At 70.8% G+C, this 112,213-nt stretch carries 113 protein-coding genes, 2 tRNA genes, 3 pseudogenes and 1 riboswitch (2 of these 119 cut by a window edge); of the genes and pseudogenes, 70 read left to right on the top strand and 48 right to left on the bottom strand.

From position 1 onward, the window contains the following. Nucleotides 1–257, bottom strand: the 5' portion of a protein-coding gene (locus tag AMETH_RS29990) for a PadR family transcriptional regulator (protein WP_017984915.1). Its footprint begins 349 nt before the window's first position; 257 of the gene's 606 nt are visible here — the first part of the coding sequence; it begins with the start codon at nt 255–257; its stop codon lies off the left edge, out of view. A gap of 62 nt (nt 258–319) precedes the next feature. Between AMETH_RS29990 and metG the strand changes: the two genes are divergently transcribed. From metG to AMETH_RS29965, 5 genes are all read left to right on the top strand, one after another. Then, a complete protein-coding gene (gene metG, locus AMETH_RS29985; RefSeq protein ID WP_017984914.1) occupies nt 320–2,113 on the top strand; it encodes a methionine--tRNA ligase in 1,794 nt (597 codons plus the stop codon). After that, nucleotides 2,110–2,940, top strand: coding sequence for a TatD family hydrolase (locus AMETH_RS29980; protein ID WP_017984913.1), 831 nt, complete (start codon nt 2,110–2,112; stop codon nt 2,938–2,940). Before metG ends, AMETH_RS29980 begins: the two co-directional genes overlap by 4 nt. 274 nt (nt 2,941–3,214) lie before the next feature. Then, entirely contained in the window at nt 3,215–4,615 is a 1,401-nt protein-coding gene (locus AMETH_RS29975) for a resuscitation-promoting factor (RefSeq protein ID WP_017984912.1), read from the top strand. A 103-nt stretch (nt 4,616–4,718) separates the two neighbouring features. Beyond that, nucleotides 4,719–5,579: a 16S rRNA (adenine(1518)-N(6)/adenine(1519)-N(6))-dimethyltransferase RsmA gene (gene rsmA, locus AMETH_RS29970; RefSeq protein WP_017984911.1), complete on the top strand. Its 861-nt coding sequence runs from the start codon at nt 4,719–4,721 to the stop codon at nt 5,577–5,579. A 65-nt stretch (nt 5,580–5,644) separates the two neighbouring features. Continuing rightward, a riboswitch (SAM riboswitch) is annotated at nt 5,645–5,736 on the top strand. A 187-nt stretch (nt 5,737–5,923) separates the two neighbouring features. Further along, entirely contained in the window at nt 5,924–6,937 is a 1,014-nt protein-coding gene (locus AMETH_RS29965; RefSeq protein WP_017984910.1) for a methionine ABC transporter ATP-binding protein, read from the top strand. Nucleotides 6,938–6,982: 45 nt separating this feature from the next. Here the strand turns inward: AMETH_RS29965 and AMETH_RS29960 are convergent, their stop codons facing one another. Next, nucleotides 6,983–8,398: a DHA2 family efflux MFS transporter permease subunit gene (locus tag AMETH_RS29960; RefSeq protein WP_051079460.1), complete on the bottom strand. Its 1,416-nt coding sequence runs from the start codon at nt 8,396–8,398 to the stop codon at nt 6,983–6,985. Nucleotides 8,399–8,541: 143 nt separating this feature from the next. Between AMETH_RS29960 and AMETH_RS29955 the strand changes: the two genes are divergently transcribed. From AMETH_RS29955 to AMETH_RS29945, 3 genes are read left to right on the top strand one after another with little or no spacing between them, the layout of a single operon-like run. Beyond that, entirely contained in the window at nt 8,542–9,111 is a 570-nt protein-coding gene (locus AMETH_RS29955) for a TetR/AcrR family transcriptional regulator (protein ID WP_017984908.1), read from the top strand. 9 nt (nt 9,112–9,120) lie between these two features. Beyond that, nucleotides 9,121–10,083, top strand: coding sequence for a 4-(cytidine 5'-diphospho)-2-C-methyl-D-erythritol kinase (locus AMETH_RS29950; protein ID WP_026153494.1), 963 nt, complete (start codon nt 9,121–9,123; stop codon nt 10,081–10,083). Continuing rightward, the gene (locus AMETH_RS29945) at nt 10,083–11,837 is read left to right on the top strand and encodes an ABC-F family ATP-binding cassette domain-containing protein (protein ID WP_017984906.1); all 1,755 of its coding nucleotides are present in this window, start codon (nt 10,083–10,085) and stop codon (nt 11,835–11,837) included. The genes AMETH_RS29950 and AMETH_RS29945 overlap by 1 nt, the downstream gene beginning before the upstream one ends. 338 nt (nt 11,838–12,175) lie before the next feature. On the opposite strand, the gene AMETH_RS29940 is transcribed toward AMETH_RS29945, so the two are convergent. Continuing rightward, a complete protein-coding gene (locus AMETH_RS29940; protein ID WP_017984905.1) occupies nt 12,176–12,805 on the bottom strand; it encodes a TetR/AcrR family transcriptional regulator in 630 nt (209 codons plus the stop codon). A gap of 144 nt (nt 12,806–12,949) precedes the next feature. Between AMETH_RS29940 and AMETH_RS29935 the strand changes: the two genes are divergently transcribed. Next, nucleotides 12,950–13,579 carry a DUF5701 family protein gene (locus tag AMETH_RS29935; RefSeq protein WP_017984904.1) on the top strand — a complete coding sequence of 210 codons (630 nt, stop codon included), beginning with the start codon at nt 12,950–12,952 and terminating at the stop codon, nt 13,577–13,579. A gap of 40 nt (nt 13,580–13,619) precedes the next feature. Here the strand turns inward: AMETH_RS29935 and AMETH_RS29930 are convergent, their stop codons facing one another. Beyond that, entirely contained in the window at nt 13,620–13,988 is a 369-nt protein-coding gene (locus tag AMETH_RS29930) for a YciI family protein (protein ID WP_017984903.1), read from the bottom strand. A gap of 110 nt (nt 13,989–14,098) precedes the next feature. Here AMETH_RS29930 and AMETH_RS29925 point away from each other — a divergent pair, with 110 nt between their 5' ends. Continuing rightward, nucleotides 14,099–15,787 (top strand): fatty acyl-AMP ligase, encoded by a 1,689-nt coding sequence (locus AMETH_RS29925; RefSeq protein ID WP_017984902.1) that lies wholly within the window; start codon nt 14,099–14,101, stop codon nt 15,785–15,787. Between the two features lie 261 nt (nt 15,788–16,048). On the opposite strand, the gene AMETH_RS29920 is transcribed toward AMETH_RS29925, so the two are convergent. The 3 genes from AMETH_RS29920 to AMETH_RS29910 all read right to left on the bottom strand — a co-directional run bounded on the left by AMETH_RS29920 (nt 16,049) and on the right by AMETH_RS29910 (nt 17,742). Beyond that, on the bottom strand, nt 16,049–16,408 hold the full coding sequence (locus AMETH_RS29920; protein WP_017984901.1) for a DivIVA domain-containing protein: 360 nt from the start codon (nt 16,406–16,408) through the stop codon (nt 16,049–16,051). 137 nt (nt 16,409–16,545) lie between these two features. After that, nucleotides 16,546–17,139, bottom strand: coding sequence for an aminoacyl-tRNA hydrolase (pth, locus tag AMETH_RS29915; protein WP_017984900.1), 594 nt, complete (start codon nt 17,137–17,139; stop codon nt 16,546–16,548). Next, nucleotides 17,140–17,742: a 50S ribosomal protein L25/general stress protein Ctc gene (locus AMETH_RS29910; protein ID WP_017984899.1), complete on the bottom strand. Its 603-nt coding sequence runs from the start codon at nt 17,740–17,742 to the stop codon at nt 17,140–17,142. A 521-nt stretch (nt 17,743–18,263) separates the two neighbouring features. Here AMETH_RS29910 and AMETH_RS29905 point away from each other — a divergent pair. After that, nucleotides 18,264–19,253 carry a hypothetical protein gene (locus tag AMETH_RS29905; RefSeq protein WP_017984898.1) on the top strand — a complete coding sequence of 330 codons (990 nt, stop codon included), beginning with the start codon at nt 18,264–18,266 and terminating at the stop codon, nt 19,251–19,253. Here the strand turns inward: AMETH_RS29905 and AMETH_RS29900 are convergent. The 5 genes from AMETH_RS29900 to AMETH_RS29880 all read right to left on the bottom strand — a co-directional run bounded on the left by AMETH_RS29900 (nt 19,242) and on the right by AMETH_RS29880 (nt 24,516). After that, a complete protein-coding gene (locus tag AMETH_RS29900) occupies nt 19,242–20,093 on the bottom strand; it encodes a TIGR03621 family F420-dependent LLM class oxidoreductase (protein WP_017984897.1) in 852 nt (283 codons plus the stop codon). The two genes, AMETH_RS29905 and AMETH_RS29900, sit on opposite strands and share 12 nt — an antisense overlap. Before the next feature lie 75 nt (nt 20,094–20,168). Next, nucleotides 20,169–21,149: a ribose-phosphate diphosphokinase gene (locus AMETH_RS29895; RefSeq protein WP_017984896.1), complete on the bottom strand. Its 981-nt coding sequence runs from the start codon at nt 21,147–21,149 to the stop codon at nt 20,169–20,171. Continuing rightward, a complete protein-coding gene (glmU, locus tag AMETH_RS29890) occupies nt 21,139–22,620 on the bottom strand; it encodes a bifunctional UDP-N-acetylglucosamine diphosphorylase/glucosamine-1-phosphate N-acetyltransferase GlmU (RefSeq protein WP_017984895.1) in 1,482 nt (493 codons plus the stop codon). Before glmU ends, AMETH_RS29895 begins: the two co-directional genes overlap by 11 nt. A gap of 44 nt (nt 22,621–22,664) precedes the next feature. Next, on the bottom strand, nt 22,665–24,305 hold the full coding sequence (locus AMETH_RS29885; RefSeq protein WP_017984894.1) for a GGDEF domain-containing protein: 1,641 nt from the start codon (nt 24,303–24,305) through the stop codon (nt 22,665–22,667). 139 nt (nt 24,306–24,444) lie between these two features. After that, nucleotides 24,445–24,516 (bottom strand) — tRNA-Gln (locus AMETH_RS29880). 183 nt (nt 24,517–24,699) lie between these two features. Between AMETH_RS29880 and AMETH_RS29875 the strand changes: the two genes are divergently transcribed. The 4 genes from AMETH_RS29875 to AMETH_RS40970 all read left to right on the top strand — a co-directional run bounded on the left by AMETH_RS29875 (nt 24,700) and on the right by AMETH_RS40970 (nt 28,710). Next, nucleotides 24,700–25,626, top strand: a complete 927-nt coding sequence (locus tag AMETH_RS29875) for an acyl-CoA desaturase (RefSeq protein ID WP_017984893.1) — start codon at nt 24,700–24,702, stop codon at nt 25,624–25,626. An 81-nt stretch (nt 25,627–25,707) separates the two neighbouring features. Next, complete coding sequence (locus AMETH_RS29870) at nt 25,708–26,301, top strand: TetR/AcrR family transcriptional regulator (RefSeq protein ID WP_017984892.1); 594 nt, start codon at nt 25,708–25,710, stop codon at nt 26,299–26,301. An 83-nt stretch (nt 26,302–26,384) separates the two neighbouring features. Then, entirely contained in the window at nt 26,385–26,789 is a 405-nt protein-coding gene (locus tag AMETH_RS40975; protein ID WP_223842972.1) for an AfsR/SARP family transcriptional regulator, read from the top strand. Then, a complete protein-coding gene (locus AMETH_RS40970) occupies nt 26,731–28,710 on the top strand; it encodes a BTAD domain-containing putative transcriptional regulator (RefSeq protein ID WP_017984891.1) in 1,980 nt (659 codons plus the stop codon). Before AMETH_RS40975 ends, AMETH_RS40970 begins: the two co-directional genes overlap by 59 nt. On the opposite strand, the gene AMETH_RS29860 is transcribed toward AMETH_RS40970, so the two are convergent. Continuing rightward, nucleotides 28,711–29,070, bottom strand: a complete 360-nt coding sequence (locus tag AMETH_RS29860; protein WP_017984890.1) for a MerR family transcriptional regulator — start codon at nt 29,068–29,070, stop codon at nt 28,711–28,713. 107 nt (nt 29,071–29,177) lie between these two features. Here AMETH_RS29860 and AMETH_RS29855 point away from each other — a divergent pair, with 107 nt between their 5' ends. From AMETH_RS29855 to AMETH_RS29845, 3 genes and pseudogenes are all read left to right on the top strand, one after another. Then, nucleotides 29,178–29,498 (top strand): DMT family transporter, encoded by a 321-nt coding sequence (locus AMETH_RS29855; protein WP_017984889.1) that lies wholly within the window; start codon nt 29,178–29,180, stop codon nt 29,496–29,498. Continuing rightward, the gene (locus tag AMETH_RS29850) at nt 29,498–29,803 is read left to right on the top strand and encodes a DMT family transporter (protein WP_223842971.1); all 306 of its coding nucleotides are present in this window, start codon (nt 29,498–29,500) and stop codon (nt 29,801–29,803) included. The genes AMETH_RS29855 and AMETH_RS29850 overlap by 1 nt, the downstream gene beginning before the upstream one ends. Nucleotides 29,804–29,806: 3 nt before the next feature. After that, nucleotides 29,807–31,007 (top strand): annotated as a pseudogene (locus tag AMETH_RS29845) (cytochrome P450). Here AMETH_RS29845 and AMETH_RS29840 read toward each other — a convergent pair. Both AMETH_RS29840 and AMETH_RS38860 read right to left on the bottom strand, forming a co-directional pair. Then, entirely contained in the window at nt 30,997–31,545 is a 549-nt protein-coding gene (locus AMETH_RS29840) for a hypothetical protein (RefSeq protein WP_017984888.1), read from the bottom strand. The pseudogene AMETH_RS29845 and the gene AMETH_RS29840 sit on opposite strands and share 11 nt — an antisense overlap. A gap of 6 nt (nt 31,546–31,551) precedes the next feature. Beyond that, entirely contained in the window at nt 31,552–31,707 is a 156-nt protein-coding gene (locus AMETH_RS38860; RefSeq protein WP_209436824.1) for a hypothetical protein, read from the bottom strand. A 78-nt stretch (nt 31,708–31,785) separates the two neighbouring features. Here AMETH_RS38860 and AMETH_RS29835 point away from each other — a divergent pair, with 78 nt between their 5' ends. Next, on the top strand, nt 31,786–33,165 hold the full coding sequence (locus AMETH_RS29835; protein WP_017984886.1) for an amino acid permease: 1,380 nt from the start codon (nt 31,786–31,788) through the stop codon (nt 33,163–33,165). On the opposite strand, the gene AMETH_RS29830 is transcribed toward AMETH_RS29835, so the two are convergent. Together AMETH_RS29830 and AMETH_RS29825 are read right to left on the bottom strand one after the other, a co-directional pair. Next, the gene (locus tag AMETH_RS29830; protein WP_017984885.1) at nt 33,149–34,342 is read right to left on the bottom strand and encodes a PQQ-dependent sugar dehydrogenase; all 1,194 of its coding nucleotides are present in this window, start codon (nt 34,340–34,342) and stop codon (nt 33,149–33,151) included. The genes AMETH_RS29835 and AMETH_RS29830 overlap by 17 nt on opposite strands. Before the next feature lie 4 nt (nt 34,343–34,346). Beyond that, entirely contained in the window at nt 34,347–34,898 is a 552-nt protein-coding gene (locus AMETH_RS29825; RefSeq protein ID WP_017984884.1) for a GNAT family N-acetyltransferase, read from the bottom strand. A gap of 96 nt (nt 34,899–34,994) precedes the next feature. Between AMETH_RS29825 and AMETH_RS29820 the strand changes: the two genes are divergently transcribed. After that, nucleotides 34,995–35,543: a class I SAM-dependent methyltransferase gene (locus tag AMETH_RS29820; protein ID WP_017984883.1), complete on the top strand. Its 549-nt coding sequence runs from the start codon at nt 34,995–34,997 to the stop codon at nt 35,541–35,543. Nucleotides 35,544–35,547: 4 nt separating this feature from the next. Beyond that, nucleotides 35,548–35,862, top strand: a pseudogene (locus AMETH_RS42270) (DedA family protein); the annotation flags it as partial. On the opposite strand, the gene AMETH_RS29815 reads toward AMETH_RS42270, so the two are convergent. Further along, complete coding sequence (locus AMETH_RS29815; RefSeq protein ID WP_038532513.1) at nt 35,792–36,640, bottom strand: helix-turn-helix transcriptional regulator; 849 nt, start codon at nt 36,638–36,640, stop codon at nt 35,792–35,794. The pseudogene AMETH_RS42270 and the gene AMETH_RS29815 overlap by 71 nt on opposite strands. 49 nt (nt 36,641–36,689) lie before the next feature. Between AMETH_RS29815 and AMETH_RS38285 the strand changes: the two genes are divergently transcribed. The 6 genes from AMETH_RS38285 to AMETH_RS29790 all read left to right on the top strand — a co-directional run bounded on the left by AMETH_RS38285 (nt 36,690) and on the right by AMETH_RS29790 (nt 43,816). Further along, on the top strand, nt 36,690–36,878 hold the full coding sequence (locus tag AMETH_RS38285; RefSeq protein ID WP_156131737.1) for a hypothetical protein: 189 nt from the start codon (nt 36,690–36,692) through the stop codon (nt 36,876–36,878). A 105-nt stretch (nt 36,879–36,983) separates the two neighbouring features. After that, complete coding sequence (locus AMETH_RS29810) at nt 36,984–37,913, top strand: LLM class flavin-dependent oxidoreductase (protein WP_017984880.1); 930 nt, start codon at nt 36,984–36,986, stop codon at nt 37,911–37,913. A 55-nt stretch (nt 37,914–37,968) separates the two neighbouring features. Next, nucleotides 37,969–41,538, top strand: coding sequence for a transcription-repair coupling factor (mfd, locus tag AMETH_RS29805; protein WP_020486742.1), 3,570 nt, complete (start codon nt 37,969–37,971; stop codon nt 41,536–41,538). 8 nt (nt 41,539–41,546) lie between these two features. Beyond that, on the top strand, nt 41,547–41,831 hold the full coding sequence (locus AMETH_RS29800) for a GNAT family N-acetyltransferase (protein ID WP_017984878.1): 285 nt from the start codon (nt 41,547–41,549) through the stop codon (nt 41,829–41,831). A gap of 51 nt (nt 41,832–41,882) precedes the next feature. Next, on the top strand, nt 41,883–42,863 hold the full coding sequence (locus tag AMETH_RS29795; RefSeq protein WP_223842970.1) for a hypothetical protein: 981 nt from the start codon (nt 41,883–41,885) through the stop codon (nt 42,861–42,863). Beyond that, nucleotides 42,860–43,816: a nucleoside triphosphate pyrophosphohydrolase gene (locus AMETH_RS29790; protein ID WP_017984876.1), complete on the top strand. Its 957-nt coding sequence runs from the start codon at nt 42,860–42,862 to the stop codon at nt 43,814–43,816. The genes AMETH_RS29795 and AMETH_RS29790 overlap by 4 nt, the downstream gene beginning before the upstream one ends. Here the strand turns inward: AMETH_RS29790 and efeB are convergent. From efeB to efeU, 3 genes are read right to left on the bottom strand one after another with little or no spacing between them, the layout of a single operon-like run. Continuing rightward, a complete protein-coding gene (gene efeB / locus AMETH_RS29785; protein ID WP_017984875.1) occupies nt 43,789–45,036 on the bottom strand; it encodes an iron uptake transporter deferrochelatase/peroxidase subunit in 1,248 nt (415 codons plus the stop codon). The two genes, AMETH_RS29790 and efeB, sit on opposite strands and share 28 nt — an antisense overlap. Then, on the bottom strand, nt 45,033–46,163 hold the full coding sequence (gene efeO / locus AMETH_RS29780; protein WP_017984874.1) for an iron uptake system protein EfeO: 1,131 nt from the start codon (nt 46,161–46,163) through the stop codon (nt 45,033–45,035). The genes efeB and efeO overlap by 4 nt, the downstream gene beginning before the upstream one ends. Beyond that, nucleotides 46,160–46,999, bottom strand: a complete 840-nt coding sequence (efeU, locus tag AMETH_RS29775; RefSeq protein ID WP_017984873.1) for an iron uptake transporter permease EfeU — start codon at nt 46,997–46,999, stop codon at nt 46,160–46,162. Before efeU ends, efeO begins: the two co-directional genes overlap by 4 nt. A gap of 200 nt (nt 47,000–47,199) precedes the next feature. On the opposite strand from efeU, the gene AMETH_RS29770 reads away from it, so the two are divergent. Continuing rightward, nucleotides 47,200–47,868 carry a lysozyme family protein gene (locus AMETH_RS29770; RefSeq protein ID WP_081617611.1) on the top strand — a complete coding sequence of 223 codons (669 nt, stop codon included), beginning with the start codon at nt 47,200–47,202 and terminating at the stop codon, nt 47,866–47,868. 124 nt (nt 47,869–47,992) lie between these two features. Here AMETH_RS29770 and AMETH_RS29765 read toward each other — a convergent pair whose 3' ends face one another. Next, entirely contained in the window at nt 47,993–48,397 is a 405-nt protein-coding gene (locus AMETH_RS29765; RefSeq protein WP_017984871.1) for a tetratricopeptide repeat protein, read from the bottom strand. Nucleotides 48,398–48,481: 84 nt separating this feature from the next. Between AMETH_RS29765 and AMETH_RS29760 the strand changes: the two genes are divergently transcribed. The 7 genes from AMETH_RS29760 (at nt 48,482) to AMETH_RS29730 (ending at nt 55,690) form a co-directional block, all read left to right on the top strand. After that, a complete protein-coding gene (locus tag AMETH_RS29760; protein WP_017984870.1) occupies nt 48,482–48,934 on the top strand; it encodes a VOC family protein in 453 nt (150 codons plus the stop codon). 78 nt (nt 48,935–49,012) lie between these two features. Beyond that, on the top strand, nt 49,013–50,299 hold the full coding sequence (gene eno, locus AMETH_RS29755; protein WP_017984869.1) for a phosphopyruvate hydratase: 1,287 nt from the start codon (nt 49,013–49,015) through the stop codon (nt 50,297–50,299). Nucleotides 50,300–50,332: 33 nt separating this feature from the next. Further along, a complete protein-coding gene (locus AMETH_RS29750) occupies nt 50,333–50,851 on the top strand; it encodes an FtsB family cell division protein (protein ID WP_017984868.1) in 519 nt (172 codons plus the stop codon). 27 nt (nt 50,852–50,878) lie between these two features. Beyond that, the gene (locus tag AMETH_RS29745) at nt 50,879–51,385 is read left to right on the top strand and encodes a DUF501 domain-containing protein (RefSeq protein ID WP_017984867.1); all 507 of its coding nucleotides are present in this window, start codon (nt 50,879–50,881) and stop codon (nt 51,383–51,385) included. 431 nt (nt 51,386–51,816) lie between these two features. Then, nucleotides 51,817–52,908: a lytic transglycosylase domain-containing protein gene (locus AMETH_RS29740; RefSeq protein WP_017984866.1), complete on the top strand. Its 1,092-nt coding sequence runs from the start codon at nt 51,817–51,819 to the stop codon at nt 52,906–52,908. 9 nt (nt 52,909–52,917) lie between these two features. Further along, on the top strand, nt 52,918–53,871 hold the full coding sequence (locus AMETH_RS29735; protein ID WP_026153489.1) for a Ppx/GppA phosphatase family protein: 954 nt from the start codon (nt 52,918–52,920) through the stop codon (nt 53,869–53,871). 97 nt (nt 53,872–53,968) lie between these two features. Beyond that, nucleotides 53,969–55,690: a S8 family serine peptidase gene (locus AMETH_RS29730; RefSeq protein WP_435869783.1), complete on the top strand. Its 1,722-nt coding sequence runs from the start codon at nt 53,969–53,971 to the stop codon at nt 55,688–55,690. A gap of 252 nt (nt 55,691–55,942) precedes the next feature. Here AMETH_RS29730 and AMETH_RS29725 read toward each other — a convergent pair whose 3' ends face one another. Together AMETH_RS29725 and AMETH_RS29720 are read right to left on the bottom strand one after the other, a co-directional pair. Continuing rightward, the gene (locus tag AMETH_RS29725) at nt 55,943–56,296 is read right to left on the bottom strand and encodes a PASTA domain-containing protein (protein ID WP_017984863.1); all 354 of its coding nucleotides are present in this window, start codon (nt 56,294–56,296) and stop codon (nt 55,943–55,945) included. A gap of 187 nt (nt 56,297–56,483) precedes the next feature. Next, nucleotides 56,484–57,956 (bottom strand): S10 family peptidase, encoded by a 1,473-nt coding sequence (locus AMETH_RS29720; protein WP_017984862.1) that lies wholly within the window; start codon nt 57,954–57,956, stop codon nt 56,484–56,486. On the opposite strand from AMETH_RS29720, the gene AMETH_RS29715 reads away from it, so the two are divergent. The 3 genes from AMETH_RS29715 to AMETH_RS29705 all read left to right on the top strand — a co-directional run bounded on the left by AMETH_RS29715 (nt 57,955) and on the right by AMETH_RS29705 (nt 60,221). Next, on the top strand, nt 57,955–58,695 hold the full coding sequence (locus AMETH_RS29715) for a uracil-DNA glycosylase (RefSeq protein WP_017984861.1): 741 nt from the start codon (nt 57,955–57,957) through the stop codon (nt 58,693–58,695). The two genes, AMETH_RS29720 and AMETH_RS29715, sit on opposite strands and share 2 nt — an antisense overlap. An 84-nt stretch (nt 58,696–58,779) precedes the next feature. Continuing rightward, nucleotides 58,780–60,105, top strand: coding sequence for an NAD(P)/FAD-dependent oxidoreductase (locus AMETH_RS29710; protein WP_017984860.1), 1,326 nt, complete (start codon nt 58,780–58,782; stop codon nt 60,103–60,105). A 42-nt stretch (nt 60,106–60,147) separates the two neighbouring features. Next, a tRNA-Leu gene (locus AMETH_RS29705) sits at nt 60,148–60,221 on the top strand. Nucleotides 60,222–60,301: 80 nt separating this feature from the next. On the opposite strand, the gene AMETH_RS29700 is transcribed toward AMETH_RS29705, so the two are convergent. Together AMETH_RS29700 and AMETH_RS29695 are read right to left on the bottom strand one after the other, a co-directional pair. Beyond that, on the bottom strand, nt 60,302–60,943 hold the full coding sequence (locus AMETH_RS29700) for a site-specific integrase (protein ID WP_017984859.1): 642 nt from the start codon (nt 60,941–60,943) through the stop codon (nt 60,302–60,304). Nucleotides 60,944–61,424: 481 nt separating this feature from the next. Continuing rightward, nucleotides 61,425–62,126 carry a hypothetical protein gene (locus AMETH_RS29695; RefSeq protein WP_038532508.1) on the bottom strand — a complete coding sequence of 234 codons (702 nt, stop codon included), beginning with the start codon at nt 62,124–62,126 and terminating at the stop codon, nt 61,425–61,427. A 368-nt stretch (nt 62,127–62,494) separates the two neighbouring features. Between AMETH_RS29695 and AMETH_RS29690 the strand changes: the two genes are divergently transcribed. Next, nucleotides 62,495–62,842 (top strand): hypothetical protein, encoded by a 348-nt coding sequence (locus AMETH_RS29690; protein WP_017984857.1) that lies wholly within the window; start codon nt 62,495–62,497, stop codon nt 62,840–62,842. Between the two features lie 234 nt (nt 62,843–63,076). Here AMETH_RS29690 and AMETH_RS37470 read toward each other — a convergent pair whose 3' ends face one another. Both AMETH_RS37470 and AMETH_RS37465 read right to left on the bottom strand, forming a co-directional pair. Beyond that, nucleotides 63,077–63,262 carry a helix-turn-helix transcriptional regulator gene (locus AMETH_RS37470; RefSeq protein WP_081617610.1) on the bottom strand — a complete coding sequence of 62 codons (186 nt, stop codon included), beginning with the start codon at nt 63,260–63,262 and terminating at the stop codon, nt 63,077–63,079. Further along, a complete protein-coding gene (locus AMETH_RS37465) occupies nt 63,246–63,587 on the bottom strand; it encodes a helix-turn-helix domain-containing protein (protein WP_081617609.1) in 342 nt (113 codons plus the stop codon). Before AMETH_RS37465 ends, AMETH_RS37470 begins: the two co-directional genes overlap by 17 nt. Before the next feature lie 187 nt (nt 63,588–63,774). Between AMETH_RS37465 and AMETH_RS29680 the strand changes: the two genes are divergently transcribed. From AMETH_RS29680 to AMETH_RS29670, 3 genes are all read left to right on the top strand, one after another. Next, on the top strand, nt 63,775–64,101 hold the full coding sequence (locus tag AMETH_RS29680; RefSeq protein ID WP_017984855.1) for a DUF6247 family protein: 327 nt from the start codon (nt 63,775–63,777) through the stop codon (nt 64,099–64,101). Nucleotides 64,102–64,123: 22 nt separating this feature from the next. Continuing rightward, on the top strand, nt 64,124–64,363 hold the full coding sequence (locus AMETH_RS29675; protein ID WP_223842969.1) for a hypothetical protein: 240 nt from the start codon (nt 64,124–64,126) through the stop codon (nt 64,361–64,363). Nucleotides 64,364–64,621: 258 nt separating this feature from the next. After that, a complete protein-coding gene (locus AMETH_RS29670; protein WP_017984853.1) occupies nt 64,622–65,362 on the top strand; it encodes a lysyl oxidase family protein in 741 nt (246 codons plus the stop codon). Between the two features lie 12 nt (nt 65,363–65,374). On the opposite strand, the gene AMETH_RS29665 is transcribed toward AMETH_RS29670, so the two are convergent. Beyond that, on the bottom strand, nt 65,375–65,770 hold the full coding sequence (locus tag AMETH_RS29665; protein ID WP_017984852.1) for a hypothetical protein: 396 nt from the start codon (nt 65,768–65,770) through the stop codon (nt 65,375–65,377). 176 nt (nt 65,771–65,946) lie between these two features. On the opposite strand from AMETH_RS29665, the gene AMETH_RS29660 reads away from it, so the two are divergent. Then, nucleotides 65,947–66,231, top strand: coding sequence for a hypothetical protein (locus AMETH_RS29660; RefSeq protein ID WP_017984851.1), 285 nt, complete (start codon nt 65,947–65,949; stop codon nt 66,229–66,231). A gap of 87 nt (nt 66,232–66,318) precedes the next feature. Here AMETH_RS29660 and AMETH_RS29655 read toward each other — a convergent pair whose 3' ends face one another. The 3 genes from AMETH_RS29655 to exaC are packed head-to-tail and all read right to left on the bottom strand — an operon-like array spanning nt 66,319 to nt 70,087. Then, on the bottom strand, nt 66,319–68,181 hold the full coding sequence (locus tag AMETH_RS29655; RefSeq protein ID WP_017984850.1) for a propionyl-CoA synthetase: 1,863 nt from the start codon (nt 68,179–68,181) through the stop codon (nt 66,319–66,321). Nucleotides 68,182–68,192: 11 nt separating this feature from the next. Then, complete coding sequence (locus AMETH_RS29650) at nt 68,193–68,561, bottom strand: DUF779 domain-containing protein (protein ID WP_017984849.1); 369 nt, start codon at nt 68,559–68,561, stop codon at nt 68,193–68,195. Nucleotides 68,562–68,563: 2 nt separating this feature from the next. Then, nucleotides 68,564–70,087, bottom strand: a complete 1,524-nt coding sequence (exaC, locus tag AMETH_RS29645) for an acetaldehyde dehydrogenase ExaC (RefSeq protein WP_017984848.1) — start codon at nt 70,085–70,087, stop codon at nt 68,564–68,566. A 160-nt stretch (nt 70,088–70,247) separates the two neighbouring features. On the opposite strand from exaC, the gene AMETH_RS29640 reads away from it, so the two are divergent. Then, the gene (locus AMETH_RS29640) at nt 70,248–71,741 is read left to right on the top strand and encodes a GAF domain-containing protein (RefSeq protein WP_017984847.1); all 1,494 of its coding nucleotides are present in this window, start codon (nt 70,248–70,250) and stop codon (nt 71,739–71,741) included. On the opposite strand, the gene AMETH_RS29635 is transcribed toward AMETH_RS29640, so the two are convergent. Next, nucleotides 71,738–72,607, bottom strand: coding sequence for an MIP/aquaporin family protein (locus tag AMETH_RS29635; protein WP_017984846.1), 870 nt, complete (start codon nt 72,605–72,607; stop codon nt 71,738–71,740). The genes AMETH_RS29640 and AMETH_RS29635 overlap by 4 nt on opposite strands. Before the next feature lie 545 nt (nt 72,608–73,152). Here AMETH_RS29635 and AMETH_RS29630 point away from each other — a divergent pair. From AMETH_RS29630 to AMETH_RS40955, 11 genes are all read left to right on the top strand, one after another. Next, a complete protein-coding gene (locus AMETH_RS29630; RefSeq protein WP_223842968.1) occupies nt 73,153–73,596 on the top strand; it encodes a diol dehydratase small subunit in 444 nt (147 codons plus the stop codon). Then, entirely contained in the window at nt 73,593–75,281 is a 1,689-nt protein-coding gene (locus AMETH_RS29625; protein ID WP_017984844.1) for a propanediol/glycerol family dehydratase large subunit, read from the top strand. The genes AMETH_RS29630 and AMETH_RS29625 overlap by 4 nt, the downstream gene beginning before the upstream one ends. An 11-nt stretch (nt 75,282–75,292) precedes the next feature. After that, nucleotides 75,293–75,883 (top strand): propanediol/glycerol family dehydratase medium subunit, encoded by a 591-nt coding sequence (locus tag AMETH_RS29620; RefSeq protein ID WP_017984843.1) that lies wholly within the window; start codon nt 75,293–75,295, stop codon nt 75,881–75,883. Nucleotides 75,884–75,888: 5 nt separating this feature from the next. Then, a complete protein-coding gene (locus AMETH_RS29615) occupies nt 75,889–77,724 on the top strand; it encodes a diol dehydratase reactivase subunit alpha (RefSeq protein WP_017984842.1) in 1,836 nt (611 codons plus the stop codon). Then, the gene (locus AMETH_RS29610) at nt 77,724–78,035 is read left to right on the top strand and encodes a glycerol dehydratase reactivase beta/small subunit family protein (protein ID WP_017984841.1); all 312 of its coding nucleotides are present in this window, start codon (nt 77,724–77,726) and stop codon (nt 78,033–78,035) included. Before AMETH_RS29615 ends, AMETH_RS29610 begins: the two co-directional genes overlap by 1 nt. A 10-nt stretch (nt 78,036–78,045) precedes the next feature. Next, nucleotides 78,046–78,465: a GlcG/HbpS family heme-binding protein gene (locus AMETH_RS29605; protein WP_017984840.1), complete on the top strand. Its 420-nt coding sequence runs from the start codon at nt 78,046–78,048 to the stop codon at nt 78,463–78,465. Nucleotides 78,466–78,492: 27 nt separating this feature from the next. Beyond that, nucleotides 78,493–78,645, top strand: a complete 153-nt coding sequence (locus AMETH_RS38280) for a hypothetical protein (RefSeq protein WP_156131736.1) — start codon at nt 78,493–78,495, stop codon at nt 78,643–78,645. A 201-nt stretch (nt 78,646–78,846) separates the two neighbouring features. After that, complete coding sequence (locus AMETH_RS29600; RefSeq protein ID WP_017984839.1) at nt 78,847–79,332, top strand: hypothetical protein; 486 nt, start codon at nt 78,847–78,849, stop codon at nt 79,330–79,332. A gap of 245 nt (nt 79,333–79,577) precedes the next feature. Further along, nucleotides 79,578–79,754, top strand: a complete 177-nt coding sequence (locus tag AMETH_RS38275) for a hypothetical protein (protein WP_017984838.1) — start codon at nt 79,578–79,580, stop codon at nt 79,752–79,754. Between the two features lie 27 nt (nt 79,755–79,781). After that, nucleotides 79,782–81,269, top strand: a complete 1,488-nt coding sequence (locus AMETH_RS40960) for an AAA domain-containing protein (protein ID WP_223842967.1) — start codon at nt 79,782–79,784, stop codon at nt 81,267–81,269. 12 nt (nt 81,270–81,281) lie between these two features. After that, nucleotides 81,282–81,404 (top strand): hypothetical protein, encoded by a 123-nt coding sequence (locus AMETH_RS40955; protein ID WP_017984836.1) that lies wholly within the window; start codon nt 81,282–81,284, stop codon nt 81,402–81,404. Nucleotides 81,405–81,521: 117 nt separating this feature from the next. Here the strand turns inward: AMETH_RS40955 and AMETH_RS29585 are convergent, their stop codons facing one another. Next, entirely contained in the window at nt 81,522–81,848 is a 327-nt protein-coding gene (locus AMETH_RS29585) for a hypothetical protein (RefSeq protein ID WP_017984835.1), read from the bottom strand. A 144-nt stretch (nt 81,849–81,992) separates the two neighbouring features. After that, nucleotides 81,993–82,664 (bottom strand): ANTAR domain-containing protein, encoded by a 672-nt coding sequence (locus tag AMETH_RS29580; RefSeq protein WP_017984834.1) that lies wholly within the window; start codon nt 82,662–82,664, stop codon nt 81,993–81,995. Between the two features lie 175 nt (nt 82,665–82,839). On the opposite strand from AMETH_RS29580, the gene AMETH_RS29575 reads away from it, so the two are divergent. Further along, nucleotides 82,840–83,829 carry a hypothetical protein gene (locus AMETH_RS29575; protein WP_017984833.1) on the top strand — a complete coding sequence of 330 codons (990 nt, stop codon included), beginning with the start codon at nt 82,840–82,842 and terminating at the stop codon, nt 83,827–83,829. A 4-nt stretch (nt 83,830–83,833) separates the two neighbouring features. Here AMETH_RS29575 and AMETH_RS29570 read toward each other — a convergent pair whose 3' ends face one another. After that, entirely contained in the window at nt 83,834–85,408 is a 1,575-nt protein-coding gene (locus tag AMETH_RS29570) for a putative glycoside hydrolase (protein WP_017984832.1), read from the bottom strand. Between the two features lie 128 nt (nt 85,409–85,536). Here AMETH_RS29570 and AMETH_RS29565 point away from each other — a divergent pair, with 128 nt between their 5' ends. Both AMETH_RS29565 and lepB read left to right on the top strand, forming a co-directional pair. Further along, nucleotides 85,537–86,562, top strand: a complete 1,026-nt coding sequence (locus AMETH_RS29565; protein WP_017984831.1) for a polysaccharide deacetylase family protein — start codon at nt 85,537–85,539, stop codon at nt 86,560–86,562. 127 nt (nt 86,563–86,689) lie between these two features. Further along, nucleotides 86,690–86,981 (top strand): annotated as a pseudogene (gene lepB / locus AMETH_RS37455) (signal peptidase I); the annotation flags it as partial. A gap of 2 nt (nt 86,982–86,983) precedes the next feature. Here lepB and AMETH_RS29560 read toward each other — a convergent pair. Genes AMETH_RS29560 through AMETH_RS29545 form a run of 4 tightly spaced genes read right to left on the bottom strand, consistent with a single transcriptional unit; the run spans nt 86,984 to nt 90,741 of the window. After that, nucleotides 86,984–87,574 (bottom strand): GTP-binding protein, encoded by a 591-nt coding sequence (locus tag AMETH_RS29560; protein ID WP_026153485.1) that lies wholly within the window; start codon nt 87,572–87,574, stop codon nt 86,984–86,986. Beyond that, on the bottom strand, nt 87,555–87,929 hold the full coding sequence (locus AMETH_RS29555; RefSeq protein WP_017984828.1) for a DUF742 domain-containing protein: 375 nt from the start codon (nt 87,927–87,929) through the stop codon (nt 87,555–87,557). The genes AMETH_RS29560 and AMETH_RS29555 overlap by 20 nt, the downstream gene beginning before the upstream one ends. Next, the gene (locus tag AMETH_RS29550; protein WP_017984827.1) at nt 87,929–88,339 is read right to left on the bottom strand and encodes a roadblock/LC7 domain-containing protein; all 411 of its coding nucleotides are present in this window, start codon (nt 88,337–88,339) and stop codon (nt 87,929–87,931) included. Before AMETH_RS29550 ends, AMETH_RS29555 begins: the two co-directional genes overlap by 1 nt. Then, nucleotides 88,336–90,741 carry a sensor histidine kinase gene (locus AMETH_RS29545; protein WP_017984826.1) on the bottom strand — a complete coding sequence of 802 codons (2,406 nt, stop codon included), beginning with the start codon at nt 90,739–90,741 and terminating at the stop codon, nt 88,336–88,338. Before AMETH_RS29545 ends, AMETH_RS29550 begins: the two co-directional genes overlap by 4 nt. 675 nt (nt 90,742–91,416) lie before the next feature. Here AMETH_RS29545 and AMETH_RS29540 point away from each other — a divergent pair. Beyond that, nucleotides 91,417–92,718, top strand: a complete 1,302-nt coding sequence (locus tag AMETH_RS29540) for an amidase family protein (protein ID WP_017984825.1) — start codon at nt 91,417–91,419, stop codon at nt 92,716–92,718. A gap of 220 nt (nt 92,719–92,938) precedes the next feature. On the opposite strand, the gene AMETH_RS40950 is transcribed toward AMETH_RS29540, so the two are convergent. Together AMETH_RS40950 and AMETH_RS29530 are read right to left on the bottom strand one after the other, a co-directional pair. Continuing rightward, nucleotides 92,939–94,375 (bottom strand): coiled-coil domain-containing protein, encoded by a 1,437-nt coding sequence (locus tag AMETH_RS40950; RefSeq protein WP_017984824.1) that lies wholly within the window; start codon nt 94,373–94,375, stop codon nt 92,939–92,941. Nucleotides 94,376–94,436: 61 nt separating this feature from the next. Next, entirely contained in the window at nt 94,437–96,431 is a 1,995-nt protein-coding gene (locus AMETH_RS29530; RefSeq protein ID WP_017984823.1) for an SDR family oxidoreductase, read from the bottom strand. Between the two features lie 190 nt (nt 96,432–96,621). On the opposite strand from AMETH_RS29530, the gene AMETH_RS29525 reads away from it, so the two are divergent. Further along, the gene (locus AMETH_RS29525) at nt 96,622–97,458 is read left to right on the top strand and encodes a Bax inhibitor-1/YccA family protein (protein ID WP_026153484.1); all 837 of its coding nucleotides are present in this window, start codon (nt 96,622–96,624) and stop codon (nt 97,456–97,458) included. A 344-nt stretch (nt 97,459–97,802) separates the two neighbouring features. Beyond that, nucleotides 97,803–98,570 (top strand): LppU/SCO3897 family protein, encoded by a 768-nt coding sequence (locus AMETH_RS29520; RefSeq protein WP_017984821.1) that lies wholly within the window; start codon nt 97,803–97,805, stop codon nt 98,568–98,570. A 57-nt stretch (nt 98,571–98,627) separates the two neighbouring features. On the opposite strand, the gene AMETH_RS29515 is transcribed toward AMETH_RS29520, so the two are convergent. Further along, nucleotides 98,628–99,848, bottom strand: coding sequence for an acetyl-CoA C-acetyltransferase (locus AMETH_RS29515; protein ID WP_017984820.1), 1,221 nt, complete (start codon nt 99,846–99,848; stop codon nt 98,628–98,630). 109 nt (nt 99,849–99,957) lie between these two features. Here AMETH_RS29515 and AMETH_RS29510 point away from each other — a divergent pair, with 109 nt between their 5' ends. From AMETH_RS29510 to AMETH_RS29490, 5 genes are all read left to right on the top strand, one after another. Then, entirely contained in the window at nt 99,958–101,328 is a 1,371-nt protein-coding gene (locus tag AMETH_RS29510) for a cystathionine beta-synthase (RefSeq protein ID WP_017984819.1), read from the top strand. Nucleotides 101,329–101,575: 247 nt separating this feature from the next. After that, nucleotides 101,576–102,817: a hypothetical protein gene (locus AMETH_RS29505; RefSeq protein WP_017984818.1), complete on the top strand. Its 1,242-nt coding sequence runs from the start codon at nt 101,576–101,578 to the stop codon at nt 102,815–102,817. Between the two features lie 125 nt (nt 102,818–102,942). Continuing rightward, nucleotides 102,943–103,407 carry a hypothetical protein gene (locus AMETH_RS29500; protein ID WP_017984817.1) on the top strand — a complete coding sequence of 155 codons (465 nt, stop codon included), beginning with the start codon at nt 102,943–102,945 and terminating at the stop codon, nt 103,405–103,407. A 2-nt stretch (nt 103,408–103,409) separates the two neighbouring features. Beyond that, a complete protein-coding gene (locus tag AMETH_RS29495) occupies nt 103,410–103,862 on the top strand; it encodes a hypothetical protein (RefSeq protein ID WP_223842965.1) in 453 nt (150 codons plus the stop codon). Nucleotides 103,863–103,871: 9 nt separating this feature from the next. Continuing rightward, nucleotides 103,872–105,029, top strand: coding sequence for a cystathionine gamma-synthase (locus AMETH_RS29490; RefSeq protein ID WP_017984815.1), 1,158 nt, complete (start codon nt 103,872–103,874; stop codon nt 105,027–105,029). A gap of 41 nt (nt 105,030–105,070) precedes the next feature. On the opposite strand, the gene AMETH_RS29485 is transcribed toward AMETH_RS29490, so the two are convergent. After that, the gene (locus tag AMETH_RS29485; RefSeq protein WP_017984814.1) at nt 105,071–105,352 is read right to left on the bottom strand and encodes a hypothetical protein; all 282 of its coding nucleotides are present in this window, start codon (nt 105,350–105,352) and stop codon (nt 105,071–105,073) included. A gap of 77 nt (nt 105,353–105,429) precedes the next feature. On the opposite strand from AMETH_RS29485, the gene ilvA reads away from it, so the two are divergent. Continuing rightward, on the top strand, nt 105,430–106,635 hold the full coding sequence (gene ilvA / locus AMETH_RS29480) for a threonine ammonia-lyase (RefSeq protein WP_017984813.1): 1,206 nt from the start codon (nt 105,430–105,432) through the stop codon (nt 106,633–106,635). Nucleotides 106,636–106,697: 62 nt separating this feature from the next. Continuing rightward, nucleotides 106,698–107,591, top strand: a complete 894-nt coding sequence (locus AMETH_RS29475; protein ID WP_017983093.1) for an IS982 family transposase — start codon at nt 106,698–106,700, stop codon at nt 107,589–107,591. A 20-nt stretch (nt 107,592–107,611) separates the two neighbouring features. On the opposite strand, the gene hppD is transcribed toward AMETH_RS29475, so the two are convergent. Then, entirely contained in the window at nt 107,612–108,775 is a 1,164-nt protein-coding gene (gene hppD / locus AMETH_RS29470; RefSeq protein WP_017984812.1) for a 4-hydroxyphenylpyruvate dioxygenase, read from the bottom strand. Nucleotides 108,776–108,856: 81 nt separating this feature from the next. Between hppD and AMETH_RS29465 the strand changes: the two genes are divergently transcribed. Continuing rightward, the gene (locus AMETH_RS29465; protein ID WP_038532501.1) at nt 108,857–109,369 is read left to right on the top strand and encodes an Lrp/AsnC family transcriptional regulator; all 513 of its coding nucleotides are present in this window, start codon (nt 108,857–108,859) and stop codon (nt 109,367–109,369) included. Here the strand turns inward: AMETH_RS29465 and AMETH_RS29460 are convergent. The 3 genes from AMETH_RS29460 to AMETH_RS29450 all read right to left on the bottom strand — a co-directional run bounded on the left by AMETH_RS29460 (nt 109,348) and on the right by AMETH_RS29450 (nt 111,438). After that, nucleotides 109,348–110,139: an MBL fold metallo-hydrolase gene (locus AMETH_RS29460; RefSeq protein WP_017984810.1), complete on the bottom strand. Its 792-nt coding sequence runs from the start codon at nt 110,137–110,139 to the stop codon at nt 109,348–109,350. The two genes, AMETH_RS29465 and AMETH_RS29460, sit on opposite strands and share 22 nt — an antisense overlap. 185 nt (nt 110,140–110,324) lie before the next feature. After that, entirely contained in the window at nt 110,325–110,822 is a 498-nt protein-coding gene (greA, locus tag AMETH_RS29455) for a transcription elongation factor GreA (protein ID WP_026153483.1), read from the bottom strand. A 190-nt stretch (nt 110,823–111,012) separates the two neighbouring features. Then, on the bottom strand, nt 111,013–111,438 hold the full coding sequence (locus AMETH_RS29450; protein WP_017984808.1) for a DUF4307 domain-containing protein: 426 nt from the start codon (nt 111,436–111,438) through the stop codon (nt 111,013–111,015). A 103-nt stretch (nt 111,439–111,541) separates the two neighbouring features. On the opposite strand from AMETH_RS29450, the gene mca reads away from it, so the two are divergent. Continuing rightward, a protein-coding gene (mca, locus tag AMETH_RS29445) for a mycothiol conjugate amidase Mca (protein ID WP_017984807.1) crosses the window boundary here: on the top strand, nt 111,542–112,213 show its 5' portion. 240 nt of this gene lie beyond the right edge of the window; only the first 672 of its 912 coding nucleotides appear in the window; it begins with the start codon at nt 111,542–111,544; its stop codon lies beyond the right edge, outside the window.

Genomic DNA, 112,213 nt, shown 5'->3' with positions numbered 1-112,213 from the left:
CGGACCTGGAATTCGGTCTCGCCGTCGTCGGTCAGCCGGTAGGCGACCCGGTCCGGGCCGCGTCCCTCCGGTTCGTCCGGCACCGCCTCCAGCAGGCCTTCGGCCGCCATCTTCTTCAGCGCGTGGTAGATCGACCCGGCCTGGACGTTCGCCCAGCGGTCGGCCGACCAGGTCAGCAGCTCACGCCGCACCTGATAGCCGTGCGCCCGGCCGTACATGCGTACGACGCCCAGCACCAGTAGCCGCGTCGGCGACACCCGACCTCCTTAAGCCTTCCCAGGTAACAATGCACGAGACGGCATCCGTACGCTAAACAGGCATGAGCATCCCTGTGTTGACGGCGGTGGCCTGGCCTTATGCCAACGGGCCCCGTCACATCGGCCACGTCTCCGGCTTCGGCGTCCCGTCGGACGTGTTCTCGCGCTACCAGCGAATGGCCGGCAACCGGGTGCTCATGGTGTCCGGGACCGACGAGCACGGCACGCCGATCACGGTCCAGGCGGACAAGGAGGGCCTCACCTCCCAGCAGACCGCCGACAAGTACACCCGCCAGATCGGCCAGGACCTGCAGGGCCTCGGGCTGACCTACGACCTGTTCACCCGCACCAGCACCGGCAACCACGCCGAGGTCACGCAGCAGATCTTCCTCGCGCTGCACCGCAACGGCTACGTCGTGCCCAAGACCACGACCGGCGCGATCAGCCCGTCCACCGGCCGGACGCTGCCGGACCGCTACATCGAGGGCACCTGCCCGATCTGCGGTTACGACGGCGCGCGTGGCGACCAGTGCGACAACTGCGGCAACCAGCTGGACGCCGCGGAGCTGCTCAACCCGAAGTCGCGGATCAACGGTGAGACGCCGAAGTTCGTCGAGACCGAGCACCTGTTCCTCGACCTGCCGGCGTTCACCGAGAGCCTCGGCAAGTGGCTGTCGACCAAGGCCGACTGGCGGCCCAACGTCGTCAACTTCACCAAGAACCTGCTCGACGACATGCGGCCCCGCCCGATCACCCGCGACCTGGACTGGGGCGTGAAGATCCCGCTGGACGGCTGGCGTGACCAGCCGCTCAAGCGGTTCTACGTGTGGTTCGACGCGGTGATCGGTTACTTCTCGGCCAGCGTCGAGTGGGCCCGGCGCAGCGGGAACCCGGACGCCTGGCAGGAGTTCTGGACCAACCCGGACGCGCGCGGCTACTACTTCATGGGCAAGGACAACATCACCTTCCACGCCCAGATCTGGCCCGCGCTGCTGCTCGGCCACAACGGGGCCGGGGACAAGGGCGGCCAGGTCGGCCCGTACGGCAAGCTGAACCTGCCGGACGAGATCGTGTCGTCGGAGTTCCTGACCATGAGCGGGTCGAAGTTCTCCACCTCGCGCGGCACGGTCATCTACGTCAACGACTTCCTGCGCGAGTTCGGCCCGGACACCCTGCGCTACTTCATCGCGGTGGCCGGCCCGGAGACCCAGGACACCGACTTCACCTGGGACGAGTTCGTCCGCCGGACCAACTTCGAGCTGGCCAACGAGTGGGGCAACCTGGTCAACCGCTCGATCTCGATGGCGCACAAGAACAACGGCGCGATCCCGGCCCCGGTCAAGCCGGCGCCCGCGGACGAGGAGCTGAAGGCGCTGTCCCGCAAGGCGTTCGAGACCGTCGGCGGGCACCTGCAGCGGTCGCGGTTCAAGCTCGCGGCCACCGAGGCGATGCGGGTCGTGTCCGCGGCCAACCGGTACCTGTCCGACCAGGAGCCGTGGAAGCTCAAGGACGACCCGGAGCGCCGTGACGCGGTGCTGCACACCGCGCTGCAGGTCGTGTCGGACGCGAACACGCTGCTCACCCCGTTCCTGCCGCACTCGGCGCAGAAGGTGCACGAGGCGCTGGGGGGCACCGGCGTGTGGGCCGCGCAGCCGGAGCTGCAGGACGTCGAGGACCTGGACATCCCCGGCCGGATCAACCCGATCCTGACCGGCGACTACGCGGCCGAGCAGGCGCGCTGGGAGTCGATCCCGATCGAGGTCGGCCGTCCGCTGGCCAAGCCGACGCCGCTGTTCGCCAAGCTCGACCCGAAGCTCGGCGAGACCGGTCCGGAGTGGGCTCCGATCGCGCAGTGAGCAAGAAGGAACGGCCACCGGTGCCGGAGCGCCTGCCGGCGCCGGTGGTCGACTCGCACACGCACCTGGACGCCTGCGGTGCGGTCACGGCGGCCGACGTGGCCGAGCTGGCCGACCGCGCCGCGGCGGCCGGGGTGACCAGGATGGTGACCGTCGCCGACGACCTCGACGCCGCCCGCTGGGCCGCGGAAGCGTCCACTTGGGACGAGCGGGTGTGGGCCGCGGTGGCGATCCACCCCACGCGCACCAAGGATTTCGGCGAGGCGGAACAGTCCGAAATAGAGCGTCTGGCGCGCCAGGACCGGGTGGTCGCCGTCGGCGAGACGGGGCTGGACTACTACTGGGACTACTCGCCGCCGGACGCCCAGCAGGAGGCGTTCCGCTGGCACATCGACCTCGCCAAGCGGGTCGGCAAGCCGCTGATGATCCACGACCGGGACGCGCATGAAGACGTGCTGCGGATCCTGGACGAGGAGGGCGCGCCGGAGACCGTGGTGTTCCACTGCTTCTCCGGCGACGAGGACATCGCGCGCCGCTGCGTGGACGCCGGTTACGTGCTGTCGTTCGCCGGCACGGTCACGTTCCGCAACGCCCGGGCGCTGCAGGCCGCGGCGCGGCTCGTGCCGTCCGGACAGTTCCTCGTCGAGACCGACGCGCCGTTCCTGACGCCGCACCCCTTCCGCGGGCGGCCGAACGAGCCGTACTGCACCGCTTACACGGTCGCCTTCCTCGCCGACCTCCGTTCGGAGGGGCTGGAACAGGTCTGTTCGGCGGTGTCGGAGACGGCCGAACGCGTCTTCCGGCTGCCGTCCGTCACAGCGGGTTGAACGGACTGCGACATCCGTGGAAATCAACCAGCCACCTGGAGGAGTGACGAACGCCACGACATTCCGCCCGGTGTTTGCGCAACCTCGCGGGGTCCGTTACTGTCCCGTGACCGTGCCGCATGATCGCTCCAACCGGGCGAAGAGCGGGACACCCGGAGTCAAGCCAGTGCAGGTCGGGATCGGGGATGGCGAAGACTTCCGGGAGCCGTAGTGCGAAAGGGATCGACCTGCTGTGACTGGTAGTAGATGGGCCGACGCGCGCCCGACTGAGGCGATGGACTGGTTCGAGTCCAGCCGTGGTGGCGCCGTGGGCACCCTCGACTGGCCCGACGCCGACGCGTTCTCGGACGATCTGGCTGTCACCGAGCACGACATCCGCACGGTGCTCGGCAACGACGCGGACGATCTCATGGCCGAGGCCGAGATCGACGTCGACGAGCTGATCCGGCTGATCAACGCCGAGACCACGATGCTCCCGGCCCTCGCCATCCCGGACGCGGCCGCACAGGACCGCACGGCCGCCGTGGAGGCCGAGGAGGAGCCGGAGAAGGCCCTCGTCTCCGCGGTCAAGACCTGGAAGCGGCGGTTCCTCCGCGGCTCGGTCCTGGCCCTCCTGATCAGCCTCACCGGTGGCGGCGCGGCCGCGCTGGCCATGAACAAGAGCGTGACCGTCGACGTCGACGGCCACACGCAGACCGTGCACAGCTTCGGCAAGACGGTCGGCGAGGTCCTCGAGGACGCCGGTCTCACCGTCGGTGAGCACGACGCGCTGTCCCCCTCGCCGCAGGCGCCGGTCGGTGACGGTGGCGTCATCAAGCTGGAGCGCGGCCGCAAGCTGAACCTGGTCGTCGACGGGGTCGCCCGCGAGTCCTGGGTTCGCGCGACGAGCCTGCAGGAAGCCATCACGCAGCTGGGCCTGAGCGGCCAGTTCGGCCCGGGCACCGCGTACTCGATGCCGCTGGACGCGGAGCTGCCCCTCGACGGCGCGACCGTCGAGGTCAAGACCCTCAAGAACATCACCGTCTACGACGGCGACGCCGCCCCGCGCCAGATCAGCACCACCGCGATCACCGCGGAGGAGTTCCTGGCAGAGCAGGGCATGTCGCTCGGCCCGGACGACGAGATCGAAGGCGGCCTGGCCCTCAAGCTGACCAACGGCGCCGAGGTGCACATCTCGCGCACCGGCGTCACCGTGATCAACCAGGAAGAGGACATCGATCCTCCGGTCCAGGAGATCAAGGACGCGACGCTCGACGCGGGCGACGAGGTCGTCCAGGACCCGGGCACCGCGGGCAAGAAGCTGGTGACCTACCGGATCACCAAGCGCAACGGCAAGGAGACCGCCCGCGAGGAGCTCTCGACGAAGGTGATCGTCGAGGCGAAGCCGAAGATCGTCCGGGTCGGCACCAAGCAGCCGGTGGTCAGCGACGGCGCCATCTGGGACGCGATCGCGAAGTGCGAGTCCGGCGGCAACTGGTCGATCAACACCGGCAACGGCTACTACGGCGGCCTGCAGTTCAACAAGAGCACGTGGGACGCCTACGGCGGCGACCAGTACGCGCCCTACCCGCACCAGGCCACGCGTGAGCAGCAGATCGCGGTGGCGACCAAGGTGCGCGACGACCGCGGCGGCTACGGCGCCTGGCCCGTGTGCGGCGCCAAGGCCACCAGCTGACCCCAACAGCACACATGATGACCCCGGCCGGCTGCCGGGGTCATCTTCTTTTCCGGGTCACCTTCCACGAGTGCGGTACTCGCGGGCCAGTAGCATTCCCGGCGTGACCGCACTGCTCGGACCAGCCGAGATCCGTGGCTTGGCCGCCGAGCTGGACGTCCGCCCCACGAAGAAGCTCGGCCAGAACTTCGTGCACGACCCGAACACGGTCCGCCGCATCGTCGACCTGTCCGGAGTGGGCGAAGGCGACCACGTCCTGGAAGTCGGCCCCGGCCTCGGCTCGCTGACACTCGGCCTCCTGGACTCGGGCGCACAGGTCACCGCTGTCGAAATCGACCCGGTCCTCGGCGAGCGCCTGCCTGCCACGGTCACCGAGCGCGCCCCCGAGGCCGCCGCCCGGTTCACCGTCCACATCCAGGACGCCCTCAAGCTCCAGCGCGCGGACCTGGCGCGGGAGCCCACGCACCTCGTCGCCAACCTGCCGTACAACGTCGCCGTCCCGGTGGTCCTGCACCTGCTCGCCGAGCTGCCGTCGCTGGCGCACGGCCTGGTGATGGTGCAGACGGAGGTCGCCGACCGGATGGCCGCGAGCCCCGGCAGCCGCATCTACGGCGTCCCGAGCGTGAAGCTCGCCTGGTACGGCCCGGCCCGCAAGGTCGCGCCTGTGCCGCGCGCGGTGTTCTGGCCGGTGCCGAACGTCGACTCCGCGCTCGTCGGCTTCGAGCGGGCCGCGGAACCGGTGTCGGACGCGGACCGGGACGAGGTCTTCGCCGTCGTCGACGCCGCTTTCGCCCAGCGCCGCAAGACCCTGCGCGCCGCGTTGTCGTCGTGGGCGGGCTCGGGGGAGAAGGCCGAGGCGATCCTCCGCGCGGCCGGCGTCGACCCCCGCGCGCGGGGCGAGCAACTGGGGGTAAGAGACTTTGCCAAGATCGCCAAGAGCAAGTCCTTACCACCGTTTGTGTGATCTCGCACCCTGATCCGGACCAGGGACTTGCCAAAAAGATGTGAAGTCCGTTCTACTCTTTGAGGTATCCATCCCGAGCGGCTGAGAGACCTGGCTCGCCGAAGCCGCAGCAACCACCCCACCCGGGCGCAGGTGCTAACGCCAGGACCGATGGAGGATTCCTGTGTACCGCACGATGCTCACGAGGCGCCGCGTCGTCGACGAATGTCGTCGCACGGTCTGCGCGTGTCGTCGCTGACCGCTTTCCTTTCACCACCTTTTCCTGACTTCGCCTGACCGTCTTCTGTAGACGGTCTACTTGGTGTGCGGTCGGCGCGTTCGCGCCCGTTGTGCTGGAGCCATTCGTGATCACTGTCGAAAACCTGACCAAGTCCTTCCCCGGTGCCGCCAAGCCCGTCCACGCCCTGCGGGACGTGAGCGTCGAGGTGCCCGCCGGTGCCCTGTTCGGCGTCGTCGGCCCGGCCGGCTCCGGCAAGTCCACCCTCACCCGGTGCATCGCCCTGCAGGAGAAGCCCGACCGCGGCGTCGTCCGCCTGGACGGCCTGAACACCACCGGCCTCGACGGGCGGAAGCTGCGCGAGGTGCGCCGCCAGGTCGCGGTGCTGGACGCGCAGCCGGTGCTGCACGCCGAGCGCACCGTGGCGGGCAACGTCGCGGCCCCGCTGGAGCAGCTCGGCCTGGAAGGCCCGCAGCGCCGCAGCCGTGTCGGCCGCCTGCTCGATCTGGCCGGCCTGACCCAGCGCGCCGCGCTGCGCCCGAGCGAACTCACGCCGGGCCAGCGCCGCCGCGTCGCGCTCGCCCGGTCGCTGGCCGCAGGCCCGGCCGTGCTGCTCGCCGACGACCCGACCGCCGGTGTCGGCGCCGAGGAGACCGGCGCGGTGCTGACCGTTCTCGACCGCGCCCGCGCGGAGCTGGGCGTGACGGTGCTGCTGACCACCCAGGACGGCGCCGCGGTGCGGCGCGTCTGCGACGGGGTCGCGGTGCTGGAGGACGGGCGGCTCGTCGAGCAGGGCACCGTCCTGGAGCTGCTGGCGAACCCGGCCAGCAAGGTCGCGCAGAGCCTGCTGCCCCCGATCGACACGCCGCGCAGCCAGTCGTCGGGCTACGACCGGTCCGTCGACGTGGTGCTGATCGGCTTCGCGGCCGTCGGCGCGCTGCTGCCCGAGGCCTCCGCCCGGTTCGAGGTCGAGCTCGCCACCATCGGTGGCGGCCTGACCCGCGTCGGGGACACCCCGGTGGCCCGGTTCCGCGTCGGCGTCAACGGCAGCCAGGCCGACGCGGCGCTGGCGTGGATCGCCGACCGCGGCGCGCACGTCGTGCACCCGAAGGAAGGCCCGAAGAGCGTCGTCGCGGCCTGACCAGGCACGAGAGGAGGGGGGCCCGGCCGGGGCGCCCTCCTCGTCTCACTTCCCCCGGACCAGGGCCCCGACCGCGATCGCGCCTGCGGCCACGATCGCCGCGGCCCAGCCGTTCGCCACCGCGTAGCCGTGCACGGTCGCCGCCGGCAGGGCCAGCCCGGCGACCGAGGCGGTCGCGCTCGCGGCGATCGTGTTCAGCGACGCCGTGCCGATCGACGCGCCGACCTGCTGGGAGGTCGTGATGAACGCCGACGCCACCCCGGCGTCCTTCGGCTCCACCCTGGCGGTCGCGATGTTCATGACCGTCGGCATCGCCAGTCCGGCGCCTGCGCCCATCACCAGTTCCACCGGCAGGACCAGGCTCCAGTAGGACGTGTCGACCGACAGCTGGGTCAGCCCGGCGAGCCCGGCGGCCATCAGCAGGAGCCCGATGACCAGCAGCGGGCGCGGCCCGGTGCGCGGGATCAGCCGCCGGGTCAGCAGCGTCGAGACCGTGACGTTGCCCAGCAGGAACGGCAGGAACGCCAGGCCGGCGCCGAGCGCGCCGAAGCCCATGATCGCCTGCAGCTGGTAGGTGAGGAACAGGAACATTCCGAACATCCCGAACGCCGCGACGGCGATGGTCAGGAAGCCCGACGAGCGGGCGCGGTCGGCCAGGATGTGCAGCGGCAGCAGCGGGTTCCGGACCCGGGCCTGCCGGAACACGAACCCGGCCAGCAGCACGACCGCCGCGATCAGCGTGCCGAGCACCACGGGCGACCCCCAGCCGCGGGGCGCCGCCTCGGAGAATCCGTAGACGAGCCCGGCGATCCCCGCGCTGCCGAGCACTCCGCTGAGCCAATCGAGCCGCGTCTCGCGGTGACCACGCACGGTCGGCAGCACGAACCAGCCCGCGATCGCGGCGGCGATCGCGATCGGCAGGTTCACGTAGAGGCACCAGCGCCAGGACGCGTACTCGGCCAGCGCGCCACCGGCGACCAGGCCGACCGCGCCGCCGGACATCATGATGGCGCTGAAGATCCCGAACGCCTTCGCCCGTTCCTTCGCCTCGGTGAAGGTGATGGTCAGCAGCGAGAGCGTGGACGGCGCCAGCAGCGCGGCGAAGGCCCCCTGGGCCGCGCGGGCGCCGATGAGCAGGCCCGGACCGGCGGCCATCCCGCCGAGCGCGGACGCGGCGGCGAAACCGAGCGCGCCCACGATGAGCGTGTTCTTGCGGCCCAGCCGGTCGGCCAGCCGCCCGCCGAGCAGCAGCAGGCCGCCGAAGGCCAGCGTGTAGGCGGTGATCGCCCACTGCCGGGCCACGTCGGACATGCCGAGGTCGGCCTGTGCGGTGGGCAGCGCGATGTTGACGATGGTGGTGTCGATGATGACCAGAAGCTGGGCGAGCCCGACGACCGCGAGCGCCCACCACTTTCTCGTGTCGGCCGGTGCCGTCACCGGCGCCGGAGCGGTTGTCGTCATGGTGGAAACCCCCTGGTGAACAACTGGGTTAGACTGAGAGCAAGCATTACTAGTCGGCCGACAAGTAATGGCGCTGCGGACAGGCTAGGCGTATTACTAGCCGGGCGTCAAGCAAGTTTGAGAGTTCCTCAGGAAGGACGGTCATGGCGGGGCGGCGGACCGACACGCGCGAACGCATCCAGCAGATCGCGCTGGACCTGTTCGTCGAGCAGGGCTACGAGAAGACGTCGTTGCGGGAGATCGCGGAGGCGCTCGGCGTGACCAAGGCCGCGCTCTACTACCACTTCCGCACGAAGGAAGACATCGTCCACAGCCTGATCGAGGACTTCGGCGCCTCGCTCGACGAGATCATCGAGTGGGCGCACGCCCAGGACGACCCCGCGCAGACCCGCGAGGAGCTGCTGCGCAGGCTCTCCGACCTGATCCAGGGCCGGTTCGGCCCGATCATGCGGTTCATGCAGGACAACCAGCCCGCGCTGAAGGACCTGCACGCTGGGCACGTGCTGGCCGCGCGGCTGAAGGGCCTGTTCACCTTCCTCGTCCCCGCCGACGCCAGCGCGGAGGACAAGTTGCGCTCCCGGCTCGCGCTGGTCGCGCTGATGGCCGGCAACAACCCGCAGTTCCTGGACGAGAACCCGAGCAAGGAGTCGGCCGACGTGGCGCTGCGCGTCGCACTGGAGCTTGCCTCTCCGCGCTCTCCGGCGGGCACGTAGGCTTGACTGGTGCTCGCCGTCGTACCGCCACCTGTCACCGTCAGGGTGCCTTCGAAGATCAACCTGCACCTGTCGGTCGGCGACCTGCGCCCGGACGGTTTCCACGACCTGACGACCGTCTTCCACGCGCTTTCGCTGGCCGACGAGGTCACCGTCGCGCTGGCCGAGGAGCCGGGCGTCGAGGTCTACGGCGAAGGTGAGCAGGTCGTGCCCACCGGCGCCGGCAACCTCGCGTGGCGCGCGGTCGAGGCGCTGGCCGCGCACGTCGGCAAGACCGACGGGACCGCGAACGTCCGGGTGGTCCTCCGCAAGGGGATCCCCGTCGCGGGTGGAATGGCGGGCGGCAGTGCGGACGCCGCCGGCACCCTGGTCGCCCTCGCCGCGCTGTGGAAGCTGGACATCGGGCGCGACGAGCTCGCCGGGATCGCCGCGAAGCTCGGTTCGGACGTGCCGTTCGGGCTCTACGGCGGCACCGCGCTGGGCACCGGCCGCGGCGAGCAGCTGGTGCCGGTCCTGTCGCGGCACACCTTCCACTGGGTGCTCGCGTTCGACCAGCGCGGACTGTCCACCGAGCGCGTCTACAAGGAACTGGACCGGCTCCGCGAGACCGGCAACCCGCCGCGCGTCGGCTCGCACGCGCCGGTCGTCGAGGCGCTGGCCTCCGGCGACCCGCGCCAGCTGGCCCTGTTGCTGGGCAACGACCTGCAGGCCGCCGCGGTGTCGCTGCGGCCCGGCCTGCGCCGCACGCTGCGCGCCGGGGTGAACGCCGGCGCGCTGGCCGGCACCGTGTCCGGTTCCGGCCCGACGTGCGCGTTCCTGTGCGCCGACGCGGAGTCCGCGCTCGAGGTCGCGGCCGAGCTGGCCGGGGCCGGGGTGTGCCGGACGGTGCGGGTCGCGTACGGCCCGGTGCCGGGCGCGCGGCTCGTCGGCGGCGACGAACACCGGCCCACTCCTCCCCAGGTGCACGCGTAGTGGCAAATCTGATCAACCTCGAAGCGGTCTCCAAGTCGTTCGGGGTCCGCCCCCTGCTGGACAACGTCTCCCTCGGCGTCGGCGAAGGCGAGCGCATCGGCGTCGTCGGCCTCAACGGCGGTGGCAAGACCACACTGCTGGAGGTCCTCTCCGGACTCGCCGAGCCGGATTCCGGCCGGGTGAGCCAGGTCCGCGGGCTGCGGCTCGCGGTCGTCACCCAGCGCACGGAGCTGGCCGAGGGCAGCACGATCCGCGACGCCGTGCTCGCCGGTTTCGACGCCGAGCACGAGTGGGCGGCCGACGCCCGGGTCCGGTCCATTGTGGAAGGCCTCGGGATCACCGGGCTGGGGCTGGACAACCCGACCGCGACACTGTCCGGTGGGGAGCGTCGCCGGGTCGCGCTGGCCGCCGCACTGATCGGCGACCTGGACCTGCTGGTGCTCGACGAGCCGACCAACCACCTCGACGTCGAAGGCGTGCGCTGGCTCGCCGACCACCTGCTGGCGCGGCGGTCCGCGCTCGTGGTCGTCACCCACGACCGGTGGTTCCTGGACACGGTGTGCGGGCGGACCTGGGAGGTCGCCGACGGCCGGGTCGAGCAGTACGAGGGCGGGTACGCGGACTGGATCTTCGCGCGCGCCGAGCGGGCGCGGCTCGCGGCGTCGCTGGAGGAGAAGCGGCGCAACCTCGCGCGCAAGGAGCTGGCCTGGCTGCAGCGCGGCGCGAAGGCCCGCACGTCGAAGCCGCGGTACCGGATCGAGGCGGCCGAGGCGCTGATCGCCGACGTGCCGGAGCCGCGCGACACGGCGGAGCTGATGTCGTTCGCGAAGCGGCGGCTCGGCAAGACCGTGCTGGAGCTGGAGGACGTGACCCTCAAGGCCGGGGACAAGACGGTCGTCGAGGGCCTCACCTGGCGGATCGGTCCCGGTGACCGGTTCGGGCTGGTCGGCGTGAACGGGTCGGGCAAGACGACGCTGTTGAAGCTGCTGGCGGGGGAGCGCGAGCCGGTCGCGGGGCGGCGGATCCAGGGCAAGACGGTGCGGCTCGCGCACCTGTCGCAGGAGCTGGACGAGTTGCCGGGGCAGCTGCGGGTGCTGGAGGCCGTCGAGGAGGTCTCGGCGCGGGTCGTGCTGGGCAAGCAGGAGCTGTCGGCGTCGCAGCTGGCGGAGAAGCTCGGGTTTCCGCCGGCGCGGCAGTGGACGCCGGTGGAGGACCTGTCCGGTGGCGAGCGGCGGCGGCTGCAGCTGGCGCGGCTGTTGATGGCCGAGCCGAACGTGCTGCTGCTCGACGAGCCGACGAACGACCTGGACATCGACACCCTGCAGCAGCTGGAGGACCTGCTGGACTCCTGGCCGGGCACGATGGTCGTGGTGTCGCACGACCGCTACCTGGTGGAACGCGTGACGGACGCGGTGTACGCCCTGTTCGGCGACGGCCGGATCACGCACCTGCCCGGTGGCATCGACGAGTACCTGGCGCGTCGTGCGTCCGCCCGTGCTCCGGTGTCGGCGCCGAAGCCCGCGCAGAAGACGTCCAGCGCCGCGGAGTTCCGGGCGGCGCAGAAGGAACTGTCCCGGTTGGAGCGACGGCTGGACCAGCTGCACGCGCGGGAGACCAAGCTGCACGAGCAGCTCGCCGAGCACGCCACCGAGCCGGACAAGCTGGTCGAGCTGAACACGGAGCTGAAGACGGTGCGCGCGGAGATCGAGGACGTCGAGGCGCGCTGGCTGGAAACCTCCGAACTGGTGGAGTGATCCGCCGCGCCGACTGCTGGGGGTGCGTTGTGAGCTACTCCGCGCGCCCGTTGGCCGCCGCCGCTGGCGAGTTGCCCCGGCAGGCACCGTTCTTGCCACCTCAGCCACCGTGTTGGTCCCTGTGGGCACCGTGTTCGCCACCCCCGGCGCCGTGTTTGCCGTTGTGGGCACCGTGTTGGCCATTGCGGGTGGCGTGTTTGCCGGCCCGGGCACCCTGTTGCCGTTGCGAGTGGCGCGTTGGCCGTTGCGGGGGCGCGCGGGAGCGCGTGGCTGCCTTGCCGCCCCACCTTGCGCGCCGCGGTGCCGTGGTTGCGTTGCCCGCCGGGCGGCGGCCGGGGTCAGGCGCGGGCGTACTCGCCGAGTGAGGGTTCCAGCAGGGCGAACGCCTGCTCGGCCTCCGGTCCGATCACGGCGGCGATCTCCGGGGTGCCCCGGCCGGCCAGCGTCAGCTCCTGGATGCGCGCGAACAACACCCGGTGCACCCCACCGAGAACCACCGCCGCCGCGCGGGGGGTGATGTCGCCGGGCTCGGCGTCGGTCGCATCGGCGAGGGCGGCGGCCAGTGCCTCCTCGCGCTGGTCGTGCAGGCCGCGCAGGCACACCGACAGTGTCGGGCTGTCCGCGATCATCCGGCTGAACTCCGGGCCGGCGAACCCCGCCACCGGGTCCTGCCGCTCGACCGCGTCCAGGAAGTCCCGGCGCAGCGCGGACAGCGCCGACTCACCCGGCTCGCGGGCCGCGACCGTGCGGGCCAGGCTCCCGACGAACTGGTCCTGGTGGTCGAAGGCCAGGTCCTCCTTGCGCGGGAAGTAGTTGGTCACGGTCTTCTTGGCGACCCGCGCCGCCTCCGCGATCTCGGCGATCGTCGTCTGCTCGAAACCCTTCGCCATGAACAGCCGGGTCGCCTGGTCGGAGATCAACTGCCGCGTCTCTTGCTTCTTGGCTTCGCGGAGGCCGGTGACGGTCATGAGCGAATCTTACTCCCGTCCTACTTTTATGTTGACAGCCAGCCTGCGTCCAGGATAAATTTACGTTCGTTGTAAGTTTGTGGCTGTGCAGTGCTCGTGCCAGACCCCACCGTGCTCCCCCGCCACGATCAAGGAGGTGCGGACTTGACGTCCGACGTGTCAGCCGAATTCGACCGCCAGGTCGCCAACCTGGTGGATCGCGGCTACCCGGCGCTCGCCGGGCTCGACGAGGACGGCTTCCGCGCCCTGGTCGAGCCGCTGCGGGCCGCGGCCCGGGCCGGCGACCTCGACCCGGAGGCGGGAGCCGTCCCGTTCCTGCTGGTCGTGACCCGGAAGGTCGCGTCGATCGAGGAGACGATGCCGCGCACCACGCTGTATCGCGGGAAGCTGCCCGGGTTCGTCGACCACTCCTTCGAACCCGGATCGCTCGACCGGTTCGTGTCCACGGTGGACCTGCCCGCGCCGGCGGCCTACCTGCTGCTCGACGTCGAGCGCGGCGAGGAGTTCCGCGGCGCCGTCCCGAACGACGCGATGGAGGTGATCGCGGGCCGCGGCCGCACCCTGCTCACGATCGAGGAGGGCATCGCCCTGATCACGCACTTCCCGGAGGTGCTGGTCAAGAACAAGTGCTTCTCGCTGGGTGGTTCGCGCTGCGGCGACCGGCGCGTGCCGGCGATCTGGATCAGCAAGCGGGCGCCGAAGCTCGGCTGGTGCTGGCAGGGCAACCCGCACACGTGGCTGGGCATGGCCTCGGCCGGATCGCGCGCGGTGTGACCGCCGGTGCCGGGCGGGCGGCCCCGCCCGGCACCGGATCTCACATCTCGGTGCCGGCCGAGAACATGACCGGCCGGACCTCGATGCCGAGGCCGTCGACCTTCGCGTCCGGGATCATCGCGGCCAGTTCCAAAGCGCGTTCCCGGCTTTCGACGTCCACCAGGTAGTAGCCGCCGAGGTACTCCTTCGCCTCCAGGTACGGGCCGTCGGTCACCACGGGCGCGCCGTCCCGCACCCGCACGACCGCGCTGTTCGACGGGTCGGCCAGCGCGGTCGTGCCGATGAACTCGCCGGACTCGCGGATGGCGTCCATGAACGGTCCGTGCCCGCTCATGATCGCGTTGCGCTCCTCCTCCGTCAGCGACTCCCACACGGTGGGGTTCATGTGCATGATCAGCAAGTACTTCACGGGTGCCTCCTCAAAGGGCTGTCTTACCAGGAGGTCGGAGCCCGGGGGCGGGTTTCGACACCGCCGCCGGGACGATCCGGGGAACTTCGTCGCCGGATAAGGTGAGCGCCATGAGTCGGTTCGTGGAGACGCTCGTCCGCACCGCTGCGGAGGGTGGTCAGTTGCGTGGCATGGTCACCGGGGAGCCGAAGGAGCCGGTCCGCCGGACCTGGGCCGAGGTCCACGAGCAGGCGCGGCGGATGGCAGGCGCGCTCGTCGCCGGCGGGCTGGAGCCGGGCAGTGCCGTCGCCGTCCTGGCCGGGGCACCTGCCTTGATCGCGCCGACGGTGCAGGCGGTGTGGCTCGCCGGGGGCAGCGTGACGATGCTGCACCAGCCCACCCCGCGCACCGACCTCGCGCTGTGGGCCGAGGACACCGTCAAGGTGCTGGGCATGATCGACGCGAAGCTGGTTGTGCTCGGCGAGCCGTTCGACGCGCTCGCGCCGGTGCTCACCGAGCACAACATCGGGTTCCGGATGATCACCGACCTGTTCGACGGCGAGCCGATCGCCGAGCCGGTGGCGCGCGGCGAGGACGACCTGGCGCTGCTGCAGCTCACCAGCGGCTCGACCGCCGACCCGAAGGCCGTGCGGATCACCCACGGCAACCTCTACACCAACGTCAAGGCCATGGTGGAGCGGGCGGAGTTCGACTTCGCGAAGGACATCATGGTGTCCTGGCTGCCCACCTTCCACGACATGGGCATGGTCGGGTTCCTGACCGTGCCGATGACGTTCGGCGTGGAGCTGATCAAGATCACGCCGGCCGAGTTCCTCACCGGGCCGCTGATCTGGCCCGAGCTGATCAGCAAGTACCGCGCCACCACCACCGCGGCCCCCAACTTCGCCTACGCCATCGTCGGCAAGCGGTTGCAGCGGGTGGAGGACGAAAACGCTTACGACCTGTCCACGCTGCGGATCGCGCTGAACGGCGCCGAGCCGATCGACGAGTCGGCCGTGCAGGCGTTCGTCGACGGCGGCGCCCGGTTCAAGATGCCCGCGGAGTGCGTGTTCCCGGCGTACGGCATGGCAGAGGCGACGCTCGCGGTGTCGTTCGCGCCGCTGTTCACCGGCCTGACGCTGGACGTCATCGAGACCGACGCGCTCGAGGCGGACAACCGCGCGGTGCCGGTGCCCGACGGCGACCCCCGGCGCGGGACCGAGGAGGTCCGCTCGTTCGCGGTGCTGGGCCGCCCGCTGGACGGGCTGGAGGCGCGGATCGTCGACGACTCCGGCAAGGTGCTCGGCGACCGCGAGGTCGGGGAGATCCAGCTGACCGGCCCGGCCGTGACGCCCGGTTACCTCACGATGGAGGGCCCGAAGCCGACGCAGGACGACGAGGGCTGGCTCGCGACCGGCGACCTCGGCTACCTGGTCGACGGCCAGATCGTGATCTGCGGGCGCCGCAAGGACGTCATCATCATGGGCGGCCGCAACATCTACCCGACGGACATCGAGCGCGCCGCGACCTCCGTGGAGGGGGTGCGGGCCGGCAACGCGGTGGCCGTGCGGATCGACGCGGGGACCCGGCGAGAGCGGTTCGCGGTGGTGCTGGAGTCCAAGCTGGCCGGCGACGCCGAGGCCGAGCGGCGGCTGCAGAAGGAAGTCGCGGCCCGGGTGCGGGACGCGGTGGACGCCCGGCCGTACGCGGTGGTCGTCCTGCCGGCCGGCAGCCTGCCCAAAACGCCGTCCGGCAAGGTCAAACGTGCCGCGACGGCGGTCCAGTACGCCGACGCGATCGCGAAGAACGCGGCCTCCTGACCCCGAGAGCGTGGGACTCACCCCGGTGAGCGCAGAACTCGCGGTGCTGGGCGTGGGACTCGCGGTGCTGGGCGTGGGACTCGCGTTGGCGACGGTGGGACTCGCGCTTGTGCCGCGGAACTCGCCCGGCCGATGGGAGAACTCGCCGCGCCGCGGGCAGAACTCGCGGGCGCGGAGCGTGGGACTCGCGGGGGTGCGCGAGTCCCACGTTCCAGGGGGGTGAGTTCTGCGGTTGTGGGGCGAGTTCGGCGGGGCGGGTGCTTACTCCGTGAGGGTTACCTTCGGGATTTCGGCTGGGTCGCCTTCGGCGCGCGGCGCGGTCGCCTGCGTGACCGTCCGGGCCTCGGGCACCGGGTAGGGGCGGCCGCCGCGGCGGGCGAACTCGTCTTCGACCCGGTCGAGGAACTCGTCGACCTCGCGTTCGTCGTAGCCCCGCTTGCCGAGCAGGGGCTTGCTGAACAGGACGTGGTGCACCTCGGCGGCCGTCAGGTCGTCCTCGCCGACCAGGGTCCTGGCGATGCGCTCGACGAACTCGTCGACCTCGTGCTTGGCGTACCCGCGCCGGCCGATGGGGGCGTTACCGAACTCGACTCGATAAACGTCTTCGGCGGAAAGGGACATGTGGAGTGCTCCAGTTCAGCGTGGACGGGACAACTTCCCTAATCCCGTCCTAGCCGCCGGATCAAACCTCCGGAAGAGCATTGGTGCCCCTGGAACTCCATGGAGCGGCGAGAGGAACACCTGTGGGTGACCGATGCTCACCCAGCGTGGAAGTCGTTCTGGGCCGCTGTCAGCCCTTTGCCGATCAGCGCTTCGACAGCGTCCGCGCACCGGTCCAGCTCCAGCGGGAGCTCCTTGCGCTCGACCGTGGAGAAGTCCTTGAGCACGAAATCGGCGGGGTCCATCCGGCCAGGGGGACGCCCGATGCCGAACCGCACGCGGTAGTAGTCACGCGTGCCGAGGGACTTGCTGATGGACCGCAGCCCGTTGTGGCCGCCTTCGCCGCCGCCGAGCTTGAGCTTCAGCCCGCCGAACGGCACGTCCAGCTCGTCGTGCACGACGACGACGCCGCTCGGGTCGACCTTGTAGAACTTGGCCGCGCCCGCGACCGGTCCGCCGGAGACGTTCATGAACGACCGCGGCTTGACCAGCACGACGCGACGCCCGGCGAGACGCCCTTCCAGGACCTCGCCGCCGGACTTGTGGGTCTTGAACTTGCCGCCGACGCGGGCGGCGAGCTCGTCGAGCACCATGAAACCCACGTTGTGCCGGTTGCCGGCGTAACGCGGGCCGGGATTGCCGAGGCCGACGAGCAGAACCAGCTCGCCGGCCCCGGGAACGTCCGAACTCACTTACTCGGCGGCGCTCTCGGCCGGCTCCTCGTCGGTCTCCTCGGCGGGCTCCGCGGAGGTGGCCTGCGCCTCGTTCACGGCGACGACCAGGCTCTCCGGGTCCGTCAGCAGGACGGCGCCCGCCGGCAGGGTGACCTGCGAGGCGAGGATCTGGGTGCCGGCCTCGGCGCCCTCGATGGACACCTCGAACTGCTCCGGGATGTGCAGCGCCTCGACCTCGATTGACAGGGTGTCGATCTCCTGCACCTGCAGGGTGCCAGGGGCCGGCTCGCCGGTCAGCACGACCGGGACGTCCACGGTGACCTTCTCGCCGCGCTGGACGACCAGCAGGTCGACGTGCTCGATGTAGTTCTTGATCGGGTGCACGGTGACCGTCTTGGTCAGGGCCAGCTCGGTGTCGCCGTTGAGGCTGAGGGTGAGGACCGCGTTGCTGCCGTTCTCACGGATGACGCGGGCGAACTCCAGAGCGGGCAGGGCCAGGTGGCGGGGGTCGGTACCGTGGCCGTACAGCACGGCGGGAACCTTGCCGGCGCGACGGGTGCGGCGCGCGGCGCCCTTGCCGAACTCGGTGCGGGGCTCGGCGGACAGACGTACCTCGGACACGGTGTAGCACTCCTTCAAACAATTTTGCGTGGCGGCGCAGATGGCGGGTAGTCGCATCGGCGGCGAGTTCCACGGACATGCTCGAGCAGCGGACCTCAAGCCGCCGCGTCGATCACGTCGGGCACCGGGTGCAGCATGGAGCCCGCCTCGCCGAGACAACCTGTTCAGTGTAATCGGCCGGAACCACAAGGGTTACCTGGGGTCGCAACCGAGACTCAACGCAACCAAGCTGGATGACCACCCGGCGACCACCTCGCCAACGCGAGGGGACAACGATTCCCCTGGTCATCCCGGAGCCTGCCCGTCCGGCGAGGACATCGCTTGATCTTTAAACCCGCCGTCAGACACGGCGAAGAGCCCGCCCCGCGGGCGGTGTTTGGTCGATCCTGTTGCGTTGCCGGCTTGCGTTTGCGGGCGTGCGTAAACCGATCGGATGACACCTTGACCGGCTAGGAACTCCGGAACCTGAAAGTTCGTCTCATTCACGAACTGGCCGTTCCAGCGGTGAGCGAGGGGTCCGGATGCGCCTGCGCGGTCTCGCGGTGCTCGTCCTCGTCCTGCTCGTCGCCTGTGAGGCTCCGCAGCGGCCCGCCTCGCCGGATTCCCGCTTCGCCGTCGACGAGGCTCTCGCCGCCCTCGCCGGGGAGACCGCCGTCGCGTATCGGGTACCTGGTGCGATCTTGACCGTCACCAAGGGCGGGCTCGTCGAGGGGCAGGTTCCGACGCAACACGACACCGTCCGGGCCCTCCGCGTCGGGGGCTCGCTCTACGTTCGCGCGTCCCCGGCCTACTGGCAGCGGCAGGGCATGTCCGCGCCCCGCGCCGAGCGGTTCGGCTCCCAGTGGACCAGGGCGGACCGCGGGGTGCCGTTCGACCCGGGGCGGCTCATGGCGCCCCAGGTGGTGGCCGCCGCGCTGCGGGCAGCTTTGCCGGTGGGCGTGCTGCCCGTCGAGGCGGGTGGGGCCTTCGACCTGGGCGGTCTCCGGGTCACCGCCACCTCGCCGCACCGCGTGCTCAGCTTCCCGCCCGCTTTTCTCGGCCCCGTCGCAGGCCAGTTCGGGCCGCACGAGATCGCTCTCGGTGACGTGCACCTGCCTGGCCTGCGCGAACGGCTCGACGAAGCGGTGGCCGAACTCGGGCAGCCCCTCATCGCCGGACCGGTCGTCGCCGCCCGGGTCACCGACCACGAACTCAGCTGCACGGCCAACGGCGCCTGCACGGACAGGGTCCGCGTCGACAACCGCCTGCTCGGCGCGGCTCCCGGGGCCGCGGCGCGCGTCAACCTCACTTCGGCCGTCACCTCCGACGCCCTCGGCACCCGCACCTGCGAACGGGAGGTCGTCCTCCCGCTGGACACCGCCGCCGACGTCTCCTGCTCGGTCAAGTTCACGCTGCCCCGCACCGACGGCGCGACCAGGGTGCAGGCCGCGCCGTCGGTGACCGCCGAACCCGTCGCCGTCGTCGACCCCGGTGAGCTCAACCGCGACATCGCCGCCGAGCTAGGCCCGTAGCAGCGGGATCACCGGCGCGAAGTCCTCCATCGCCATCTCGAACACCGTGAAGTACGTGAACCCGTACCGCTCGCGCATCGCCCGGATCTTCGCTGCGATCTGCTCCGGCGTCCCGGCCAGCATCTGCGGCGCGTCCACCAGCCGGGCGGCCGACCAGCCCAGCGCCGACGGCACCGCGGCCAGCCACTCCTCCAGCGCGGGCACCGGATCGTCGGCCACCACGACGTTCTGGATCAGCATGTTGAACTCCAGCGGCCGCGTGGTCGCGGACCGCACGAAGGCCACCCGGTCGTCCAGCTCCGCGGCGGAGGCCAGGTCGAACGTTCCCGGCGGGTAGCCGCGCGCGTGCTTCAACCCGGCGAACCCGACGATGTCCGCGTGCTCCGCCGCCAGCCGCAGCACCCCGTCGCTGTTGCCCGCGATCAGCAGCGGCGGCACGTCGTCCAGGCGGTCCCGCAGCACCTCGACCGTCTGGGCCAGGTGCTTGATCCGCTCGGCCGGCGGCGCGAACCGCAGCCCGGCGTCGTCGAACTCGGACTTCATGTGCCCGGACCCGAGCCCGACGTCCAGCCGCCCGCCGGTGAGCAGCGCGGTCGATTCGGCCTCCCGGGCCAGCAGCACCGGGTTGTAGAAGGGCGCGTTGAGCACCAGGTGCCCCACCCGCACCCGCTCGGTCACCTGCGCGGCGCCGACCAGCGCCGGGAACGGCGCGGGCATGCCCAGGTGGTCGGGGATGGTGATGGTGTCGTAGCCCAGCTCCTCGGCGCGACGGCACTTGGCCGCCCAGTCGTCGCGCCCGCTCAGGAACCGCAGGGAAACACCGAAGCGGTAATCGGTCATGCCTTGACGCTAGGCACGAAAAGGCCCTTCCGCCGCCGGTTTCGCCAGCGGCGGAAGGGCCCCCGTGAAGAGAACTCAGGCGTTGCCGTCGAACAGGCTGGTGACCGAGCCGTCCTCGAACACCTGCTGGATCGCCTCCGCCAGCAGCGGCGCGATCGACAGGACCGTCAGGTTCGGGAACCGCTTCTCCGGCGCGATCGGCAGCGAGTTCGTGACGATGACCTCGCGCGCCTTGCAATTGGACAGCCGCTCGGTCGCCGGGTCGGACAGGATGCCGTGCGTGGTCGCGATGACGACGTCCGCGGCGCCCTCGGCGAGCAGCGCGTCGGTGGCCTTCACGATCGTGCCGCCGGTGTCGATCATGTCGTCCACCAGGATGCACAGCTTGCCCTCGACCTGGCCGACGACCCGGTTGGCCACCGCCTGGTTCGGCTTGTCGGGGTCACGCGTCTTGTGGATGAACGCGATCGGCCGGTCGCCCAGCTGCGCGGCCCACTTCTCGGCCAGCCGCACGCGGCCGGAGTCCGGCGAAACCACGGCGATGTCGGCGTCGCCGTAGGTCTTCTTGATGTGATCGGCCAGCAGGGTCTGCGCGAACAGGTGGTCCACCGGTCCGTCGAAGAAGCCCTGGATCTGTGCGGTGTGCAGGTCGACCGTCATGATCCGGTCGGCGCCCGCGGTCTTGAACAGGTCGGCGATCAGCCGGGCCGAGATCGGCTCACGGCCCTTGTGCTTCTTGTCCTGCCGCGCGTACGGGTAGAACGGCATGACCACGGTGATGCGCTTGGCGCTGGCGCGCTTCAGCGCGTCCACCATGATCAGCTGCTCCATCACCCACTCGTTGATGGGCGTGGTGTGGCTCTGGATGACGAAGGCGTCCGTGCCTCGGACCGATTCCTCGAAGCGCACGAACAGCTCGCCGTTGGCGAACGTGTGCGCCGTCTGCGGGGTGATCGTCACGTTGAGGTGCTGCGCGACCTCCTCCGCGAGTTCCCGGTGTGCGCGGCCGGAGAAGAGCATCAGGTTCTTCTTCGGCGTGCCGGACTTAGGACTCATCAGACGACTCCCGCTCGGTCTCTTCCTTGTTTTCCTGGGCGGCGAGCGCGGCTTCCGCCGCTTCCGCCGCTGGGGTACCCGGCCTGCGCCGGGGCACCCAGCCTTCAATATTGCGCTGTGGTCCAGTCGACACCGCCAGCGCCCCCGGCGGGACGTTCCGCCTGATCACAGTGCCAGCGCCCGAGTACGCACCGTCACCAACGGTGACCGGCGCGACGAACATGTTGTCCGACCCGGTCTTGACATGCGAACCGATGGTGGTGTGGTGCTTGCGCACACCGTCGTAGTTGACGAACACGCTGGACGCGCCGATGTTGCTGTACTCGCCGATCGTCGCGTCCCCGACGTAGGTCAGGTGCGGCACCTTCGTGCCGGTGCCGATGTCGGCGTTCTTGGTCTCGACGAATGTGCCGATCTTGCCCTTGTCGCCGAGCTTGGTGCCCGGCCGCAGGTAGGCGAACGGGCCGACGCTCGCGCCCGCGCCGATCTCGGAGTCGTAGCCGTGCGCGCGGACCACCTGGGCGCCGGCGCCGACCGTGACACCGGTGAGCGTGGTGTCCGGCCCGATCACCGCGCCCTCGCCGACCTTCGTGCCGCCCTTGAGCTGCACGCCCGGCTCGATCACGACGTCACGGGCCAGTTCGACGTCCACGTCCAGCCACACCGACGCCGGGTCGACGACGGTGACCCCCTCGCGCTGCCAGCGCTGCACGAGGCGGCGGTTCAGCTCGGCGCCGATCGCGGCGAGCTGGACGCGGTCGTTGACGCCCTCGGTCAGCCACGGGTCGTCCACCACCAGCGCGCCCACGCCGCGGCCGTCGCCGCGGGCGATCGCCAGCACGTCGGTGAGGTACAGCTCGCCCTGGGCGTTGTCGGTGGACAGCCGGGTCAGCGCGTCGGCCAGCACGGCCGCGTCGAACGCGTAGACACCGGAGTTGATCTCGTCGATCTCCAGCTGCTCCGGCGTCGCGTCCTTCTGCTCGACGATCGCGGTGACCGCGCCGGCCGCGTCGCGCACGATCCGGCCGTAACCGGTCGGGTCGGCGACCACGGAGGTGAGAACCGTGACCGCGTGGCCGTTCTCGCGGTGCTCGGCCAGCAGCGCGGCCATGGTCTCGGTGTCCAGCAACGGGACGTCGCCGTAGCTGACGAGAACCGTGCCCGGAAGCCCTTCCGGCAGAACGGACAAGGCGCACGAAACGGCGTCGCCGGTGCCGTTCTGCTTCTCCTGCACCGCGGTCGCGACGGGCCGCCCGAGCGCCTGGCCGACCTTGCCGAGGTGCTCGGCGACGGCCTCCCGGCCGTGCCCGACGACGACGACCAGGTGGTCCGGCGAAAGCCCGGCTGCGGCCCGGACGGCGTGCTCGACCAGCGGCCTCCCGGCCAGCGGGTGCAGCACCTTCGGGGTGTTCGAACGCATCCGGGTGCCCTCGCCCGCGGCGAGGATGACAGTGCTCAGCGGGCCGGTCACGGCACTCCCAACGAATACGGGACGGGTGGTGGCGGGGCCCGATCCTACGTGTCCTGCCTGGCAGCCGGCTGTGGGTCGCCCTCGGAGCCGGGTTCCGCCTCTGCGATAAGGGACTCGCCCGCCGTCGACTGGGCCGTCGCGACCTGGTTCCCGCCACCGCGTTTCGCCTGGTACATCGCGGCGTCGGCGCGGGCGAGCACCTGGTCGGCCCGCTCCTGCGGGCGCAGCGACACCAGCCCCACCGACAGGGTGACCCCGTGTGACAGGTGGTGGGGCAGCGAGTCGACCGCGGTGACCGCCCGGCCCAGCGCCTGCTTGGCCGCGGACACCGGCGCGCCGGGCAGCAGCGCGACGAACTCGTCCCCGCCGTAGCGGGCCACGATGTCGTCACCGCGCAACGCGTCGCGCAGCGTCGAGGCGACCACGCGCAGCACGTCGTCGCCCTCGGCGTGCGAGTGCTGGTCGTTGACGCCCTTGAATCCGTCCAGGTCGATCAGCGCGACCGCGAGCGGCTGGGCCGTGGTCGAGGCGGACAGCGTGCGCAGGTGCTCGTCCAGCGCTCGGCGGTTGGGCAGGCCGGTCAGCGGGTCCTGCAGCGCCTGCTGGCTGATCGCGCCGTGCTGCGCGGAGAGCCGCTCGTGCTCGCGGCGCGTGTCCAGGGTCGCCAGCTGCGACTCCCGCATGTGCCACAGCTCGACCTCCAACGCGTCCGAGTACTCCGCCAGCGCCCGCGACGACTCGCTGTCGGCGTCGCTGTCGAGCCGCGCGATCTCCCGCATCAGGTGCAGGTTCATCGACGGCATCGAGTTGTCCTCGGCGAGGGTGAGCTTGGTGGCGTGCAGCGCCTTCAGCGCGTCCTCGTGCTGGCCCGCCTGCTCCAGGCAGCGGGCCAGCGCGATCGTGACGATGACCTGCTCGTGCGGGTAGCCCGGCTCGATCAGCAGCCGCCGCAGCCGGTCCACGTGCGCGGGCTCCGGCGCGGCCAGCGCGAGGGCGGCCGCCAGCACGCCGACCTGGTCGACCGCGGCCACGCCGATCTTCCGCGGGAACAGCGACTCGGCGAACGGCGCCTCGACCGCGACGGCCATCGAGGCGGCCGTGCTGAACTTCGCGGCCGCCTCCTCGTGCCGCGCGACCCGCTCCAGCCGCAGGCCCCAGCCCAGCAGCATCTTGATGCGGTTCATCAGCTGCAGCGTGATCTCGTGCGGGCCCGCGGTCTCCCGGATGGCCTGGTGGGCCCTGGCGATGACCTCCTCGGCCGCCTCGTACACGCCCAGCTGGTTGAGCACGATCCAGCAGTCCAGCAGCGCGCTGGACTGGGCCTTGGCCCACTCCCGGCGCGACATGTGCATGTCCGGGGTGTTCGAATCGTCCAGGATCGCCAGCGCGCGGGCGATCTCGGTCAGTGCCGCGTCCTCCTGCTTGGCCAGCACCAGGCGGCGGCCGCGCAGCGCGTGGGCGTCGGCGCGGAACAAGGCGAGGCCGTGGCGGCGGGTGTGGGCCAGCATCTCGTCGAGCAGGGGCTCCGCCTCGGCGGCGAGACCGCGGGTGACGAGCCTGCCCAGCGACGCCGCGCGGAGGAGCTGGGAGACCAGGAGCGGCTCACCCCGGCGCTGGGCCTCGTCGAGGAGCTCGTCCATCGTGCGGACGATGTCGAGCTGCTCACCGTGCTCCGTGTGCTGCACGGCGGCGATCAGTTCCCGGGCGCGCCCGGCCAGCCAGGCATCGGAGAGCTCGGCCAGTGCCGGCCGCCTGGTCTTCGGTCTGCTCTCGCCTTGCAGCGTGGCGCACCCCCTTCGGGCACGTCGGGGTAGGGCACGGCAGCTCCGCCGCCAGGACTCGAACCTGAACTATCAGAACCAAAATCTGAGGTGCTGCCAATTACACCACGGCGGATCGTGCCTGGTCAGGATAGCGACGTCGAAGAACGGCGCCAGGGCAGGGGTTGTGTCCGCGTTTCAGCGTCTCCCCAGCGGGGCAAACCTCCTGTACCGTAACTTACGGCAACGTAGGTAAGGCAGACCTTTGTCAGGTTTTCCCAGGTAGGAAGAAGTGTTGCGCATGACATCCACTCAGGTCATGGAACCACCCAAGGCCAAGGGGCCGAAGCCGGTCACCGACGGGCAGCGGGGGCCCGGCGTCCAGTTCTCCGTCTACCTGGGCGTGATCCTGCCGCTGCTCGCGCTCATCGTGTCCGTGCCGTTCGCCTGGGGATGGGGCTTGAGCTGGGTGGACGTCGGCCTGTTCATCGGCTTCTACGTCATCAGCGGTCTGGGGATCACGGTTTCGTACCACCGGTACTTCACGCACGGCTCGTTCAAGGCCAAGCCGTGGCTGCGCGTCGCGCTGGCCATCGCGGGCAGCATGGCGGTGCAGGGCCCGGTCATCACCTGGGTCGCCGACCACCGCCGCCACCACGCCTTCTCCGACCGCGACGGCGACCCGCACTCGCCGTGGGCGTTCGGCACCTCGCCGCTGGCCATCGCCAAGGGCTTCTGGCACGCGCACATGGGCTGGCTGTTCGAGCGCGACAAGAGCAACGCCGAGCGGTTCGCCCCGGACCTGCTGAAGGACCCGGCGATCAAGAAGGTCGACGACCTGTTCTGGCTGTGGACCCTGCTCACCCTGGTCCTGCCCGCCCTGCTCGGCGGCCTGATCACCTGGTCGTTCTGGGGTGCGGTCACCGCATTCTTCTGGGCCGGGCTGGTCCGGGTGTGCGTGCTGCACCACGTGACGTGGTCGGTCAACTCGGTGTGCCACATGATCGGTGAGCGGCCGTTCGCCGCGCGCGACAAGTCGGCCAACTTCTGGCCGCTGGCGATCCTGTCCTTCGGCGAGTCCTGGCACAACCTGCACCACGCCGACCCGACCTCGGCGCGGCACGGTGTCAAGCGCGGCCAGATCGACATCTCGGCCCGCGTGATCTGGGCCTTCGAGAAGCTCGGGTGGGTGCACAACGTGCGCTGGCCCACCCCGCAGCGCCTGGCGCGTCTGTCGTCGGAATAGTCTTTCCGGGTGGCGGGACGACGTCGAGCGAAACGTGAGGCCACCGGGGTGCGGCCTCCGGGGCCGGTGCCCCGCGTCCGGATGACGGGCGCGGAACGCCGGCAGCAACTGCTCGACGTCGCCCGCAAGCTCTTCGCCGAAAAGGGCTTCGACGGCACCTCCATCGAGGAGATCGCCCACCGGGCGAACGTCTCCAAGCCCGTGGTCTACGAGCACTTCGGCGGCAAGGAAGGCATCTACGCCGTCGTCGTCGACCGCGAGACCCAGTCCCTGCTCGACCGCATGGTGTCCACTTTGCACGGTGGGCACCCCAGGGCGATGCTCGAGCAGGCGGCCAGCGCGCTGCTGGCCTACGTCGAGGAGTCGCACGACGGCTTCCGCATCCTCGTCCGCGACTCGCCGGTGGCCAGCGCATCCGGCACGTTCTCCACGCTGCTCAACGACATCGCGATGCAGGTCGAGCACATCCTGGCGCAGCAGTTCGACGCACGCGGGTACGACGACAAGCTCGCGCCGCTCTACGCCCAGGCGCTGGTCGGGATGGTCGCATTGACCGGGCAGTGGTGGCTCGACGCCCGCCGCCCCAAGCGCGACGAGGTGGCCGCGCACCTGGTCAACCTGGCCTGGAACGGGCTCTCGCACCTGGAGCACAAGCCCAAACTGCGCCTGAACTGACCGGATTCCCGCTACACTGCGCCACGAGTCGACAGCACGGCGTTGGGGGCGGTGTGGTGAGTGGGGGCCGGCTCCGGCTGAGTGTGCTCGGTCCGCTCCGCGAGTGGCGCGGCGATCAGCCCCTCGAACTCGGCCCGGTCCGGCAGAAGGCCCTGCTCGGCGCGCTCGTGCTGCGCCCGGACGTGGTGGTCGGCGCCGGTGAGCTCCTCGACGACGTGTGGGGCCTCGAACCGCCGGGCACCGGGCGCCGCGTGGTGCCGGTCTACGTCCACCGGTTGCGCAAGTGCCTGCGCGCGGGTGACGACGAGCCCGCGGACGCCGTGATCGCCCGCGACAGCAGCGGCTACCGGTTCGTCGGCGCCGCCGCCGAGGTGGACGCCGTCACCCTGGACCGGATCGCGGCCGAGGCCGCGGCCGCCGCGCGCGCCGGTGACCTCGCCGGTCGCGGTGCGCGCCGCCACGGACGCGCTGGACCTGTTCGACGGTGAGCCGCTCACCGGGCTGCCCGGCCCCTTCCTCGACGGGCACCGGCTGCGGCTCACCGAATGCCGCATCGCGCTGCGGCTCGGGAAGGCCGGGTGGCAGCTGCGCCTGGGACGGCACGGCGAGGTGATCGACGAGCTGTCGGCGCTCGCCGGCGTTCATCCGCACCACGAAGAGCTGGCCGCGCTGCTGATGCGCGCGCTCTACGCGGCGGGACGGCGGGCGGACGCGCTGGCCGTGTTCGCCGGGCTGCGCCGCCGCCTCGTCGACGACCTCGGCGTCGAGCCGGGCGCCGAACCGCGCCGGGTGCAGCAGGCGGTGCTGCGTGGGGACGACTCCGCGCTCGGTGTCACGCGCAAACGCCCGCCCCGCAACGAGTTGCCCGCGGACAGCGGCGAACTCGCCGGTCGAGCGGAAGAACTGGCGCGGCTCGTCGAACCGGGCGACCCGGAGCTGGTGACCGTCATCGCGGTCGACGGCGTCGCCGGCGCGGGCAAGAGCGCGCTCGCCCTCCGCGCCGCGCACGTGCTGCGCCCCGGCTTCCCGGACGGCTGCCTGCACCTGGACCTGCACGGGCACACCGAGGGGCACGAGCCGCTGCGCCCGGCGCACGCGCTGGCCCGGCTGTTGCGGGCGATCGGCGTCGGCACCGGGCCGATCGGGCCGGACGTGGACGAGCTCGCCGCGACCTGGCGGTCGGCGACCGCGTCGTCGCGGCTGCTGCTGGTGCTCGACGACGCGAAGAGCGCCGAGCAGGTGCGGCCGCTGCTGCCTTCCGGCGCGGGCAGTACGGTGCTGGTGCCGAGCAGGCAGCGGCTGACCGGGTTGCCCGCCGACCGCCGGGTGTCGCTCGACGTGCTCGACGCCGTTGCCGCGGAAGGACTCCTGCGCCGGGTCGTCGGCGCCGAGCGGGTCGGCCGGGAGCCCGGTGCGGCACGTGAGCTGGTCCGGTTGTGCGGCGGGTTGCCGCCGGCGCTGCGGATCGCGGGCGCCCGGATGCAGAACCGTCCGATGTGGACCTTCGAGTACCTGGTGGGGCGGCTCGCCGACGACGAGCGCAGGCTGGGCGAGCTCACCGCGGAGGACCACCGCTACGACGAGTGCCGCGCGGCGCTGGAGATCGCGCTCCCGCTCGCCGAGCAGTGCTCCGGCCGGCGGATGCGGTCCGCGCTGCGGTTCGGGTTCGGGGTCGCGGAGGGGATGCGGGGCCACTACGAGCGGTGCCGTCCGTGGCTGCACGAGGCGCTGCGGATCAGCAGGCAGGCCGGCGACCGACGGGAGGAGGCCCGCGCGCTCGGCGGCCTCGGCACGCTCGCGATGGCGTGCGGCGACACCGGCGAGGCGCTCGCCCTGCTGCACGAGGCGCACGAGCTGGGGCGACGGCTGGACGACCCGTTCCTGTGCGGGATGACGATCGCCAACCTCGGCCTGACCCACCTGCGGCTCGGCCGGTTCGACGAGGCCCGCGCCTGCCTGGATCAGGCGGTCGCGTTCGGCGAGGAGATCGGGCGGCCGCGGGCGGTGGCGATGGCGCTGGGCAGCCTGGGGAAGTTCCACCTGGCGGTCGGGCGGCATGCGGACGCCGTGGGCGCGTTGCGCCGGGCCGCCGGCGCGGCCGAGGAGGCAGGAGACATCGCGTTGACCGCCGACTGCCTGTCGATGTGGGGCGCGGCCGAGTCCGGGCTCGGCAACGCGGCGGCGGCGCTGGAGCTGCAGCGGCGCGCGTTCGCGCTGGTCACCGGGCGGACCCGGCCGCGGCTGGAGCTGGAGATCCGCAACCGGCTGGGCGCGAGCCTGCTCGCGGTCGCGGACGTGTCAGCGGCGCGGGAGCAGTTCGAGGTGGTGCTGGCCAGGACGTCGGGCGACCACGCGGAACGGGCGCGGGCCGGCGCTGGCCTGGTGGCGTGCGAGGCGCCGGGCCGCTGATCAGGCGGCGTGGCCGGGCAGAGCCGTCTCCTTGCGCAGCGCCCGCAGGATGTCCAGCTCGCGCTCGATGTCGCGCCGCTTGGCCTCCAGGCGCTCGGCCTGCTGGGCGAGCAGCTCCTCCAGCACCCCTGTGCGCTCCTCGGGCGGGGCTTCCAGGCAGGGGAGCAGTTCGTTGATCGTGGCGCTGCACAGGCCGGCGGCGAACAGGTGCTGGATCAGGACGACCCGCTCGACCATCGAGCTGTCGAAGTCGCGCCACCCGCCGGCGGTGCGGGACGAGCGGATGAGCCCCTGTTCCTCGTAGTACCGCAGGGACCGCGTGCTGACCCCGGTGGCTTCCGCCAGCTCACCGATGCGCATGAGTCCTCCTCCAGGCCGTCCGCCGCTCCCCATTCTTGCAATTGACACCGGTGTGAAGTTTCACGATGTGCGGTGCAGGCACCAGCCAACTCCGTGAAAGGACTTCCGTGCACTGGTTCTACCTCGGCGTCGCCGTTCTCTTCGAGATCACGGTCGCCATCTCCGCAGGCAGGGCCCAGGGCTTCACCCGGCCCGCCTGGACCGCGGCCACGCTGGTCAGCGGGGGCATCGCCACCTACCTCCTCAGCCTGGCGCTGCTGACCTTCGACGTCGGCGTCGGCTACGCGATCTGGACCTCCGTCGCAGGCGTTGGGATCGTCGTCCTCGGCGTCGTCCTGTTCGGTCAGCGCCTCGACTGGCGCAAGGTGCTCGGCATCGCCGCCGTCATCGCCGGCGTGGTCGGCCTCCAGCTGAGCGGAGCCGCGTGATGGCGCGCCGCACGTCCACCGCACCCGCTACCGCCTGGCCCGTCCTCCTGCTCGCCGGCGCCTTCGAGGTCGGCTACGCCCTGTCCGTCGGCGGCAGCCAGGGTTTCACCGTGCTCTCCTGGTCGCTCGTCGCGGTCGTCTTCTTCCTGCTCACGCTCTTCGCGCTCAGCCTCGCCCTGCGCGCCATCGACGTGGGCATCGGATACGCGATCTGGGCCGGCATCGGCGCCGCCGGAGCCGCCGTGCTCGGCCGGTGTTCTTCGACGAGACCCTCACCCCGGCCAAGGCGCTGTGGCTCACGGTGATCGCTGACTCAGACGGTTCCCATTCCGAACGGACTCCCCACCGACCGCGACGCCGGTCCCTTCGACCCGCCCACCGGGTTCACCCGCTGCGCGAGTCCCGCCCGGTCTGGCCGCTGGTCTTCCCCGACGGCCACGAGGGCTGGCTGGTCACCGGCTACGACGAGGTCCGCCAGGTGCTGGCCGACACCCGGTTCGGCTCCCGCCTCGACCTCGACATCATCCACGTGCCGTACCCGGCCCCGGGCATGCCGGCGCAGACCGAGCCGTCCCCGCAGACGCCCGGCCTGTTCATCTCGATGGACCCGCCGGACCACACCCGGCTGCGGCGCAGGCTCACCGGCGCGTTCACGGTCAAGCGGATGAAGCAGCTGGAAGAGCACATCAACGACATCGCCGAGCGGCAGCTGGACGAGATGGCGCGGCTCACCCCGCCGGTCGACCTGGTCAAGGAGTTCGCGCTGCCGGTGCCGTCGCTGGTGATCTGCGAGCTGCTCGGGGGCCCGTACGAGGGCCGGGAAACGTTCCAGCGCAACGCCGCGCGGTTCATGCTCAAGGACATCGAGCTGGAGGAGAAGATCGCCGTCGTCGGCGCGCTCAACGGGTACCTGGCCGAGCTGGTCACCCGCAAGCGCGCCGAGCCCGGCGAGGACATCCTGTCCGACCCGCCCGCCAGGACGACCTCCGCATCGAGGAACTGACCGGCATCGCCTTCCTGCTGCTGCTCGCCGGGCACGAGACCACGGCGAACATGCTGGGGCTGGGCACCTTCGCGCTGCTGGAGCACCCCGAGCAGATGGCCGAACTGCGTGCGAACCCGGAGCTGGTGCAGGGCGCGGTCGAGGAACTCCTGCGCTACCTGACCGTCGCCGATGTCTTCTACCGCTACGCCACCGAGGACGTCGAAGTCGGCAGCGAGACGATCCCCAAAGGATCCACCGTCGTCGTCTCGCTGCTGGCCGCCAACCGCGACCCCCGCCGCTTCGACGAGCCGGACGTGCACCGCCACGCCCGCGGGCACATGGCCTTCGGCCACGACGTCCACCGGTGCCTCGGCCAGCAGCTGGCCCGGCTGGAGATGCGCGCCGCGTTCGCCGGCCTGCTGCGCCGCTTTTCGGACCTCCGGCTCGCCATCCCGGCGGACGAGGTGCGGCCGCGGACCGACATGAACATCTACGGCGTGCACGAACTGCCGGTCACCTGGTGAACTCGGCGATCAGTTTCCGGTAGGTGTCGAAGGCGGGTTTGGCGGTGTAGTCGTCCCGCAGCAGGCCGAACTGGTGGAACAGGCCGGGGTTCGCGCTGTCCGCGTCGCGCAGGGCGAAGTGGGTGTAGCAGCTCACGCCCGCCCCCGCGGCGGCGCGGACGACGGCCTCCACCACCTCGGCCTTCCGCTCGGCGGAGCGCCCGGGGCCGGTCGGCCAGCCGTGCTCGGTGATGTGCAGCGGGACGTCGCGGAACCCAGCCGGCGCGAGGACGTTCTCGCGGTGGTGGCGCAGCAGACCGGCCACCGCCGCGGGCAGATCCGCCCGGTCGACCGGCTGGAAGACGTCCGGGAAGAAGTCCAGGCACACGTAGTCCACCTGGCGGACGAACTCCGCGCCGCCCGCCTCGGCGCGGTCGGCGATGAACGACGCGCCCGGCCCGAACAGCGGGGTGGTGTTGAAGCCGACCCGCAGATCGTGCCCGAGTTCGGCCGCCCGCTCCGTGGCCGCGGCGACCCCGGCCACGATCGCTTCGACCACGCGCGGCTAGTAGCCGTAGAGCGTCGGGTTGCCCGGCACGTTCGGCTCCTCCGCGATCCACTCCGCCGCGGCCAGCGCCTCCACGACGTCGTACAGCGTGCCCCGGTTGATGGCGCCCGCGCTGCGGGCACGCAGCTCCGTGAACACCTGATACGGCTGCACCGGCGACTCCAAACCGCCCCAAGGTTCCGCCCGCGAACCCCGTCGTTAGGGTCTGGACCAGCCGTGGACGGGAGGGGTATGAGCGACCAGGGAACCGACGAGGGTTACGCCAGGGGCCTGAAGAACCGCCAGATCAGCATGATGGCGATCGGCGGCGCCATCGGGACGGGCCTGTTCCTCGGGGCGGGCGCGGCGATCGAGACGTCCGGGCCGGCGCTGATCGCCTCCTACGCCGTCGCGGGCGTGGTCATCTTCCTGATCATGCGCGCGCTCGGCGAGCTGCTGATGTACCGGCCGGTGTCGCGCAGTTTCGTCGACTACGCCGAGGAGTTCGTCGGCCGCTTCGCCGGGTTCGCCACCGGCTGGGTCTACTGGCTGATGTGGGTGGTCACCGCGATGGCCGAGATCACCGCGGCCGGGATCTACGTGCAGTACTGGTTCCCGGACATCCCGCAGTGGGTCACCGCTGCGGTCGTGCTCGGGCTGTTGTTCCTGGCCAACCTGATCTCGGTCAAGGTCTTCGGCGAGTTCGAGTTCTGGTTCTCGATGATCAAGGTGGTGACGATCGTCGGGGCGATCGTGCTCGGCCTCGCGGTCATCGTGTTCGGCATCGGGCCCGCCGGGGAGCACGCGACGTTCGCGCACCTGGTCAGCGATGGCGGGTTCCTGCCGCACGGCGCGGGCAGCGCGCTGCTGGCGCTGCAGAGCGTCATGTTCGCCTACCTCGGCGTCGAGCTGATCGGGCTGACCGCGGGCGAGGCGGAGAACCCGCGGGTCGTGCTGCCGAAGGCGATCAACAGCGTCATGGTGCGGATCGGGGTGTTCTACGTCGGCGCACTGGTGGTGCTGCTGTCGCTGGTGCCGTGGACCGAGTTCCACGACGGCGAGAGCCCGTTCGTGCGGGCCTTCGACGCGGTCGGCATCCACGGCGCCGCCGGGATCATCCAGTTCGTCGTGCTGACCGCGGCGCTGTCGTCGTGCAACTCGGGCATCTACTCGACCGGCCGGATGCTGCGCACCCTCGCCGTGCACCGGTCCGCGCCCGCCGCGTTCGGCAAGCTGTCGAAGCGGCAGGTGCCCGCGGCGAGCATCACGGCGTCGGCGATCGTCATGGCGGCCGGCATCCTGGTCAACGCGGTCGTGCCGGAGAAGGCGTTCGCCTACATCACCAGCGTCGCCACCGTCGGGGTGCTGTGGACCTGGGGCGTGATCGTGGTGTGCCAGCTGGTCTACCGCCGCCGCAGCGACAGCGGCGAGCTGCCCGCGTCGGAGTTCCGCATGCCGGGCGCGCCGTGGACCGGGTACCTCGCGCTGGCGTTCCTCGCGCTCGTCGTGGTGCTGCTCGGGTTCGGCGAGGACACCCGGGTGGCCCTCTACGTCACGCCGATCGTGGCGGTGGTCATCGGGGTGGGCTACCTGCTGAGCAACCGGCCGGCGCGCGTCAGGCAGCGGGCGTGATGCGCAGGAGCTTGTCGTCGTCGCCGTCCGACGTGGTCACGTACAAGGCGCCGTCCGGGCCGGTGCGCACCGCGCGCAGCCGGCCGTACGTGTCGTCGAACTCGGCCGGCAGGTAGACCTCGGTGACCGCGCCCGCCTGGTCCACCGTGAACATCAGCATCTTCTGGCCCTTGAGCGCGACCACGGCGAGCCTGCCGTCCAGCGCGCCCCACTGCGGCCCGGACACGAAAGCCGCGCCGCAGATCGCCTCGGTGATGTCCCCGGAGGTCCACAGTGGCCGGACGGCGTCCGGGAACCGCTGCAGGTCCGTCATCGGCACGTCCTCGTCGTAGGAGTCGACGGTGCCGCCCCGCGACGGGTCCCAGCCGTAGTTGCCGCCGGGGCGGATGAGGTTGATCTCGTCGTCGAACGTCGGCCCGTGCTCTGCCGTGAAGATCTGCCCGGTGCCCGGCCGCACCGCCACGCCCTGGATGTTGCGGTGCCCGTAGCTGTAGATCCGCTGCTCGTTCGGGTCGGCCGAGGAGATGAACGGGTTGTCCGGCAGCGGTGCGCCGGTGTTCAGGTCGATGCGCAGCACCTTGCCGCCGAGGCTGTGGCGGTCCTGCGAGACGTCCGGCCGCGCGGTGTCGCCGGTGCCGACGAGCAGCGCCCCGTCCGCCGCGATCTCCGGGCGGCACCCGGAGTGGCGGCCGCTCTGGTTGACCGGCAGCCCGGTCAGCAGGTCCCGCACCTTCGCCGCGCTGCGCTCGTCCGCCGACAGCGTCCAGGTGACCAGCCGGATGTCGGCCGCGCGGCCGACATCCTGGTGCGTCTGGCAGGTGGTGAACTGCCTGGTGGCGGCGAAGTCCGGGTGCACGACCATCCCCATCAGACCGCCCTCGCCACGCGCCCACACATCGGAGAAGTCGGCCTGGACCTGGGTGACCGCGGTGCCGCGGACCAGCGCGAGCCGCCCCGGCCGCTGCGTGACGAGCATCGAACCGCCGGGCAGGAACCCGACGTCCCAGCCGTGCTGCAGCCCCCCGGTCACGACGTCCACCTTCAGCGCGAGGCTCTGCCCGTTGACCGTGGTGGGCGCGGCGACCGTGGTCGGGGTCGACGGCAGGTCCTGGGCGGGCGAAGACGAGCAAGCCGTGACGGCGAGGACGGCGAGCAGTACGGCCCCGATGCGGCGCATGGGGTCATTGTGCCGGTTGTCCGGTGAAGTCCGGGTCTTGATCGCGGGTTTCGGTGCGGTAGATCGTCAGGCCGCGCCGCTGGTAGTTGGCCAGCGCGGCGGGCTGCCCGTCGAGCGTGCAGGTGTGCACCCACACCCGCCTGATCGGCTCCGCGCCCGGCCGGCGCTCCGGCAGGTCCCAGGCCCGCCGCAGCGCCACCGTCAGCAGGTGCCCGCCGATCCCGCGGCCGGTGAACGCGGGCAGCAGCCCGAAGTAGGCCAGTTCCACCTCGCCCGGCTTGGTGCCGTCCAGTTCGGCGAACCCGGCCGGCGTGCCGCGCACGTACGCCACCCAGGTCTCGTAGCCGGGCTGCGCCAGCAGGTCCAGCCACCGCTGGCGGTCCCAGCCGAGGCGGTCGGTCCACTGCCAGTCGCCGCCGACGGTGGTGTAGAGGAAGCGGTTGAACTCCGGGCTCGGCACCTCGGCGCGGGTGATGGCGACCGGCTCGCCCGGCGCGGCGGATGGCCGGATCGCGGCCGGGTCCGTCTGCTCCAGGTACCAGGTGGTGATCTCCATGTGCCGATCGTCCCACCACGATCTCCTGCTGGAGGGGGAGAACGTGCGGCCGCGATGCCGAGGTGGCCGGGCGGTGGCGTTCCTAGCGACGGAGACATGTCCATCACCAGGGAATTCCTCCGGGCCCCCGCGCACACCGGCGCGATCGCGGCCAGCTCCCGGCGCCTGGCGGCGGCCATGGTCGCCGCGATCGGCGTGGAACGGGCGGCGCACGTCGTCGAACTCGGGCCTGGCACCGGGGTGTTCACCGAAGCCCTGCTCGCCCGGCTGCGTCCCGGCGCGCGGCTGACGGCGGTCGAGGTCAATCCGCGGCTGGCTGATGCGCTCGCGCGGCGGCACGAGGGCGTCGAGGTGATCACCGGGTCGGCCGAGCACCTGGCCCGGCACGTGCGCACGGCGGACGTGGTCGTGTCCGGGTTGCCGTGGGCGCTGTTCCCGCGCGCCCGGCAGGAGCGCGTCCTCGACCAGGTCGGCGAGGTCGTCGCGCCGGGCGGGCGGTTCGCGACCTCCGCCTACCCGCACGCCGCGTGGCTGCCCGCCGCCAGGCGGTTCGAGGCCGCGCTGGCCCGGCGGTTCGGGTTCGTCGGCCGCAGCCGGGTGGTGTGGGCAACCTGCCGCCCGCCTGCGTGCACCGAGCGGCCGTGACGCCGTGATCGACGCCATCGCCACCCTCCCGCCCGCGCTGGTCTACCTGGTCGCGGCGGCGGTGATCGCCGCGGAAACCGCGCTGCTGCCCGGGATCGTGCTGCCGACGTTGTCGACGCTGCTGCTCGTCGGCTTCCTCGCCGGGCAGGGCACGGTGGACCTGTGGCTGGCGATGGCGGTCGTCGCGGCCGCGGCCGTGTTCGGCGACCAGCTGTCCTACCTGGAGGGGCGCAGGCTGGGGCGGCGGATCAGGTCCGCCCGCTGGCGCCGGGTCGAATCGCGGATCCTGCGGTATGGGGTGGTGGCGGTGTTCGCGGCGCGGTTCCTCGCCGGGGCGCGGACGCTGACGCCGCGGGTGGCCGGCGCGGCGGCGGTGCCGTCTCCAGGCGCAGCTCCGACACCGTCACGTCGACCGCGGTGGCGAACGTGGTGATCGCGGTGAGCAGCCGCATCTCGCCCCGCGAGGTGCGCAGGACGAGCGGCACGGCGAACCCGAGGTGGTCGGCGTCCAGGTTCGGCGGCCCGGGCAGGTAGCCCTCCAGCTCGGCGAGCAGTTCGGCGTGGCGGGGGTGCGGGGCCTTGGCGTGTTCCTGCCGCGGCCGCTCCAGCACGTGGCGCGCCCAGTCGTCGAAGTTCCCGATGCGCGGCGCCATCCCGCGCGGGTGCAGGGCCAGGCGCAGCACGTTGACCGGCGGTTCGAGCAGCTCGGGCGCGGCGCCCTCGGTGAGGACCTCGGCGGCCTTGTTGGTCGCGACCAGGTCGCTGAACCGGTCCACCACGATCGCCGGGTACGGCTCGTGCCCGGCGAGGAGCCGCTCCAGCGCGTCGAGCACCGGCCGCAGCGCCGGATCGGACAGGTCGGTCTCCGGGTAGGTCGGGGCGTACCCGGCGCTGAGCAGCAGCGCGTTGCGTTCGCGCAGCGGCAGCTGCAGCGACTCGGCCACGCGCACGACCATGCCGCGCCCCGGCGCCGACCGGCCGCTCTCCATGAAGCTGACGTGCCGCTGGGTGGTGCCCGCGCGGAGGGCGAGTTCGAGCTGGGACAGGCGCCGCCGGGTGCGCCAGTCCTTGAGGGCACTTCCGAAAGCCGTCGTCACCCCGCATGCTTACTACCGGGGGTGCGTCGCCCGCCATTCCCGGCGGGGAATGACCGACTGGAGGTGCCGGGTGCCCGAGCGGTTCACCGACGAAGAGCTGGCCTTCCTCCGGTTCGCGCGGTTCGGCGAGCTGCCGCCGCGCGTGCTGCCCGACGACCTGGTGGAGGTCGTGGAGACCGAGCAGCCCGACCTGCCCGTGCGGCAGGCGTTCGAGATCGGCCCAGGCGGCCCCGCCTGACCGTCCCGACTGCAGAACTCGCGCCCTTCCCGGGCGCGAGTTCTGCGGTCGCGGGATTCCCTGGCGGTAATTGCCGCGAGCACGCCCGGGCGACAGCGTGAGCGCATGCAGATCGGACTACTCCTGCCCGCCGGGCAGGCCCAGCTCGCGGCCGGCGGCTCGGTCACCGACATCGTGGACATCGCCGTGCGCGCCGAGCGCCTCGGCTTCGACTCGGTCTGGGCGGGCGACTCGCTGTCGCGCGCCAGGGTCGAGCCGCTGACCCTGCTCACCGCCGTCGCGCAGGCCACCGAAACCGTGCGGCTCGGCACCGCGACCCTCATCCCCGCCTACCGCCACCCCGCGCAGGCCGCCCTCACGATCTCCTCCCTCGACCTCGTCTCCGGCGGGCGGCTGATCATCGGCGTCGGCGCCGGGTTCCCCGGCCGCAGCGAGCACGAGTTCGACCTGGTCGGCGTGAACTTCAAGACCCGCTTCTCGTACCTCGACGACACCGTGACGCTGTGGAAGCAGCTGTGGACCGGCCACCCGGAGTCCTTCCACGGCAAGGTCCTGCACTACGACTGGCTGCCCGAGGTGCCGCGCCCCGCCCAGCCCGGCGGCCCGCCGGTGTGGCTCGGCGGCATCACCCCGGCCGCGCTGCGCCGCGCCGGTCAGCTGTACGACGGCTGGATGCCGTACCCGCCCGACCCGGCCGACTACGCGAGCGGCCTGGCCACCATCCGTGAGCAGGGCCGCGACGTCACGCCCGCCCTCTTCGCGACCGTCCACCTCGGCGGGGGAACGGCGGCGCTGGAGGAGTACTGCCAGACCACCTACCAGGCGCCACTCGACTGGGTGGGAAAGATCCAGGTGATGATCACCGGCGGCCCGGACGAGGTGATCGCCCAGCTCAGGCGCTTCGCCGAGGCCGGCGCCCGGCACATCCTGCTGCGCATCGCGGCGCTCGATCCGCGGGTCATCGACGACCAGCTCGCGGGACTCGCCGAAATTTTGTCGCCCCTGCGACGTACCCTGGAACACGAGAGCCCCTGATCCCTCCGCCAGCCCGGGCAGGGGTGTGCCCGCGTGCTCCAGGGAGATCGTTTTCGTGTCCGACCCGCAGTTGTCCGGCCTGCTCTCCGCCGTCCTGCCCGACCCCGCCCTGCGCGCGGTGATCGAGCGGGCCGGCGCGCCCCTGCTGGAGCTCTCCGGCGCCACGGCCACCCGCCAGCTGGTGGTCGCCGCGCTGGCGTCCGACGCCGGGGCGGGCCGCCCGGTGCTGGCCGTCACCGCCACCGGCCGCGAGGCCGAGGAGCTGACGGCCGCGCTCGCGAGCCTGATCGGCGCCGACGCGGTGGCCGACTTCCCGTCCTGGGAGACGCTGCCGCACGAACGGCTGTCCCCGCGCGCGGACACCGTCGGCCGCCGCCTGGACGTGCTGCACCGCCTGCACACCGACCGCGCCCCGCGCGTGGTGGTGGCCACGGTCCGCAGCCTGATCCAGCCGATGGCGCCGGGGCTGGGCAGCCTCGCGCCGGTCGAACTGCGCGTCGGCGAGGAGGAGGAGTTCGAGCCGCTGCTGGAGCGGCTCGTCGAGCTGGCCTACACGCGCGTGGACATGGTCGAGAAGCGCGGCGAGTTCGCCGTCCGCGGCGGCATCCTGGACATCTTCCCGCCGACGGCCGACCACCCGTACCGCGTCGAGTTCTGGGGCGACGAGGTCAGCGAGGTCCGCGCGTTCGCGGTGTCGGACCAGCGGTCGCTGCCCGGCGAGCTGTCCTCCGTCCACGCCCCGCCGTGCCGGGAGCTGCTGCTCACGCCGGACGTGAAGGCCCGCGCCGGCGAGCTGGCCGAGCAGTACGAGGCCGACGCGCAGCTCGCCGAGATGCTCACCAAGCTGGCGGGCGGCATCCCGGTCGAGGGCATGGAGGCCCTCATCCCGGTGCTGTGCGAGGGCGAGCTGGAGCTGCTGACCGACGCGATGCCGGAAGGCACGCACGTCGTGCTGGCCGACCCGGAGAAGATCCGCGCCCGCGCGGCCGACCTGGTGCGTACCGGCCAGGAGTTCCTCGAAGCGTCGTGGATGTCCGCGGCCGGCGGCGGGCAGGCGCCGATCGACCTGGGCGCGTCGGCGTACCGCAACCTGGAAGAGGTCGCCAAGCACGCCGGCGAGACCGGCCGTCCGTGGTGGACGCTGTCACAGCTGACCAGCGAGGACGCCGATGTCATCCGGATCGGCGTGGAGGCCTCGCCCGCCTACCGCGGTGACCTGGAGCGCGCGGTCACCGACCTGCGGGCGCACCTGGCCGCGGACGGCACCGCGGTGCTCGTGGTGGCCGGGCACGGCACCGCCGCCCGGGCGGTGGAGCAGCTGTCCACCGCCGGGATTTCCGCGACCCACGCGGCGGACGGCCTGCTCGACCAGCCCGCGCCGGGCATCGTCACGGTCGCCTGCGGTGGTCTCGCCGAGGGGTTCGTCGCGCCCGAGCTGCGGCTGGTCGTGCTCACCGAAGCCGACCTGACCGGCCGCGGCGCCACCGCCGGCTCGGCGACGCGCGACCTGGGCACGAAGATGCCCTCCCGCCGCCGCAACGCGGTCGACCCGCTGGCGCTCAGGCCCGGCGACTACGTGGTGCACGACCAGCACGGCATCGGCCGGTTCGTGGAGATGGTGCAGCGCACCGTCGGCGGCGCCACCCGCGAGTACCTGGTGCTGGAGTACGCCTCGTCCAAGCGCGGTCACCCCGGCGACCGGTTGTACGTGCCGAGCGACCAGCTCGACGAGGTGTCCCGCTACGTCGGCGGCGAGCTGCCCACGCTGAACAAGCTGGGCGGCTCGGACTGGAAGAACACGAAGGCCAAGGCGCGCAAGGCGGTCAAGGAGATCGCGGCCGAGCTGGTGCAGCTCTACGCGGCCCGCCAGGCGTCGCCGGGGCACGCGTTCGGCGCGGACACGCCGTGGCAGCGGGAACTGGAGGACGCGTTCCCGTTCACCGAGACCAATGACCAGCTCGCCGCGATCGACGAGGTCAAGGCGGACATGGAGCGCGGCGTGCCGATGGACCGCGTCATCTGCGGTGACGTCGGCTACGGCAAGACCGAGATCGCCGTGCGCGCGGCGTTCAAGGCGGTGCAGGACGGCAAGCAGGTCGCGGTGCTGGTGCCGACCACCCTGCTGGCGCAGCAGCACCTCAACACGTTCGCCGGCCGGATGGCGTCGTTCCCGGTGACCATCAAGGGCCTGTCCCGGTTCACCGACAAGATCGAGGCGGAGGCGACGCTGGCCGGCCTCGCCGACGGCACCGTCGACATCGTGATCGGCACGCACCGCCTGCTGCAGACCGGCATCCGCTACAAGGACCTCGGCCTGGTCATCGTCGACGAGGAGCAGCGGTTCGGCGTCGAGCACAAGGAGCACATCAAGGCGCTGCGCACGCACGTCGACGTGCTGACCATGTCGGCCACGCCGATCCCGCGCACGCTGGAGATGTCGCTCGCCGGCATCCGTGAGATGTCCACGATCCTGACCCCGCCGGAGGACCGGCACCCGATCCTGACCTACGTCGGCGCGTACGACGACAAGCAGGTCGCCGCCGCCATCCGGCGCGAGCTGCTGCGCGACGGCCAGGTGTTCTACGTGCACAACCGGGTGTCCTCGATCGAGAAGGCGGCGCGCCGGATCCGCGAGCTGGTGCCCGAGGCGCGGGTGGTCACCGCGCACGGCCAGATGAACGAGGAGAAGCTCGAAAAGATCATCCAGGGCTTCTGGGAGCGCGAGTACGACGTGCTGGTCTGCACCACGATCGTGGAGACCGGCCTGGACATCTCGAACGCGAACACGCTGATCGTCGAGCGCGGCGATCTGCTCGGGCTTGCGCAGCTGCACCAGCTGCGCGGCCGCGTCGGGCGCGGGCGGGAGCGCGGCTACGCGTACTTCCTGTACCCGCCGGAGAACCCGCTGACCGAGACCGCGCACGACCGGCTCGCGACGATCGCGCAGAACACCGAGCTGGGCGCGGGCATGGCGGTCGCGATGAAGGACCTGGAGATCCGCGGCGCCGGGAACATCCTCGGCGCCGAGCAGTCCGGGCACATCGCGGGCGTCGGGTTCGACCTGTACGTGCGGCTGGTCGGCGAGGCGGTCGACGTGTTCCGCCGCAGCGCCGGCGAGGCGCCCGCCGAGGAGGAGGAGCTGCGCGAGGTCCGCGTCGATCTGCCGGTGGACGCGCACATCCCGCACGACTACGTCCCCGGCGAGCGGCTGCGCCTGGAGGCCTACCGCAAGATCGCGGCCGCCGTGGACGACGACGAGCTGCGCGCGGTCGAGGAGGAGCTGATCGACCGCTACGGCCAGCCGCCCGCTCCGGTGCAGCGGCTGCTCGCGGTGGCGCGGTTCCGGCACGTCTGCCGCTCGGCGGGCGTCACCGAGGTGTCCGCACAGGGCAACAACATCCGCTTCGCGCCGCTGGAGCTGATGGACTCGCAGATGGTGCGGCTGAAGCGGCTGTACCCGAAGGCGAACTACAAGGCCGCGATGCGGATGGTGACGGTGCCGAAGCCGACCGAAGGCCCGGCGGGCGGCCGCATGGGCGCGCCCGCGCTGCGTGACGACGCCTTGCTGGACTGGTGCACCAAGCTCCTGGTCAACTTGACCAAGAAACCCGCCCCCGTCGGTTAGGAGACGCCGTGGTCACGCGGAACGAAGAGAAGAGCCGCTACGAAATCTTCGTCGAGGACAAGCTGGGCGGGTTCGCCGAGTACCGCGAGCGCGGCGACAACGTGATCTTCACGCACACCGAGATCGACGACGCGTTCGCCGGCCGGGGCCTCGGCTCGAAGCTCGCCAAGGGGGCCATCGCGGACGTGGTGGAGCGCGGCAAGACCATCGTGCCGCTGTGCCCGTTCATCGCGGCGTACCTGCGCAAGCACCCCGAGCACGACGCGCACGTGCGGTGGCCGCAGGGGCAGTGAGGTTCGCCCGTTCGGGTCCGATATGAGAGGGTACGCGGTGTGATGCGGATCATGGGTCGCTCCCGGTCGCTGCTCGCCGCGCTCGCCGCCTGCTTGCTGCTCGTCGGCTGCGGGTCCGGGCCGAGGCAGGTGGGTTCCGCGGTGATCTTCAGCGACCGCGAGGTCACCGTGGACCAGGTGCAGGACCTGCTGGACGAGGCCGTGCGCGAGCACCCGGCCGCGCAGCAGCTGTCCCAGCAGCACAAGCTGGACCTGCTCGGCCGCGAGATCGTGCGCCAGCTGGTGGTCCACGACGTCCTCACGCGCGCCGCCCAGCGGGAGGGGCTGGCCGTCGACCCGCGGCTGCTCGACCAGTTCCTCGCCGCCGACCCGCTCGCCGACCCGGTCGACACCGCCGGGGCGGACCCTTCGCAGCTGGCGCAGCAGATCGCCAACCGGGTGCGCGACCACCGCGAGGTGATCACCGACAGCCTGCTGCTGCAGGCGCTGGGACAGAAGTACCTCGACCGCATGTCGGTCACGTTCGACTACACGTCGGTGTCCTCCGACATCGGCGGCGACCAGCCGCTGGACCGGCGGGAGCGCGCGATCGCCAAGGCCGAGGAGATGGCGCAGAGCCCGACGGCCGCCGCCGAGGTCATCCGGGCCGACGCGGCCGCGGGGGAGCGCACGAGCACCGGCGAGGTGGTGCCTGCCGCGCAGGCCCCGGACCTCGCCACGCTGGTCCTGTTCGGGGTGCGGCCCGGCACGGTGGTCGCGTTCCAGCCGAGCCAGGAGCAGGCGGTGTGGATCGTCGCGATCGTGCGGGAGCGGAACCTGAACGCGCCGTCGTCGGGTGAGCAGGTCACGCAGCCGTCGGCGGCGCAGCTCGCGGCTATCGGCCAGCGGCTGCTCCAGCCGTACGTCGAGGAGGCCGGCGTTCGCATCAACCCGCGCTACGGCGTGTGGGATCCTGTGGCCATGAACCTCGCTCCGAGCAGCGCCGAGACCACCGGCGCCGTCGTGCCGGTGAAGGGCGCCGCACAGCCGTGACGGTCGTGCTCCTGCCCTACCCGGACGCCGGGATCCCGCCGGCCGCCGTGCCGTTCCTGCGTAGCGCGCACGCCGTGTACGCGTCCGGGATCGACGGTGAGCTGGCCGACCTGCTGGGCGCGAAGCCGGCGCCGGACGATCTGGCCGCCGAGCCGGGCCCGGTGGTGCTGTTCGCCGCGGACGCCGCGGATCCCGCGGTGGAGGCCCTGGTGCGGGCCGGTTCGCGGGTGATCGCCCAGCCCTCCGGCGCGGGTCTGGTCGAGGCCGCGAAGGTGATGGACCGGCTGCGCTCCCCGGGCGGGTGCCCGTGGGACGCCGAGCAGACCCACGACTCGCTGCGGCAGTACCTGGTCGAGGAGACCTACGAGCTGCTGGACGCGATCGAGGAGGGCGACCGCGCCGCGCTGCGCGAGGAGCTGGGCGACGTGCTGCTCCAGGTGCTCTTCCACGCGCGGGTGGCCGCCGAGGACGCCAAGGACCCGTTCGACGTGGACGCGGTGGCGTCCGCTCTGGTCGCGAAGCTGGTCGGGCGGCACCCGCACGTGTTCACCGACGCCGAGCGCGTGCACACCGCGGCGCACCAGCAGGTGCGCTGGGAGGAGCTGAAGCAGGCCGAGAAGCGTCGCGAGTCCAGTGTGGACGGTGTGGCGCTCGGGCAGCCCGCGGTGGCGCTGGCGGGGAAGCTGGGGCAGCGCACCGGCCGCGCCGGCCTGCCCGCGGACCTGTTCCCCGGTGGCGATTCGCCCGCCGAGCAGCTGTTCCGGCTGGCCGCCTCCGCGCGGCGGTCAGGGGTCGACCCGGAGGGCGAGCTGCGCGCGGTGGCGAAGCGGTTCGCGGCGGACGTGCGGGCGGCGGAGAAGGCGGCCAGGGCGGCCGGCCTGGACCCGGCGGCGATGGACGCCGACGCGTGGCGGGCCCACTGGCCTCAGGCGAACAGCGATTCGCCCCAGTAGCCGGTCTCGGTCACGCCGGGCGGAACCGCGAACAGCGCCGAGCCGGTGTGTTCGACGTACTCCATCATCGAGTCCTTCGCCGACAACGCCTTCTGCATCGGCACGAACTGGGTGCGCGGGTCGCGGTTGAAGCAGATGAAGAACAGGCCCGCTTCGAGGTGCCCGACGCCGTCGGAGCCGTCGACGAAGTTGTAGCCGCGGCGCAGGATCCGGGCGCCGTTCAGGTTCTCCGCCGACGCCAGCCGGATGTGGGCGTCCGTGGCGATCAGCGGTTCGCCGTCCGCGCCGCCGACGTGCAGGTCGACCGGGTCGAACTCGGCGGACTGTCCGAGCGGCGCCCCGGTGCCCTTCGCGCGGCCGACGATGCGCTCCTGCTCGTCCAGCGACGTCCGGTCCCACGTCTCGATGTGCATGCGGATGCGCCGCGCGACCAGGTAGCTGCCGCCAGCCATCCAGTCCGGGCCGTCGCCCGGCGCCACCCACACGTGCTGCGCCAGCGCGGCCGGGTCCTCGGCCTTGAGGTTGTTCGTCCCGTCCTTGAAGCCGAACAGGTTCCGCGGCGTCACCTGCGACGTCGACGTCGAGGCGCTGCGCCCGAACCCGAGCTGCGACCAGCGCACCTCGGTGGTGCCGAACCCGATCCGCACCAGGTTGCGCACCGCGTGCACGGCGACCTGCGGGTCGTTCGCGCACGCCTGGATGCAGAGATCACCGCCGCTCCGGGCCGGGTCCAGGTTGTCCTTGGGGAACGCGGGCAGGTCGGCCAGCGCGGCCGGCCGCTTGCCCGCGAGCCCGAAGCGGTCGTCGAACAGTGACGGGCCGAACCCGATCGTCAGGGTCAGCGACGCCGCGGGCAGGTCGAGCGCCTCGCCGGTGTCGCCCGGCGGCGCGGCACCCGCACCGCCCACCGCGCCACCCTGGACCACTTCCTGCCCGGCGGTCATCCGGCGGGCGGCGTCGGTCCACTTGCGCAGCAACGAAACCAGCTTCGCCCGGTCCTTCGTCGTCACGTCGAGCGCGGCGAAGTGCAGGTGTTCCTGCGCGGGGGTGACGATCCCGGCCTGGTGCTCGCCGTGGAACGGCACGATCTCCGGTGCAGCCTGCGCTTCCGGGGCCGACAGCGCGTGATCGATCCCGGCGCCGGCCGCCGCGCCGGCTCCGGCGAGGGCGACGCCGGCACCTGCGATCCCCAGCAGCCGACGGCGGGACACCTGCGTCATTGCGCGACAACCTCCGCGGTCCTGCTCAGCGGTTCGCTCAGCGCGTCCACGGCCGAGGCGAACTCGCGGATCTGGTCCTGGGACAGCTCGGTGTAGTACTTGAACCCGTCGCCCGCGCGCTGCGCGTCGAGCAGGGTCTGGACGTTCTTGAACTGGGCGTCCACTTCGGACACCAACTGCGGGTCGCGTTCGGCCAGCACGGGCCGCAGCGCCTGGATCGCGGCCTCGGAGCCGTCCAGGTTGGCCTGGAAGTCCCACAGGTCGGTGTGCGAGAAGATCTCCTCCTCGCCGGTGATCTTGCCGGTGGCGACCTCGTCGAGCAGTTCCTTGGCGCCGTTGGCCAGGTCGAGCGGCGTGAGCTGGATGGCCTTCGCCTGCGTCACCAGGGTGGTCACGTCGGCGACGAGCTTGTCGGCGACCTGCGCGGTGTCGTCCTGCAGCCCGGTGACCCACAGGTCCTTCTCCAGCCGGTGGAAGCCGGTGAACTGCTGACCCTCTTCGAGGTCGGCCTCGCGGACGTCGATGGCCGGGTCGAGGTCGCCGAACTTCTCCGCGACCGGCTCGATTCGCTCGTAGTACACGCGGGTCGGCGCGTAGCGGGCCTTGGCGTCGTCGACGTTGCCGGACTTGACGGCATCGGCGAACTTCCGCGTCTCGGTCAGCAGCGCGTCGCTCTGGCTGGCCACGTAGGTGGCGTAGCTCTTGGTGGCGTCGCCCAGCTTGGTGTTCGCGTCGGCCTGGCGCGCGGCGCCACCGGTGACGGTGAACGCGCCGCGGATGCCGTCCCCGGTCATGCCCGGCTTGCACGCGGTCTGGTAGGCGCCGGCATCCGGCACCTCGACGGTCAGCTTCCGGGTCAGCCCCGGTGCGATGTTCTCGACCTCGCCCATGATCCGGTCGCCCTCGGCGTAGAGGTAGAACTCGGTGACCTTGGTGCCCTTGTTGGTCACCTCGAACGTCACGTTGCCCGCGTTCGCGGTCGTCGCCGACACGGTGCACGCGCTGTCGGTGGCCTCGACGGTGATCGGGCCGCCCGCCGCGGCGTTCTGGTCACCGCCGGAGCAGGCGGACAGCACGAGCAGCGCGGCGAGTCCCGCGGCGGCGAGTGGGGTCTTGCGCAAGGTCACTCCTTGGAACCGGCCACCACGGGGGTGGTCCTGTCTGCGGGCCGCCGCAGGAACAGCGGCAGCACGATCACGACGTAGGCGATCCAGGCGATGGCCTGGAGCACGGTCGTCTGCTGCGAGTAGTTGAAGACGCCCTTGAGCAGCGCGCCGTACCACGAGGTCTCCGGGATGGCGGCGGACGCGTCGAAGGCGAGGGTGTGCAGGCCGGGCAGGAAACCGGCTTCCTGCAGGTCGTGCAGGCCGTAGCCGAGGACACCGGCGGCGACGAACACCAGCAGCACGCCGGTGATCGTGAAGAACTTGCCGAGGTCGAAGCGGATGGCGCCGCGGTAGAGGCCGTAGGCGATCGCGACGGCGATGGCGATGCCGACGGCGAACCCGATCAACGGCTGCGTGGTGCCGCCCTGCGCGGTCTGCACGGCGGCGTAGAAGAAGACAGCGGTCTCCAGCCCTTCCCGCCCGACGGCGAGGAAGGACAGCAGCAGGACCGCGAGCGGCCCGACCGCGAGCGCCTCGTCCATCTTGCCGCGCAGTTCGGCCGCGATGCTCTTCGACGCCTTGCGCATCCAGAAGATCATCGCGGTGACGAACCCGACGGCCACGATCGACAGGCTCCCGCCCAGCAGTTCCTGTTGCTCGAACGACAACTGGGCGGTGGTGAAGGTCAGGATCGCACCGACACCGATCGAGAGGATCACGGCCGCGGCGATGCCCGGCCAGACCCAGCGCAGCGCCGATCGCCTGCCGGTCTTCACCAGGAAGGCGACCAGGATGCTCACGACGAGGGCGGCCTCCAGGCCTTCCCGGAGGCCGATGAGCAGGCTCGAGAACAACACGGCGGCCTCCCTGGACGCATCGGACGGCTTAGGTTTAGGTAAGGCTCACCTGAAAGTCCACCCCGATCTTGCTCGCCTGAACGGCGTAACCTCGCAAATCCGGCACTACGGATCGTGTTTGTGCAGCTAGCGGGCATGGGAACGGGTCGATAACGAAGTTGTGTGATTCCTCTGGCAGTGGGACTGGATAACCTGTCCGGGTGGCAGAACCCACTCAACCGGGGGATGCCCGGATCCGGCGGTTTTCCCTGCGCGTCCTCACCGGGGCGGCGGTGGCCGGGACCGGGCTGGTGCTCATCCTGACCATCGGCGTGACGCGCCCCGGCGAGACGCCGCCACAGAGCCAGCCCGCCGCCGCTGCCCGGACCTCGGAGCCCCCGGCCGGCGCGACCGCCCCGCCACCCGGCCGCCTCGCGCCGGAGGACCGCCCGCGAGAGTCGGACCTGCGGGCCCTGGACACGTGGTCGAACGAGATCGCCGCGGCGACGAAGCTGCCGGCGCGCCTGCTGGCCGGTTACGGCCGGGCGGAGATGTGGATGCGGGCGGAGTGGTCCGGATGCCACCTGTCGTGGGCCACGCTCGCCGCGATCGGCCAGGCGGAGGCGGTCGGCACCGGCCCGCTCCCGGTCCCGGAGGACAGCTGGAAGCGGTGGGCGGCCCGGGCGACGGGCGACGGAAAGCAGCCGGACCCGAAGGACATCGACGACGCGGCGTTGACCTTGGCGAGATCACTGTGCTCGACGGGCGCCGACCTGGCCACCCCGCAAGGCTGGTGGGCCGCGATCACCGGCAGCCCCGCCCTGGCCCCCGAGGCGCAGCTGATCTTCGACACCGCCACCACACTCGCCAAAGCAGCGCCACGCGCCTGATCTTCGAACCGACGCCGAGCCGGGTGGTCATCCCGGAGCCTGCCCGTCCGGCGAGGACATCCCTTGATCTCTCAACCGCCGCCCGACACGGCGACGCGCCCAGCGAACGCCGGAGCGCCCGAGATCAACCTTCCTGCAACCGCACCCGCGCATTCACCTCGGACAACGCGTCCTGGTACTCCGGCACCGGGTTCATCGCCCAGGCCATGCGCAGCTGTCCCAGAGCTTCGACCAGCCGTCCCAACCTCTGGAGCGTGCGTCCCAGCACGAAGCGGGCGTAGTGGTCGGACGGATCGAGTTCGAGGACCCGCGTCAGCGCCTGCTCGGCGCGGTTGAGCTGGGCGGAGTGGAAGTAGGCGCGCCCGGCCAGAAGCTGGACGCTCGGCTTGTCCGGTTCGCTCTCCAGCACCGGCTGCAGCGCCTTGAGCGCGTCCAGCGGACGCCGCTTCTCGACGAGATCCTCCGCCTCGCGAAAAGCGTGCAGCGGGTGCCGGCCTGCTGTTCCCCGCGGGGGCTCTGAGTCTTCCATCTTCTGATCGACGTTACCCCCGGAAAGCGCGTTTCGGCAGGGGCGATCAGGGTGGCTCGGGGCGGCATGATGCACTAACCGGTCATGAGCGAAGAACCGCGGTATCTCGGACTCTCGCCCTACCTGTACTACACCGATGCCACGGAGGCGCTCGACTGGCTGGTGCGCGTCTTCGGCTTCACCGAGAAGGTCCGCTACGTGGACGCGTCCGGCCAGGTCTTCCAGGCCGTGGTCGCCGCCGGTGACGCCGAGATCGTGCTCGCCGGGGTCGGCGCCGACTACTGGGAGGCGAAGGGCGTCGACCGCCCGGTCGGGCAGCTCAACGTCGTGTACGTGCCCGACGCCGACGCGCAGCACGAGTACGTCTGCGCGGCGCTCGGGGAGGGTTGCGACGTGCCGCCGCCGCAGGACCAGCCGTACGGGGCGCGGGTGTTCACGGTGCTGGACTGCGGGGGCAACAGCTGGACGTTCTGGCAGCAGATCTCGGACACCGCCGATCTGCCGTCCGGGTGGCAGGAGGTCAGGGCCGACGAGTGATGCGTGCCTCCACCGGGTGACCGGCGACGGCGGCTACGCTGGTCGCGTCTTCGCTGGACAAACCGATGAGGAGCAGTTGTGGCGGTCATTGAGCAGGTAGGCGCGCGCGAGATCCTGGATTCGCGTGGCAACCCGACCGTTGAGGTGGAGGTGGCTCTCGACGACGGCACGCTGGCGCGGGCCGCTGTCCCGTCGGGCGCGTCCACCGGCGAACACGAGGCCGTCGAGCTGCGCGACGGTGACCCCAAGCGCTACAACGGCAAGGGTGTCGAGCGCGCGGTCGCCGCGGTGCTCGACGAGATCGGCCCCGAGCTGGCCGGTGTGGACGCCGTCGACCAGCGGATCGTGGACCAGAAGCTGGTCGACCTGGACGGCACCCCGGACAAGTCGCGGCTGGGCGCGAACGCGCTGCTGGGTGTTTCGCTCGCCGTCGCGAAGGCCGCCGCCGAGTCGGCCGAGCTGGAGCTGTTCCGCTACCTGGGCGGCCCGAACGCGCACGTGCTGCCGGTACCGATGATGAACATCCTCAACGGTGGCGCGCATGCCGACACCGACGTGGACATCCAGGAGTTCATGATCGCCCCGATCGGCGCGGAGTCCTTCCGCGAGGCGCTGCGCTGGGGCACCGAGGTGTACCACTCGCTCAAGTCGGTGCTGAAGGGCCGCGGCCTGGCCACCGGTCTGGGTGACGAGGGTGGGTTCGCCCCGAGCCTGTCCAGCAACCGCGAGGCGCTGGACCTGATCACCACGGCCATCGAGAAGGCCGGGTACGCCCCGGGCCGGGACATCGCGCTGGCGCTGGACGTCGCCGCCACCGAGTTCTTCTCCGCGGGCTCCTACACGTTCGAGGGCAGCAAGCGCACCGCCGAGCAGATGGGCGCCTACTACCGGGAGCTGGTGGACGCCTACCCGCTCGTGTCGATCGAAGACCCGCTGTCCGAGGACGACTGGGACGGCTGGGTCGCGCTGACCCAGCAGATCGGCGACCGCGTCCAGCTCGTCGGCGACGACCTGTTCGTCACCAACCCGGACCGTCTCGAGGACGGCATCAACCGCGGCGCCGCGAACGCGCTGCTGGTGAAGGTGAACCAGATCGGTACGCTGTCGGAGACGCTCGACGCGATCGCGCTGGCCACCTCCAGCGGCTACAAGTCGATGATGAGCCACCGCTCCGGCGAGACCGAGGACACCACGATCGCCGACCTCGCGGTCGCGACCGGGGTCGGCCAGATCAAGACCGGTGCCCCGGCCCGCAGCGAGCGCGTCGCGAAGTACAACCAGCTGCTGCGCATCGAGGAGACCCTCGGCGACGCCGCCCGGTACGCCGGCGAGCTGGCGTTCCCGCGGTTCTCGGCGGAGAGCTGACCGGCGTAGATGACGCAACGCGGATCCCAGCGTGTGAGGCGCCCCCGGCGCACGGAGGGCTCGTCGGCCCGCCGTGCGGAGGGGGCGCCCGCGCGCCGTCCGCAGCTGGCCCGGCGGGTGGCCGCCGGGAAGGCGCGCCTGCGCCGCAGCCAGGGCAAGCCCGGCGCCGGCGCGGCGCGGGTGCTGGGGATGTCCACGACGCGGCGGGCCGCGGTGCTCGCGATCGTGGTGTGCGCGCTGGCGTTCACGGTCGCCGTGCCGCTGCGCACCTACCTCGCGCAGCGCGCCGAGGTGGCCGAACAGGAGCAGCGGCAGGCGCAGCTGCGGCACGACGTGCAGCTGCTGGAGCAGCGCAAGGCCGCGGTGTCCGACCCGGCGCAGGTCGAGGCGGAGGCCCGGCGGCGGCTGCGGTACGTCATGCCCGGGGAGACGCCCTACATGGTGCAGCTTCCTGGTGAAGGGGACGTTGCGCCTGCCGGGCAGGCTGCCGATCCGGTGGCCTCGGGGGATGCCGCCTGGTATCAGCAGTTGTGGAGCACCGTCGGCGGCTGACCGCGCGGTGGCTGCGACAATGGTTTCGTGAGCAAGACGGACCTGCCCTCGTTCGAACCGGTCACCGAGGCTGACCGGATCATCATCTCCGAGCAGCTCGGCCGGCCCGCGCGTGCGCTGCGGGCGGTGGCCGCGCGCTGCCCGAGCGGGCACCCGTCCGTCGTGCAGACCAACCCGCGGCTGGAGAACGGCACCCCGTTCCCGACGTTGTACTACCTGACCTGCCCGCGGCTGACGTCGCTGGTCGGCAGGCTGGAGGCGTCCGGGATCATGAAGGAGATGACCGAGCGGCTCGCGGAGGACGCCGAGCTCGCCGCGGCGTATCAGCGGGCCCACGAGTCGTACCTGGCCCAGCGGGACGCGCTGGAGCCGCTTGGACACCAGGTCACGGCGGGCGGCATGCCCGGGCGGGTCAAGTGCCTGCACGTGCACCTCGCGCACAGCCTCGCGATGGGCCCCGGGGTGAACCCGTTCGGCGACGAAACGCTGGAGCTGCTCAAGGCGGACTGGCCCAGCGGCGACTGCGCGAAGTAGCTCCGTCGGCAGTGGGTGCTGGGCGCTGAGCGCGCCTCCGTTGAACGGTCCTTTCAACCACACCCACCACCATTGGACCGTTCGGACGCAAGCGATCCGCCAATTCGCCTCAAGAGCCACGCACCTGACAACCGCGCGAAAGTCCCGCAACCCCATGACATTCCCACTCGCGCACCCACCATTGGCCACTTCGTGCCAACAAACTCGCGCCCGTCGCACAAAAACCCCTACCAACGTCGGAACTTCCGGCTAACACTTCTGGCCGGTTCCGGCGATCCCCTTATCGGTAACACGGACTTCACATCCCGCGGTTCAGCATCGGATGTGTTGCCGCTCGGGGAGGGGATGAGGATGTGCGCCGGACTCGTGTGAGGGCTGCCCGCCGCAAGGCGCGAAGAATCGGCCTGGCCCACAAGACCACGCTCGCCGCCATGGGGGGTGTCCTCGCCGTGATCCCGGCCGGCCTGGCCGGCGGCGGCACCGAGACCTGGACGGCCACCACCCCGGTCGACCAGAACCGCGCGATCGGCCCGATCCAGGGTGCGCCGCCGGAGATCCTGCGCGTCAGCGTCAACGGCGAGCTGCCGAAACCGCCGGAACCGGTGCCCCTGGAGGAACTGCCCACCGGCCCCCTCGGCATCCCGGGCACCGCCCTCAAGGCCTACCGCAACGCGGCCGACATGATGACCCTCGAACGCCCGGAATGCCACATCGACTGGGCACTGATCGCGAGTATCGGCCGCATCGAGTCCAACCACGCGCGCGGCGGCTACGTCGACGCGAACGGCACGACGCGCGAGCCGATCCTCGGCCCGCAGCTCAACGGCGTCGGCCCGGTGGCCGCGATCCCGGACAGCGACGGCGGCCGCTGGGACCGCGACACGGTGTGGGACCGCGCGATCGGCCCCACCCAGTTCATCCCGACCACCTGGAACTTCTACGGCGCCGACGGCAACCATGACGGCGTCGCCGACCCGAACAACATCTACGACGCCACCCTGGCCACCGCGCGCTACCTGTGCTCCGGCGGTCTGGACCTCGCCGACCCGGCGCAGCTGCGCGCCGCCATCTACCGCTACAACAACTCCGACACCTACGTCGAAACGGTGATCCGCTGGGCCGAGGCCTACCGCAACGGGGTCGCCCTGCTGCCGGACAGCGACGTGCCGGTCGGCGCGCCGTCCGCGACCGCCGTCCCGACCCCGCCGCCGGTCACCGCGCCGCCGGCGATCCTCGCGGCGCCGCCGCCGAGCACGCTGCCGTCGCCGTCCGGGCGCACCGACCTGGGCACCACCACCACGACCACGGGCAGCACCACGACGACGACCACCACCACCACGACTACGACGACCACGACCACCCCGTCCCCGGAAACCACGCCGACCTGCGAAACTCCCACGTCGCCGGCCTCGCCGACCTCCACCACGGCGCCGCCCACGTCGGAGACTCCGCAGCCGTGCGCGCCGCCCGAGACGGGCGCGGAGAGCTCGACCACGGGTTCGACGACCGGGCCGACCCCGTAGGGTGGGCGCATGCCCCGTGTTGCCGCGATCGACTGTGGAACGAACTCCATCCGTCTGCTGGTGGCCGAGCTGACCGAGCGTCACGACGGCACCTTCGACCTGCGTGACCTGCATCGGGAGATGCGGATCGTGCGGCTCGGGCAGGGCGTGGACGCGACCGGCCGGCTGGCCCCCGAGGCGCTGGAGCGCACCCGCGCCGCGCTGAAGGACTACACGATCGCCGCCCGGCGCAAGGGTGTGGAGAAGGTCCGCATGGTCGCCACCTCGGCGACCCGCGACGCGAGCAACCGCGACGAGTTCTTCGCGATGACGCGCGAGGTCCTGGGCGTCGAGGCCGAGGTGATCTCCGGCGACGAGGAGGCCCGGCTGTCGTTCATGGGCGCGGTCGGCGAGCAGGACCCGGACGACGGGGCGTTCCTGGTGGTTGACGTCGGCGGCGGTTCGACCGAGCTGGTGCTCGGCGAGTGGGACGGCAAGCGCGCCTCGGTCACCGCGGCGAAGTCGGTCGACATCGGCTGCGTGCGGATCACCGAGCGGGCGCTGAAGTCGGACCCGCCGACGTCCAACGAGATCGTGGCCGCGCGCGAGTTCGCCACCGGTGTGCTGGCCGAGGCGTTCGACGTGGTGGACGTGTCGAAGGCGCGCACCTGGATCGGCGTCGCAGGCACGGTGACCACGCTGTCCGCGGTGGCCCAGGACCTGCCCGAGTACGACTCGGAGCGGACGCACCTGTCGCGCCTGACCCCGGCCGACATCACCCGCGTGTCGGGTCACCTGCTGGAGGCCGACCACGCGGCGCGCGCCGCGAACCCGGTGATCCACCCCGGCCGGGTTGACGTGATCGGCGGCGGCGGGCTGATCGTGCAGATCCTCGCCCAGGAGATCGGCCGTCGCGGCGGGCCGGCCGAACTGGTGGTCAGCGAGCACGACATCCTCGACGGGATCGCGCTCTCGCTCGCCTGAGCCGCGTGGCTCCCACACCCGACGAAGGTAGGGTTTTCGTACCGGATCGGGCGATCCGGAAGGTAGGTTCCTCCTCACCCTGATGAGGAGGAGTTCCTTGAGACGAACCAGGTTGCTCATCGCGGCGCTCGCGGTCCCGCTGATCGGCGGGGCCGTCGTTCTTCCCAGCGCGAGCGCACAACCCGCCGCGCTGTCCGGACCGTCCACGGAGTTCACCGTGCTGGCCTCCGGCGAACAGAGCGTCGCCGCCGCCGAGCAGGCCATCCGCGCGGCCGGCGGAACCGTGGTGCGGACCAACACGGCGGTCGGCCTGATCACGGCCACCGCCCCGGCCAACGGCTTCGTGCAGCGCGTGTCGGCCGACGACGCCGTCTACGGCGCGGCGAAGGCGACGGCCATCGGCCACGCGCCCACCGGCAAGGTCGCGCCCAAGCGGTCCGACGTGGAGAAGGAAGGCCGCCAGGCGCCGAAGAGCAGCGGCGCGACGACCGGCGCCACCGGCACCGACCCACTCGACGACCACCTGTGGGGCCTCAAGTCGGTGCGCTCGGACATGTCGCGCACCGTGCAGCCAGGCGACAAGCGCGTCAAGGTGGGCATCATCGACACCGGTGTGGACGGCACGCACCCCGACATCGCCCCCAACTTCGACCACGGGACGTCCCGCAACTTCACCCGCGACATCCCGACCGACCCGACCGGCGCGGTCGTGGACGGGCCGTGCGAGTTCCGCGGCTGCGTCGACCCGGCCGACCACGACGACAACGGGCACGGTACCCACGTCGCGGGCACGATCGCCGCGGCCGCGGACGGGTTCGGCATCTCCGGGGTCGCGCCGAACGTGACGCTGGTGAACCTGCGTGCCGGCCAGGACTCCGGGTTCTTCTTCCTCCAGCCGGTCGTCGACGCGATCACCTATGCCGGCGACGCGGGCGTCGACGTCGTCAACATGAGCTTCTACGTCGACCCGTGGCTCTACAACTGCGCCTCGAACCCGGCGGACTCGGCCGAGCAGCAGCTGGAACAGCGCACGGTCACCGAGGCCATGACGCGGGCGATGAACTACGCCTACCGCAAGGGCGTCACCGAGGTCGCGGCGCTGGGCAACCAGCACACGGACCTGGGCGCGCCGCAGCCGGACACGACGAGCCCGGACTACCCGGCGTCGTCGGCCCACCCGCGCACGATCGACAACGCGACCTGCCTGTCGCTGCCGGTCGAGGGCCCGCACACCATCGGGGTCTCCGCGTTCGGCCCGTCCGGCGCGAAGGCGGACTACTCGAACTACGGCCTGGAGCAGATCTCGGTGTCCGCGCCGGGCGGCTACTTCCGCGACGGGTTCGGCACGGACTGGTACCGCACCAACGAGAACATGATCCTGTCCGCGTACCCGCGCAATGTCGGTGTCGCCGAGGGCACGATCGACGCGGACGGCAACGTGACCCCCGACGGGGCGGCCGCGGGCGTGCAGAAGGCGGTCACGAAGGACGGCCAGGCGGGTTACTACCAGTTCCTGCAGGGCACGTCGATGGCCACTCCGCACGCGACCGGCGTGGCGGCGCTGATCGTGTCCGAGTACGGCCGGGCGAGCCGCGGCGGGATCACGATGAGCCCGGACGCGGTGCAGCGGATCATCGAAGGCACGGCGGCGCCGATCGCGTGCCCGGTGCCCGCGACGGTCGACTACCTGGACGAGGGCCGGGACGACTCGTACACCGCGACCTGCCAGGGCGGCCCGTCGTTCAACGGTTTCTACGGCCACGGAGCGGTGGACGCCTACGCCGCGGTGACCCGGGGAGCCGCTTACCTGCGCGGCTGAGGTGGTGGGGGAAGGGCCGCACCCGCACTCGCGGGGGCGGCCCTTCTCGTGCGTGCCGGCCGTGATCAGTGCGGTGTCGGGGTGGGGTGGGGCCAGCCCCGGTGTTGCCGGGACTGAACCTTCGTGTGTCCGGGCATGTGATCACCGTGGCACTGCCGGGGTGCCGCCTTGATCGGCGCTGCCCCTCCGGCCCTTCTTGTTCGGGTGGGCGTCTCGCCGTGCCGCCGCGGGCGTTGCCGGCGGCGGCACTGGTCAGCGGTCGGTGTATTTGATCGCCGTCAGGGTGATCACCGTCCCGGCGGTGACCTTGGTGCCGGCGGGCGGGTCCTGCGCGACCTGGACCCAGTTGCTGTCGACGACGAGCATGCGGCCGAGCCCCTTGCCGTCGACCTCACGCAGGTTGTAGAGACCGGCGGCCTGCATGGTGTCCTGGGCCTGCTGGTGGTTCAGCCCGGACACGTCGGGCACGGTGATCAGTTCGGCCGCGCCGGCCGAGGTCCGCACCGCCGACTCCGGAGCGCTCACCGGCGCCGCCGAACGGCTCGCGGTCTCCCCGCCCGGGCTGACCGGCGAGGTGCCGCACGCACCGACAACCGCCAGGAGCACGACCGCTCCCGGCGCGGTCGCCCACGTCCTCCTGCTGCGCTTCCGCATACCCGCCCCTCCGGATTGATCAACGTTCACCCGGGACATGTCGTCATGGCAGGCGCGGCCGTTTCAGCAGTTTGAACACCGTTCTCGACCTGTTACCGGTGCCTGCCGCCCCGCCCGCTGAGCGGGGCGGCACGCACCATCAGCGGTTGCTGCTCGACCGCACGAACTCCGCCAGGTCCTTGGACTGCTGCACCCGCGACGGCTCGTGCACGTACATCATGTGCCCGGCCGGGTAGTAGGCCGATTCGATGTTGCCGCGCAGGTTCTCCGGGATCTGCAGGTGCGCCAGCACGTGCTCGGCGGCGTAGTAGGGCGTCGCGCCGTCGTAGTAGCCCAGGGCCACGTGCACCTTCAGGTGCGGGTTGGCCCGCATCGCCGCGCTCAGCGCCTCCACCGCGGACACCGCGCGGCCCTCGAACTCCGAGTACGACCAGTTCCGCACCACGTCCATCGACAGGACCTCGTACGGCAGGTCGTTCTCGTAGCCCAGCTCGGACCGGACGTAGTGGTTGAAACCGGCCGAATATGCCCCGATGATCCGCGACACCGAGGCGTCGTCGCTCATCAGTTCGCGTCCGCCGTCCGGCTCCCACGTCGTGAAGCGGCCGTCCATCCGGCCCGTGGTCAGCCCGCGCTCCCGCAGCAGCTCGGTGAAGAACCGCACGTGCTCGATCCGCAGGTTCACCCGGTCCACATAGGATTCGTCCAGGCCGGTCAGCGTCGCCAGCTTCCGCACCGCCGCCGCCTTCTCCTCCGGCGTCAGCCGCGAACCCCGCGACAGCGCCCAGGGCAGCTCGCGCGCGGCGAAGTCCTCCGCCTCGGCCAGCACGTCCGCCAGCTTCCGCTTGCCGTGCTTGCCGTGGTAGTGCGCGATCGCCGCGTACGTGGGCACGAACAGCGGGTACGGCTGGTCGTTGCCCTCGGTGAACCGGATCGTGCCCATGTCCAGCACGCTCGAGACGAGCATCAGGCCGTTCAGGTAGAACCCGTGCCGCTCCTGCAGGTGCCCGGCCAGCGCCGCCGCGCGCAGTGTGCCGTACGACTCGCCGGCCAGGTACTTCGGCGACAGCCACCGGCCGTTGCGCGACGTCCACAGCCGGATGATCTCCGCGACCGACTCCACGTCCGCGGTGAACCCGTGGTAGTCCTTGGCGCTTTCACCCTTCTTCGGCCGCGAGTAGCCGGTGGACACCGGGTCGATGAACACCAGGTCGCTGTGCGCCAGCAGCGTTTCCGGGTTGTCCACCACGCGGTACGGCGGCGGCTCGGGCGAGTCGACGTCGCCGGACACCACCCGCCGCGGCCCCAGCACGCCCATGTGCAGCCACACGCTGGCCGAGCCGGGGCCGCCGTTGAACGCGAACGTCACCGGCCGCGAACCCGGCTCCGCGCCGTCGAGCGTGTAGGAGGTGAGGAACACCTCGGCCTTGGCGGTGTGGCCGTCGAACTTGCCGTCGGTGTGCACTTCCTTGCGCAGCACGATCCGCCCGGTCTGGGCGGTGTACGCGAGTTTGCGCCGCTTGACGGTGAGCGTGTGCTGGGTGGTGACGAGGTCGTCGCTCGGCTCGGGCGCGGCCTCGGTCTTCGTCTCCTCTTCGGGGGTTTCCGGCATGGTCGCCAACCTAGCGGAGCACACTGACAACGTGCCCCGACCGAAACCCCGCACACTGGCCGAACTGGACTCGGCGGTGAGCGAGTGCCGCCGCTGCCCGCGTCTCGTCGCGTGGCGCGAGGAGGTCGCCGCGACCAAGCGGGCCGCCTTCGCCGACTGGACGTACTGGGGCCGCCCGGTGCCCGGGTTCGGGCCCGCGGACGCGTCGCTGGCCATCGTCGGGCTCGCCCCGGCCGCGCACGGTGCGAACCGCACTGGCCGCATGTTCACCGGCGATCGCTCCGGCGACTTCCTCTACCAGGCGCTTTACGACATCGGGCTGGCGTCGCAGCCGACGTCCACCCACATCAGCGACGGCCTGGAGCTGCGCGGTGTGCGCATCACCGCCCCGGTCAAGTGCGCGCCGCCGGCCAACAAGCCGCTGCCCGCGGAGCGGGACAACTGCCGCCCGTGGCTGGTGCGGGAGTTCGAGCTGTTACTTCCGACACTCCGCGCGGTGCTCGTGCTCGGCGCGTTCGGCTGGCAGGCGCTGCTGCCGGTGCTGGCGCAGACCTGGACGGTGCCGAAACCGGCGCCGAAGTTCGGCCATGGCGCTCACTTCGTCCTGTCCGGGACCCCCGATCTTCACCTTTTTGGGTCATTTCACGTCTCACAACAGAACACTTTCACCGGACGCCTCACCCCGGCCATGCTGCGCGACGTGCTGGGGCGTGCGGCCACTGTGGCCGGACTCCTCTGAATCGTTTCGCGCAGGTCCGCGACCCTGGTCACAGGTGAGGAGGGTCTACGAGCGCCCAGCCGGTGGGGGTGGGAAGATGTGTCTATGGCCGCAGCGAAGTCGGAACCGACTCGGATCCTCATTCTGGGTGGCGGGTACGTCGGGCTCTACACCGCGTTGGGACTCCAGAAGAAGCTCCGCGCCAACGAAGCCTCCGTGACGATCGTCGACCCTCAGCCGCACATGACCTATCAGCCGTTCCTGCCGGAAGCGGCGGCTGGGGCCATCGAACCGCGCCACGTCGTGGTGCCGCTGCGGCGCGTGCTCAAGCGTTGCCACGTGCTCACCGCGCGGGTCAACAAGATCGAGCACGAGCGCAAGACCGTCACGGTGGAGGCCGCCGACGGGCACATCGAGCAGCTGAACTACGACGTGCTCGTGGTCGCGCTCGGCGCCGTGCCGCGGCTGCTGCCGATCCCCGGCCTGGCCGAAGAGGGCATCGGCATCAAGACCATCGGTGAGGCCATCTACCTGCGCAACCACGTGCTGACCAAGCTCGACGAGGCGGCCAGCACGCTGGACCCCGAGCTGCGCAAGCGCCTGCTCACCTTCACCGTCGTCGGCGGCGGGTTCGCGGGCATCGAGGCGCTGGCCGAGCTCGAGGACATGACCCGGTTCGCGACGCGGTACTACGAGAACATCCAGCCCGAGGACATCCGCTGGGTGCTCGTCGAGGCCGCGGGCCGGATTCTGCCCGAGGTGCGCGAGACGCTCGGCGTGTGGACGGTCGAGCAGCTGGAGAAGCGCGGCATCGAGGTCTACCTGTCGACCGCGGCGAAGTCGTTCGAGAACGGTCGGGTGGTCCTCTCGGACGGCACCGAGTTCGACAGCGACACGATCATCTGGACCGCCGGTGTTAAGGCCAACCCGGTGCTGGCCAACTCGGACCTGCCGATCGACAAGCGCGGCCGGGTCGAGGCGACCGCCGCGCTGCAGGTCGTCGGCCACCCGGACGTCTGGACCGCGGGCGACAACGCCGCGGTGCCGGACCTGTCGCGCACCGAGAGCGACCCGACGGCCACCTGCCCGCCGAACGCGCAGCACGCGGTCCGGCAGGCGCGGCACCTGGCGAAGAACATCATCAAGACGCTGCGCGGCGGCCAGCCGGTGGACTACTACCACAAGAACCTCGGCGCGGTGGCCGGCCTCGGTCTGCACAAGGGCGTCGCGGACGCGCTGAACCTGAAGATCAAGGGCTTCCCGGCCTGGCTCTTCCACCGCGGCTACCACCTGAAGGCGATGCCCACGTTCAACCGCAAGGTGCACATCCTGCTGGACTGGATGCTGGGCGGCCTGTTCCGGCGCGAGGTCGTGTCGCTGGGGCAGATCAACAACCCGAAGGAAGAGTTCACGCGGGCTTCGAAGTCCTGACCTGCGGTGGGGCTGCGGGCGCCGTTCGCCTAGGCTGACGGTGCCCCCGTAGCCCAACCGGCAGAGGCAGTCGACTTAAAATCGATTCAGTGCGGGTTCGAACCCCGTCGGGGGCACTGGATCGCAGGTCAGGACGTTGGGGCTGAGGACCGTCAAGATCATCAGCCCCACTTACGCCCCACTTTCCCGGGAACCCTCACAAGATGTCCTCCAGGGCTGCGGCGTTCTCCGGTGACACCGTACCCCGGCCCATGTAGACGTCCTGCGTCATCGAGGGCTTCGCATGTCCGAGTTGATCGGCGATCTCGCGAGCGCTGCGCTTGGCCTCATCGAGGACCGTGCCCGCAGTCTTCCGGAAGACGTGCGACGTGACCCAGGCGAAGCCCTCGCTCCCCCGAGCTTCGCGTAGCGCCCGCCGGGTGTTCGACGGGTCCCGGAGGCCGCCGAGCGTGTCCGGGAAGACCGGGTTAGCCCCGGCGCGGTGCTCAGCCTTCGCGACGGCGAAGCGGTTCCGGAGCATCTCTACCGCCCACGACGGGAGAGGCAGCGTCCGGACGCCCGATTCGGTCTTTGGGAGCTTGCGCTTGAGGCCAGCGCCCTTGATCCGGACGACGTTGTACCTGATCGCGACAGTTCCGGCGTCGAGGTCCACGTCTTCCCAGTAAAGGGCCAGGGCCTCACCGATCCGGACGCCGGTAGCCAGCATGAACCTGGTGAGGTCTGGAAGGTCCTTCGCAACGGCCTTCGGGTCCTGTTCGAGCTGGGCAAGCCACTCGCGACGTTCGGCCACCGTCAACGCTGGCGCGCGGTCGTGCTGGCAGTGCTCCGCGACGTTCACGCCGGTCTACGAGCTTCCGCCTACTGGTTCGGACCTGTCCGGCCGGTAGGCGAGTACGCGTGTTCAGAGTTTCCTTACTTGTTCAAGGCGGCCCCTCCGGGGCCGCTGGCCTCAGCGCCTTTGCCCGCAGCCCAAGCGGAGGCATGCGGCCTGGCGGCCGGTCCTCCGCGGGCTGCGGGGGCGTGAGGAGGCCAGCGGCTCTATCCCGAAGGGGCCGCCAGTGCAACGCTGAAAGATGCCCTCGCCGGGCAGGCAGGCTCCAGGATGACCAGGGGAGTGCAGGCCAGGTTGCGCTGGCAGGGTGGGCGCTTGGTGGTCATCCCGTCGCCTGATCTGATGGCTATCACGCCGCGTTGGGGCCGCAAGGTTGGCAAGTTCGGCCGGCGGATGAGCACGGAGGTTGCGGCCCCAACACGGCGTGATCGAGACGCCATCAGGCGACGGGATGACCACCAAGCTCCTCCTTGAAACGAGGCGGTGGCTAGTTGTTCTTGCCCTTTAGGAACAGCCATGCCGACAAGGGCCCAAGGACGACGCCAAAAAACCCGTCCAGTGCCTCGAATAGCTGTGGATCGCCGAGGTAGATCACCATTGCTAGCTCGGCAAGAAGGGTGATGGCAACGTATCGAGCGGCCGTTCGTGGACGAACCACCCGTAAGCGATCATCGATTGCAGAGCTTGCACGTGCGAGCACAGCTGCAGCCGCGAAGGCGATGCTATCGGACTGATTTGCAACAGTGTCCGCGACGGAGGCACCTAGCAGAGAACCTGCCGCGCGAAGCACTTCAGCGCTCTCTGCCACTGTGAGCGATTCCGGCGGGAACCTAGAAGGGATCTGGTCGGTGGTGCTTCGATAGTTCGCCACCTGTGCGAGCAGGCTGCCGGTTGCGGTGAATCCGTTGGCGGTGATGCCGAGGTCAATCTTTGTGTCTGCAATCGCCTGGGAAAGCAGGCTTGACATTGAGGTACCGGCTATGGTCTTGGCCATCAGGCTCGCCGAGGAGGTGCCGCCCAGTGCTTGGGCCATGAAGCTGAGTGGGCCTTGCATGGAGGTCTGGGCTGCCGCCTGAGCTATGAGACCGCTTAGTGAGCTGTCCGCGATGGAGGGCTTGATCCCCAGGGCGACGTGCTGGGCGGGGAGCATGGAGAGGATCTGGTCGGTGGTGCTTCGATAGTTCGCCACCTGTGCGAGCAGGTCCCGGGATAGAGTTCTCGGCGGTCTGTCGGCATCACCTGATTTCGTAACCATTCTGCAATCTTACCTTGGGGTGCCGACAGTAAGGCCTACGCACACGTGGAGCGCGCGTCCGCGGGCGTTCTAGAGGACTTCGTCATCGTGCGGCTTCGCGGCAGGACGCGACCGGCAGGCACGGACGCGTACCACATTCATGCCACACGCGATCGTCAGAGAATGTCAGAAGGTCACAAGCGTTGACGCATATTTGCACAGGTCAGGAGTGGTTCGTTCGGCGGCGCGCTGGTCGGGAAAGAGGCGAATAAGGTCAAGGGGGTCTCGGGTCGGGTTGGGGCTGTCTGCTGCATGCTGGAGCGATGGACGACCTTGGTGCTCTGAGTGAACGGGACCTGACAGCAATCGAAGAGCGGGTCAGTGCCGCTACACCCGGGCCGTGGTACGTCCACTTGCTAGATGACGACTGGTTCATGAATCTCGTCGCGGTGAGCACGGTCCCGGACGACGAGCACGTTGGAGATCGTTCTCAATTCGACCCGGGCACCGTCGTGGCCGGCACGCTTGTTCAGCACCCTCGATACGTCGATGTCGCTGATCAGCGTTGGGACGAGAATGCTCAGTTCATTGCCGCGGCCCGCACTGACGTACCGCGGCTCCTCGCCGAGGTTAGGCGCTTACGGCGGCTCCTGGACGAACGGCCAGCCTAGCCGCCAGGTGTGTCAAATCAAGATCACGGGGCTTGGCGTCGCCATACCTTACCCTCGCCAATCAACAACAAGCGACCGTCAACGAGAAGCGATGGCGAGCATTCGCGATCGCGAAACACCGAGGTCATGGCATATATTGGGCCCCGACGAGAAGTGTAGAGAAGCGCTCAGCGCAAATCTCTAGATCGCAGGTTCTCCGTTGGGTGGCTTGCCCGCGGGGTCAGTAGTTGCTCGTCAATCCGTCTCGTGATCGCCGAGCCAGTCTTCGAGGTCGGAGCGGCGTATCCGCAGCTCCGAGTTGGGGAGCCTGATGCACTTAGGAGCACGATGTTTCGCTCGCCACTCGTAGAACGTGCGGCGGCTGACGTTCAACTCGGCGCAGATCTCCGCGACGGTCAGCAGTTCACGTCTGCGGTTCATCTGTTTCGCTTTCGAGGCCTCGCACGAAATCGTCCAGGGCGTCGGCTGGGATGCGTCGGATTCGGCCGATCGTTACGGACGCAAGCTCACCCGATTTGACCAGCGCGTAGACGCCCGTTCGGCCGAGGGCGAGGCGCTCAGCTGCCTGCTCGACGGTCAGGAGCAAGCGTGGGTGCGCGGACAACAGGTCCGACGAGTCCCTGAGCTGCCGCACGATCGAATCGGCGACCAGCGGGGCGAGCGCCCTCGCGAGCGCTTCAACTCCATCCGTGAGCCGCAGCTCCAAGGTCAGTCGTTGTCGATCTTCGTTCACGTTGCCGTCCATGGAGTGGTGTTGAACCGCGCTGCTCGGACCGCCGTCACCGTAGCGTCCAGCGGCATGGTTCGTGGGTGACACGCCGCGAGACGATGGTGGGGGCGGCCGGACGATCCAAAGGCACAGCGATTCTGGCCATGTCGGGCTTCCTCGTAGGGAAGCTATGCGAGGAGGTCGTGAACGGTATCGTGTGCATATGACTGCCGCCGCCTCGCACGACGGTCCGACCCCGGGCCGGGGGCGCTTCGACTCGCCCCGGGAGATCCGGGCTGCACTGCTGCCCGAAGAGATGCCAGCCTTCGACGCTGCCTACCAGCGGGCCCTGCGGGAGGCGTCGGAGACGTTGAGCCTGGAGACGCTGCAGTCGACGCTGACCAACTGGCGTCGAATCGCGCGGATGACGCAGGCTGACCCAGCCGCGCACCGGAGGATGCTGCAACAGGCGGAGCGGACGCGGCGCACTGGGCAGCCGCCAGAGGGTGCGGTTGAGTGGGAGCAGTTACGGGCGGAGCTGGGCGTCTGACCGTCCGGTGGCTTATCGCATCGTGACGGACCTGCAGGTCCGTGCCCAGATTCGTGCTCTTCCTGCCGAGGTGTTGCCCCTGCTTGCCGATGCGGTGGGCGTCCTGGAGCTGACCCCGTGGAACGGCCGGCCATACAACGAGGCTGATCCGGAGGGTTGGATGCGGCAGCTCGACTTCGCGGACGGCCGCGGGTTCATCACCTATCTCGTGCTCGACGACCAGCATCGCGTCGACGTGCTGAACGTGACCTGGTTCGGGTAGTGGACGGCCAAGATCATCTGACCCACTTTTGCCCCACAATCACTGTCGCTGGACGGCAGGCGACGCGAGCGGTCACCCATTCGCATTAGCTATCTTCCCAGCTAAGAGCGGGTGTTGCGCGGCATCGGCAGCGGTCGCGTAAGATCGCCTGGAAATCGATTCAGTGCGGGTTCGAACCCCGTCGGGGGCACTGACCTGTCGATGTGGCCGAGCGCGGGGTGCGTCTCCGGCAACCGCTGACTCTTGTTGGAGGTAACCGTGCTCCGCCGGATCGGGCTGCTTGCGCTGGCGGCTGTCCTGTTCGTCCCCGGGGTCGCGTCCGCCGAGGAGGAGTTGCGTCCCGACCTCGGCATGGCGCCGCTCACTGACCTGAAGGTCACGACGAGCCCGACCGGGCAGCAGCAGCTCCGGTTCTCGGCGACGATCGTCAACGTGGGCCGGGGGCCGTTCGAGGTCGAGGCGTCCCGCGTGTCGGTGGATGCGCCGTTCCGGGTCGTGCAGCGGGTCGCCCGGGCGGATGGCTCGCGGGCGGACGTGGGCGTGCCGGCCGGGCTCGTGTACGGCGGCGACGGGCACGACCACTGGCACATCCGCGACCTCGAGACCTACCAGCTCGTACGGCTGGACGGCGGCGTGGTGAGCGTGGCTGCGAAGGCCGGTTTCTGCTTCTACGACACGAGCTCCTACCGGCGCTCCCTGCCCGGCGCACCGCGGTCCAAAGTGTACTTGGAAAGCGATTGCGGGGACCGCGGTTCGCTCACGGTGACGATGGGGCTGTCGGTCGGGTGGGCGGACCGGTACGCGTCGACGCTGCCGGACCAGTTCGTGGACATCACCGGCATCCCCGACGGCCGCTACCGGCTCATCGCCACGGCCGACGCGCAGGGGCACTTCACCGAGGCGGACCGCACCAACAACGCGACATGGGTGGACCTCTCGCTGACCAGCCGGAATGGCCGGACGTCGGTGCGGGTCCTCGCACACGGCCCATCGGCCTGAGCGGCTCCGTTCTCAGACGCAGAACTGCCTGCGGACCTCGGCCGCCTCGTCGCCCGCCAACCAGGCGATCGCGAATTCCCGTCCGTAGCAGTCGAAGCTGCCGGAGGACAGTTCGGCCACGGCGTCCTCGGTGAACATCCAGCCGCCGTCGGTGTGGAGCCATTCGCCGTCGGTGAGCACCTCGGCGAACCAGTCGAGCCTCTCGGCACCCGCCGACCAGCTGCGACGCCACCACGGGCCGCTCGCCTCGTACCAGACCTGCGTGAGCAACAGCAGGCAGCCTGCGGCCCGGCCGTCCGAGCCGAGCAGCCGCGCGACGCGGTCGCGGTAGGGGACCAGCCGGTGGTCGACGACATCCGGCGAGTTCGCGATGTGGGTCCGCAGTCGTATGCGCTGAGCGATGAACATCCCCGGAGTGGTTTTCGGGCGGTTAGGCTTCCGGTGTGGACGAACGGCCTGGCTGGGTGCCACTGGTGCGGGTGGGCAACCACGGATAGCTGCTCGGCCTCGACGGTGACGGGCGGTGGGTTCTCGGCCGCGACGGAGCGGAACCCCGCCGGCTGGAGCAGCGGCCGAGAGACTTGGTGCCGATTCTCGAACAGCGCTACTCCGACATCGAACGGCTTACGGTGAAGGCTCCGGCGCCGCCTCCGTGGGAGCGGCTGCTCAGGCTCGCGCTGGAGGCGGGTGGCGGGTACTGGCCGGACCGCGCGCTGGACTGGCTGGAAGACGGCTACCCGGCCGACGCGCTGGCCGACCTCCTCGAGCACGTCGCCAGGACCGGGGCCACGCAGCGAATCCGCCACCGCGCGCGGCGCCTCGCCAAGGGCGTACGCCGGCAGCCCAACCCACACACGAACATCCCGTAGACGACGTCCAGAGGCGCGGGAAAACCCGCCGCCAGCCCGCCACGTTGGGATTGTGAACCCGGCGCCACCCGGTCGCCGGGCGAATCCTTACCCCGCTGACAGCACCTCCCGCAGCTTCTCCAGCACCGCGGGGTCCTCGATCGTCGACGGGACTGCCTCGGCGCGGCCTTCGGCTATTGCGCGCATCGATTTGCGCAGGATCTTGCCCGATCGCGTCTTCGGCAGCGCGTCCACGACGGTCACCGAGCGGAAGGCCGCCACCGCGCCGATGTCCCGGCGCACCGCGGCGATCAGCTCCTCCGCCAGGCCCTCCGCGGACGCACCGGCCTTGAGCACGACGAAACCCCGCGGCAGCTGGCCCTTCAACGAGTCCGCCACCCCGACCACGGCGCACTCCGCCACCGCAGGGTGCGCCGCCAGCACGGCCTCCATCGCGCCCGTTGACAACCGGTGGCCCGCCACGTTGATCACGTCGTCGGTCCGGCCCATCACGAACAGGTACCCGTCCTGGTCGACAAAACCACCGTCGCCGGTCAGGTAGTACCCGGGATACCGCGATAGGTACGACGACACGTACCGCGAGTCGTCCTCCCACAAACCCAGCAGCGTGCCCGGCGGCAGCGGCAGCCGGACGCACACCGCGCCCTCCGCACCACGCGGCAGCTCCTCGCCGGACTCCGCCAGGATTCGCACGTCGTAACCGGGCATCGGCACGCTCGGCGAGCCCGGCTTCAGCGGCAGCGGCTCCAGCCCGCGTGGGTTGGCCGCGATCGCCCAGCCCGTTTCGGTCTGCCACCAGTGGTCCACCACTGGCACCCCGAGCCGCGCCGTCGCCCACTGGTACGTCTCGGGGTCCAGCCGCTCGCCGGCCAGGAACAGCGTCCGCAGCGTCGGCATGTCCCGCAGCAACTCACCCGACGGGTCCACCTTCTTGATCGCCCGCACCGCCGTCGGCGCGGTGAACAGCGCCTTCACCCCGTACGTCGAGATCACCCGCCAGAACGCGCCGGCGTCCGGCGTGCCGAGCGGTTTTCCTTCGTACAGCACGGTCGTCGCGCCTGCCAGTAGCGGTCCGTACACGATGTAGGAATGCCCGACGACCCACCCGACGTCGGACGCGGTCCACCACACGTCGCCCGGCCCGATGTCGTAGATGTTCGCCATCGACCAGGCCAGCGCGACCGCGTGCCCGCCGTTGTCCCGCACCACGCCCTTCGGCTTGCCCGTCGTGCCGGACGTGTACAGCACGTACAACGGGTCGGTCGCGGCAACCTCCACACAGGACACGGGCGAAGCGTCCGCCACCAGTGCAGCCCAGTCGTGTTCACCCGGTCGTAGCGCAGCCCGCACCTGATCCCGCTGGAACACCACCACCTGGGGCGACTCACCGGACATGGCGATCGCCTCGTCCACGATCGGCTTGTACTCGATCACCCGCGTCGGCTCGATGCCGCACGAACCGCACACCACCACCTTCGGCCGCGCGTCGGCGATCCGCACCGCCAGCTCCTTCGGCGCGAACCCGCCGAACACCACCGAATGCACCGCGCCCAGCCGCGCGCACGCCAGCATCGCGATCACGGCCTGCGGGATCATCGGCAGGTAGAGCACCACCGGGTCGCCGCGCTCGACGCCCAGCCCGCGCAGCGCACCGGCGAACCGCGAGACCTCGTCCAGCAACTCCGCATAGGTGTAGCGGGCCGACGAACCGGTGACCGGTGAGTCGTAGATCAGCGCGACGCGGTCACCGTGCCCGGCGGCGACGTGCCGGTCCAGCGCGTTGTAGCAGGTGTTCAGCCTGCCGCCGGGGAACCACCGGTACCAGGGCGGGTGCTCGGCGTCCAGCGCGCGGTCCGGCTGCCTCGTCCAGCTGATCGCCGACGCCGCGGACAGCCAGAAACCCTCCGGATCACGCAGACTTTCCTCGTAGACGCCGGCGTACCCGCCCATGCCCCGTCCTCTCAGTCCAAAGCAGACAACTCTTCGTCGGTCAGCAATCGCGACCGGATCAGGAACCGCACACCCTCCGGGGCCTCCAGCGAGAACCCGCTGCCCCGGCCGGGAACCACGTCGATCGTCAGGTGGGTGTGCCGCCAGTACTCGAACTGCGCGGCCGACATCCACACCGGGATCGGGGCCGGCACCCCGGCGACCGTGAGGTCGCCGAGATGCACGTCGGATCCGCCGGTGCGGAACTCCCCGGCCGGGTAGCACATCGGCGCGCTGCCGTCACAACACCCACCGGACTGGTGGAACATCAGCGGACCGTGCTGTCCGGTCAGCCGCCGCAGCAGGTCCGCGGCGGCGTCGGTGAGATCCACCCGGCTCATGATCAGAAGAACCCCTGCGCGTTCGGCGAGTACGAAACCAGCAGGTTCTTCGTCTGCTGGTAGTGGTCGAGCATCATCTTGTGGGTCTCGCGCCCGATGCCGGACTGCTTGTAGCCGCCGAACGCCGCGTGCGCCGGGTAGGCGTGGTAGCAGTTCGTCCACACGCGACCGGCCTGGATCTCGCGGCCGGCGCGGAACGCGGTGTTGCCGTCGCGCGACCAGACACCCGCGCCCAGCCCGTACAGCGTGTCGTTGGCGATCTTGATGGCGTCGTCGTAGTCGTCGAACTTCGTCACCGACACGACCGGGCCGAAGATCTCCTCCTGGAAGATCCGCATCTTGTTGTCACCGGCGAACACGGTCGGCTGGATGTAGTAGCCGCCGGCCAGCTCGCCGCCGAGGTCGGCCTTCCCGCCGCCGGTGAGGACCTGCGCGCCCTCCTGCCTGCCGATGTCGATGTAGGACAGGATCTTCTCGAACTGGTCGTTCGAGGCCTGCGCGCCGATCATCGTGTCGGTGTCCAGCGGGTGGCCCTGCTTGATCTTCTCGACGCGCGCGACGCCGTCGGCGAGGAACCGGTCGTAGATGGACGACTGGATCAGCGCGCGCGACGGGCAGGTACAGACCTCGCCCTGGTTGAGGGCGAACATCGCGAAGCCCTCCTGTGCCTTGTCGTAGAACGCGTCCTGCTCGGCCGCGACGTCGGCGAAGAAGATGTTCGGGCTCTTGCCGCCCAGCTCCAACGTGACCGGGATGATGTTCTCGCTGGCGTACTGCATGATCAGGCGGCCGGTGGTGGTCTCACCGGTGAAGGCGACCTTGCGGATGCCCTTGTGCTGGGCCAGCGGCTTGCCCGCCTCGACACCGAAGCCGTTGACGACGTTGATGACGCCGGCCGGGACGACGTCCGCGATCAGGCTCAGCAGCACGTGGATCGACGCCGGGGTCTGCTCCGCGGGCTTGAGTACCACGCAGTTGCCTGCCGCGAGCGCGGGCGCGAGCTTCCAGGTGGCCATCAGGATCGGGAAGTTCCACGGGATGATCTGGGCGACCACGCCGAGCGGCTCGTGGAAGTGGTACGCCATGGTGTCCGCGTCGACCTGGGAGATGCCGCCCTCCTGCGCGCGGATGGCGCCGGCGAAGTAGCGGAAGTGGTCGATCGCCAGCGGGATGTCGGCGGCCAGTGTCTCGCGGACCGGTTTGCCGTTCTCCCACGACTCGGCGACCGCGAGCTTCTCGAGGTTGGCTTCCATCAGGTCGGCGATCTTGAGCAGCACGGCGGCGCGCTCGGCGGGGGAGGTGCGACCCCACGCGGCGGCCGCTCCGGTGGCGGCGGCGACCGCGCGGCCGACGTCCTCGGCCGTCCCGCGCGCGACCTCGGTGAAGGTCTTGCCGGTGACCGGCGTCGGGTTCTCGAAGTACTCGCCCTTCGCCGGCGGGACGTACTCGCCGCCGATGAAGTGGTCGTACCGCGGTTCGAACGCGACGACGCTGCCGGTTTCGCCCGGCGCGGCGTACTTCGTCATGAGCCTGCCTCCTGGATCGGTGTTCGGTGCGAACGGCTTCGGCGCACCGGGCGCCAAGCTAGGGAAGGCGACGTTGCAGCGTCGTTGCAACGGTTGCCGAACGCGGCACGCGCCCGGCATGCTTTCGGTGCCCGTTCCGTCGACGACGCCGGAGTGCCCAATGGACGCCGAAACCGTGACCGACGCCCCGACGGCGCTGCACCTGGCGTCGGACCCGGCGGCGCAGTTCGAGGTGCTGCAACAGGTTCGCGATGCGACTCTGAGTGGTGCTCACGCGCAGTTTTCACCCCGTCCGGTGATTTCCGAGTCCTGGCAACGCTCACTCGCCGCGCACATCGATCCGGACGATTTCCGTCCGCCGATCGTCTACGCGCCGGACGAGGTCGCCGACGTCCGCGATGCCCACCCGTTGCACGCCGTTCTGCCGACGCTGCGGGACCTGCTGGGCAGCATCGCCGACGAGTCGCGGCACGTCATGATCGTCACCGACGCCGAGGGTACGATCCTGTGGCGGGAGGGGCCCGCCAACCTGTGCAGCCAGGCCGACCCGGTCGGGCTGTGCGAGGGGACCGGCTGGTCGGAGCGGGCGATCGGCACCAACGCGATGGGCACCGCGCTCGCCGTGGACGCCCCGGTGCAGATCTACTCGGCCGAGCACCTGGTGAAGACCTACCACGGCTGGACCTGCGCGGCCGCCCCGATCCACGACCCGGACACCGGCGACCTGCTCGGCGCGATCGACGTCAGCGGGCTGCTCGACACGCTGCACCCGGCGACGGTTTCCCTGGTCAACGCCACCGCGCAACTCGCCGAGAGCCACCTGCGGCGGCGGATGGAGTGGCTGGACGGCCAGCTGCTGACGAAGAACATGCCGCACCTCGCGCGGCTGCGTGGCGAGCCGGGCGCGCTGCTCACCCCGACCGGGCGGGTGATCGCGGCCGACCGGCTCGGGCGGCTGCCCAAGCGGGTCGCGGTGGACGCCGACCGCGTGCTGCTCGACGACGGCCGGGAGGCGCACGTCGAGCCGCTGCCGGAGGGGTACCTGCTGCGGCTCCGGACGACCACGGCCACCCGGCGGCCGACGCTCGAACTATCCTTCCTCGGCGACAACCCGGCCGCGGTGATGAACGGCCGCGCCCTGCCGCTCACCCTACGGCGCGCGGAGATCCTCGCCCTGCTCGCGTTGCACCCCGCCGGGCTGACCGCCGAGCAGCTGGCGTTGCAGCTCTACGGCGACGACGGCAACCCGACGACCGTGCGCGCGGAGATCCACCGGCTGCGCGGTCAGCTCGGCGGTGACGTCATGCGAGCCAAGCCCTACCAGCTGCGAGTCGAGGTCGAGGCCGATTTCCTGCGCGTGCGGCTGGCGTTGAACAGCGGTGATGTCGCCGCGGCGGTGGAGGCCTGCCCGGCGCCACTGCTGAGCCGGTCGGACGCGCCCGCCATCCGCGCCGAGCGGGAGCAGCTGGTCGCGGCCGTGCGTACCGCCGTGATCGGGCACCCCGATCCGGACGTGCTGTGGACGTTCGCGCAGAGCGAGACGGGCCGGGACGACGTCGAGGTGTTCGAGCACCTCACCCGCCGCCTGCCTGCCGACGACCCCAGGCGGGCCGTGGCGTCGGCCCGCCTGGAGTGGCTGCTCGGCGAGGACTAGCCGACGAACTTCTCCTCGGCGACCTGCCGCGCGCGTAGCACGTCACCGATGAAGAAGTCGTATAGCAGCGCGCCGACGACGGCGCCGACGAGCGGACCGGCGATCGGCACCCACAGGTAGGGGTCCATCGCGGTGTCACTCCAGCCGGCGAAGAACGCGAACAGCCGCGGGCCGAAGTCGCGCGCCGGGTTGATCGCGTAGCCGGCGTTCGCGCCGTAGGACAGCCCGATCGCGGCAACCGTGAAGCCGATCAGCAGCGGCCCCATCTTCGGGGAGACCGCCTTGTTGCGGGCGTCGATCAGGGCGAGCACCACCACGAGCAGCACCGCCGTGCCGACGACCTGGTCCAGCAGCGGGCCGAACCAGCTGGCGAAGTACGGCGCCGGGACGGTCGCGAAGATCGAGAACGTCGCCTCGCTCTTCGGCGTCCCGGCCGCGGCGTCGAACGCGCTGATCGCTGGGCGGTAGACGGCGTACACGAGCGCGGCGCCGGTGAACGCGCCGGCCAGCTGCACGCCGCAGTAGCCGGGCACCTTGCGCCACGGGAACCGCCGCCGCACGGCCATCGCGAGCGTGACGGCGGGGTTCAGATGCGCCCCGCTGACCCCGCCGGCCACGTAGACCGCGAAGGCCACGGCGAAGGCCCAGCCCCACACGATCAGCAGCCAGTCGCCGGCGCCCTGGAAGATTGTGGTGGCCCCGGCGGTGCGCCCGGACCCGGGCAGGCCCGCGACGGCCATCGCGACGCAGCCGTCGCCGAGCGCGATGAGCAGGAACGTGCCGAAGAACTCGGCGAGCAGGTCGCCGCGGCCGCCGGTCAACCGGTGCAGGCCGGCGGGCCGGCGCAGGGGTGCCACATCGGTCACTGGGTCCTCCTTGACGCAGTACGGATGCCGCACAGGTTGCGAAGCCGCGCGTTGCACCGACGTTGCGCCGCTGGGTTGGGCGCGGTTCGCCCGTGCGTTCGGCTCCCGGCGGGAGTGGCTGCCGCGCCCGCCGGGGAGGGCAGGGGTGGTGCCGGGAGGGGCCGACACGCTGGCGGGGGTGGCCGTCCGCAGCGGCCCGCCGCACCTGCCGAGGGCGGACAGCTCTCCGCCCGGAGCGGCCAACACGCCGCCGGGAGCGGCCAACACGCCGCCGGGAGCGGCCAACACGCCGCCGGGAGCGGCGAACACGGCGCCGGGAGGGACCATTGCCGCCGGGAATGGCCGGCTCGCTGCCCGGAGCGGCGAGCATGCCACCGCAAGCGGCCATCACGGTGCCCGGGATGACCGCCGCGGGGTGCCAACACGCTGGGGCGGCTGCGGCCCGTTGGCCCATTCGAGTGGGAGTTCGCCGAGCCGATTGGCCACTCACCTCGAGCCGTGAAGTGCAACGTTGATGCAACGTGACGCCGCTTACGGTCCGGCCCGTGACTACTCCGAGCCAGGTGGACCTCGACCCGGGCCGGGACTACCCGCTCGCGGCGCGGCGCCCCGAACTGCTGAAGACCCCGACCGGAAAACGCCTCGACGAGCTCACCATGGCGGCCGTGCTCGCCGGTGAGGTCGCGCCCGAGGACCTGCGCATCGCGCCGGAGACCCTGCGCCTGCAGGCCCAGATCGCCGAGCGCGTCGGCCGCCCGCAGCTCGCCCAGAACTTCCGCCGCGCGGCGGAGCTGACCGCGCTGCCCGACGAGCTGGTGCTGTCGATCTATAACTCGCTCCGGCCGCGCGCCTCCACCAAGGAACAGCTCGGCGAGATCGCCGACGAACTGGAGTCGAAGTACTCCGCGACGCTGTGCGCGCAGCTCGTCCGCGAGGCCGCCGACGTCTACGAACGACGCGACATCCTGGCACGGGAGGACGGCCGATGACGGGCGCACGACGGTCGAAGCGGACCGAGGCTCTGGAGCAGCGGCCGGTCAACCTCGACGGGTTCGTCGAGGAGTGGCCCGAGGTCGGCATGGTCGCGATGGACAGCCCGTACGACCCGGAGCCGGGCGTGCGCGTCGAGGACGGCGTGATCGTCGAGATGGACGGCAAGCCGCGGGCCGAGTTCGACTTCCTCGACCAGTTCATCGCCGACCACGCCATCGACATCGAGGCCACCGAGCACGCGATGGCGGTCCCCGCGGTGGAGATCGCGCACCTGCTGGTCGACCCGCGCGCCACCCGTCAGGAAGTGCTCGCCCTGACCCGCGGGCTCACCCCGGCGAAGCTGCTCGAGGTCGTCAAGACCATGAACGTGGTCGAGATGATGATGGCGCTGCAGAAGATGCGCGCCCGCCGCACACCGGCGAACCAGGCGCACGCGACCAGCGCGCGGGACAACCCGGTGCAGGTCGCCGCCGACGCCGCGGAAGCCTCGCTGCGCGGGTTCCGCGAGCTGGAGACCACGCTCGGCGTCGTGCGGTACGCGCCGCTGGTGGCGATCGCGCTGCAGGTCGGCGCCCAGGCCGGGACCCCGGGCGTGCTGACCCAGTGCGCACTCGAAGAGGCCACCGAGCTGGAGCTGGGCATGCGCGGGATCACCGCGTACGCCGAGACGATCTCGGTGTACGGCACGGAGCCGGTGTTCTGCGACGGCGACGACACCCCGTGGTCCAAGGCGTTCCTCGCCTCGGCCTACGCCTCGCGCGGCATCAAGATGCGGTTCACCTCGGGCACCGGGTCGGAGGTGCAGATGGGCAACGCCGAGGGCAAGTCCATGCTGTACCTGGAGATCCGCTGCATCCTGGTGACCAAGGGCGCCGGGGTGCAGGGCCTGCAGAACGGGTCGATCAGCTGCATCGGCGTGCCCGGCGCGGTGCCAGCCGGGATCCGTGCGGTGCTCGCGGAGAACCTGATCGCGAGCATGGTCGACCTGGAGTGCGCCTCCGGCAACGACCAGTCGTTCTCGCACTCGGACATGCGCCGCGTCGCGCGCCTGCTTCCGCAGCTGCTGCCCGGCACCGACTTCGTCTGCTCGGGCTACTCCTCGACGCCGAACTACGACAACATGTTCGCCGGCTCCAATGTGGACGCCGAGGACTACGACGACTGGAACGTGCTGCAACGCGACCTCCAGGTCGACGGCGGACTGCGGCACGTGCCGGAGGCGGAGATCCTCGCCGCACGCAACCGCGCCGCCCGCGCACTGCAGGGCGTGTTCGCCCAGCTCGACCTGCCGCCGATCACCGACAAGGAGGTCGAGGCGGTCACCTACGCGCACGGCAGCGAGGACCTGCCGCTGCGGGACGTGCTGGAGGACCTGAAGGCGGCGCAGTCGGTGATGGACCGCGGCGTGACGGGGGTGGACATCGTGAAGGCCCTGGACGGCGCGGGGTTCACCGACATGGCCGAGTCCTTGCTGGCGGTGCTGCGGCAGCGCGTGTCCGGGGACCTGCTGCACACGTCGGCCATCCTGACGCCCGAGCTGGAGACGCTGTCCGCGATCAACGACGTCAACGACTACGCGGGCCCGGGCAGCGGCTACCGGCCGACCGGGGCGCGCTGGGAAGAGATGAAGCGTCTGCGCCACGTGGTGAGCGCGCAGAACCCGGAGCAGGAAGTCGTCTGAGGAGGAGTGCCATGACGGACACCAGTGTGGGCAGCCGGCGCACGCTCACCCTCGACGAGCGCGGGCCCGCCGGGCCGGGCACGCGCAGCGACGAGGTGGTCATCGGGTTGTCGCCCGCGTTCGGCGACTTCTTCACCAAGACCATCGTGGACATCCCGCACGCCGAGGTGCTGCGCGAGCTGCTCGCCGGCATCGAGGAGCAGGGCGTGCACGCGCGGGTGATCCGGTTCCGCGGCGGCTCGGACCTCGCGGTGATCGCCCACGCGGCGGCGAAGCTGTCCGGTTCGGGCATCGCGATCGGTGTGCTGTCCCGGGGTACCACGATGATCCACCAGAAGGACTTGGTGCGACTGTCCAATCTGGAGCTGTTCCCGCAGGCGCCGCTGATGGACCTGGAGACCTTCCGCAAGGTCGGCCGCAACGCCGCCCGCTACGCCAAGGGCGAGTCGCCGGAGCCGGTGCCCGCGCGCAACGACTTCATGGCCCGCCCGCGCTGGCAGGCGAAGGCGGCGTTGCTGCACATCAAGGAGACCGAGTTCGTGGTTCCCGGCGCCGGACCCGTCGAGCTGGACGTGCGGATCCAGCTGGCCGACGCGGGCTGATCGCGATGGCGCTCGTGGTTGGCGTCGACATCGGGAACTCGACCACGGAGGCCTGTGTCGCGGAGATCCGTCCGGGCGGGCGCGTGACGTACCTGTCCGGGGCGCTCACGCCGACGTCCGGGGTGAAGGGCACGACGGACAACGTGCCCGGGGTCGTCGAGGTCGTGCGGCGGGCGCTGTCGTCCGCGGGGCGGCCGGTGCGCGAGCTGAGCGCGGTGCTGGTCAACGAGGCCACGCCGGTGATCAGCGGGCTGGCGATGGAGACGATCACCGAGACGATCGTGACCGAGTCGACGATGATCGGGCACAACCCGGACACGCCCGGCGGTGCGGGACTTGGCGTCGGCGAGACCGTCGCTTTTGGATCGCTGCCGGACTGCGCACCAGGTGCGAAGGTGATCTGCGTCGTCGGGTCCGGTGTGGACTTCGAGGACGCGGCGGCTGGCATCAACAAGGCCGTCGCGCGTGGCGTCGAGGTCACCGGCGCGATCGTGCACGCCGACGACGCGACGTTGATCGCGAACCGGTTGTCGGCGCCGATCCCGGTGGTCGACGAGGTCACGCTGGTGGAGAAGGTGCCGCTCGGCATGCCGGCCGCGGTCGAGGTGGCCGAGCCTGGCCGGACCATCCGGACGCTGTCGAACTCCTACGGCATCGCGACCGTCTTCGACCTCGACGCCGAGCAGACGCGGATGATCGCGCCGGTCGCGCGGGCGCTGGTCGGCAACCGGTCCGCGGTCGTCGTGCGCACGCCGAGCGGGGACGTGACCGGGCGGCGCATCCCGGCCGGGAACCTGACGTTGATCGGTGAGCAGGTCAAGCGGTCGGTGGAGATCGACGCCGGTGCCGCGGAGATCATGGCGACCCTGCGCCGGGTCCGGCCGTTGACCGACGCCACCGGCGAGGCGGGCACCCACGTCGGCGGGATGCTGGCGCGGGTGCGGGACACGATGTCCGAGCTGACCGGCACCGCCGTGGGCGCGGTGCGGATCCAGGACGTGCTGGCCGTCGACACGTTCGTGCCGCAGGAGGTGACCGGCGCGCTCGCCGGGGAGTTCGCGCTGGAGAACGCGGTCGCGCTGGCCGCGATGGTGCGCACCAGCCGCGGACCGATGCGGCTGCTCGCCGAGAAGCTGCGTGAGGCGCTGGGTGTCGAGGTGCTGATCGGCGGGGTCGAGGCCGACATGGCGGTCCTCGGCGCGCTGACCACGCCGGGCACCGGGCGGCCGGTCGCGATACTCGACCTCGGCGGCGGGTCCACGGACGCCGCGGTGGCCGGGGACGGGGTGGTGCGGTCGGTGCACCTGGCCGGGGCGGGCGACCTGGTGACGAAGCTGATCGACTCCGAGCTGGGCCTGGACAACCGCGAGCTGGCCGAGGACATCAAGAAGTATCCGCTGGCCAAGGCCGAGAGCTTCTTCCACGTGCGGATGGAGGACGGCACCGCGCGGTTCTTCGACGAGCCACTGCCGGTGGAGGCGTTCGCGCGGGTGGTCGTGTTGTCCGAGGCCGGGATGCGGCCGGTGCCCACCCGGCACAACCTGGAGAAGATCCGCCAGGTGCGGCGCTCGGCGAAGCACAAGGTGTTCGTGGTCAACGCGTTGCGGGCGCTGGAGCAGGTCGCGCCGGGCGGGAACCTGCGGCAGATCGGGTTCGTCGTGGTGCTCGGCGGGTCCGCGCTGGACTTCGAGATCCCGGACATGATCGCGGAAGCGGTGGCCGGGATGGGGATCGTGTGCGGCACGGGCAACGTGCGTGGCAGCGAGGGGCCCCGCAACGCGGTGGCGACCGGGCTGGTCGCGAGCCACGCGCTGGACGTGTCGCTGGAAACGGTGGGCTGATGCAGGGGCCGGCGGTGGTGCTGCGGTGCTTGGACGCGAAGTCGCCCGTGCTGCGGGAGATCCGTGCCGGTCTGGAGGAGGAGGGCGTGCCGCTGGTGGTCGAGGAAGTGTCCGAAGGGGACGCTCTCGTGTTGGGGTACGCGGCGGCTTGCCTGTCCTCTTTGGATGTCGGGATCGGGGTGGCGGACGAGGTGTGCGTCTACCACGCCAAGCGCCCGGCCGGTTCGCCCGCCCTGACCGGGCCGCTGTCCCGCGCGCGGGTACTCGGGCACAACGCGGCCCGCATGGTCGTCGGAATTCCGCTCAAGTGAAGGAGAAAACGTGGCACCACGTCTCGCACTGACCGATGCTCAGCCGGTCCTCGAAGCCGCGCTGGCGAAGGCCGAGGAGATCGGGCAGCCGATGAACGTGGCCGTCGTCGACGACGGCGGGCACCTGATCGCGTTCGCCCGGCAGGACGGCGCGATCCTCGGCAGCATCGACATCGCGATCCGCAAGGCGCGCACGGCCGCGCTGCTGAAGATGACGACGGCACAGCTGGGCGAGGCGGCGGCGCCAGGTGCGCCGCTGTACGGGATCGAGGTGACCAACGGCGGGCTGGTCATCTTCGGCGGCGGGATCCCGCTGGTGCGTGGCCGGGAGGTGGTCGGGGCGATCGGGGTCAGCGCCGGTTCGGTCGAGCAGGACACCGAGGTGGCCGAGGCGGGCGTGGCGGCCTTGCCGAAGCGGGGGCACCGCTGACAGGTTCCACTGGGGGACATCTTCGAGATGTCCCTCCCTGGCGGGTATTTCGGCCTGGTCAGCTTCGGCGAGGGCGGTGCCGAGTTGTCCGACGCGGAGTTGTACGAGCAGGCAGAACGGGCGGCGGGCTGGCGTATTCGGCGGCGGACCTGCGCGAGATCTTCGCCGAGCTGGACGTAGCCGAGCAGCGGGACATGGCGGAGCAGCCGGAGGACTCGGAGCTGTTCGGGAAGTCCACCCTGCGGACAGCGCTCTCCCGCGCCCGGGGGCGGCGGGCGCGGGAGGACCGCGCCACGGTGCTTCGCGGGCTGCTGACGATCTACGACCAGCGCCACGACCTGGTCGACGCCCTGTGGGAGGCGACGGACCCGCAGGGCGGCGGTGCAGCAGGTGCTCGGCGTCAGCGAGCTTCAGGCGAGGGCGGTGCTGGACCTGCAGCTGCGCCGCCTGACGCCCTGGCACCGCGACTCGCTGCGCGAGGAGCCGGAGGAGAAGTCAGCACTCGCTCTTCGGGAGGTGGCCCGCTGGCCGCAGCCGGGCCCGCTGTCCGCACGCGGTGAGCGCTTGGTCGTCGCACGGGTGGACATGCTCGGCGATGGCCTGGTCGTCGTGCCGGTGGACGTGCTCAGCGGTGGCGGGGACGTCGTCGTGGCAGACGGGGACGTCGCCGTCGGAGCGGGTGGTGGCGGGACCGGCGTCGAGGCGGCGCGGAGGGCTTCCCGCCGCACGCACCCACGGCGAGGACCACAGCTGCCACCAACCCGGCGACGCGCGCTTTCATGCATGTTCATCGCGTCTGCCGCATCCGCCGTTGCGTGGGAAGCCGTCGCAATTCAAAGACTTGCGGTATCTCACGTTGTGAGCTGAATGGCCACGACATCGCGTCCATTCGGGTGATCTGAGCGCTGATCAGTCACATTGGAGCGGAATGCGGCGATCTTCACTCGCGGTAACACGGAGGCCGCTTGTGGACGCTGGCGAGCAGTGGGCAGAAGTGGCTTCCTCAGGCGCTCGTCCTCTGGCATCCTGTAGGGCTCGTCGGGGGACGGCGGGCCCTGGGGCCGAGTGCTACCAGGTCCGTAAGCCCGTCTTCGCGAGGGGGATGCAGCGGAATGACCGCGCAGGTGGATACGCGCCGACTAACCGTTGTCGCGGGCAAGGTCGAAGAATGGCGAAAGCGGCTGATCGACCTCAGCTATCGCAACACCTTGCTCTACTTCCGGGATACCAAGACCGCGACTCTCGACCTGAGCCAGGCCGAAGCCGTGGCGCTCGCTGCTCTCGAGTAGGGTTCGAAAGTCCGGCTACGGGCACTCGTGCCCGATGAGGAGCTGCATCGGGATGCCTGCAAGAGAGCGCGAAACCTGAGCCGGAAAATTCGCATCTTCGACGAAGAGCAGGGAATCGACGTCGGGCGGGTTGCCTTCGGGCTCGTGCGGACCGCCGCACGCCGGAATGGTCAAGGGAACGTCCCGGCACTTCGTGCTCCGCTGCTCCTCCGGCCTCTCGTGTTGACGTCGAGGACCGCGGCGGACAGTGATTTCACCCTGGCGGTGACCGATGAACCGGAACTGAACCCCGTCCTGGTACACGCGCTGGACGAGCACTACGGCGTGGAGGTCGAGGGAATCGAGGACGCTCTCGATTCGGCAGCCGACGGGATCACCGGCATGGCGCTCGCCGAGAAGGTGTACGCGCGACTGGCCGAGGCTGCCGCTGCCCACGGCGTCGAACTCACGCTCGAACGCGGGGTGGTGGTCGGCACCTTCAACTACGTCAAGCTCCCGATGGTCGAAGATCTGGCGAACGCCACGGAACTGCTGACCTCGCACGACCTCGTCGCCGCTCTTGCCGGCTTCGAGCCGGCGAAACAAGCGCTGATCGCCGACGCCGGCGAGTTCCGCACGCCGGGCGTGGACGAGCTCGACCCCGCTGACGAGTACCTCGTCCAGGACGCCGACTCGTCACAGCACCGCGCGATCATGACCGCACTGGGTGGGCAGCACCTTCTGGTGGAAGGTCCGCCCGGCACCGGCAAGAGCCAGACCATCGCGAACATCATCGCCGGGGCGGCGGCGACTGGGAAGAAGGTGCTGTTCGTAGCGGAGAAGCGGGCCGCCATCGAAGCGGTGCTGAACAGGCTCGCCGACGTTCGGCTCGACGGTCTCGTCTTCGACTTGCACCAGCAGAACGCTTCGAAACGGGAGATCGCGCAGCAACTCGCGCAGAGCCTCGACCGGGTCGCCAAGGAACCGCCCGTCGACACTGACGAGCTGCATGAACGCCTCGTGGCCTCCCGGCAGCGTCTCCTCGACCACTCCCGCGAGCTGCACCTGCGCCGGGACCCGTGGAACATCAGCGCGTACGAGGTCCGCGCCGCATTGCTGGATTTGCCGGACAACGGCGTGCCTGGTGTGTTCCGCGGCGCCCGCCTGCACGCGCTGAACGCGGCGACGGTACGCGAGGTCGAACGCAGGTTGAAGGACTTCGTTGAACTCGATGGTTTGCGGATCCTGCGCGGAGACACGCCGTGGGCCAACGCGGACGTCCGAACCGAGGACGATGTGCGCAAGATTCTGGTCGAGCTTGATCAACGCGTGCGTGGTCGAGCTGCTGACGAACTACGCGTTCAAGAAGATCTCCGACTACACGACGTCGAACCCGCTGGACACCCCGGCGTGGCAGGCGCGACTGGCGGAGAACAAGCTCGGCGCGGCGCCCCGCGGGTCCCGGTGTTCCAGTACCACGCCGGCACGGACGAGATCGTGGCCACGCCGCAGGCGGACGCCCTGCACAAGCGGTAGTGCGCGGCAGGCGTGACGGAGCAGTGGAACACCTACGTGTCCGACCACCTGAGCGGAATCTTCGCAGGCAACGCCGACGCCCACCGGTGGATCGTGGACCGGTTCGCCGGGAAGGATGCCCCGCCGAACTGCTGAGCGAGTCTCCCGCGTGACGCTGGGCGGTCCGGTTCCCCGGTCCGCCCAGCCTCGCGTCGCGGTGAAAATCGCCCCCCGCGAAATCCCCTTCCCGGGTTAGGCCGAACGGCCGCCCCGTCAGTGTCCAGGTTCGTCCCGCCGGTGGTGCCGCCCGGTGGGTGAAAGGTGGTGCCGCCACCGCGCCGGCCGGTCGGTTTCGTGTCGATTGCCCGATCTCGAGCCGTTGCCCAGCACGTCCGAGGCGGCCACCCACCGTTGCGCGCCGTCTTCGTCCGTCATCGGGACGCGCAGGCCGTCCTCGCCTGCCCGGCAATCCCCGGACACGACACCCACGCGCACGGTCAGCTTGTCCGGCCCGTCGTCGTCGCGGTCGAGGTACATCAGCCGTTCGCCGACCGGGAAGGCGTCCGCTTGCCGTTCGTGGTCGTGGGACGTCGTCGTCATCCGGTGCTCCCCTCGCATTGTCAATTCCAACAGCGGGTACCGCCGGGGTCCGGAGCGGATTCCTGGTCCGCCGTCTGCCTGCCTCCTGGCGACGGCGGAACCCGATGCTAACCGGCGATTGTCCGGAACACGACCCTTCACCCGTCAGAAATCCTTCGGCCGCACCGGGTCGCGACCTTCGACAATGGCCCGCGCGAGGTCCGCGACCCGCTGGTTGTGGTCGCGCGCGTACCGCCGCAGGCCCTCGAACGCCGTGTCCACACCGATCTTGTGCCGTTCCGCCAGCATGCCCTTGGCCTGCTCGATCACCACCCGGCTGTCCAAGGCGGTCTGCAGGTGCCGCAACCGCACCCCGAGCTGGTGCAGATCCCGTTGGTGGGCCAGGCGAAGCGCGGCCGCGTGCGCCAGGCGCGGCCCGACGGGGTGGGTATTTCCGCCGACGTCGAACAGGCACAGCGCGCCGAAAACCTCGTCGTCGGCGTCGATCGGCAACGTGTGTACCGATGAGTAACCGGCTTCCGTGCAGGCGGAGGAAAACCCCGGCCACGGCCCGTCGCCCGGTGATCCACTGTGGAGGCACTCCGGCGCGGGCCCCTCGCCGAGTTCGACCTGGAGGCGCATCAGGTCGCGCGCGGACCGGGTGCCGACGGCGACTTCCGCCGGCTCGGCCGGGAACGACACCAGCACCCCGGCGTCGCGCGCGGGCACGAGAACGGCGGCGCGCTCGGCGAGGTCCTGCGCGAACCGGTGCACGTCGAAGCCCTCGGATTCGCGCGCCAGCAGTTCGAGCAGGGCGTCGATCAGTTCGGTGCGCATGGGCCGCCCTCCCGTGTCCGTCAGCCGTACCCGCGTCCCGCTTGCCGCGAACTGGGCTGATCGGGTGAACCACGATCTGTGCTCGATCGGCTCCCGCTCGTTCTTGACCAGCGTTTACGCCCCCCTCGCGGACGATAGCGCTTGTGTGACGTGCATTACAGTTTTACCGTGTCGCATGAGCACCGCGTTCGATACCGCCAGGGCGATCGGCGACGCCGTCCTGTACCGCCCGCGGACGCAGGGCTGGCGGTTCGGCGTGCTGATGCCGCCGGCGTTCGCCTCACCGCAGGCCGGTGACTTCGCCGACTGCCGGGTGGAGTGCCTGCTGGAACCCCGCTCCCACGCCGTGCTGCACGTCCGGCTGCGGTTCCTCCAGGGGCAGGAGCGCGTCGTGCGCCAGGACGGCGCCGAGCGCGTCAGCTGGGATGGGGCGGTCGAACGCGAGGTCGACGCCGTGCTCCCGGTCGCCGAGCTGACCGCGCAGCGCACCTGCGTCCCGTTCGTCGTCGGCGGCGCCGAGCGGACCGAGGTCCTCGGCGTGGCGGACAGGCTCGTCCGCCGGACCTGGACGGTGACCGGCGAGCTGCGGCTGAGTGCGCAGGTGCTGGGCGGCCCCAACGGCGGCATCCGGTTGCGGGCCGACGTCGTCAACAACACCGAGTGGTACGAGCCGGACTCGCCGCGTGAAGTCGTGCTCCGGCACGCGATGCTGGCCGCGCACCTGGTGCTCGCGGTGAACGCGGGCCGGTTCGTGTCGCTGACCGAGCCGCCGCCGTGGGCGCGGGCGGCCGCCGAGCAGTGCGAAAGTCACCGGCTGTGGCCGGTCCTGCTGGGGGACAGCGACGCCGCGGTGCTGGCCGCGCCGGTCACCCTGTACGACCACCCGGTCGTCGTGCCGGAGGGCGAAGAACGCATCCGGTACGTGCGCCACGGGCTTCCGGAGGACGTGTGGTGGGATCCCGGCGGGGTGTCACCCGACACCGACGAGGTGGTGGTCTCCGGAGTCCCCGTGTCAGCCGGGAGCCGGGTGCGCCTCCGCGACGGTCGCACCGGGACCGTCCACGCGGTACTGTCCGATGAGGACGGATACCTGCACCTGGAGGTCCGGGTGGGCGCCCGGTACCAGTACGCCACGCCGGACGAGGTCGAACCCCTCCGGATGTGAGCGGTCAGGGCGCCAGGTCGGCCGCGTTGTACTTGCAGGAGGCGTTCCACAGCAGGATCGAGTCCATCCCGTTGGCGCGCGCGCCGTCCAGCTGCGCGCGGATCTGGTCGCGTCCGTAGTGGACGGACATGCTGAACGCCTGGATCCACGGGATGATCACGGTCTGCGTCCCGGATGCCTTCTCGGCGAACGCCGCCAGCGAGCGCTGGGTGATCTCCAGCGGCTGCGACTCCGGGTCGGAAACCCCGTACTCGCCGGCGCCCCAGTGCGACGGGTAGATCATCGGCGCGATGTAGTCCACCTTGCGCGCCATGGCCGTGATGTCCTGCCCGATCTGCGTCGGCCGGTTGACCGCGATCCCGAACACCGACGCGCCGAGGTACGCGCCCTCCGCCCGCACGGCGTTGCGGCTCTCCGCGAGGAAATCGACGATCCCCTCCTCCGGCGTGCCCTCCAGGCCGGGGAACCGCAGCTGCTCGATCGGGCCTTCGGGCCTCCGCACGTAGTCGTAGAGGATGTCGTCGAAGCCGGCCCGCGCGGCTTCCGTCGCGAGCGCGATGTTGTACTCCCGCACCTCGCGGTTGGCGAAGTTGGTGAACGCGTACTCGCCGTACCCGCTGGCCCACGGCTGCCCGTCGGCGCTCTGCACGACCCGGTCGCGCTTGCCGGATTCCCACGACGCCCTGGCCAGGACCGGGTCGCGGAAGGCGACCAGCCTGCCGACGACGCGGATGCCTTCCTTGTGCAGCTGCTCGACGACCCCGCGCAGGTCGTAGTAGTTCTTCGCGGCGCCGATCTCCTTCGCCAGCGGCACCTGCGAGTTGTACCCGACCTCGCCGCTCTCGTCCTTGATGTCCAGCTGGACGGTGTCGATGAGCCCGTCCCGCGCCATCTGCAGCACCGGTTCACGCAGCGCCGGGGCCGTCCACGCCACCGCGGTCATGTGCACCCCGCGCATGCCGGGGTGCCGCGCGCGCACCGGGACCCGCCCGGCCGCCCGGTTGCCCGCCGCGTCCTGCGCGCCGATCTCGATCTTCGCCGGGGGAGTCGGGATGGTCGCGGTGAAGTTGCCGAACTCGTTGACCTTCACCTCTTCGCCCTGGACGGTGACCTTTTCCGCGCCCTTCGCCATGCCGCGCAGGGTCACCGGCTTGCGCGGGTCGCTGATCTCGATGGGCTGGAAGCTCAGCTCCGGGGCGGTGTTGTCGACGGTGAAGGTGCGGGTCACCACGGCGTCCGGCAGGCCGGGGACCTCGTTCGGCAGACGGGCGGCCAGGGTGTGCTCACCGTCGCCGATCTTCAGCGGCGGCAGGACCAGCCGGCCGCCGTCGCGTTTCGTGGTCACCGGCTGGTCGTCGAGGGTGATCGCGGCCCGGTCGAGGTCGCTGTCCCGCGCCGCCAGCACCCGGATGTCACGCAGCGACTCCGCGTTGGTGGTGACGTCGTCACCGAGGCCCTGGATGGCCAGCCCGAACGGGAGCGACTGCACCACCGCCGGGGTGACCGCGACGGCCATCGTGGCGATGATGGTCACGAGGACCAGAATCGAGTTCTGGGGCCGCGTCCGGTGCCTGCCCATGTAACCCTCCCGCGCCGGTTGTGCCGAGCAGCGGGCACATTCCCCGGATCAACCGGGGCATTCGGGAATCCATCCCTTCGAGTTACACCCCGTTGTCTTCGTGCTACGCACGGCGCACGTTGGGAGGCGTGACACTCAAGCTGGCTTCCCTCGCAGCGGTCCTGTTCCTGCTCACGGCGTGCACCACGGTCGTCGACGGCCGGCCGCACGAGCCGCGCGACGAAGGCCAGGAGTGGGCCGCGTTCGCACCGCGGCGGTCCTCGGCCCCGGCGGCCCCGGCCGAGCCGGCCGAAGTGCGCGCGAACGAGTTGGGCCGGGTCCCGGTGCTCATGTACCACCGCATCGTGCCCGAGACCGGGTCGGTCTACGACCGCATGCCGGAGGACTTCCGCGCGGAGCTGGAACGGCTCGACCGCGAGGGCTACGTGCCCGTGTCGGCCGCCGACTTCACAGCGGGCCGCATAGACGTCCCGGCAGGCACCCACCCGGTGGTGCTGACCTTCGACGACGGCGACCCGAGCCAGTTCGCGCTCGGCCCGGACGGCAACCCGGTGCCCGGCACGGCGGTCGCGATCATGCTCGACTTCGCCCGCAGCCACCCGCGGTTCCGGCCGGTGGCCACGTTCTACGTCAACGCCGAGCCGTTCGGCGACCCCGGCGGCGCCCGCACCATCCCGTGGTTGCTGGCCAACGGTTTCGACGTCGGCAACCACACCAAGACGCACGCGAACCTGCGCGAGGCCGACGAGGAGACCGCGCAGGCCGAGATCGGCGAGCTGGACGCGCTGATCCGGCGCGCGGCGCCGCAGGCGAACCCGACGACGATCGCGCTGCCGTTCGGCATCCACCCGCGTTCGAAGGAACTCGCCTTGCAGGGCAACGGTTACCGCTACCAGGGCGCCTTCCTGGTCGGCTCGAACCCTTCCGCGTCCCCGTTCATCGCCGACTTCGACCCGCTGAACATCCCGCGCATCCGGTCGCAGAGCGCGACGGGCGAGGAGGCCGAATACGGTTCGGCGGTGTGGCTGGACAAGCTCGCGCAGAACGCGGACAGCAGGTACACCTCGGACGGCGACCCGGCGCGGATCTCCTACCCGAAGTCCGACACCGACGAGGTGACCGCGAAGTTCCGGGACACGGTGAACCCGTACTAGGGGCCGGTCTCGGTAGCCTGACGCGGTGTCGACTCGCAGGAGGACGCAGGTCGTGAGAGCTCCGGCCCGCCGTATCGGCGGTGGCGGCGGAGCCGGAAACAACGCGTTCTGGGCCGAACTACCTGTGCTGATCGCCACCGGCGGCCAGACCATGCAGTGCTGCGACGACCGGAACCGGGTACTGGTCGACGGCAAGCCCCTGGACGAGCCCTACATCCACGGGGGGGGGGTACCCGGCCGACCGGCGGCAGGATCCGTTCCCGCCGGTGAAGGTGCCGGACGGCTACGTCTGGGTGATGGGCGACAACCGCAACAACTCGTGTGACTCGCGCTGCAGTGGCCACGGTCCGGTCCCGGTGGACAACATCATCGGCATGGCCCGCTGCATCGTGCTGCCGCCCAACCGCTGGGGCGCCCTTGGCTAGCGTCGCGCCAGCGCCGCGTTCGCCATCACGTGCTGCATCAGGATCACCAGCACCTGCTTGGTCGACTCGCGGTCCCGCGCGTCGCACAGCAGGATCGGCACCGTGTCGTCCAGTTCGAGCGCCGCGCGCACCTCTTCGGTGCCGTAGCGGTAGGCGTTGTCGAAGCAGTTGACGCCGACCACGAACGGCAGCCCGCGCCGCTCGAAGAAGTCCACGGCCGGGAAGCAACTTTCCAACCTGCGTGTGTCGGCGAGCACCACCGCGCCCAGCGCGCCCTGCGCGAGCTCGTCCCACATGAACCAGAACCGGTCCTGCCCCGGCGTGCCGAACAGGTACAGGATCAGCTCGGGGTTGATCGTGATGCGGCCGAAGTCCAGCGCCACGGTCGTGGTGGTCTTGCTCTCCACCCCGGTGAGGTCGTCGACCCCGGCCGAGGCCTGGGTGATCGATTCCTCCGTCCGCAACGGGGAGATCTCGCTCACCGAACCGACCATGGTGGTCTTCCCGACCCCGAAGCCGCCTGCGATCAGCAGCTTCACCACGGTGGCGGAGACGTTCCGCCGGGGCTCAGAGCCTGCGAATGCCATCGAGAACCGCCTGAAGTACGTGTTGTTCCGGGGTGTCGGAGATGGGCTGGGACGTCCGGTAGATGACGTGGCCGCGCTCGATGAGGTCGGCCAGCAGCACCTTCACGATCGGCACCGGCAGGTCCAGGTGCGCCGCGACCTCGGCGACCGACAGCGGCCGCTGGCACAGGCGCACGATACGGGCGTACTCCGGTGCCATGGTGGCTGCTTCGGCCAGTCCGGGCAGGGCGACCACGAGTGACAGCAGCTGCAGGTCGATGTCGCCGGCGTGGGTGCGCCCGCCGGTGATCGTGTACGGCCGGGCGATCGGGCCAGCGGCGTCATCGAACCAGGTGTCGTCGTCCCGCCTGATCATCATGGCGTGCTTTGCTGCTCAACTCGTGGCGCCGCGCTCAGCGCCGCGCCGACCCGCTTGACCATCATGTTCATCGCGTAGGCGACGAGGCCCATGTCGACGTCGGCCGCGGTCAGCAGCGCGAGGCACGCGCCGTGCCCGGCCGTGGTGACGAACAGGAAGGCGTTGTCCATCTCCACGACGGTCTGGCGCACCGCGCCGCCGCCGAAGTGGCGCCCGGTGCCCTTGGCGAGGCTCTGGAACGCCGACGCCACCGCCGACAGGTGCTCGCCGTCCTCTTCGGACAGATTGGTCGATCGGCCGATCAGCAGACCGTCGGCCGACAGCACAACCGCCCGGTCCGCTCCGACGACCTGCTGCAGGAGGTCGTCGAGGAGCCAGTCCAGCTCGTTGATTCCCGCGTTCGTCACGTGTGCTCTCCCAGAATGTCGGTGGTGCTCGGATCCTGTTCACGAGCGCGGCGGGTGCCCTGCTGGAACGCCGAGAGCCGGCTGCGGGCCTGCTCCGGGCTGTTGTCGGGCACGGTGCTGTGGCCGGTGGCGGCGCTGAAGGTGGCTGTCTCCTCTTCCTTCCTCAACTGCGGGGCCAGGTTCTGCTGCCGTCGCCGCCGAGGCAGCGGCGGGCGGTCCGGCGAGATCGACCCCGCGTGCTGCGGGGGCCGGGCCTGCGGCGGCCGCGTGTCGATCGGCATGCGGGTGTCCAGCGGCGGCCGCAACGGCACCTGCGGCCGCTGCGGTGGCGCCTGGTGCTGCTGCTGCGGGGCGGGCGGCGGTTCCGGCGGAGCGGCCGGCACGTTGGCGCGGAACAGGTCCACCCGCGCCGGGGCCTCCTCGCGATGCCCGTTGGTGCTGGGCGGTTCGGGCGGGATGTCGGCCTCCTCCGGCCAGCGGTGCGACGGCGCGCTCTGGGCCGGGACCAACGTCTCCTCGGGCTGCTGCTGCCCGTCCTCCGGCTGTGGCACCGGAGCCAGCAGCTCGGACCGCACGAGCACGATCGCCCGCGTGCCGCCGTAGGCGGAATCGCGCAGGGTCACCGAAATCCCGTGCCGGGACGCCAGCCGCGCGACCACGAACAGACCGAGGCGCGGTTCCGCGGACAGCGCCATGACGCTGAAGTCCGGCGGTTCACGCAGCATCGCGTTCAGCTCGTCGGCCTGCTCCGGCTCCATGCCGAGGCCCTGGTCCTCGATCTCGATGACCACGCCCTTGCCGACGACGTCGCCGAACACCTCGACGCGCGAGTTCGGCGGCGAGAACGAGGTGGCGTTGTCGAGCAGCTCGGCGAGCAGGTGCACGAGGTCGGCGACGACCGGGCCGGCGACCGCGACGTTCGGCAGCTTGCCGACGGTGACGCGCGCGTAGTCTTCGGTCTCCCCGGTGGCGCCGCGGATCAGGTCGGCCAGGGCGACCGGGTTGCGCCACTGCCGTCCCGGCCGCTCGCCGCCGAGGATGATCAGGTTTTCCGCGTTGCGGCGGGCGCGGGTGGACAGGTGGTCCAGGCGGAACAGCAGGTCCAGCTGGTCCGGGTCCTCCTGCTTGCGCTCGGCCTCGTCGAGCGCCTTGAGCTGCCGGTGCACCAGCACCTGGCTGCGGTGCGCGATGTTGAGGAAGACCTTCTTGGTGCCCTCACGGGTTTTGGCCTCGTCGACGGCGGCCGCGATGGCGGTCTGCTGCGCCTTGTTGAACGCGTCGGCGACCTGGCCGATCTCGTCGTCGCCGTGGTCCAGCAGCGCGACCTCGGTGTCGAGGTCGACGGCCTCGCCGGTGCGGACCCGCTCGACCAGCTCCGGCAGCTGCGTCTCGGCGGCCTCCAGGGTCTCCTCGCGGAGCCGGCCGAGGCGCTGGATCAGGCGGTTGGACAGGCGCCAGGCGAAGAAGAACACCGCGAAGGAGACGATCAGCGCCGCGGCGCCCGCGATGATCGAGGTGACCAGCGTCCGGTCACCGCTTTCCAGGCCGACGTCGGTGGCGTTGGAGCTCTGCTCGATGTAGAGGCCCATCAGCGCGTTCCCGACCTGGGTCGCGGCGTCGCGCCACTGCGCCTCGGGCACCGGGAGCGAGTCCTGGTTGCCGCGGAGGAAAGCGTTTTCAACGATGCTCAGCGTGTCCCACGCCGGGCTCGCCAGCAACGCCTCGTACTTGGCGCGCACCGACGGGATCATCTGCGGTGCGGCGACCTCCAGCTCGGCGTGGTACGCGCCGACCTGGCTGATGTAGGTGCGGAACTCCTCCTCGGACAGACCGCGCCCGGCGATGCCGGCGGCCGCCAGCGCGTCACCGCGGGACATCGCGTCGGCCGCGGTGAACAGCGGCATCGCGGTGACGCGGAGGAACGCGGTCTGCGCGTCCGGCGCGCCTTCGGCGACGCCGTTCAGACCGGTGGCGAACTCGTCGATGATGCGGTTGTAAAAGGCGTAGGCCTCCAGCGGCGAAGCTTGCCTGCTGTCCACGCGCTGCCGCAGCTCCGGCAGCTGGGCGAAGTTCGCGCTGGTCTTGGCGATGCTCTGACGCACCGATTCCGGCGCGTCGTCGACCATGTCCTGCAGCACGGTGGCCATCCGCGCGGCCGTGGTGTCCGTCTTGGCGCGGGCCTGGATCAGATCCGCGCCGGGCGCGCCGTTGCTCGCCAGTGTGCGCAGGGTCAGCACGCGCTCGGCACGCACCGCGCCGAAGAAGAGGGCGCCCGGCTCGGCCGAATCGTGGACCTTCGTCGCGAATTCGCGGGCGTTCACCGCCTGCACGACCAGGTAACCCGCGAGCGCCACGCCGGCGAGCAGCAGGGCGACGCTGGGCACGATCGCGATCGCGAGCACCCTCGACCGGATCGAAGCACGCCGTCTACGTGTTCCGAATACCTTTTTCAACGCTCTGAAGAGCCTTTCCCGCAACTCGATGTGATGGCCTCGGCCCCCGGACCCGAGTTGACGCTGCGCACAGGAACCGCGGTGGGTTCTGCGACCGGGAGAGTGAACCAGCCCGGACAAGTCGAGTCAACTTCACGTTCCGTCCGCGCTCGCCGCCTCTCCGCTGAGTGGTCAGGGGCTTTGTCAGCCGCGCGGATATTGTCGTCTCGCTATATGATCTCGTTACGTCCCGACCGATGGGCCGCGCAGATCCTTGGCGAGTCCGGGGAATGCCGAAGCGTTCCGCGGGTTCTATTCCGCTGGATGGTCTTGCCCGCTACTCCGGATGGTCGTAGCGGGCGATGTCGCGCTCGTTCCTTCTGTGATCTGTCACACCTTTATTGATGAGGTACCGGGGTTCCGAACGCGATTCTAACTGCGGCGCAAGGGGTTCCGGCCGCGTCGGCGGTCGTGGGTCCTTTTCGGAGAATGGCGCTGATCAGGTCATCTCACGGTGGGTGCACGCGCTGATCACGTTTCGTGCGCGGGTAACCGTGACGAATCCGACATCGCCTGGCTCGCTGAGTGATCGGCCGCTCACGCCACCGGCAATTGCGCCGCCAATTGTTCTATAGGGTTTTCCGCATGGTGACGGCGAAGGCGTTGGCCGAAGCGGTGCGGGCCGGGACGGTGGACCCGGTGCGGGAGACCGAACGGGTGATCGCGGGCATCGAGGCCGCGGACCGGGTGGTGGGGGCGTTCCGCCGGGTGCGGGCGGACGAGGCGGTGGCGGAGGCCGCGGCGCTGTGCTCGCGCGCGGACCTGGCGGAGCTGCCGCTGGCCGGGGTGCCGGTGGCGGTGAAGGACGTCGCCGGGATCGCGGGCGAGACCGTGACGAACGGGACCGCCACGGCCCGGCCGGCTGGTTCGGACCACTTCGTGGTGCGGCGGCTGCGGGAGGCGGGCGCGGTGGTCGTCGGGATCACGCGTGTGCCGGAGCTGTGCATCTGGCCGATGACCGACTCGCCGGAGGCCGTGACGCGCAACCCGTGGGCGCCGGAGTACACGGCGGGCGGTTCGTCGGGCGGCAGCGCGGCGGCGGTGGCGGCGGGGCTGGTGCCGGTCGCGCACGGCACCGACGGGCTCGGCTCGATCCGGTTGCCCGCGGCGATGTGCGGGCTGGTGGGGATCAAGCCGGGGGCGGAAGTGCTGGCCGATGACGGCTGGTTCGGAATGTCCGCGCACGGCAGCCTGGCGACGACGGTGGCGGATGCGGCGTTGCTGTTGTCGGTGCTGGCGGGCCGGCCGGAGTTCGCCGAGGTGCGCGAACCGGGGCGGCTGCGGATCGCGGTGTCGACGGAGGTGCCGCTGACGCGCGCGCCGGTGCCGCGCCCGTTGACGGCGGCGGTCGAGCGGGTGGCGGACCTGCTGGCGGCGTCCGGGCATCGCGTGTCTCGCGCGCGGCCGCGATACGGGGTGGAGCCGGTGGCCGGGATCCTGGAACGGTGGTTCGCCGGCCCGGCCGAGCAGGCGTCCGAGGTGGACTTCGACGCGCTGCAGCCGCGGACGCAGCGGCACGTGCGGATCGGGCGTGCCGTGCGGAGGCTGGTGACGCCGGGAACCGCGCGACGCTGGACGGTGCGCGCGGCGGAGTTCTTCGCCGGCCAGGACGTGCTGATCACCCCGACGCTCGCGACGATGCCCCCGAAGGCGGCGGCGTGGCATTCGAGGTCGTGCCTGGCGAACGCGTTGCCTTCGGTGGCGCTGGCGGGCTTTACGGGCCTGTGGAACCTGTCCGGCTACCCGGCGATCTCCGTGCCGGCCGGCCGCACGCCGGAAGGGTTGCCGATCGGGGTGCAGTTGGTGACGCGCCCCGGCGGCGAGTCACGGCTGCTGGCGCTGGCCGCGCAGCTGGAGGCGCTGAACCCCTGGCCACGCTTGCCCTAGCGCGGGTCCCGGCCGGGCTCCACCCTCAGGGGTGGGGCTGGCCGGGGTTGCCGAGGACGCCGCCTCCAGCGGCGCCGTTCGACCAACTGGTTTGGTGGGCACCAGCCGATGACGGGACCGAAGCGCCGTGGGGACGCCGCCTCCCGACGGCGCTGTCCGGTGAGCTGCCGCCTGCAGGCCTGCCCGATCGGCTGGGGCACGCGGGGCCGCCTCCGGCGGCCTACTTCCTGGTGGACTGGGGCCGCTTGGCGAGCGGCTTGGGCGGCTGCTGCTCCTCCGCCATCGCGGCAGGCCCCGCGAGCGCCGCGGGTGGTTTGCCCGTCACCGGCCGGGCACCGCCACCGGGCTTCGGGGCCGGTGCCTTCGGCTGGTTGGGCTTGCCGCCCGCCGGAGCATCATTGGCCGGGCTGCCCAGGCCACCTGCGGTCGGTCCTGCCGACGCGCGCTGCGCGCCGGACCCCGGTCCGCCGGCACTGGATCCACCGGCACCCGGCTTCGCCGCGCTCGCTGTTGTGCCACCGGCACCTGGCCCACCGGCACTGGAGCCACCGGCAGCTGCGCCACCGGCACTCGGCCCACCGGCATTGGAGCCACCGGCAGCCGCGCCACCGGCGCCAGGCCCGCCGGTCCCAGGCTTCGCCGCGCCCCCAGCCGCGCCACCAGCACCCGGCCCACCAGCACCCGGCCCACTGACCGGCTTCACCGCCGCCGGCTTCACCGCGGGCACCGTCTTCATCCCGGCGGCCGCATCGTCCACGGGCCGGCTCGTGTCCACCACGGATTCTTCCCGCAGCGGCTCCAGCGCCGACTGGCCGCGGGCCAGCACCTCGTCGGTCTTGCGGAGCCGCCCGGCGACCTCCGTGCTGATCCGCGTCAGGCGCTCCACCAGTTGCCGCGCCTCGCGTTCGCGCTTCTCCGCCCTCGCGGTCGCTTCCTCGACCATCGCGCGCGCCCTCGCGCTGGCCTCGTCGACCAGGCGCTTCGCCTCGGCGGTCGCCTCCGCGATGCGCCGCTCGGCCTGCTGCTTGCTCGCCGTCTGCTGGTCGGCGATGTGCTTCTCCAGCGCGGCCCGCTGCGACGCCATCGACTGCTCGAAGTCGTGTTGCACGGTGCGCCGCTTGCGCTCGGCCTCGATGTCCAGCTGCGTCCGCCGCCGCGTCGCCTCTGCCGTCAGGCGCTCGACCTCCGCCTTCGTCGCCTCCAGCGCCCGCTTGTGCTCGGCCTGCAGCGCCTGCCCGTGCGTGTCCAGCTCCGCCAGCAGCTTCTGGTACCGCTCACGCAGCTTCCCGGACAGCTCGGTCGTCGCGCTCCAGTGCTCCTCCGCCGCGACCTGCGCGCGCGACGTGATCTCCTCGGCGCGCATCTCCGCCAGCTCCACGGTGCGCTGCATGCGCTCGTCGAGGTCCTCGACCCGCTCCGGCGGCCGCTTCAGCTCCTCGACCCGGTTGCGCAGCCGCGCGATCTCCCCGCGCGCGGCCTCCAGTTCGCGCGACAGGTTGGACACCTTGGCCATCGCGTTGTCGCGATCAGCCATCACCCGGCGCAGGTTCGCCTCGACGTGGTCCAGGTACTGCAGCACCTGGCCGCGGTCGAAGCCGTGCCACACCTGGTTGTACTCACGCCGCAACGGGAGCAGGCTGTCGCGCTCAGAGACCATGGCGAAAACCGTACCCGCGCACAGCGCGTTATCACGGTCAGGCCCACGCCCGGTGTGTCACTCACCAGTGGAAACCCCTGGTGAGTTTGACGAGGGCGTTCGCCGCGCGCGACAGGTGCCGCTCGCCCTTCCCGATCCGCAGCTCACCACTGCCGCCCGCGGCCGTCGAATCGGGGAAGACGCGGTAACCCTCGTACGCGATGGCGTCGACGAGCCCCGGCAGCAGCGTGTACGCCGCCTGGATCAGATACCCCTCCGGGGTGCCGAGATGCTTGGGCCGGTTCTTCAGTGCGCGCACCACCATGCCCGCGGCCTGGTCCGGCGACTTCGTCGGGAACGCGTCGTAGATCTTCGTCGGCCGGATCATCGGCGTGCGGACCAGTGGCATGTGGATGGTCGTGAACGTGATGCCGTCACCGTGGGTCTCGGTCGCGGCGATCTTGCTGAAGTAGTCCAGCGCCGCCTTCGACGCGACGTACGCCGAGAACCGCGGCGCGATGCCCTGCACGCCGATCGAGGACACGTTGACCACGTGTCCGAACTTCCGCTCGGCCATGTGCGGCAGCACCGCGAGGATCAGCCGGACCGCGCCGAAGTAGTTGATCGCCATCGCGCGCTCGTAGTCGTGGAAGCGGTCGTAGGACAGCTTGATCGAGCGGCGGATCGACCGGCCGGCGTTGTTGACCAGCATGTCGATGCGCCCGTGCTCGGCCAGCATCTGGTCGACGATCTTGCGCACGGCCTCCTCGTCGGTCAGGTCGGCCGGGTAGATCGAGGCGTAGCCGCCCGCGGCGACGATCTCGTCGCGCACCTCCGCCAGCTCCGGCTCCCGCCGCGCGACCAGCAGCGGCACGCCGCCCTCGGCGGCCACCTTCAGCGCGGTCGCCCGCCCGATGCCCGACGACGCGCCGGTGATGATCACGCGGCGGCCGTCCAGCTCGCCCCGCGGCCCGTGCTTGCGGGCGCGGAACGGGTCGAGGTGCTCGCGCCAGTACCGCCACAGCGCGGGCGCGTAGTCCTCGATCCGGGGCACGTCGACACCGCTGGCCGCGAGCTCCTTGCGCGTCGCGGCGGAGGCGAAGACCGACGGGAACGACAGCGTGTCCAGCAGGACGGCCGGAATGCCGAGGCGCTCCAGGAACGCGTCGCGGGTGATCGTGACGCCTGGCACGTGCTCGGTCAGCCGGGCCAGCTTCAGCAGGCCGCGGGACAGCCGCCGGTCCAGCTCGACGTTGATCGTCGGCGCCCCGGCCGCGCGGGCGAAGGCGTTGTATACGCGGATCACCGACTGCGGTTCCGGGCTGACCAGGTGGAACGCGCGCCCGTCCAGACCCGGCTTGACGACCAGCTCCAGCAGCGCCCTGGCCACGTAGTCGACCGGGACGACGTTCGTGTCGCCGAGGTCCGGGCCGGCGAGCGGCACGTTCGGCAGCGCGGCGAGCCTGCTGATCGCGGGGAAGAGGTAGTACGGGCCGTCGATCTTGTCCATCTCGCCGGTCTGCGAGTGGCCGACCACGACGGCGGGCCGGTACACCCGCCACGGCACCTCGGACTGCTGCCGCACCAGCCGCTCGGCCTCGAACTTCGTCCGGTGGTACGGCGTCGGCAGGCGCTGGCCGGTGTCGAACATGTCCTCGGTGAACACGCCCTCGTGGTCACCGGCCACGGCCACCGACGACACGTGGTGCAGACAACCGGCGCCGATGTCCGCGGCCAGGTCGAGCACGTGGCGCGTGCCGTCGACGTTGGCCTTGACGCTGGTGGCGTCGTCGGCCGTGAGGTCGTAGAGCGCGGCCAGGTGGACCAGACCGTCGACCCGGCCCCGCAGCTGGGCGCGCACGTCTTCGGCGATGCCAAGGTCTTCGCGGCCGATGTCACCGTCGACCAGCGTCACCTTCTCCGGGTGCGGCCACCCGTTGACCAGGTCCGCCAGCCGCTCCCGCGACTTCTCGCGGACCAGCAGGAACACCCGGTCGACCTCCGCCCTCGCGAGCAGCAGCGGGGTGAACTGGCGTCCGATCAGCCCGGTCGCCCCGGTCACGAAATACCCGGTCATGTGCCTGCCCTCCGCCGTCGTCGCCCGGCTGCATTGTCCGCCGCCGTGGCCGTCGTGACCACAGTCATAGTGCACGGGGCCCCCGGAACGATCGGTGGACGCGAGTAAAGTCGCCTTTACTTGACGGGAACCGGCAGGGCGCTGCCGACGTTGAACCTGATGCAGGTGCCAGTAGATCCAGGAGGATCAGGTGCGTTCCACAAGCAACCCAGCGTTCCGCAACCTGCCCACCGGCAGCGCGGGATACGGCTCTTACGGGCCGAACGTAGGCTTCAACCAGCCCCAGGGCATGCCTGGTTACGGCATGCCGTCGGGGTACGGCGCGCAGCAGGCGCCGGCAACCGAACGCCCCATGACGGTCGACGACGTCGTCATCAAGACCGGCGCGAGCCTCGGCACCGCACTGGTCACCGGTGTGATCGCGGCGATCTGGGCCCACACCCAGGCCGACGCGCAGGCGCTCGGCCCGGTGGTCGGGCTGATGCTCGGCGGCATGGTCGTCGGCCTGGTGCTGTCGCTGATCATGATCTTCCGGCAGAAGCCGAGCGGCCCGATGACGCTGCTGTACTCGGCCGCCGAGGGTGTTTTCCTCGGTGCGATCACCGGGCTCTTCGAGTTCATCTACCCGGGCATCGCGCTGCAGGCGATCCTGGGCACGGCGGGTGTCTTCGTCGCGATGCTGGTGGTCTACAAGACCGGCGCCGTGAAGGTAACGCCGAAGCTCACGAAGTGGATCATCGGCGCCACCGCCGGTGTCGCGATCCTCATGCTCGCCAACCTCGTGCTCGGCCTGTTCGGCGTAAACATGGGCCTGCGGGACGGCGGCGCGCTCGCGATCATCTTCAGCCTGGTCGTGATCGGCGTCGCGGCGTTCAACTTCCTGCTCGACTTCGACATGGCGGACCAGATGATCCGCCAGGGGATGCCGGCCAAGTGGGCGTGGTTCGCCGCGTTCGGTCTGATGACCACCCTGGTCTGGCTCTACCTGGAGATCCTCCGCCTCCTGTCGTACCTGCAGAACGACTAGCGAACGCACAGTGGCGGTTTGCATGGCGGTGCGGGTGGCGGAACCTGAGACGGCCCCTCGCTGTGGGATCACCGACTCATGAATGTCCAATTCACCACGTCGGCGCTGTCCTCGCGAGGAGCCGCCTCGGAGCCCGCGGCGGTGCTAGTTGCTCGGGTGGTGAGGCGGCTTCGCCACCTCGACAACATCGCCTGAACGGCTTGCTCGCAACAGAAGGACACCCGGTTACCAACCGGGTGTCCTTCTGCTATGTGCTCACCCTTTCGGTGGCCCGGTGATCGTCTCGTTGACTACGCAGTGTTGGATACGAGGACTCCTGTCCAGTTCACACTTGTGAGGTTCGCGTGAGCGTCCCCCCACCGCCGGCTGCGCCTGGAGGGCAGCCGGCGCCCTTCGGCAACCAGCCGCCCGCCGGTAACCAGGGCGCTCCCGGCGCGTTCGGCCAGCCGGGCCAGCCCGGTCAGCCGGGCCAGTTCGGGCAGCCCGCCGGCGCCCCGCCGGCCTTCCCGCCGCCGGGTCAGCCCGGTCAGCCCGGCGCGTTCGGACCCCCGCCGGGGCAGCCGTTCGGCCCGCCGCCCGGCCAGCCCGCCAAGAAGAGCAAGCTCACCTGGCTGCGGATCGTCCTGCCGATCGTCGTGGTCGTCGGTGTCGGCATCGCCGCGATCATCAACTTCGTCGGGTCCCCGGCCTCGGCCGCGGTCGGTGACTGCCTGCAGATCACCGAGTTCAAGACCAACGGCGACGAGCCGACGAAGAAGGACTGCGGCGACCAGAACGCGAACGTCAAGATCGCGGTCAAGCTGGACAACGCGTCCGACAACTGCCCGACCGGCGACTACGACGAGTACAGCGTCAGCGGCCGCGGCGACTACAAGCTCTGCCTGATGATCAACGCGCACGACGGCGACTGCTTCGCCAACGTGACGTCGTCGACCGACGGCTACAAGCGGGTCCCCTGCACCGACCCGACGGCCGAGATCGAATTCCTCAAGATCGTCACCGGCCAGGCCGACGAGGCCGCCTGCGAGGGCCTCGAAATCGACGGCGCGGTCACCTACTCCGAGCCCGCCACCACCATGTGCGCGGTCGCGAAGAACGGTGCCAGCGCCTGATCCACGCACCCGAAAAAGGGGCCCGGCACGCAGCCGGGCCCCTTTTCGCGTGCGGGGTCAGCTCAGTCGCTCGATCACCATCGCCATGCCCTGGCCGCCGCCGACGCACATCGTCTCCAGGCCCCACTGCTTGTCGTGGTGCTGCAGCGAGTTGATCAGCGTCGAGGTGATGCGGGCGCCGGTCATGCCGAACGGGTGGCCCACGGCGATCGCGCCGCCGTTGACGTTCAGCCGCTCGATGTCGATGCCCAGGTCCTTGTAGGACGGGATGACCTGCGCGGCGAACGCCTCGTTGATCTCGACCAGGTCGATGTCGCCGATGGACATCCCGGCGCGGGCCAGCGCGCGCTGCGACGCCTCGACCGGGCCGTAGCCCATGATCTCCGGCGACAGGCCGGACACGCCGGTCGACACGACCCGCGCCAGCGGCGTGATGCCGAGCTGCTTCGCCTTGGTGTCGGACATGATCACCAGCGCGGCGGCGCCGTCGTTGAGCGGGCAGCAGTTGCCCGCGGTGACCCGGCCGTCGGGACGGAACACCGGCTTCAGGCCGGACACGCCCTCGATCGTCACGCCCGCGCGCGGGCCGTCGTCCTTCGACACGACCGTGCCGTCGGGCAGGGTCACCGGCGTGATGTCCTTGGCCCAGAACCCGTCGGCGATGGCCTTCTCCGCCAGGTTCTGCGACCGCACACCGAACTCGTCCATCTCCTCGCGGGAGACGTTCTTCAGGCGCGCGAGGTTCTCCGCGGTCTGGCCCATCGCGATGTAGACGTCGGGCAGTTGCCCGTTTTCACGCGGGTCCACCCAGGTGTCGCTGCCCTCGGCCGCGACCTTCGCGGTGCGGGCCTCGGCGTCGGCGAACAGCGGGTTGTGCGTGTCGGGCCAGGAGTCCGAGCTGCCCTTCGCGAACCGCGACACCGTCTCCACGCCGGCGGAGATGAACACGTCGCCCTCGCCCGCCTTGATCGCGTGCAGCGCCATGCGGGTGGTCTGCAGGCTGGAGGAGCAGTAGCGGGTGATGGTGCAGCCGGGCAGGTGGTCGTAGCCGAGCTGGACCGCGACGGCGCGGCCCATGTTGAAGCCCGACTCGCCGCCGGGCAGGCCGCAGCCGAGCATGAGGTCGTCGATGTCCTTCGGGTCCAGCTGCGGCACCTTGTCCAGTGCGGCGCGGACCATCTGCGCGGCCAGGTCGTCCGGCCGCATGCTCACCAGCGAGCCCTTCCCGGCGCGGCCGATCGGCGAACGCGCCGCGGAGACGATGACGGCTTCAGGCATGGCTTGACACTCCTTCGGGTCGGACTAAGCGCGTGCTTACCCACATCCTGCACCTTGGGAGCGTGCGGTCAAACCCCTACGCGACGACTGCCACGTCTAGGGTGGGGCCGTGGACTACGTCGAGCACATCGTCGATCTCGTGGGCAACACCCCGCTGGTCAAGCTGAACTCCCTCACCGAGGGCCTGGCGCCGCTCGTGCTGGCGAAGGTGGAGTACTTCAACCCGGGCGGCAGCGTGAAGGACCGCATCGCGCTGCGGATGGTCGAAGCCGCCGAGGCCTCCGGCGAGCTCAAGCCCGGCGGCACCATCGTGGAGCCGACCTCCGGCAACACCGGCGTCGGCCTGGCGATGGTCGCCCAGCGCAAGGGCTACCAGTGCGTCTTCGTCTGCCCGGACAAGGTGAGCGAGGACAAGCGCAACGTGCTGAAGGCCTACGGCGCCCGCGTCGTGGTGTGCCCGACCGCCGTCCCGCCCGAGCACCCGGACTCCTACTACTCCGTCTCCGACCGGCTGGTGCAGGAGATCGAGGGCGCCTGGAAGCCCAACCAGTACGCCAACCAGCAGAACCCGGAGAGCCACTACCACTCGACCGGCCCCGAGATCTGGCAGCAGACCGACGGGAAGATCACCCACTTCGTCGCGGGCGTGGGCACCGGCGGCACGATCTCCGGCACCGGCCGCTACCTGAAGGAAGCCTCCCAGGGCCGCGTCAAGGTCGTCGGCGCCGACCCGGAGGGCTCGGTCTACTCCGGCGGCACCGGGCGGCCCTACCTGGTCGAAGGCGTCGGCGAGGACTTCTGGCCGGACACCTACGACCGCGGCATCGCTGACGAGATCATCGCCATCTCCGACGCCGAGTCCTTCGCCGTCACCCGGCGTTTGGCGCTCGAGGAGGGCCTGCTGGTCGGCGGCTCGTGCGGGATGGCCGTCGCGGCCGCGCTCAAGCTCGCGGAGCGGCTCGGCCCGGACGACGTCATCGTGGTGCTCCTGCCCGACGGCGGCCGCGGCTACCTGGGCAAGGTCTTCAACGACCAGTGGATGGCCGGCTACGGCTTCCTGCCGCCGGACTCCTCCGGCGCCACGGTCGGCGACGTCCTGCGCGCCAAGACCGGATCGCTGCCCGACCTGGTCCACACCCACCCGAACGAGACGGTCGCCGAGGCCGTCGCGATCCTGGCCGAGTTCGACGTCAGCCAGATGCCGGTGGTCAGCGCCGAGCCGCCGGTGATGGCCGCCGAGGTGGTCGGCGCCGTCAACGAGCGGGAGCTGCTGGAGGCCCTGTTCACCGGGAAGGCCCAGCTCGCCGACCGGCTGGACAAGCACATGTCGCCGCCGCTGCCGACCATCGGCGCCAGCGAGGGCGTCGGCGCGGCGATGAAGGCCCTGTCCAATGCGGACGGCGCGCTGGTGCTGGTCGACGGCAAGCCGGCCGGCGTGCTCACCAGGCACGACCTGCTGGGCTACCTCGCCGGACGCTGAACCAGACTTCATCGCGCGGAACCGTCGGGGCGTTACGAGCGTCTATGACCGGTATCCGATAGCGTGTGGCCACCCGGATCAATGTGAATACGCACTGTCAGTCCTCTCGAGGGGGTTCAAGACCCACATGAGCGCTCCGCAGCCGCCCAACCAGCCTTGGGGTGGCGGTCAGCCGCCTCAGGGCCCGCCGAGCGGTCCCCAGCAGCAGCAAGACAACCCGTTCGGCTCGTCGGAGCCGACCCAGGTCGTGCAGCCCGGCCAGTCGCAGCAGCCGTCCGAGGGCGGCTCGTTCGGCGAGACCGCGGAGCCGACCCAGGTGGTCCAGCCGGGTGGGGACCCGAACGCCACGCAGAAGGTCAACCCGGGTGAGCAGCCGGGCGCGGAGTCCACGCAGCTGGTGCCCCCGGGCTCCCAGCCGCCGGCCATCCCGTACTCGCCGCCGCCGAGCGCCGCGGACAACCCCAGTGCAGTGAATCCCGGCGCGGTGAACCCCCAGCAGGGCTTCGGGCAGCAGGGCTTCGGCCAGCAGCAGCCCGGTTTCGGGCAGCAGCAGCCGGGCCCGTACGGCCAGTCGCCGCAGGGCTACGGCCCGCCGTCGGGTGGGTTCGGCCAGCCGCAGGGCTTCGGCGCGCCGGGCTACCCCCAGCAGGGCGGCGGCGCCCGTGGGGGCAACAACCAGCTCTTCGGCTACATCGCCGGCGGTGTCGCCGCGCTCCTGGGACTCCTCTCGGCCATCTTCGTCCTGGTCGACTTCGGTGACGCGAGTGACTACTCGGACGCGTACGAGGGGATCCGCGAGCAGGCCGACCAGTACGGTCTGCCGAGCCCGGGCCTGGTTTGGTTCTACCTGATCATGATCCTGGTCGGCGGCCTCGCGGCGCTGGGCGGTGGCGTGCTGCTCGCGCTCGCCGGGCGCCTCAGCGCCTCGCTGAAGAAGATCGCGCCGATCGTCACCGCGGTCGGCGGGTTCCTCCTCCTGCTGTTCGCGATCCTATTCATGACCGCGTTCCCGAGCGAGATCGACACACCCGGCAAGGCGATCATGTATCTGATCTTCGGCATCGTGGTGCTGGCGATCGGTGTGCTCGGCCTGGTCCCGGCGACCAAGCAGTTCGTCGGTCTCGGCGAGGGTGGCGGCCAGCAGGGCGGCCCGGGCGGCTTCGGCGGTCCCGGTGGCTTCGGTGGACCGCAGAGCGGCGGCTTCCCGCAGCCGGGTCAGCCCGGTCAGTTCGGGCAGCCCCACGGCCAGCCCCAGTACGGCCAGCCCGGCGGGCCCAACCCGCAGAGCGGTGGCTTCCCGCAGCCCGGCCAGCCCGGTCAGTACGGCCAGCCGCAGCAGCAGCCCGGTTACGGTCAGCCCGGCCAGTACGGCCAGCAGCCCGGCTACGGTCAGCCCGGCCAGTACGGCCAGCAGCCGGGTCAGTACGGCCAGCCGCCGCAGCAGCCTGGCCAGTACGGCCAGCCCGGTCAGCCGCCCCAGCAGTGGTGACCAGCTGATCTGTCGACGATGCCCCCGGCGCGTGCCGGGGGCATCGTCTTTTTCCCAGTTGATGTCCGTGCGCCGGGAACGCGGCTAGGGTGAGCGCCGGAACGGACCGATCCCCCGGGGGCGCTGTGACGAGTCGAAACGGCCACGAGCCGCGCCCCAGCGGGACCACCGCGATCCTCGCCGGCCTGCTCGGGCTGGTGCTGGCCGGCCTACTCGGCTACCTGCCGCTGAAGTTCTTCGTCGACTACGGCTTCGCCGGCATGGACGGCAAGGTCCGCGGCGTCCTCGGCGTCTACTCGGCCGCCGCGCTGGTCCTGCTCGCCGGCGCGCTGACCACGTTCTTCCGCGCGGTCGCCGGCGGGGTGTTGCTGCTGGTCGGCGGGCCTCTCGCGGTCGCCGCGGTGATCTGCGAACCGGTCCTGCTCTACCCCGGCTACTTCGGGGACTTCTTCGCCGCCATGTTCCGCTTCGCCCCCGACGACGCGTTCGTGCGGGTCGGCGCGGTGGTCGGCGGCCCGCTCGTGTTCGTCCTCGCGGTGCTTCCCTGGACCTTCCGGTACCTGCGGCACCGCCCGGCTGGTAGTTGGTAGTGGTGACCTTTCCGTCCCAATCCGAAGCGGCCGCGACATCCCGCGGCGGCGGCGCCGGCATCACGGCGGCCGTCCTGGCCCTGCTCGGCGGCCTGTTCCACCTGGTCGGCGTCGCCGGTGGCGCGGTGCTGCTCGCCGGCGACGGCGACCTCGGGCGCAGCCTGCTGACGTTCGCCACGCACCTGGTGCTCGCCGCGGTCCTCATCACCGGCGGGGTCGGGCTCGTGCTGGCCAAGGAGTTCGGCCGCGTCGCGACGATCATCGGCGCGGCCGCGGCGCTCTTCGTGTACCTGCTCGTGCTGGTGCTCGGCGCCTCCGGGGTGTACTTCCTCGGCCTCCTCGACGGCGACGTGCCGCTCGGCTACGTCGGCGTGCTGTGCGTGCCGACGATCGGCACGCTGGTGCTGGCGTGCCTGCCGCCGACCGGACGATGGGTGACCCAGGGCTGGTCGTAGGCTGGGGAAATGACGCACGACCTTTCCCGCTCCGGCTTCGAGACGCGCGCCATCCACGCAGGTCAGGAGCCTGACCCGCGGACAGGTGCGGTCATCGTGCCCATCTACCAGACCTCCACCTACGCGCAGGACGGCGTCGGGGGGACCCGCGAGGGTGACTACGAGTACTCCCGCACCGCGAACCCGACGCGCACCGCGCTGGAGCAGGCCCTTGCCTCGCTCGAGGGCGCGCGGCACGGCCTGGCGTTCGCCTCCGGCATGGCCGCCACCGACGCGGTCCTGCGCACCGTGCTGCGGCCCGGCGACCACCTGGTTCTGGGCAACGACGCCTACGGCGGCACCTTCCGGCTGATCGACAAGGTGCTGAAGCTGTGGGGCGTCGAATACGGCGTCGCGGACCTGTCGAACCCGGACGAGGTCCGTGCCGCTATCCGTCCCGAAACCAAGCTGATCTGGTGCGAGACGCCGTCCAACCCGCTGCTCGGCATCGCCGACCTCGCGGTGCTGGCGGAAATCGCCCACGGCGCCGGTGCCCGCCTCGTCGTCGACAACACCTTCGCCACGCCGTACCTGCAGACGCCGCTGGCGCTAGGCGCCGACATCGTCGTGCACTCGACCACCAAGTACCTCGGCGGCCACTCCGACGTCGTCGGCGGCGCCGTGCTGACCAGCGAGGACGAGCTGCGCGACCAGCTGTTCTTCCTGCGCAACTCGGCGGGCGCGGTGCCCGGCCCGTTCGACGCCTGGCTCACCCTGCGCGGGCTCAAGACCCTCGCCGTCCGGATGGACCGGCACTGCGACAACGCGGAGCAGATCGCCGAGATGCTGTCGGCGCACCCGAAGGTCGCCGAGGTGTACTACCCGGGCCTGCCCGGGCACGCCGGCCACGAGGTAGCGGCCAAGCAGATGCGCCGCTTCGGCGGCATGATCTCGTTCCGCCACGCCGACGGCAGGCAGGCCGCGCTGGACACCGCGGCGCGCACCGAGCTGTTCATCCTGGCCGAGTCGCTCGGCGGCATCGAATCGCTGATCGAGCACCCGGGCCAGATGACGCACGCGAGCGTGGCCGGCTCGATGCTCCAGGTGCCCGACGACCTGCTGCGGCTGTCCGTCGGCATCGAGGACGTCCGTGACCTGAGCGACGACCTGCGCGCTGCCCTGGGCTGAGAGGCGTCGGCGGGGGAGCGTCGCGGCGCTTCCCCGCTCGGTCAGGGCCGGTAGTTGTTCAGCTCGGCCGTCTTGGCGTCACCGGGCGTGGTGCCGGTGCGGATGCCCTCCAGGTCGGAGCCGTTCACGCACCCGCCGACCAGCTCGACGTAGTTGTCGTGCCGGATGTACTGGGCCGGGTCGCCGCAGTTGGCCCTGTCGACCGTGTAGACCGCCGCGCCGGTGAGGGCCAGGGCGGACGTGACGCCCGCGACCAACGGCAGCAGTCCGGCCGCACGCGTGGCGCGGCGGACCCGTCCGCCCGTTTCACCCCGTGCTGGCATGGCTACTCCCGATTCGCCGAACTGACCGGCTCCCAGGGTACCGAAAGCCGTGAGGTGCGAGTGGCATGATCCGGGATATGGATCTGGTGGACGTCGACCGTATCCGCGAGGCGCGGAAGCTGCTCGAGGGGATCATCCGCGTCACGCCGATGGAGCACGCCCGTGACCTGGAGCGGGCGCACGGCGGCCCCGTCCACCTGAAGTGCGAGAACCTGCAGCGCACCGGCTCGTTCAAGATCCGCGGCGCCTACACCCGTCTGCACGGCCTGAGTGCGGAGGAGCGGGCCCGCGGAGTCGTCGCCGCCAGCGCGGGCAACCACGCGCAGGGCGTCGCGCTCGCGGCGTCGCTGCTGGGCATCTCGTCGACCGTCTTCATGCCGACCCGCGCGCCGCTGCCCAAGCTGGCCGCCACCCGCGGCTACGGCGCGGACGTCCACCTGCACGGCGACGTGCTGGAGGAGACCCTGGCCGAGGCGATCGCGTTCGCGGAGCGGACCGGCGCGGTGTTCATCCACCCCTTCGACCACGCGGACATCATCGCCGGGCAGGGCACCGTCGGGCTGGAGATCCTGGAGCAGGTGCCCGAGGCGGCCACGGTGCTCGTGCCGACCGGCGGTGGCGGTCTCGTCGCGGGCGTGGCGTGCGCGGTGAAGGCGTCACGGCCGGACGTGCGGGTCGTCGCGGTGCAGGCCGAGGACGCGGCCGCCTTCCCGCCGTCGCTCGCGGCCGGTGGCCCCGTGCGCCTGCGCGAGATGCAGACGATGGCCGACGGGATCGCGGTCGGCCAGCCAGGGCCGGTGAGCTTCGCGCACGTCGCCGCGAAGGTCGACGACGTCCTCACGGTGTCGGAGGAGTCGCTGTCCCGCGCGGTGCTGCTGTGCCTGGAGCGCCGCAAGCTGGTCGTGGAGCCTGCGGGCGCGGCGGCGGTGGCGGCGTTGCTGCAGTACCCCGGCGAGTTCGCGGCGCCGGTGGTGGCCGTGGTGTCCGGCGGCAACGTGGACCCGTTGCTGCTGCTGCAGATCATCCAGCACGGCATGACGGCGGGCGGGCGTTACCTCGCGCTGCGGCTGCGCGTGCCGGACCGGCCGGGGTCGCTGGTGTCGGTGCTGTCCCGCGTGCGGGACCTGGGCGCGAACGTCCTCGACGTCGAGCACTCGCGGATCTCCGGCGCGCTGGCCCTCGGCGAGGTCGAGATCGCGCTCAAGCTGGAAACCCGCGGGCCCGACCACTGCGAGGAGGTCCACGCCGAACTCCAGCGCGCCGGGTTCACCGTCGTCGGCTAGACGAGTAATGCGTAAGTCGGGGTGATGCCCGGAGTGAGGTGAAGGGTGTCCAAGATCAGTTTGTGACGACCGACCTGAACACCCTTCTCACCGCACTCTACGTCAAGATCGACGACCATCTCGCGGGCAGGCGGCGGATGGGCAGACCGCCGAAGCTGACCGACGCTGAGCTGGTCACGCTGGCCGTCGCCCAGGCGTTGCTGGGGTTCACCTCCGAGGCCCGCTGGCTGCGGTTCCTGCCCGCCCGGATGCCCGGCGCGTTCCGCTACCTGCCCGGCCAGTCCGGCTACAACCGTCGCCTGCGCGCTGCGCTGCCACTGATCAAGCACGTGATGCGCTGGCTGGCGGCCGATACCGACCTGTGGACCGACACCACCTGGATCGTCGACTCCACCCCGGTGGAGTGCGGCCGGTCCCGACCGACGGTCAAGCGCTCAGAGCTGGCCGGCTGGGCCAAGTACGGCTTCTGCCGCTCACACTCCCGCTGGTTCTGGGGACTGCGGCTGCATCTGGTCTGCACCCCTGCCGGACTCCCGGTGGCCTGGGCGCTGGCGGACCCGAAGATCGACGAGCGGCAGGTACTCATGGCGATCTGCGACCACGAACCCCACCTGCTCACCGACCGCCCCGGCCTGCTGATCATCGCCGACAAGGGCTACGTCTCCCGCGAACTCGACCACTACCTCACCGAGCGCGGGGTCCGGCTGATCCGACCGTCCTACCGCAACCGCCGGCCCCATCCCGGCGAGCCGCTGCTCAAGTCCATCCGCCAGCTCATCGAGTCAGTCAACGACACCCTCAAAGGCCAACTCGACCTCGAACAGCACGGCGGACGCACCATCGAAGGCGTCGGAACCCGCGTCGCCCAACGCCTCCTGGCCCTCACCGCCGCCATCTGGCACAACCGCGCCACCGGCCAACCCATCACCCGATCACTGACCGCCTACGACCACTAACCGAGATACGCATTACTCGGCTAGAGGTTGCCGCGGCGCTCCTGCTCGCGCTCGATCGCTTCGAACAGGGCCTTGAAGTTGCCCTTGCCGAAGCCGAGCGAGCCGTGCCGTTCGATCAGCTCGTAGAACACCGTGGGCCGGTCACCGACGGGCTTGGTGAAGATTTGCAGCAGGTAGCCGTCCTCGTCGCGGTCGACCAGGATCCGGTGCTCCTTCAGCGTCTCGATCGGCACCCGCACCTCGCCGATCCGCGCGCGCAGCGCCGGGTCGTCGTAGTAGGAGTTCGGGGTGTCCAGGAACTCCACGCCGGCCGCGCGCATCGCGGTGACCGTGCCGACGATGTCGTTGGTGGCCAGCGCGATGTGCTGGCACCCGGCGCCGCCGTAGAACTCCAGGTACTCGTCGATCTGTGACTTCTTCTTCGCCACCGCGGGCTCGTTGAGCGGGAACTTCACCCGGTGGTTGCCGTTGGCGACGACCTTGCTCATCAGCGCCGAGTACTCGGTGGCGATGTCGTCGCCGACGAACTCCGCCATGTTCGTGAAGCCCATGACGCGGTGGTACCAGTCCACCCAGTGGTCCATCTTGCCGAGCTCCACGTTGCCGACGCAGTGGTCGACGGCCTGGAACAGCCGCTTGCGCTGCGGCGTCTCCCGCGCCTGGAAACCGGGCAGGTACGGGCCGGTGTAGCGGGAGCGGTCGACGAGGCTGTGCCGGGTCTCGCCGTAGGTCGCGATCGCGGCCCTGCGCACGGTGCCGTGCTCGTCGGAGACGTCGTGCGGCTTCTCCAGGACCGCGGCGCCCTGGGCGCGCGCGTGCGCGACGCACTTGTCCACATCGGACACTTCGAGCGCGAGGTCCACGACGCCGTCGCCGTGGCGGCGGTGGTGGTCGAGCAGCGGGGAGTTCGGCCGGACGCCGCCGGTGATGACGAAGCGCGCGGAACCCGACTTCAGCACGAACGCCTTGTGGTCCGGCTGCCCGGTCTCTGGCCCGGCGTAGGCGACGAGCCGCATGCCGAATGCGTGCTGGTAGTACCACGCGGTCTGGGTGGCGTTGCCGGCGATGAACACGACGGCATCGAGCGACTTCACGGGGAACGGGTCGGCGGTCTCATCGTGCTCGACCAAACCGACGAGCTGGCGCAACTGGTCGTAGTCGACATCGTCGAGAGCGTTCGTCATGTCTGGCAGAATGCGTAGTTCGTCGCATCTTGGGCAACAGTGGCGCCTTTCTCTGGACAAATTGACCAGTGTTCGCCCAGGATGATCTATCAAACCGGGCAATGTGACCAGGAGGATGCGGTGGACGCGCTCGACGCCCGGCTGTTGCTGTTGCTCACCGACGCGCCGCGGCTGAACGTGCTGGAGTGCGCGCGCCGGCTCGGCGTCGCCAGGGGCACCGTGCAGGCGCGCCTGGACCGGCTCACCGAACAGGGCATCCTCGGCGGCTTCCCGCCGCAGCTGAACCTCACGGCCATGGGGTACGGGCTGACCGCGTTCGCGGTGATCGAGATCGCGCAGGGCCAGCGCACCTCGGTTTCCGAGGCCCTGGACGCCATCGAAGAGGTGTGCGAGGTGCACGCCACCACGGGGCAGGGCGACCTGTTCGTCCGGATGGTGGCGCGCGACCACGACGACCTGCAGCGGGTCATCGACGCCGTGGTGAGCGTGCCGGGGGTGCGGCGCACGTCGACGTCGCTGGCCCTGTCCACACCCGTGCCGCCGCGCGTCCGGCCGCTGCTGGAACGGCTCGCCTACGAGACGAACTCCAGGTAGCGCTTGGCCGAGCGCTGCACGACGTCGTAGCCGTCCTGCCGCACCACCGCGTCCCACCACGCGCCGTAGATCGCGTCGAAGCGGTAGTCGGCGAGGATCTCCGCGGCGCGCCGCACGACCGACGGCCGCTCCGGGATCAGGTTCGGGTAGCTGTACATGAACGCGACGAACCGGCGGTCCGGGATCACCTGGACGATGTCGCCGGACAGCAGCGCGCCCCGGCCCTGCTCGCCGCCGGACCAGTGCAGGACCGTGCCGCCGGTGAAGTGCACACCCAGGTTGACCAGCGTGAGGTCCTCGCCGACCTGTTTGGTCTGGCCGCTCCACAGCTCGATGCGCTCGTTCGGACGGCCGATCCACTCGCGGTCGCCTTCGTGCAGGTAGACCGGCACGTCGAAGGCGCGGGCCCACTCGACGCAGGTCGTGTAGTAGTGCGGGTGGCTGATCGCGATGCCGGTGATGTCGCCGCGGCTGGTGATGTGCTCGGCGATCGTGTCGTCCAGGTAGGCGGTGAGGTCCCAGAGGAAGTTGCCGCCCGGGGTCTCGACGAACAGCGCGCGCTGGCCGATGCCGAACTTCGGGGTGCAGGCGATGCCGGTGATGGACTCGCCCTCCTGCCTGATGAGGGGCTCGTGCTCGGCTCGGAGCGTGGCGAAGTCGGTCCACCGCTGGCCCGATGGGGGGACGTACTGGCGTTCGTCCTCGCAGATGGGGCAGTCCGCGCGGGGGGAGGCGTACTGCGTGCCGCAGGTCACGCAGATGGGGTTCATGTGCTGTGACGCTACGCGGTTTTCGTGGCGCGGTGCTTCGCTTGGCCACGCCCGGATCCCCGCGCGAGCCCCAGGCTCCCGCCCGCGAGTCCCGCGCTCGCGGTGCGTGGGACCGCACGCACAGCGAAGCGGCTGCTCCGGACGATGCTCCCGCCCGGAGCAGCCGCTCCGAAAAAGTGTGGGTCTCAGCCGGAGTAGGGCACGGCCTTGACCAGCGTCACCTTCTGCGTGCTGCCGTTGGGCAGCTCGTACTCGCGCGACTCGCCTTCCTTGGCGCCCAGCAGGGCCTTGCCCAGGGGCGATTCGGGGGAGTACACGTCGAGTTCGCCCTCGGCGCCCTCTTCGCGCGTGGCGAGCAGGAACTTCTCGTCCTCGTCGTCACCGTCGTAGCGCACGGTGAGGACCTTGCCCGGCTCGGCGACCCCGTCGTTCTTGGGGGCCTCGCCGACCTTCGCCGACCGCAGGAGTTCCTGCAGGTGGCGGATGCGGGCCTCCTGCTGGCCCTGCTCCTCGCGGGCGGCGTGGTACCCGCCGTTCTCGCGGAGGTCGCCTTCTTCGCGGCTGGCGTTGATCTTCGCAGCGATGACCGGACGATTCTCGATCAGCTCGTCGAGCTCGTGCTTGAGCCTGTCGTAGGCTTCCTGGGTCAGCCAGGTCACCTGGGTGTCGCTCACGGCCACCATCTCCTCGTCGTGCCTGCCGGACATGGGTGTTCATGCCGGCGGCCGCACTCGATCGAGTGCGGCTGGATAAAGGAAAAACACGGCCCGTCTGGGCCGTGCCGGTAGATCAGGGTACCACGGCAGGGCAGGTCAGCGCCGGTGTCTTTTCTCAGAAACCGGGCATTCGCCGCGTCATTCACCCCGTTGGCCGCTAACTCCTTGACAGATACTCCGGGATGTCGTAGGAGCAGCCGTACACGTCCGCGGTGACCGGGCGGTCGATGCTCCGCACGACCACGTCGACCCGGCTGTCGTTCGCCGGGATGTAGACCTCCCGCCGCCCGCTCTCGGCGCCGCTGATGTCACGCGTCCGCACGATGCACACGCCCGGCCGGTCCGGCTCGTCCCGCGTCACGTTGAGCGAGATCGTCATCGCGTTGCCGGGCAGCTCCTCGAACGTGACGCGTTCCGCACTGATGGGCGCGGCGCCCAGGTTCACGTACCCGATCCACGCGACGGCGCAGCTCACGACCAGCGCGATCCCGGTGAAGACCCACACCCGCCAGCGGCGGCTCGGCCTGCGGGGCCGCCCGTAGCGGCCGTCCGGCAGCGACGGCGGGGCGCTGGCGGTGCTCAAGTGCCGGGCCTCCGATCGAACTTGTCGTACCCCCGAGGACAATGGAGGCAACCGCAGTATCTCTCCGGGGCGGAATAGGGATTCAGAAGGGGTCGTTGGACGCATGGTGGGTTCTGACGAGCTGATGTCCGGGACGGGATCGCGCCTGCGTCTCATGGCGGTGCACGCACATCCCGACGACGAGTCGAGCAAGGGTGCCGCCACGATGGCGCGCTACGTCGCCGAGGGCGCCGAGGTCATGGTGGTGACCTGCACCGGAGGCGAGGCCGGGAGCATCCTCAACCCGGCCATGGACCGGCCCGAGGTGCTGGCCAACATGTCCGCCATCCGCCGCGAGGAGATGGCCAAGGCCGCCAAGATCCTCGGCGTCCAGCACCGCTGGCTGGGCTTCGTGGACTCCGGCCTGCCGGAGGGCGACCCGCTGCCCCCGCTGCCGGAGGGCTGCTTCGCGCTCACCCCGCTCGAGGAGCCGGTGCGCGAGCTGGTCAAGGTCATGCGCGAGTTCCGCCCGCACGTCGTGCTGACCTACGACGAGAACGGCGGCTATCCGCACCCGGACCACATCCGCACCCACGAGGTCTCCATGGCGGCCTTCGACGCCGCCGCCGAGCCGGACAAGTTCCCCGAGGCAGGCGAGCCCTGGCAGGCGCTCAAGCTGTACTACATGCACGGCTTCTCCCGTGCCCGCATGCAGGCCTTCCACGACGCGCTCGTCGAGGCCGGACTGGAGTCTCCGTACGCGGAGTGGCTCGGCAAGTGGGACCCGGACCGCGCG

It is taken from the genome of Amycolatopsis methanolica 239, assembly GCF_000739085.1.
GTDB lineage: Bacteria > Actinomycetota > Actinomycetes > Mycobacteriales > Pseudonocardiaceae > Amycolatopsis_E > Amycolatopsis_E methanolica.
This window is presented reverse-complemented; position numbering and strand designations above follow the sequence as displayed.

Excerpts from the sequence above, each read along its gene's own strand:
- exaC (WP_017984848.1), bottom strand. The coding sequence starts at position 70,087 with ATGACGAAGTACGCCGCGCCGGGCGAAACCGGCAGCGTCGTCGCGTTC.
- AMETH_RS29680 (WP_017984855.1), top strand. The coding sequence starts at position 63,775 with ATGACTGCCGCCGCCTCGCACGACGGTCCGACCCCGGGCCGGGGGCGC.
- AMETH_RS37465 (WP_081617609.1), bottom strand. The coding sequence starts at position 63,587 with ATGGACGGCAACGTGAACGAAGATCGACAACGACTGACCTTGGAGCTG.
- AMETH_RS29715 (WP_017984861.1), top strand. The coding sequence starts at position 57,955 with ATGGTCGCCAACCTAGCGGAGCACACTGACAACGTGCCCCGACCGAAA.
- AMETH_RS29955 (WP_017984908.1), top strand. The coding sequence starts at position 8,542 with ATGGCGGGGCGGCGGACCGACACGCGCGAACGCATCCAGCAGATCGCG.
- AMETH_RS29735 (WP_026153489.1), top strand. The coding sequence starts at position 52,918 with ATGCCCCGTGTTGCCGCGATCGACTGTGGAACGAACTCCATCCGTCTG.
- AMETH_RS29900 (WP_017984897.1), bottom strand. The coding sequence starts at position 20,093 with ATGACCGATTACCGCTTCGGTGTTTCCCTGCGGTTCCTGAGCGGGCGC.
- AMETH_RS38285 (WP_156131737.1), top strand. The coding sequence starts at position 36,690 with ATGACCGACTGGAGGTGCCGGGTGCCCGAGCGGTTCACCGACGAAGAG.
- AMETH_RS29820 (WP_017984883.1), top strand. The coding sequence starts at position 34,995 with ATGTCCATCACCAGGGAATTCCTCCGGGCCCCCGCGCACACCGGCGCG.
- AMETH_RS29490 (WP_017984815.1), top strand. The coding sequence starts at position 103,872 with ATGACGCACGACCTTTCCCGCTCCGGCTTCGAGACGCGCGCCATCCAC.
- AMETH_RS29940 (WP_017984905.1), bottom strand. The coding sequence starts at position 12,805 with ATGACCGTCACCGGCCTCCGCGAAGCCAAGAAGCAAGAGACGCGGCAG.
- AMETH_RS29575 (WP_017984833.1), top strand. The coding sequence starts at position 82,840 with ATGAGCACCGCGTTCGATACCGCCAGGGCGATCGGCGACGCCGTCCTG.
- AMETH_RS29875 (WP_017984893.1), top strand. The coding sequence starts at position 24,700 with ATGGAACCACCCAAGGCCAAGGGGCCGAAGCCGGTCACCGACGGGCAG.
- metG (WP_017984914.1), top strand. The coding sequence starts at position 320 with ATGAGCATCCCTGTGTTGACGGCGGTGGCCTGGCCTTATGCCAACGGG.
- AMETH_RS29530 (WP_017984823.1), bottom strand. The coding sequence starts at position 96,431 with ATGACCGGGTATTTCGTGACCGGGGCGACCGGGCTGATCGGACGCCAG.
- AMETH_RS38280 (WP_156131736.1), top strand. The coding sequence starts at position 78,493 with ATGTCCCTCCCTGGCGGGTATTTCGGCCTGGTCAGCTTCGGCGAGGGC.
- AMETH_RS29580 (WP_017984834.1), bottom strand. The coding sequence starts at position 82,664 with ATGCGCACCGAACTGATCGACGCCCTGCTCGAACTGCTGGCGCGCGAA.
- AMETH_RS29655 (WP_017984850.1), bottom strand. The coding sequence starts at position 68,181 with ATGGGCGGGTACGCCGGCGTCTACGAGGAAAGTCTGCGTGATCCGGAG.
- AMETH_RS29690 (WP_017984857.1), top strand. The coding sequence starts at position 62,495 with ATGGACGACCTTGGTGCTCTGAGTGAACGGGACCTGACAGCAATCGAA.
- AMETH_RS29760 (WP_017984870.1), top strand. The coding sequence starts at position 48,482 with ATGAGCGAAGAACCGCGGTATCTCGGACTCTCGCCCTACCTGTACTAC.
- AMETH_RS40950 (WP_017984824.1), bottom strand. The coding sequence starts at position 94,375 with ATGGTCTCTGAGCGCGACAGCCTGCTCCCGTTGCGGCGTGAGTACAAC.
- AMETH_RS29570 (WP_017984832.1), bottom strand. The coding sequence starts at position 85,408 with ATGGGCAGGCACCGGACGCGGCCCCAGAACTCGATTCTGGTCCTCGTG.
- AMETH_RS29860 (WP_017984890.1), bottom strand. The coding sequence starts at position 29,070 with ATGCGCATCGGTGAGCTGGCGGAAGCCACCGGGGTCAGCACGCGGTCC.
- AMETH_RS29720 (WP_017984862.1), bottom strand. The coding sequence starts at position 57,956 with ATGCCGGAAACCCCCGAAGAGGAGACGAAGACCGAGGCCGCGCCCGAG.
- AMETH_RS29650 (WP_017984849.1), bottom strand. The coding sequence starts at position 68,561 with ATGAGCCGGGTGGATCTCACCGACGCCGCCGCGGACCTGCTGCGGCGG.
- AMETH_RS29665 (WP_017984852.1), bottom strand. The coding sequence starts at position 65,770 with ATGTTCATCGCTCAGCGCATACGACTGCGGACCCACATCGCGAACTCG.
- AMETH_RS29925 (WP_017984902.1), top strand. The coding sequence starts at position 14,099 with ATGAGTCGGTTCGTGGAGACGCTCGTCCGCACCGCTGCGGAGGGTGGT.
- AMETH_RS29765 (WP_017984871.1), bottom strand. The coding sequence starts at position 48,397 with ATGGAAGACTCAGAGCCCCCGCGGGGAACAGCAGGCCGGCACCCGCTG.
- AMETH_RS29895 (WP_017984896.1), bottom strand. The coding sequence starts at position 21,149 with ATGAGTCCTAAGTCCGGCACGCCGAAGAAGAACCTGATGCTCTTCTCC.
- hppD (WP_017984812.1), bottom strand. The coding sequence starts at position 108,775 with ATGACGAACGCTCTCGACGATGTCGACTACGACCAGTTGCGCCAGCTC.
- AMETH_RS29560 (WP_026153485.1), bottom strand. The coding sequence starts at position 87,574 with ATGGCATTCGCAGGCTCTGAGCCCCGGCGGAACGTCTCCGCCACCGTG.
- AMETH_RS29825 (WP_017984884.1), bottom strand. The coding sequence starts at position 34,898 with ATGGAGATCACCACCTGGTACCTGGAGCAGACGGACCCGGCCGCGATC.
- AMETH_RS29615 (WP_017984842.1), top strand. The coding sequence starts at position 75,889 with ATGGCGCTCGTGGTTGGCGTCGACATCGGGAACTCGACCACGGAGGCC.
- efeB (WP_017984875.1), bottom strand. The coding sequence starts at position 45,036 with ATGACGCAGGTGTCCCGCCGTCGGCTGCTGGGGATCGCAGGTGCCGGC.
- AMETH_RS38275 (WP_017984838.1), top strand. The coding sequence starts at position 79,578 with ATGACCGCGCAGGTGGATACGCGCCGACTAACCGTTGTCGCGGGCAAG.
- greA (WP_026153483.1), bottom strand. The coding sequence starts at position 110,822 with ATGGTGGCCGTGAGCGACACCCAGGTGACCTGGCTGACCCAGGAAGCC.
- AMETH_RS29485 (WP_017984814.1), bottom strand. The coding sequence starts at position 105,352 with ATGCCAGCACGGGGTGAAACGGGCGGACGGGTCCGCCGCGCCACGCGT.
- ilvA (WP_017984813.1), top strand. The coding sequence starts at position 105,430 with ATGGATCTGGTGGACGTCGACCGTATCCGCGAGGCGCGGAAGCTGCTC.
- AMETH_RS29515 (WP_017984820.1), bottom strand. The coding sequence starts at position 99,848 with ATGCCTGAAGCCGTCATCGTCTCCGCGGCGCGTTCGCCGATCGGCCGC.
- AMETH_RS29460 (WP_017984810.1), bottom strand. The coding sequence starts at position 110,139 with ATGAACCCCATCTGCGTGACCTGCGGCACGCAGTACGCCTCCCCCCGC.
- AMETH_RS29740 (WP_017984866.1), top strand. The coding sequence starts at position 51,817 with ATGGGGGGTGTCCTCGCCGTGATCCCGGCCGGCCTGGCCGGCGGCGGC.
- AMETH_RS29960 (WP_051079460.1), bottom strand. The coding sequence starts at position 8,398 with ATGACGACAACCGCTCCGGCGCCGGTGACGGCACCGGCCGACACGAGA.
- AMETH_RS29640 (WP_017984847.1), top strand. The coding sequence starts at position 70,248 with ATGGACGCCGAAACCGTGACCGACGCCCCGACGGCGCTGCACCTGGCG.
- AMETH_RS29975 (WP_017984912.1), top strand. The coding sequence starts at position 3,215 with ATGGACTGGTTCGAGTCCAGCCGTGGTGGCGCCGTGGGCACCCTCGAC.
- AMETH_RS29795 (WP_223842970.1), top strand. The coding sequence starts at position 41,883 with ATGGGTCGCTCCCGGTCGCTGCTCGCCGCGCTCGCCGCCTGCTTGCTG.
- AMETH_RS29625 (WP_017984844.1), top strand. The coding sequence starts at position 73,593 with ATGACGGGCGCACGACGGTCGAAGCGGACCGAGGCTCTGGAGCAGCGG.
- AMETH_RS29465 (WP_038532501.1), top strand. The coding sequence starts at position 108,857 with ATGATCTATCAAACCGGGCAATGTGACCAGGAGGATGCGGTGGACGCG.
- AMETH_RS29555 (WP_017984828.1), bottom strand. The coding sequence starts at position 87,929 with ATGATCAGGCGGGACGACGACACCTGGTTCGATGACGCCGCTGGCCCG.
- AMETH_RS29540 (WP_017984825.1), top strand. The coding sequence starts at position 91,417 with ATGGTGACGGCGAAGGCGTTGGCCGAAGCGGTGCGGGCCGGGACGGTG.
- AMETH_RS29905 (WP_017984898.1), top strand. The coding sequence starts at position 18,264 with ATGCGCCTGCGCGGTCTCGCGGTGCTCGTCCTCGTCCTGCTCGTCGCC.
- AMETH_RS29610 (WP_017984841.1), top strand. The coding sequence starts at position 77,724 with ATGCAGGGGCCGGCGGTGGTGCTGCGGTGCTTGGACGCGAAGTCGCCC.
- AMETH_RS29835 (WP_017984886.1), top strand. The coding sequence starts at position 31,786 with ATGAGCGACCAGGGAACCGACGAGGGTTACGCCAGGGGCCTGAAGAAC.
- AMETH_RS29810 (WP_017984880.1), top strand. The coding sequence starts at position 36,984 with ATGCAGATCGGACTACTCCTGCCCGCCGGGCAGGCCCAGCTCGCGGCC.
- AMETH_RS29920 (WP_017984901.1), bottom strand. The coding sequence starts at position 16,408 with ATGTCCCTTTCCGCCGAAGACGTTTATCGAGTCGAGTTCGGTAACGCC.
- AMETH_RS29830 (WP_017984885.1), bottom strand. The coding sequence starts at position 34,342 with ATGCGCCGCATCGGGGCCGTACTGCTCGCCGTCCTCGCCGTCACGGCT.
- AMETH_RS29710 (WP_017984860.1), top strand. The coding sequence starts at position 58,780 with ATGGCCGCAGCGAAGTCGGAACCGACTCGGATCCTCATTCTGGGTGGC.
- AMETH_RS29850 (WP_223842971.1), top strand. The coding sequence starts at position 29,498 with ATGGCGCGCCGCACGTCCACCGCACCCGCTACCGCCTGGCCCGTCCTC.
- AMETH_RS29620 (WP_017984843.1), top strand. The coding sequence starts at position 75,293 with ATGACGGACACCAGTGTGGGCAGCCGGCGCACGCTCACCCTCGACGAG.
- AMETH_RS37470 (WP_081617610.1), bottom strand. The coding sequence starts at position 63,262 with ATGAACCGCAGACGTGAACTGCTGACCGTCGCGGAGATCTGCGCCGAG.
- AMETH_RS29870 (WP_017984892.1), top strand. The coding sequence starts at position 25,708 with ATGACGGGCGCGGAACGCCGGCAGCAACTGCTCGACGTCGCCCGCAAG.
- AMETH_RS29585 (WP_017984835.1), bottom strand. The coding sequence starts at position 81,848 with ATGACGACGACGTCCCACGACCACGAACGGCAAGCGGACGCCTTCCCG.